We start from the raw sequence: 115,343 nt of genomic DNA, 5'->3' as shown, positions 1-115,343 counted from the left end.
AAACTCCAAAAGTAGATGTGCATTTTATTGAAAGTGATGTTGCACCAACAGGTCTTGGAGAACCTACGTTACCACCAGTAGGTGCTGCGGTTGCTAATGCCATTTATAAGGCTACAGGAAATCGTTTAACTAAATTTCCATACGCAAAGTACATTAATGTTGAAGAAAAAATTATAGGTTAATACGTTTTAAATGGCATTATCACCAAAGAATAAGGCTAAAACACCAGAAGAATTTTTAAAAATAGAAACTACCCAACGTCCAAAAAATAGCGTTGGGTTTTCTGCTATTAAAAACTCTATTGGTCAAGTGTCAAAGTACATGAAAATTACTGATGCGTTTAAGCTAGCTAAAAAAATGAACCAGAAAGGTGGTTTTGATTGCCCAGGTTGTGCGTGGCCAGATCCAGATGATGAGCGTTCTTCGCTAGGTGAATTTTGTGAAAATGGTATTAAAGCTATTGCAGAAGAAGCGCAAAGCAAAACTATTGGTAAAGACTTTTTTACTAAACATTCAGTAGATGAATTGTCGAGTTGGTCTGATTTTGAAATTGGTAAGTCCGGACGATTAGCAGAACCTATGTTCCTTCCTGAAGGAGCAACACATTATCAACCTATAGATTGGAAAGCTGCTTTTAAAAAAGTTAGCGAACATTTAAATGCTTTAAAAAATCCTGATGAAGCAGTTTTTTATACTTCAGGAAGAACAACCAATGAAGCTGCTTTTTTATATCAGTTATTTGTTCGTGAATATGGTACATCAAATTTACCAGATTGTTCAAACATGTGTCATGAAGCGAGTGGAAGTGCTTTATCTGAAACCTTAGGAATTGGTAAAGGATCTGTAACCTTAGATGATTTATATAAAGCTGAAGTAGTTATAGTTGTTGGGCAAAATCCAGGAACAAACCATCCAAGAATGTTAACAGCTCTAGAAAAAACAAAAAAAAATGGTGGTAAAATAATAGCAATCAATCCATTACCTGAAGCAGGATTGATAAAGTTTACTAATCCGCAAAGTCCAGTAAAACTTATGTCAGGAGGCACTCAAATAGCTGATATTTTTGTGCCAATTACAATAAATGGAGATGTAGCATTTTTTAAAGCGATATTATTAAAATTATTAGAGCAAGAAGAACTAAAAGGTAATGTGTTTGATAAAGTATTTATAAATGAATTTACTCAAGGTTATGACGCTTTTATTTCAGATTTAAAAACGTATGATTTTAATGAATGTTTGGAAGCTTCAGGTATTTCAAAAGCTATTTTTGATGAAGTATTTGACTTAATTCTGAATAATAATAAAATCATTATTTGTTGGGCAATGGGTTTAACGCAGCACGAAAATGCTGTGGATAATATTCGCGAATTAGTCAATTTATTGCTATTAAAAGGTAGTATAGGTAAAGAAGGTGCTGGGACTTGCCCAGTACGAGGGCATTCTAATGTACAAGGCGATAGAACTGTAGGTATTTGGGAATCTGCACCTCAAGCATTCCTAGATAAAATAGAAGCTAAATATGGATTTAAACCAACTAATAAACACGGTTATTCTGTAATAGATGCTATAAAAGCTATGTATCAAGAAAAGGCTAAAGTGTTTATTGGTATGGGAGGTAATTTTATTTCTGCAGTTCCAGATACATTTTACTCAGCTCAAGCTTTGGCAAATTGTAATTTAACAGTTCATGTCAGTACTAAGCTTAATCGTTCGCATTTAGTCACAGGAAAAGAGGCTTTAATTTTGCCATGTTTAGGACGTACAGAAAAAGACTATCAAAAATCAGGAATTCAAATGCAAAGTGTAGAGAATTCTATGGGTGTAGTACATACTACAAAAGGGGTTTTAGAACCGTGTTCAGATAATTTGCTAAGTGAGGTTGCCGTAGTATGTGGTCTAGCAAATGCGACTTTAAGGGAAAAGTCTAAAGTAAAATGGTTACAATATCAGGATGATTATAATCTAGTCCGAGAGGATATAGCTGAGGTTGTTGCTGGTTTTACTGATTATAACAAAAAGTTAAAACAGCCAGCAGGTTTTTATTTGCCTAATGGTGCTCGTATTAGACAATTTAAAACCAAAACAGGAAAAGCAAATTTTAGCAAGAATAAGTTACCAAAGTGGCAATTAAAAGAAAATGAATTAATAATGATGACAATTCGCAGTCACGATCAATTTAATACCACTATTTATGGTTTAGATGATAGATATAGAGGTGTTTATAACGAACGCCGCATTATTTTCATGAATCGAGAAGATATGAAACTACGTAGTTTGGAAACGTACGATGTAGTAAATTTAAAATCAGAATACAACGGTGTCACTCGAGAGGCCAATAGTTTTAAAGTTGTAGGTTATGATATTCCCAAAAACTGTTGTGCTACGTATTTCCCAGAAACCAATATATTAGTTCCCCTAGATAGTTTTGCTCATACAGCTAAAACACCAGCATCAAAAAGTGTACGCATCACAGTTCATAAAGTATAAAACAATTATCTGTGTTTTTTTTGGCGTTACCCAAGGGGGTCGGGCTTTCCACTAATAGTTTTGGCTCGATGCACGCCTCGCCAAAAGCTGCCGTTTCAATCCCTAACGCGTCTTTCTGCTAGATAATGGCTAAATCGTCTAGAACGTTTTTACTTGCTAGTATTATTCTAAAAACTTCGTATGAAAATCTTAAATTTTCAATAAAAAATCTATGTCAAATTTCTGAAAAGATAATTATCAACCTACCAATTTGAGAAATCTTCAATAATTACTATCATACGTAAATTTATTAATTTTTTATATATAAAAATAAGTATAAATACTTAGTTTTGTTTTCAAATACGTAATTATGCAACAAGTTATTGTAGTTGGAAATGGAATGGTAGGTTATAAATTTTGTGAAAAATTTGTAGCACAAGCTGAAAGTAAAGATTTTAAAATCACAATATTTGGTGAAGAACCAAGACCAGCTTATGATAGAGTTCATTTAAGTGAGTTCTTTGAAAACCAAGATGCTAAAGCTTTAGAAATGGCACCAGCAGAATGGTATGCTGAACATAATGTTGACTTAATTACTGGTGAGCGTGTTGCTGATATCAACAGAAGTTCAAAAACAATTACCACAGCTAAGGATCGTGAGTTTTCTTATGATTATTTAGTATTAGCAACGGGGTCATCACCCTTTGTGCCGCCAATAAAAGGCGTAGAGAAAGAAGGTGTGTTTGTTTACAGAACTATTGAAGATTTAGAGGATATGCTGGCTTATGCCGCTAAAATTAATGCAGAAAAGTCAGATGGTAGAGCTGCAATTTTAGGTGGCGGTTTATTAGGCTTAGAGGCTGGAAAAGCAGTTTTAGATATGGGTCTAGAACCACATGTTGTAGAGTTTGCCTCTAAACTCATGCCAAGGCAATTAGATTCTAGAAGCTCGCAAGTGTTGCAATTAAAATTAGAATCTATTGGGTTAAATATTCACTTAAGTAAAGCTACAAATCAAATTTTAGGCGATGGCAAAATTACGGCTATGGAGTTTGGTGAAGATGATGTGCTAGATGTTGATATGCTAATAGTTTCAGCAGGAATTAGACCTAGAGATGAATTAGCTAGAGCTTGCGGATTAGAGGTTGGTGTGCGTGGTGGTGTTGTGGTAGATAATACCATGAAAACTTCAGATGCGCATATTTACGCCATTGGTGAGATTGCATTGTACAACCAAATGATATACGGTTTGGTAGCTCCAGGATATGATATGGCAGATGTTGCAGTGCAACAAATTATTGGAAATACCGATAAGCTAATGCCAGCAGATATTGATATGTCTACCAAATTAAAATTAATTGGTGTTGATGTCGCAAGTTTTGGAGAACCGTTTATGCCTGCTTCTAAAGGGCATTCCATCATATTCGAAAATAAAACACAGCATTTATACAAACGTATTAATGTAAGTCATGATGGGAAAAAATTACTAGGTGGTATTCTAGTTGGTGATGCTGCAGATTATAGCATGTTACATCAAGTATATTTAAACGGTATGGCCATTCCAGAAGATCCTGCGCAATTAATATTGCCTACTAGCGAGGGTGGTGCATTGCTTGGTGATGTTATGGATTTACCAGACGAAGCTCAAATATGTTCTTGCGAGAGTGTAACCAAAGGCCAAATTTGTGGTGTTATAGAAAGCGGAGAAGCTACAGATTTAGGTAGCGTTGTAAGCTGTACTAAAGCAGGTACGGGTTGTGGCGGTTGTAAACCTATGGTTGCAGATTTAACAAATGCAACGCTTAAATCTTTAGGTATTGAAGTTAAAGATTCGGTGTGTGAACATTTTGATTATAACAGACAAGATTTATATAAAATTATAGAAGTAAAAGGTTATACAACATTTAACGAGGTTTTAGATAACTATGGTAATGGTGGTCATGGATGTGAGTTGTGTAAGCCACTTATTGCATCTTTAATGGCAACAATACATGCTGATACTGCTAATAAGGAATATGCGATTCAAGACTCCAATGATAGGTTTTTAGCAAATATTCAACGTAATGGGACATATTCTGTAGTACCACGTGTTCCGGGTGGTGAAATTACACCTGATAAATTAATTGCTCTTGGCCAAATAGCTAAAAAATACGATTTATATACAAAGGTTACAGGCGGTGTGCGTATAGATTTATTTGGTGCCACCTTAAATCAGTTGCCTTTAATTTGGAAAGAATTAATTAGCCATGGTTTTGAAAGCGGGCATGCTTATGGAAAATCGCTGAGAACTGTAAAAACCTGTGTAGGTTCAACATGGTGTCGTTATGGTATGGATGAAAGTGTAAGCTTTGGTATAGAGTTAGAAAACCGCTACAGAGGCATTAGAGCACCGCATAAAATAAAAGGTGGTGTATCTGGATGTATTCGCGAATGTGCTGAGGCACGTGGTAAGGATTTTGGTTTAATTGCTGTTGAAGGTGGATGGAATTTATATGTTGGAGGAAACGGTGGTGCAAATCCGCGTCATGCTGAATTATTTGCTGAACAAATAGATAATGCTACGGTCATAAAATACTTAGATAGGTATTTAATGTTTTACATGAGAACTGCAAAACCACTACAACGTACTGCTGCATGGCAAGAACGTCTTGAAGGTGGTTTGGATTACTTGAAAGAAGTCATTATAGAAGATAAATTAGGTATTGCAGAAGATTTAGAAAAGGAAATGCAAACCTTAGTTAATAGGTTTGAATGTGAGTGGACACAGGCGGTTAACGATCCAGAAATGATGAAACGTTTTAACCATTTTGTGAATAGTGAGGATGAAGATGATAACTTGGTTTTTGTGCCAATGCGCGATCAAAAAATGCCAGAACCTTGGGTGTAATTAACAGTAATAAAATTAAAAACAAGATGGAAACAATTTTAGACAAATACAAAGCTACTGAACTTACAAACGTAAAAGTTTGGTTTAAAGCAGCATCAGTAAAAGATTTTCCCAAGGATGGTGGTGCTTGTATTAAGTATAAAGACAAGCAAATTGCTGTTTTTAATTTTACGAGATTAAATAAGTGGTATGCATGCCAGAATCTTTGTCCGCATAAAATGGAAATGGTTTTGAGTAGAGGTATGATTGGAGACGATAAAGGTATTCCAAAAGTAGCTTGTCCACTACATAAAAAAACATTTTCCTTAGAAACAGGAGAGAATTTAAACTCAGATTTAAATGCCATTGCTGTTTACCCTGTAAAAGTAGAGGAAGGCTATGTCTATGTTGGTTTTGATGAATAGAATTAATGTTAAATAAAATTCTAAAATTCTCTTCAAATTTGAAAAAGTAATTCTGTATATTGGCTGAGTAGTCTTTAATAGAATATACCCATATGAAACCAACACGTTTTGAAACAGCCATTGCACTTATTGATAAGGCAAATTCTGAAGATGTAAATACATATCAAGTTGCTGGTATTAAATACCCTAAAGAGCTTTTGTATTCCCAAAGAATGACGCGAAAGTTATTACAATTTAAACCAGATGCGTCTAAGGCATTACAACTTGCTGCCCGCGCACAACATATTTGTAGATGGAAAATTGCACGTGATGAATATCCAATGGACAGAGTTGGCTATTTAAAATGGCGTGAAACACTAAAGAAGATGCATGCTGATTTAACATCTGAAATATTGAAACAAGTTGGTTATGATGCTCAGTTTGATGAAAGGATTAGAAAAATAATACTAAAGAAGCTCATCAAAAAAAATGAAGAGTCTCAGGCTTTAGAAGATACTATCTGTTTGGTGTTTTTAGATTACTATTTTGAAGAGTTTGCTGAAAAACATCCAGATGAAAAGGTAATTGATATTCTACAAAAGACATGGGTTAAAATGTCTGACGAAGGGCAACAAGAAGCCTTAAAGCTTAATTTTTCTGAAAAATCTTTAGGCTTAATAAAACAAGCTTTAGCGTAAATTTTTTGAAGTATGGTACAAAACGGCAATTCATTAGACCAACGGACTTTTGATAAACTGCGCCGCTTGTACATTATTGGTTTTAGTACCATTGCACTTTCTGTTATAATAAGTCAAATTTTAATTCGTACCCATTTAAGTGATCAGGAAAGTGATTCTAGAGTTATAAATATTGCAGGACGACAACGTATGCTGAGTCAAAAATTGGCAAAAAATGTGGTGTCTTTATCGTCTACATCAAGTTTAGAAGAGCAACAAAACATTAAAAATAATTTAAAGGAAACACTGAGTGTATGGGAGTTTTCACATCATGCGCTTCAAAATGGTAACGATAGTTTGGGATTGCCCAAAACAAATAGTGCTGCCATATCTTTAAAATTTTCAGCTTTAAATCCTGTTTTTGATACCATTGCCAAAGCCTCAAAATCTATTATAACTAAAATTGAGAATACAAATACAAATTCGTCTACCTATATAAACGATGTAACAATTGTTAAAGCAAATGAAGGTGCGTTTTTAAAACAAATGGACGCGATTGTGAATCAATATGATGTTGAAGCTGAGGAAAAAGTTGCATGGTTACGTAAACTTGAATTTTGGTTGACGATACTAACATTAGCAATCCTTCTCGGTGAGTTTTTATTTATTTTTTGGCCTGCAGCGAAATCGGTACGGTATACGTTAGCAGAACTATTGTCTGCTGAAAAACAAGCAAAACAAATGGCTTTTGATGCAGATGAATTGAGTAAAGCTAGAGAAAAATCCATTCAAGAATTAAGTACACTAACGCGTGCTATGGATGAAACATTACTCTTTGCAAGAACTCTACCAGATGGCACATTGATACACATGGGTAATAAGTTTTCGCGATTATTTAAGTTTTCAGATTTTAATGATGCTGTGCCGTTTTGGAAAGCAATTTCACAGTTAGAAAACGAGCAACTATATATTGAAGACATTATTAAAAAATATAAAAAAACGGGTTGGAAAGGCGAGGTTAAAGCAACCTGTAAGGAGCATAAAGATGTGTGGTTAGAAATGGCAGTTATACCTTATAGTCCCACAAGTGATAAATCTGAATTATTGATTATTGCTTCGGAAATTACAGAACGTAAGGCGGCTCAATTGGAGATTGATAGACTCACAGAAAAGAGTTTTGAAGAGAAGATGAATCAACAAAAAATTATCTCTAGTAAAATTATTGAGAATCAAGAAAAAGAACAAAACCGTATTGCTAAAGATGTGCATGATGGTATAGGGCAGATGCTTACTGGTTTAAAATATAATTTAGAAAGTATTGACACCAAAAACGTTGAAAAAGCAACATCAAAAATTGAGCATTTAAAAGCGTTAACAACGGATATTATAAAAGGAGTACGTACTGCAACTTTTAACCTAACTCCTCCAGAATTAACCGATCATGGCATTGTTCCAGCTTTAACAAAATTAGTGCAAGAACTGGCAAAACTTACTGGCAAAGAAATTGTACTTTTTAATAAATCTGATTTTAACCAGCGCTTGGATTCACTTGCTGAAATAAATATTTACCGTATTACCCAAGAGGCTATTAATAATGCCATCAAATATGCGGAGTCAACACATATTATAGTATCGTTATCGCATAGTAAAAATCTTTTGAGTATTGTTATTGATGATAATGGTAAAGGGTTTGATCCTGATAAAGTTAAACGTATAAAAACAGGTGAAGGCGGTATGGGTATGACATTTATGAAAGAGCGTATAAAATATATTGAAGGACGTTTATTTTTAACTTCGGAAAAAGGTAAAGGTACACGTGTTACATTAAATGTGCCTCTAGGGAGTGATTATGTGGTGTCGAAATAAGCTCAATATAAACTCTTATTTGAATAATTACATGCATCTAATCTAGTTTAATGTGATTTGATAGATGTGTTAAAAGCGTAATAAATGTAAAATACATATTAACCAGAAACAATGCAAAGAAAATTAATAAGCTCTGGATCAACATTTGAAGAAAAAATAGGTTATTCCCGTGCTGTAGTACAAGGTAATTGGGTTTTTGTATCTGGTACTACGGGGTATCACTATGAAACAATGGCTATAAGTGATGATGTTGTAGTTCAAACAGAACAATGTTTAATTAATATAGAAAACACATTAAAAGAAGCAGGTGCAAGCTTATCAGATATAGTAAGAGTGACTTATATTTTGCCAAAAGTAGAAGATTTTGAAGCATGTTGGCCAGTTCTTAAAAAATACTTAGGTAATATTAAACCTGCTGCAACAATGTTTTCTGCAAAACTTGCTGATGATAAGATGAAAATTGAAATACAAGCAACTGCTTTAAAAGCATAGTGCTAACTATGTATACAACTTATAAGTTGTTTATATACTGATTTATTTTATCCGTTGTAGGTTCATATATTTTTATAAGATGACTGCGCACTTCAACTTGCACTAAACTATCGTTATCTTGAATTTTCATTGAGTTAGATTTTGATATTGGCATATGGCAATCAATACAGTTGCTGGCATTATGTGCTTGTGCTGAAGAAGTCGCGGGTAAACTACAACTAATATTTTGGTTCTTGTGGCAGTTTATACATTTGGTATTAAAGTTAATTAAATTCCCTCTTTCGTTAGCGTGAGCATTATGGCAGGTTGTACAATCCATAGTAGCCGTTTTTTCAAAACATTTACTAGATTCTAAAAGCTCTACTTGATTTCCATGAACATCAGCAGCAGCTTTATATTTAGATTTATAATAACTCCTAAAATCTTTATAGACGAAATTATCTAAAGTGTCACCTAAAACAAAATGAAATTCTTTATTAGTTTTTTTTCTGTTAGAACCCGAATGGCACAATGCGCACATATCCATTTTTTGCTGGCGCGATAATTGGTTTTGTTTTACAATATGTTTTCCAATAGTATCATTAGGAAACTTATTTTGATATGCAACATGTTTTGCGGCTGGTCCATGACAACGTTCGCAATCTACACCCCAAATGATACTTTTTTTATTGAACTCATCATTGGTTTTGTTAAAATTATATTTGGTTTGTTTATGAGGTGTTGTTTGTGCAAAAGTAGCATGACATTCTAAACAGCTTACTGAAATTGGTCGCAATTTAGCTGCTAACTCTTCTTTATAACCAGGGCTATTTATCCATTTTTTACTAGGAACAAAATATGAAGTTTGTAATTGAAATAATTTATCACCTTCCCAACTAAAAAAAGATTGCCCCTTTACACCTGATCCAATTACAATATCAATCTTATCCTTCCTTACAATTTTATTAGTAGAATCATTTTCTAATATTTGAAAAAAGCCATTCCATTTTTTATCAATTGAATAACTATGATGTTTTCCTACCTTGAAACCATCAGAAATTGCTTCATGAATACCTTTTAAGGTACTGTCAGAAGGTAAGGTTGAGGTTAAAAAATGAGCAGATTTTATATGTTGGTTATAAATATCTTCATGACAAGACATACAAGCATCAGAACCTGAAAATTTAAGGCCATTAAAATGTTCTAGTTTTTGTCCTTTTTCAAAATATTCATATCTGTTAATAGATTTTTTTTGCCAAAGGTAAAGCGCAAAAACAGCTATAAAAATTAAGATAAAAAACATGAATTTTTTCATCATTTTTAAATATACAAAATTGGAGTATCATCCATAATAATATCTTTTATTATTTACTTCTAATAAAAATTTATATGTGATATAGAATCATAATTACGTAGTATTACTTAATTTATTACTTTTGTATGCATAACAGGAAATTATGGACAAAATTAATGTTGTATTAGCCGATGATCATGTTTTAGTTAGAGATGGTATACGGGCACTTTTAGAAGACCAAACGGGTGTAGCTGTAATTGATGAGGCATCAAACGGAAAAGAAGCTTTAGAAGTCATTTCAAGAAACAAACCGCATGTATTGATTGTAGATATACGTATGCCAGAAATGAATGGTATTGAAGTGGTTGGTGAAATTAGTAAATTGAATTTAGGTGTAAAAACATTAGTATTGTCCATGCATGATTCTGAAGAATACGTAGTTCAGGCCATACAAGCAGGAGCAGATGGTTATTTATTAAAAGGAGCAAGTAAAGAAGAGTTTTTAAAAGCATTAAATAAAGTGGCTTCTGGAGGGAAGTATTTTACAGGCGATGTATCAGCTATAATCATGAATAATTTTGTTAATGGCAATACAAACAATGTTTCTTCTCAAAAGGCTTCATTCAAAGAAGATCCTTTTAAATTAACAAAACGCGAAAAGCAAATTTTAGGCTTAGTTTTAGAGCTAAAAAACAACAAAGATATTGCTGATGAACTCAAAATTAGCAAGCGTACCGCAGAAGTACACCGTTTTAATTTGATGAAAAAATTAGAAGTTAAAAACTTAATGGAATTGAGTAATAAAGCTAAAGAGTTTGGATTGGTTTAGTGCTTAATTTTTTAATTGTTGAAATTTACCTCAGACAATTTATTTATTGCTGTTTAGTTATCGATTCACATAACAAAGAAGACGAATATATAGATGCAATAAAAGAAATACTATATCATTAGAGAACTTATATCAATACTTTTTCAATAATTATTTGGTTATTCATTTTTAGCATGTTTTAACCTTATAAGGTGAAATGATGCTTTTTTAAAATTTCGCAAAAAAAATCAGTTTACTAACTTGATTTTACCAAATCCTCAAAATCAACATTACTAAATTATCAACCTCACAATTATTTATTGTTACTTAATTTTAACATTTAAAATTAAGTATTAATACGTAGATTTGTACGTATAAACTACTTAATTATGAATGTCACCACACCAACTAAATCTACATCATTAAAACTATACGATCTTAAAAATGTTTCTATTCGTACATTTTGGATAACTGCGATATCCTTCTTTTTATGTTTCTTTTCGTGGTTTGGTATTGTACCGTTTATGCCAGATGTAGTTAGAGACCTTGGTTTAACACCAGATCAAAAATGGAATTCTATTATTTTGGCTGTTTCAGGAACTGTGTTTGCCCGTTTACTTATTGGTAAATTGTGTGATAAATACGGACCAAGATTATGCTATACATGGTTATTAATGCTAGGTGCTATTCCCGTAATTTTATGTGGTTTAGTGCAAACACCTACACAATTTTTAGTATGCCGCTTATTTATAGGTTTTATTGGGGCGTCTTTTGTTATTACGCAAGTACATACTTCTTTAATGTTTGCCCCTAATATTGTTGGAACTGCCAATGCAACATCAGCCGGATGGGGGAATTTAGGAGGTGGTGCTAACCGCTTAGGCATGCCATTAATTGCAGCAGCAGTAGTAGCTTTTGGTGTAGCTGAAGGCGAAGCTTGGAGATACTCTATGGTTATTGCTGGTGCCGTTTGTTTTTTAATGGGTATTATCTATTATAATTTTACACAAGATACGCCAAAAGGAAACTTTAAGGATTTAAAAGCCAATGGTATAGCGATAGAAAAAAAGAAAGATCAGGTTGGTTTTGGTACCGTTTTAAAAGATTACAGAACTTGGATTTTGTTTGTAGTGTACGCAGCGTGTTTTGGTATAGAATTGACGGTTTATGGTACGATGGATGATTATTTACAAAACACCTTTCAATTAAAACGTGTTACAGCTGGCAACATTGTATTATCCTTTGCTTTAATGAATATTTTTGCAAGAACTCTTGGAGGTTTTTTTGGAGACAAATTTGGAAAATTAAAAGGACTGCGCGGACGTGTATTATTTCTAGCTGGAATTTTAACTGTTCAAGGAGTTATGCTTATGACGTTTTCATCTTCAACAAGTATTGTTGTTGGTATTGTTTTTTTAATTCTATTTAGTTTGTCTGTTCAAATGGCAGAAGGCGCAACATTTTCAGTAGTACCATTCATTAATAAAAAAGCGATTGGTTCAGTTTCTGGTATTGTAGGAGCTGGAGGAAACGTAGGTGCTTTTTTAGCAGCCATGTTATTAAAATCGCAATCTGCTGCGGCAGAAAAGGCAGCTATTTTGGCAAATCAAGGTTTAGGTGAAGATGTTATTAGTGTAGCGCAATCTGCAGCAGCATCTTCGGCAGTATCTGGTGGTTATTTTATTATAGGTGTTGTGGTAGTTATTACAGCTTTTCTTTCATTAACAATCCGTTTTTCATCAGAGGATGAGGCCATAGCAAGGGAAGATTCATCTATAGATGCTAAAAAACTAATTCCTGTGAAAGTGAAAAGTTAAAAATAAGATGTAAAATTTTATTAAATATAAAATTTTTAGTGCCTTAATTATGTGATTCTGAATAATGAATTAGGTATTTGTTTTCTGAAATTAAAATGTATTTATTAGTACTTAAAGTTAGTCCCGATGATTAAAAGTGAAATAAAAACAACATGTTCATATTGTGGTGTAGGCTGCGGTATTATTGTTAAAAAAGATAATAATAACACTGTTTTTGTTGAAGGCGATAAAGACCATCCTGTTAATAAAGGCATGTTATGTTCTAAAGGGATGAATTTGCACTATGTAGCAAATGATACTTCTGATAGAATTTTATATCCAGAAATGCGTTGGAGTAGATCACATCCCAGAGAACGTGTAAGTTGGGATGATGCTTTAGATAGAGCAGCTAGTGTTTTTAAATCTATTATTAAAAAATACGGGCCAGATAGTGTTGGCTTTTATGTTTCAGGACAAAGTTTAACAGAAGAATATTACATTGCAAATAAACTTACTAAAGGCTTTTTAGGTACTAATAATATTGATACCAACTCGCGCTTATGTATGAGTTCTGCTGTGGTAGGTTATAAAAAAACATTTGGAGAAGATAGTGTTCCAATTTCTTATGCAGATATTGAATTAGCTGATACTTTTTTAATCACTGGAGCAAACCCAGCATGGTGCCATCCAATTTTATTTAGACGTTTAGAAAAACATAAAGAAGACAATCCTAGTGTAAATATTATAGTTGTTGACCCCAGAAAAACGGATACAGCCAATTTTGCAGATTTGCATTTACAACTACTACCAGGAACTGATGTTATTTTATACAACGCCATCGGACGCTGTTTGTATAAACGTGGTTTGATAGATGAAAAGTTTATAAAAGCGCATACTCAAGGTTTTGATGATTATAAGGACTTAATCTTTAAAACTACACTGAAGCAAGCCTCAAAATTATGTGGAGTTTCAGAAAAAGATATTCGTAAAGCAGCAGATATGATAGGGCTTTCAAAAGGTTTTATTAGTATGTGGGCTATGGGACTCAATCAAAGTGTAGTAGGAACGGATAAAAATGTATCACTTTTAAACTTATCGTTAATTACTGGACAAGTAGGAAAACCAGGCGCTGGACCGTTTTCTTTAACAGGTCAGCCCAATGCAATGGGAGGTCGTGAGGTTGGAGGTATGGCAAACCTTTTGGCTGTACATAAAGATTTGATGAATGAAGAGCATCGTAGGGAAGTGGCGCAATTTTGGGGGGTTGATAAAATAAACCCTAAACCCGGATTAACAGCTACTGAAATGTTTGATGCTTTAGAAAGTGGGAAAATGAAAGCAGTATGGATTGCCTGTACAAATCCATTGGTAAGTTTACCTAACTTAAATAGAATTGAGAAAGCTATGAAAAACTCAAAGTTTGTAGTGGTTCAAGAGATTTCTCATAAATCTGATACGGTAGCTTTTGCAGATTTAGTTTTACCTGCAGCGGCTTGGTTAGAGAAAGAAGGAACGATGACAAATTCTGAACGTAGAATCTCATACTTACCTAAAGAAATAGATGCTCCAGGAGAAGCTAGACCAGATGTTGAAATCTTTTGTGATTTTGCGCAGCGTATGGGCTTTAGAGGCTTTAATTTTAATAATGCCAGTGAAATTTATGATGAGTATGCATCAATGACTAAAGGCACTAATATTGATGTATCTTTTTTAAATTATGAAAGATTAAAGACGGAAGGTACATTTCAATGGCCAGTACCAGAACACAGACATCAAGGTACTCCGAGACTTTTTGAAGACAAAAAGTTTTATACACCATCACAAAAAGCACAATTTAACTTACCGAGTAGTATCCAAAATACGTCGGTGTTACCCAATGAAAACTATCCTTTAATTTTAACTACAGGGCGTGTGCGAGATCAATGGCATACAATGACTAAAACAGGAAAGGTATCGCGTTTAAAGACACATTATCCTACCCCTGTACTAGAAATCCATCCTACTGATGCGTACTTATATAAAATAAAAAACGGGGCTATTACCGAAATAAAAGGCGAAAATGGTGTGGTAAGAGTTCGGGCTAAAGTTACTGATAGTATTAAAAAAGGTGTAGTGTTTTTGCCAATGCATTGGGGGAAACAATTGCAAAGTAACTTAAATAGGGCAAACAACTTAACCAATACGCATGTAGATCCTGTTTCAAAAGAACCAGATTTTAAGTTTACACGTGTTTCGGTTTCAAAGTATAAAAAAGCATCAGAAAAAATTGTTATTGCTGGAGCTGGAGCTGCGGCATTTAGATTTGTTCAGAATTATAGAGAGCAGAATGAAACAGATGAAATTCATGTGTTTTCAAAAGAGCCAAACTTGTTTTACAATAGAGTTTTGTTGCCAGAATATGTAACCGAAGAATTATCATGGGAGCAATTACTTAAAATCAAAGAAAAAGAGCTTAATAAGCTCAATATACATTTGCACCCTGAAACGTTTATCACAAAAATTGATAAATTAGAAAAAACTGTTACAGATAGTAATAGTACAACTCATAGTTTTGATAAGCTAATATTAGCAACTGGAAGTCGCGCCTTTATTCCAAAGGACGTGCAAATAGATTTGCCAGGGCGTTTTACTATGCGAAATAAAATAGATGCAGACCAATTTAAATCCTATTTAGATGCTACAGGTTTACCTCCTGAAGAACAACATGTGGTTATTGTTGGTGGTGGTTTGTTAGGTTTAGAGCTCGCTGCGGCTATGAAACATAAAAATACAAAAATCACTATAGTACAACGTGGTTCACGTTTAATGGAGCGTCAGTTAGACAAAGTGTCTAGTAAATTACTAGCTCTAGATGTCCAAGAACGTGGAATTCAGATTTATTTTGATAATGAAGTTAGTACGGTATTTGATGATGAAGATACAGGGGAACTAAACATCACACTCAAAAGTGGGAAATCTATAACAGCCAATGCTATTGTTTATGCTATTGGTACTATTCCTAATGTGGAAATTGCAAGAGAAAATGGTATAAAATGCACAAGAGGTGTGAAAGTAAATCAACATTTACAGTCATCTCATCCAGATATTTTTGCAATAGGAGAAATAGCAGAATTTAACAATCAGTTATTCGGAATAACCTCTGCTGCTGAAGAGCAAGCTAATATATTAGCAAACTTTATTGCAGGAGATGTAAGTTCGTCATATAGTGGTTCAGTATTAATGAATATATTAAAATTTAACGATCTAAATCTGTGTAGTATTGGAGAAATTAATGTTCCAGAAAATGATGATACATATGAAGAGATTATTTTTACAGACATTAAAAAACGCTATTATAAAAAGTGTATTGTAAAAGACGATTTACTAATTGGAGCCGTTTTAATGGGTGATAAAAACGAGTTTGCCGAATTTAAAACAATGATTGATAGTAAAATAGAAATGGCAGAAAAGCGTGATAAACTTCTTCGCGGATCATCAAATGATGTGCCTGTTTTAGGAAAACTTGTTTGTTCTTGCAGTCAAGTAGGGGCAGGAAATATAGATGAAGCCATTTCAAAAGGATGTACTGATTTTACAGAGTTGTGTAATAAAACAGGTGCAGGTTTAGGTTGTGGAAGTTGTAAAACTGAAGTTAGAGAAATACTTCAAAATTCAAAAGTGTTAGCATAATGGAGCCATACAGATTAATGATTAATGGTGGTGTTTTATCACCGGGTGAGTTAAAATATATTTGCGAAGCTGCAGAAGGCTTGGGTTTAGATGCTATTTCTTTTGGTTCACGACAAGATATAATTTTTCCAGAGGCTATCGATGAAAGTAAGTTTGAACAGTTTGATAAAATTCAGTTTGTAAAACCCAAACGCGATGGTATTGAAAATATAGCATCATCCTATGTATCTACTGAAATTTTAGCAAGCACATCATGGTTAACAAGTGATCGTTATTTGTATATTCTAGAACAATTTAAACATAAGCCCAAGTTAAGAATAAACGTTACAGATCCAATGCAACGTTTGGTGCCTTTGTTTACAGGGAATGTGAATTTTATAGCTTCTGAACATGAAGATTATTGGTATTTATATTTACGCCTTCCTGATTGGAAAAAAACAGAAATATACCCCGCTTTAATTTATAGTTGGGATATGGATAAGATTGAATTAGCCATTGAAAATATTTTAATTGAAGAGCCAGAAACTATCGAGATGGTTTTTGATTTGGTTAGTGATGCCTTAGATACAAATAATCGTACAGTAGATAAGCCTCTGGAGGTTCCGTTTTATCCATTTCCTTATTACGAAGGAATGAATCGTATTGGTCAAGATCGTTATTGGTTAGGATTATATTGGCGGAACAATAGGTATGATATTCCTTTTTTAAAAGCCATGTGTGAGTTGTGCTCAGAAAATAAAATAGGTAAAATATCTATTACACCATGGAAATCGTTTATCGTAAAAGGAATTCCTTTAAAAGCAAAACTACAATGGGAAAAGTTTTTAGGAAAGTATGGTATTAACGTTCGTCACTCTATGTTAGAGATGAATTGGCATTTGCCAGTAAACGACAAAGAGGCATTAAGTTTAAAAAAATATTTGGTTACAAATTTTGATCAAAATGATATAAGTACTTATGGGCTAACCTTTGGTATTTCAAGTTTTGATAGCGATACATATAACTTTACATCTATTGTTATAGAAAAAAATAGACCACCAGAAATTAAAGGAGACTTTACAATACGAGATACTTATAACTTACTTTATGCCAAAAATTTCGATCCTAATACTCGAAAATACATTATGCATGTTCAAGATGTTGATAAACTAGAATTACCAGGTTTGTTAATGGAATTGAGTCAGTTATATTTTGAGCAATTAGGTACTGAACGCGATGACGAAACCCAACAGAAAGAAATAAAAGAAATTACTGAAGAAGAAGTGCACCAATGCTCAGAATGTTTAACGGTATATGATGATACTTATGGTGATATTACTCAAGGTATTACTCCAAATACACCATTTAAAGACTTACCATCAGATTATGAGTGCTCCCTTTGTGAAGCACCAAAAAGTAGTTTTGAGAAAAAGACACTAGTTAAATCTTTGTAAAAGATACCGTTCATAGATACTAAAGCCTATTCGTAGTTTAACTATAAACACTTGAAAATCTCTTTAATTTCTAGTAAGCAAGATAATTCATTGCTAAACTTTAATACAGTTAATGTTTTCAAAACAATGCAGCCCTAAGAAAAACTTTCTTTTTTGCATAATAGTAGATGTTTTATACATTGAAAAGTTTAATTTTTGAGTCTCAAACAAACTTTTGTTTAAATCGACTTGATAAATACCATTCGTCGACACTTAATTTCCATTCATCGACACTTAAATTTCAGCTATCGATAAATGGGTAACCATTAATGTTTAATAATTTACCTTCGGGTGATAAATATAAGAGAGACTATGAATACATTAAACATATTACTTATTGAGGACGATATGATAGAGGTAATGAAATTGAATAGAACAATTTCTAAACTTGAATTACCTCATAACATTGTGGAAGCCAACAATGGAGAAGAAGCACTTAAAATTTTACAAAAAAAAGACGAATTACCTGACATTATTTTGTTAGATTTGAATATGCCAAAGCTAAATGGTATCGAATTTTTGAATATTTTAAAGAAAGATGATGTTTTAAAATATATTCCAACCATAATTTTAACAACATCTAACAATCAAAAAGACTTATTAGAGTGTTATAGAATTGGTATCGCTGGATACGTTTTAAAACCTTTGAAATACGAAGACTACGTTTCTAAAATCGAAACACTTTTAGGCTATTGGAGTATTAACGAATTAAAGCAAATTTAAAATGAAAGGTATAGTATTTACTGAATTTTTGGACTTGGTTGAAGATAAATTTGGTTTAGAAGTTCTTGATAAAATCTTAACCCAATCGGATTTAGAATCTGGTGGTGTGTATACATCTGTTGGTACCTATAGTTTTTCTGAGATGTTGCAATTGTTGCAGCATTTAAGTGCGCATACTAGCATTTCTATTGATGATTTATTATTGGTATATGCAGAACATTTTTTTGGAGTTATAGAAGAAAGTTATCCAGGACTCTTAGCAACCTATAAAGACCCTATTGAGATGTTATCTTCCATAGAAAACCACATACACGTAGAAGTACGAAAAATATATCCAGATGCAGAATTACCAACGTTTGAAGTGGTTGAGAAAACTCAAGATACTTTGGTAATGATTTACAAATCAAGTAGAGCGATGCATCATTTTGGTTTAGGTTTAATGAATAAAACTTTTGAACACTTCAACTCTAAAGCATCTATAGTTTTAGAAAAACTAAATGAAGATGGTACAGAAGTTAAGTTTTTGATTAATAAAAATTAATGAGTCAAGACAAAATTGACATGCTACAGCGTGCGCTAGCACGAGAAAAAGCTGCTCGAAAACAGGCGGAAAAAATTCTTGAAAATAAAGCAGCAGAATTATACGAAGCTAAAAGAAAATTAGAAAAATCATACTCTGAATTAGAGGCGCTTCTCAACAAAACAGATTCACAATTACAAGGTGTTTTTGAAAATATTGTAGATGCCTATGTTATTATGGATTTATGGGGTAATATTCTTAAAATGAATAACGCTGCTGTAGATTTACTAGGTTTTACTGATGCTAGTGAAAACGGTAATTTGATGGATATGGTACATCCAACCGATTTAGAATTAGTAGCAGAAACTTTTAAAAACCTACTTTCTGAAGGTTCAGTTACAGATTCAAACTTTAAAATAGTTACTAAGCAAAAAATAGAAAAACTAGTACATGTTAATGCCAGTATTATTTATGATGAAGGACAACCTGTGGCTGCACAAGGCATAGTTAGAGATATTACTGAGATAAATAGTCTACAGATACAAAAAGAAAAACTACTGGAGAAGTTAGAAAAAAGTAATAACGAACTTCAAGAATATGCACATATTGTTTCTCATGATTTAAAATCGCCATTGCGAAGTATCGATGCCTTAGTCAATTGGATTAAAGAAGATAATTTAGAAAAGCTTGATGATACCAGTATTCAAAATTTCAATTTAATTGAAACCACTTTAGAAAAGATGGAGCAACTTATTTCGGATGTATTGATGTATTCCAGTGTTGGTTCCGAAAGTTTAGAAAAACAAACAGTAGATTTAGATGCTCTAATTAAAGAGTTAAAGAATATATTATTTGTACCAGATCATGTTTCAATAAACGTTTTACAACCTTTACCAAAAATAGAAGGTGAAAAAGTTAAACTACAGCAGTTATTTCAAAATTTAATTAGTAATGCCATTAAGTTTATTGATAAAGATGTTGGTTTAGTTGAAATTGATGTAAAAGATATTGGTACACATTATGAGTTTTCTATTAAAGATAATGGTATTGGTATTGAAGAAAAGTTTCATGAGAAAATCTTCAAAATATTTCATGCGCTTAATAAAAGTAAAGATTCAACAGGTATTGGGCTTTCTATTGTAAAGAAAATTGTGGATCTACATGAAGGACACATCTGGTTAGAAAGTAAACCTAATATGGGTACCACATTCTTTTTCACCTTAAAAAAATAATGTATGAAAACAGTACAGTTAAAAAAGCATAAAACAAGCGATTGGACCTATTTATCACCAAAACAAGCCTTGTCTAAACCATTGGTTTTGGTTTTAGGAAACAGATATATGCTTGAAGATAACACTATATATGAAGAGATTAAAGCACTATTCCCAGACGGAGAGTTAGTGTTTGGTTCTACAAGTGGTGATATTACATCCAATACGATTGATGACGATAGTATAACGATTACTGCCATAGAATTTGAAAAAACAGAGTTTTTAATCAAAAAAAGTAACGTATTACATTCAGATTTAGATAGCCATAAAACAGGCGTTGATTTACTAAAACAATTTCCGGAAGACGGTTTAAAATACGTTTTTGTATTATCCGAGGGCAGTTTTATAAATGGTAGTGAACTTACTAAAGGGATGAACACCTCTACAACTAATAATGTATTAATTACAGGAGGGTTGTGTGGTGATGCGGCACGTTTTGAAAAAACATTAGCCGGGTACAACGAAAACCCAAAACCAGGCGAAATTATAGCCATTGGGTTTTATGGCGAATCGTTTGAAGCCTCATTTTCCATTCATGGCGGTTGGACACCTTTTGGTCCAGAGCGTGTGGTAACCAAATCAGAATCTAATGTGTTGTATGAGTTGGATAATCAACCAGCACTAGATTTATATAAAAAATACCTTGGTGATAAATCTAAAGAATTACCTGCAGCTGCGTTGCTGTACCCATTAAACGTTAAGTCTTCAGAAGAAAAACAATCCTTTGTACGCACCATTTTAAATATAGACGAAGCTGATAATACCATGATTTTAGCTGGTGATATACCAGAACATTCTAAAGTACAGCTTATGATGACTAATGTTGATAATATAGCAAACGCATCAGAACGCGCTGCTAAACAAGCTTTAGAGCTAAGAAGTACAAAACCGCAATTAGCTTTATTAGTAAGTTGTATTGGTAGAAAACTGGTACTAGACCAGCGTGTAGAAGAAGAAATAGAAGAAGTGGTTGCTGTAGTAGGTAACGATACTACAATTTGTGGCTTTTATTCTTACGGGGAAATTGCACCATTTCATGGTGAAAACAATTGCCAATTGCATAATCAAACCATGACTATAACGCTAATTAGTGAATAATGAACTCGTTACTTAAGCGCCAAATCCGAAAATACTTATCTGAGGAACACGCCTCTTCTAAAGAGATAGCAGAATTCTTAGATGCAGTAAACCGATCTTATACAAATTTTGATGAACAATACGTTATGCAACAGCGTGCTATGGCGATAAGTTCAGAAGAATTGTTTATTGCTAATGAGCAGTTAAAGCAAGAAGCGATTGCTCAAAAGGAAGTAATAGATAAGCTTAAACACGTTATTGAAACCCTTAAGTTTTATGAATTACCAGACCATAAAAGTCTGGATAATGTAGATTTAGATGGTTCTAAACTTGTTGATTTTATTGATAACCAAACCAAGGAAATCGTTAAAATGAACAAGCAGCGAGAAAAGTTACTTGAAGAATTAGGACATCAAAATCAAGAATTAAGTGATTATGCACACATGGTATCTCATGATTTAAAATCACCACTTAGAAGTATAGATGCATTAACAGCTTGGATAAGTGAAGACTATAAAGAAAAGCTAGATAAGAATGGACGTGAAAGTTTAATTCTGATTAGAAATAATGTCGAGAAAATGGATACTCTAATTAGTGGTATTTTAGATTATTCTACTATTAACAAAAATCAAACTGAATTTTATGAGGTTGATATTGATAAGCTAGTAGATAATATTATGTCTACTATGTTGGTGCCGCAACATATTAATATTGAAAAAGCTAATAAATTACCAGTAGTAAAAGGCGATAAATTTAGATTGCAACAACTTTTTCAAAATCTTATAGATAACGCCATAAAGTATAATGATAAATCTGAGGGGCGTATTGAAATAGGTGTTACCGACGACGATACATTTTGGAAGTTTTTCGTGAAAGATAATGGGAAAGGCATTGAAAAAACCTATTTTGATAAGATATTCAAAACATTTCAAAAGCTAGAGAATAATCCTGAATCTTCAGGAATAGGCTTGTCTATAGTAAAAAAAATAGTGATACTCTATGGAGGTGATATTTGGGTAGAGTCTGAGCTTCAAAGCGGAACAACATTTTATTTTACCTTAAAAAAATAAACATCATGGAAGTACCAAATCTTTCTTATATAAACGAACTCTCTGGAGGAGACGAAAGTTTTAAAAATAAGCTAATTGCGATTATAAAAACCGAATTCCCAGAAGAAAAGGAAGCCTACTTTAAAAACTTTGAAGCTAAAGATTTCAAGGCAACTGCAGAAAATGTCCATAAACTTAAACATAAAATTAGTATTTTAGGGCTTGAAAAAAGTTATAAGGTAGCAGGAAGTTACGAGGATAATTTAAATGATAATAATGCTTCAGGGTATGAAGCGTTCAATGATATTCTTAAAACTATCACAGACTACTTAGAGACTTTGTAAAGCCACTTTAATGAACTGTATTATTATTGATGATGAAGCTACAGCAAGAGCAATTATCTCTCAGTTGTGCTCTAATATTCCAAGTTTAAATATTTTAGAAGAGTTTCCTAATGCACTACAAGCAATAAAATATTTAAATCAGCATGAAGTGGATTTGATTTTCTTAGATATTCATATGCCCGATTTTACGGGTTTCGATTTTATTCAAACCTTAAAAAACCCGCCTAAAATCATACTCACTACTTCTGATGCGCAATTTGCTATTGAGGCGTTTGAGTACGATTGTATTGTAGATTATTTAGTAAAGCCAATTGCATTACCACGTTTTGAAAAGGCAATAAAAAAGGCAGAATCTTTTACTGCTGCACCAGCAACCACTGCTGACAATGATAAAGTAGAAACCACGTCTGGAAATGACCTCTATGTGAATATCGATAGGCGTTTGATAAAAATAGATATTCCAAGTATTTATTTAATAGAAGCCAAAGGCGATTACATCCATGTAAAAACTGAAGATAAAAATTACACCGTACATTCTACACTTAAGAAAATAGAGGAGAAGTTACCAAAAGATATATTCTTAAAAATTCACCGTTCGTACGTTATAAATGTTCAAAAAATTATTGATATAGAGGATAATAGCGTACTCATTAAAAAAGATGTTATTCCTGTAAGTCGTTCTAACCGCCCAGAATTAATGAAGCGTTTAAATTTGCTTTAAACACATCTTGTCATTTGACAGAACGAAGTATGAGCGATGAGAAATCAAATGTTTTTATACCAATAAACAGATACTTACTTGAATGAGTTGTCTCAATCGTGCCTCATTTCGACATGACTAATGTTTCATAGTCATTTCGACGTCAGGAGAAATCACATTCGAGTAAGAAATAATTATTTTAGTATGGAAAACAAATATTTCGTTTACATCATAACCAATAAATACAGAACAACTTTATACATAGGCTTTACTAATAATATTCAAAATAGACTAGCACAACATTATTTTGATTCTCAAAATGCTAAAAAATCATTTGCAGGTAAGTACGGTTGTGTTTATCTGGTATATTATGAAACGTTTGAATTTCCAAAACAAGGTATTGCAAGAGAAAAAGAATTAAAAAAGTGGAGGCGGGAAAAGAAGAATAAATTGATTTCAGATTTTAATCCAAAATGGGAAACACTTAATAATGAAGTATTTTAAGTCATTTCGACGTTAGGAAAAATTGCATTTTGAATAATGTTATTTTGTTATATATCAATTAAATGAGATGTCTCAATCGTGCCTCATTTCGACATGACTAACGTATATTAATTAACTATTCATAGTCATTTCGACTTCAGGAGAAATCACATGAAACCGCTCAAAATATAGAAATCATAAGTTATGGGATGTCTCATATGCATTCGACATGACAATGCGCATTCTAATTTAGTTCAGATCGTCATTTCGACGTTAGGAGAAATCGCATTGTGAATATTGTTATTTTATTTTATATCAATTAAATGAGATGTCTCAATCGTGTCTCTTTTCGACATGACAACACGAATCTCAATAAAGATATGTCAACTTATCTTACTTTTATTCAGCCAAAATAAATCTTTTTAATTATTTGAATACTATCCTATACCAATTCTAGCTACCTAATTGCACTAAGACCCATTTGGCATAGACGTTCTACAACAATAGTAATGCCGCATTAATCTCAAATAGTAGTAATAAAGTTGCACTTCATCGGTAAACTTCATGTTTCAACTGTTAAAATATTATGTAATTCAACTAATAAAAAAGTAATTACAACATTATAAATAATCTTTTTCGTACATTAATATTGTGTTGTATAAAATATCATACATTTTAATTTAAACTTAACCATTTAACCACTCGTCTACAGTAAACTTTCATCTAACGAAAAACAACAAAATGCCCTTAACAACCAACCTACATTTGTAGTGTAAAACAAAGAACCCATGAAAAAATTATTACTATTACTATGTATCACTAGCGCAGTTTACGCACAAGACACGCCGTTTAACTGCGATTATAACGCCTACTTATTTCAATATAACGATGTATATGCTATCGATTTAGCATCTGGAAATTCGTACCAAGTAGCAAAAGATGTAACACAAGGCACTATAAATGCAGCTGCATATAATCCAGCAGATGGTTATATCTGGGGTTCATTAAGTTTCCCATCAAAATCTATTGTACGTATAGGAAAAGATTTTTCTACACTTATTTATTATGTAGATGAATTACCAACTAATGGCCGTTATATAGGCGATGTAAGTGCAAACGGGGTGTATTACCTTAAAGGTGGTGGCACAACGTATTACGCTATAGATTTAGATCCAGAATCAGAAAACTACGGGCAACACAAAGCTACTTTAGACTTGCCTCTAAATATTAGTATTCACGATTGGGCATTTAACGCTGTAGACGGTCAATTATACACCGTAGAAAAGAAAACAAACATATTATATAGAATTAATGCTGAAACAGGTGCCATTAAAAGTTTAGGTGAAGTACCAATTTTATCAGGATTAAATTACACATACGGTGCTGTTTATTTTGATGCTTCTGGTCGTTTTTATGTATCTGCTAACCAAACAGGAACTATATATGTCATTCAAAATGTGCAAGATGTAAACAGTGCAGCCGATATGGAATCTAATTTATTTGCTTTTGGGCCATCAAGTTCTCAAAACGATGGCGCACGTTGTCCTACAGCACCAGTACCACAAGAAATTTGTGATAATGGTATCGATGATGATGGCGATGGTTTAATCGATTGTGAAGACCCATCATGTTCAGGTTACGCAGGGTGTCCTGTAATTGAAGCTTCAATATCATCAAGTGCAAACGAAGGAGGGTTAGAGAGTAATAACAGACTATCAGAATTAATCAACAAACGTAATTTTAATCGTGTAAAACGCAATTACAATTTTGATAAAGCAACAGCTAAACGTTATGTAAAGTCATTTAAATACGGTAAAAATGTATCAGGAAAAGGTAACGGATTCCAATTATCAGATTTCATTCCATTAGAAGTTGTAAACGAAGACGAAGCCATAGAATCTTCTCCAACAGATTTAATAGGTATTACCAATGCCAAGGAAGTGTATTCGGTAGATTATATGAAGCATAACGAAGCCATAGCCTCAATTTTATTACTAAAAACAGACAATGGTGTATACGAACACACCAAGTACATCTGCGATAGGTTATTAGGAGCAGAATTAGTATCAGTATCCACTATAGAAATTAAAGAACAACAATTTATAAAAGCATTAATACGCAATATAGATGGCAGCTTAGAGTTTGTACTAAGTCTTTCAGCCAAAGCCATAAATAACGATACCAATTTTGCGATAGAAAGTCACTGGAATTTAGATAAGTACCAAATCAACGTAGGCTTTTACAATTTCCAAATCTGGTCTAATTCTTTAGACGATTTAGTAAAACTAGGCGAAGAAGTGGTAACGTTATTAGACGTTCAAAAACCAGTAACAAGCTATAACAATTCTGCGGCACCAACAGTATTTGTAAAATCAGGGAAATACCGTAACGGTAAGTTAGACTTACAAATTGTAAACACTAACAAAACTGCAAGTGTAGTATTTGATGGCGGACTAAGAACAACCGAAACAGAGACTGTAGAAATGGTATCAACCAATATAACATTAGATGAGCATTACATTTCAAATATAGAAGTAGATGCAGGAAGTTTATTTGATGTAGGGTTTAGAATAGGCGATGGCGTAAACACACCAGACGATTTATTCCTATCAGACGGTCCTTGGGGCTACGACGATGCACAAGCCAATGTTACACGTTTTGATGTGGCACCAAACACCACAACATTTAATGAAGACGTATATGTCGTAGAGCGCGACATCACCCTAGAAGCCACAACAAACAATTATGTAGCTGCCTATCGTGCCTTAACGCCAAAATTTAACCCAATAGATTTATCAGAATTTAACAGTCTAAAATTAGAAGCAAAAGGTACAGGTACGTTAATAGTACGCTTGGTAAAAGAAGGCATCAGCAATTGGGAAGCACAGTACAAAACCAGCATTAATTTAACAGACGCCATTACAGAATACAACCTTATGTTTTCAGATTTCACATCAACAAACGGTACACCGTTACAAGCCAATGATGTTACCTCAATAGTGTACACCATGCTAGCCGATAATGGCGAAACGCAAACCAAAACAATGACGCTACAGCAAGTACATTTTGCAAACACCGAAGCGCTATCAGTAAGCGATATAACAGAAAACCAAGGCGAAACCCTATTGGCATCACCAAACCCAATGCGCTCAAACACCACCATACTGTTTAACGCAAAAGTTCACGAAACGGTAACACTAAAAATGTACAACCAAATGGGCGCTTTAGTAAAAGAAATAGACTATACCGTTAACCGCGGAGAAAATAACCTGCCACTAAAAAGAGGACAATTAAGTTCAGGCATGTATTTCTGCAAAATTGTAAGTAGCCAAAACCAGTATCAAACCCTAAAACTACTCTTAGATTAATTAATAGCAAATTAACATAAGTGGTTTGAGCGAAAAACGAAAGTTTTTCGCTTTTTTTTGTTGTACAACTATTTAAATAATTAGGGCGTTACCACAAGGGTCGGGCTTTCTGCTATATCTTTTTTTACGTCATTGCGAGGAGTGAGCAACGTGGCAATCTGTTTAATTACAGTTCTAAACGCCAATTTAGGTACTTCACAAAAAAAGGATGCCGCTACAATCCCTAACGCGGGTTCATCCGCCAAAGCCAATTACTAAAACCTAATGTTCTGTCATTCCTGCGAAGGCAGGAATCCATAAAAAATATAGTAAAATCAAAATTAGGAGTATCAAAGAATTTATTAAAAGTTGCGTAACATAATGAGATTTCTCGTCGCTCTTCCGATAACTATCGGAATCGCTCTGTGAAAAGACAAGGAATGTTAAACAAATTTGTGTTAGTCATGTCGAAATGAGGCACGATTGAGACATCGCATAAGAATAAGCATGTTGGGTTAACAAAAATAATGCGATTTCTCACATAAGTTCGAAATGACTAAGCAACATAAATTAAAAAGCGATTAGTCATGTCGACGATAGGAGACATCACATTTGAGTAAGCAAATACAGTGGGTTATTAAAATAATGAGATTTCTCGTCGCTCATGCTTCGCTCTGTCGAAATGACAAAGGCGTATAAACAAAACAACGTTAGTCATGTCGACGTAAGGAGACATCACATTTGAATAAGTAAATACAGTGGGTTATTAAAATAATGAGATTTCTCGTCGCTCATGCTTCGCTCTGTCGAAATGACAAAGGCGTGTAAACAAAAACAACGTTAGTCATGTCGACGATAGGAGACATCACATTTGAGTAAGTACTACACCATAAAACAAAAGTATGCAACTGTAAACCCTAACGCGGTTTTAGGCATACTATTTATATATCGTATTAAGTAAGAAAATTATAGGTTTTAATGCTATTGTTTATTATTTTTCTGGTAGATAACTAAACTTAACATGCATTAAACTTCTGTATAGCCAACCAAATCAAAGGTATAGGCTTATAAAGTTCCGCATATAAACGAGTTGTACGCAAGCTGAAAAAACTCACTCAAATTGATAAAAAAGATAACATTTGGAATTTTAGCATTCATAATCGGAATTGGAATCGCATACTATTCTGAATCTTTTTTTCGTGGAATAATTCAAGATATTTTTAAATGGTCAACGTCTGACAAAATTAAATTTGTAGGAAAGAATTTTTATGTTTTCTCAAACAAACTTTATTTTATCACGTTCGGAATTGGTATGCTGATTTTGACGCTCGAAAACCTGAATCGAAAATTTACTCAAATGTTGAAAAACGGAATTTTAAGTTTATTAATTTTTGGAATACTATTAATTGGAATTTCAGCAATTGACGCGAATATGAAAATTATTGAATGTACTGCTTGTAATGACGGAATTAGAAAATTACATTGGAATGAAATAAATTACGGACTGATTATAGGAATGAGTGTCATCATTTCAATTATTCCGAATTTAATAAGAATAATAAAACGAACGAAAAAGCCTGCGTACAACACCGTATAAAATTAATTGCTAGTTTTAGCTCACTTGGGAAATTCCTTCGGAATTTCGCCGTTCGTGATTTATCTAGTAAATTAGTTGGTTGAAACACGCAACTAATCTTATACAACAACATTAGCACCAATTGACACACAACATCATGAAAAACATACTATTACTAATTTTTACTCTGACAACTATACATTCTGTTTTAGGACAAGACAAAGACAATTCATTTATTGGGAAATGGATTTCTACCCCTAATGCAAACGGAATGATTAACTTAATAAGTCTTAATAAAGATGGTTCTGGAATTACAGGACCAGGGGTTTATAAAAACGGAAAAATTGAATTATCTCAATTTATGAAATCCGATTTACAAGATTGGAAGATAGAAAAAGACACTTTGACTTTAACAACAAAACCTATTCCGAGAGGAAAAAATCGTGAACCAAAATCAATGACTCTCTTATATATAATTCTGGAAAAGAAAAAAGACAGTTTTTCAGCTTATTATTCTGACCCAATAATGGACAAAATGATGGAAGAGGCTGGAGAAAAGGTAGAGCCGATTAAATTGGAATTTAAAAAAATAGAATAAAAACTGGTGCTAACATTGTATATAAAAAATTGCTGTTTTGTGCTTAACAAATGTGAGTTGCTTTGTTTGCTAGCTTCTGATTTTCCTTCGGAAAATCCTCGCACACAAACACGCAACTTTCCATATACGAAACCGTTACCACCAATTTGAGAAAATGAACGAAATCACAGAAATATTTAATAAATATTCGAATATAGATTTATCTGAATTTTCAAAAACGGAAATAGAACTAAATGAATTTATAATTAAGTTTTCTAAAGATTTAGGAGAATTAATTGATTTACTTTCAAGAGTAATAAATCACGAAAAACATCCGAATTATTACAACTTAAACGAATCTACAATCGTTGGTTCGATTACTCGAATTGTAAAATTTTATCAAGAATACGTTAACTACCAAGAATTAAATAAACTTGAAATTCAGACATTATTTGCAAGACCAATGTATGAATCGTTTATAATCACAAAATATTTAATAAAAAACGGAACTGAATCGCAACGCAATTTTAGATTAGTTTCTTATCAAGCAAGACACCAGAATTATAAAAAATTGATGGAATTAAACGACAATGACCATCCAATTATCAAACGTCAATTATTAAAACTAGAAACTAAATTACAAGTTGATGGATTTACCATTGAAGATTTAGAAATAGAAAGCAATAAACCATACAAAAAAAGATGGAAACTTGACGGAAAGTCATTCTGGAAAATACATAGTGAAGTTGACAATGAGGATTTATATTCTTTTATTTACGGTGTTGGTTCAGATGCAGTACACGGAAATTGGCAAGAGATATTTGACTTTCACCTAACGAGAAAAGAAAGCGGATTTTTTGGATTCCTAAATTACGAAAAATGCGATTGTAGAGTGATTGTGCCAATGAATTCAATAGTCATTGAAAGTCTATTAGAATTTATGAATTGGAATGAATGTCTTACGAACGAAATAGAAAACGGACTTATGAGAATGAATGAAATTAGCAACTCATTTTATACAGTTTGGGAAGAAAAATTTGGAGAAATATTGGAATAAAAACTGGTGGTAACAAAGTATAAATTTTATTGCTAGCTATTTGCTTACTTGGGAAAGTCCTCGCGGACTTTCTAATCAGTAATATTTTACTTACTTTTAGCTTGAAAACACGCAACAAACTTTATACAGAGCCGTTGCCATTAATTTGACCCAAGAATGAAATTTAGAATTTTAGCCATATTAATTTTACTATCGAATTTAACTTTCGGACAGAATAAAGGAATTGAATACAATGAATTTACACCAAAATATGTGTTAGCCCTTTGGGAAAATAACGGAACTGTCAATAATCAAGAATTTCAAATTGAGGAATTGCAAGAACTCAAATCATTCCTAAACGAATTAAGCAAAAGAAATAACCAAATAGCATCAGATAAATTTCTGACCAAACCATCTGAAAACACATTGGTCGGACACTATCTACACAAAAAATTGAAATGGAATTCATTTAACGGACCGCACGTTGGAATTAAAAAATTGAAGAATAAAAAGGTTGTCAGTAAGGAAATTAAAAATTTACCAAACCGAAAAGAACTATTAGCTCATTACTATTTATCAATTTCATCAGATATTTTGAATAAACAAAAGCCAATGGATTTAGGAACAGTAGATATTGATTTTGACAGTTTGAATTTTAGCAACGATACTGAAAAAGCAATTTTATTCCTTTGCTTGATGAGACATATTGGAGGACAAGTTAGTTCTTATTCAACTACAAGATTTCCTGACAATTGCTTCCGGGCAAAAAAGTATGTTGAGAATATGCCGAAATTTAATGGAAAAGAATTTTACGAATTTGAATTACCTGAATTTGATGATTTTAAAATTGAGGTAGATAAAAGATATCCGAAAATGAGTTTTAAAGAAAGGTATTTGCCTGAATTCAAAAAGGCTCAAATCGGATACGAAAAATGTTTAACGAATGAAAAAAACTAATGGCAACAATGGCTATAAGTAATTGCTTGTTCTCGCCTACTTCTGAAAATCCTATCGGATTTTCAGTTCAGTGTGTACTTGCAAAGTTAAGCACTAACCCACGCAACTACTCATAGCCGAGACCGTTGCCATTAATTTGAAAATGAACCTTACGAAAGAAATTAAAAATCGAAAAATTGATTTTGAACCTAAAGTTAAGGTATCAAATAATCGAATTGAAATTGAGAAAATAGGAATCGGAATTGAACTATCGGACAAATTTACTGTTGCGGATAAATCGGAATTTCGGAATTTTATATCCGACTATGAATTCCCTAAAAATTTGGAATTAAGTAAAAAGGACAGAGAAGGATTTGAAAAAGAACTTTTCGAGCCAATTTTCACTCTTTCGGACAAAGAAAATAATCGACCAATTATAGCCTGTTACCTTTTCAATGTTAATGACCTGAAAGGAAATACAAATCTAAATATTCGGAGCATCACGAAATATGAATTAATGTGGGCGGAATATGTTTTGGAATCGAAAAACAATCGGAGAGTAAGCGTTAAAAGAGTTGTTACGAATGGAATTAACGGCTCGATTTCGGAAAATTATTGGTTTGCTTATAAAAGTAAAAGTACTAATTCAGAGATATTGTCTCGTTTGCGGATTTTAAACTTGGAAATTAATGATTACGTTTTGACATTTTATATTGTGGATGATGAACAAAACTCTTTGAGCGAAACGGAATTAGAAAAATTCATAAACGGAATAAAAAACTAATGGCAACACCGTATATAAAAAATTGCTAGTTTTAGCTTAACCAATGTTAGTTGCTTTGTTTGCTAGCTTCTGATTTTCCTTCGGAAAATCCTCGCACACAAACACGCAACTTTCCATATACAACAACGTTGGCGTGCATTTGAGGAACATCGAGAAATGATTAAAAACAGAAGAATATCGAGCAATATAAATATGTGGAATGTGGAATATGACCAAAGCGGATTCACATTGAATAAAGACTGGTTAATACAAGCTGAAAAAACAGAGGGTATTTTACAGTTAAGTCATATTTATGAAGAAGGACCGATTTTGGACGTAGGGTTTTATAGAGAAAATTATAAAATCTATGTTATTTATGACAATGATTGGGAGAATCCAAAGGAAGTATTTGAATCTCAAAAAACGGAACTTATTGAAAATAAAGTTTATGAATGGATTGATAAATATGCAAATGGTATATGACAAACACAAAAGGATACACATATTTCGCAATTAAAACCGAAAATGAAAAGTTTGGAATCTCGGAATTTGACTCTTATCTAACAATTAAACCTACCGATTTCAAACAAAAATTTGAGAACGGAAAAACGCCTGTTTGTACAATTTGGGAATATTCTTCAGGAAAATTAATAAATCCATATTTTTTTAAAGAAATTGAAAAACTGATTGACAAACTTGAAAACCATAAAAGTGAATTAATCGGACTTAAAAAACGAAACCCTGAATTTGAATATGTTTTAGAAGTTGTCATTTTTCTTGGAGATGAAAGTCCAGGACTTCATTTTAGTAAACGAACAGTAAAATTTATGAATGAAATTAATGGAACAATAGATTGTGACATCTATAATGAAAAATAAAAAAACGACACGCCAACACCGTATATAATTTATTGCTAGTTCTAGCCTACTTACGAAAATCCTCGCGGATTTTCTATTCGGTTTTTATTTGCTAAATTAGGTACTTAAACACGCAACTAATCTTATACAAACACGTTGTGTGCAATATGAAAACAAAACTTATGAAAAAAATAATCTCACTATCAATTTTAATTTTGGTTTGCGGACTTTCTTACTCACAAGAAAATTGCGAAAAATTTAAAATAGGTAAATTTCAGAATATTGAAAACGGAATTTTAAAAGCTAAAATTCAAAGAAATGACTCTATCCAAACTGAACAATATGGAGAAAAGAAAATAACGCTGAAAATAATATGGATTGATGATTGTAGTTATAGACTGAAATTTTTAGACGGAAATGAAGCGTTTTGGAAATATAGACCGAAAGATAAGCCGACACCTGATTTGATTGTAAAAATCACAAATGTCAATGGAAATAAATATACGCAGGAATCAAAATTTGACATTGATAATGACTTTGTATATAAAAGTGAAATAACAAAAACTGAATAAAATACTGCACACAACAATGGCTATAAGTAATTGCTTGTTCTCGCCTACTTTGGAAATTCCTGCGGAATTTCCAACTTGGTGTGTACTTGCTAAGTTAAGTGCTAGTCCACGCAACTACTCATAGCCTAACCGTTGTACAACATTTGCTCAAACAATGAAAATTCGAGTTTTAACGATATTATTATTAGCCTTATTAAGTTGCAAAAAGACAACTAAAAAAGAAGCTGAACAGATACAAATAGTTATCGATTCAACTGGATTAAAAATAGAAAAAGCGGAAAAAACTACTAAAAACTCAAAACTGATTTCTTTTCTTGAAAATCCAATTGATTTACAAGATTATAAAGCAATAAAAGGAAAATCATTAAGCAGTGTAACAAACGGACTTAATTATCATTATCATCCAAATATTAGAGATTCCATTTTTTATAATTACAGTGCTTTCCCTACCGACTCTACTTGGTCTGAAATGGAACCTGTATGGATTACTGTTTTTAAGTTTGGAGATAAAAGGCATTCTTGGGATGATAAAACAGAAATTTTAATTGAGTTATCTGTAAAAGGAAAAGATAAGGATTTAAAAAAAGCAAATATAATCGGACTTTCAAAAGCAGAACTGGAATCAGAATTTGGAACTGATTATTTAACTTTGGACAACCGAATAGTTTACTCGAATAAAAACAAAGTTTTGATTTTGGAACTTGAGAATTCTGAAGTCAAATCTTTCAATTATATTAAGTTAAGTACGGAGAAAATCGATGCAGATTTAATCAGACAAATAATAAAATAAAAAACGTTGTACAACACCGTATATAAAAATTGCTAGTTTTATCTTAAACCATTGTTAGTTGCTCTGTTTGCTAGCTTCTGATTTTCCTTCGGAAAATCCTCGCACACAAACACGCTACATTTCATACACAAACCGTTGTATGCAATTTAAGAACACACTAACACACATTGAGAATTTGAACATAAAATTTAGAAAAAATTGGGTTTAGGAACATTAATTGGATATGTGATAATTTTACTGCTTCTAATTTTATCGCCAGTTATTTTTTTCATATTTCGAAAAAACGGAAAGACTAAAATTGGAATTATAATAAGCGGAATTATAGTTTTAGTCTGCGTTTCTTTCTTATTTACGAACACAATTGCTTCATTCTCGCACTCTGGAACTGATGTTAAAAAAGACCTCAAATATGCCAATATTGAACTATTAGAGGATTTTGAAATCCTGAAAAACGAAGTTACAGGTATGCCAGAACGATTTCAAAAAACTATTCTAAAAATTACTGAAAATGACAAAAACCGATTAATTAGTGAAATTGAAAACGGAGAAAAATTTGAAATAAGGAAAAACAGTTGCGTATTTCTATGTTATGATTATCCAAACGAACTTGTTAGTAACAAATCTTATTTCGTGAACTATAAATTCAATGATGAATATGTAAGAGAGTCATATTTTAAGAAGGATGAATACGTTCCAATTATTATGGTTGTATCACTTTCAATTGAATCTAATAAATTAGAATATGAAAGAATTGAAAATTAAAAAACTGCATACAACAATGTTTATGATTCATTGCTAGTTATAGACTACTTACGAAAGTCCTCGCGGACTTTCTATCTGTGATTTATTTGCTAAATTTAATGCTAAAACCACGCAACTGAAATATACACAAAAACGTTTACATTTATTTCCTAAACCCAGGAACCCCACTCAAATACCACTTAAACCGCACCCCAATTTCATTAAAAGTAAAACCAGCTGCTGTAGCAGAGGCAATATTACTTCGGGTGCCATAAAGGTTTAACAACGCACGTTCTGTAAACTTATAACCTAGTTTTCCTTGTATGCGGTAGGTGCTTTGGTTGCTATCGTCTTCAATATATTGCAAACCTGTAGCTGCAGTTAACTCGTAAAACCACGCCTTAGGTTTTGTAACAGCTTCATCTTTTATAATGTTTACAAATACTTCGCCAGCATTAAACTGTTTTGGACTAAAATAAATGGTTGGTACTTGGTTTTTAAACGTAATGTATTGGTAGTTTAAACCCGCTTTTAAGGCAGGTTTTGCAAGTATGTTATAGTAAAGCGAGGTAAATAATAAGTTTCTAGCATTATCATCGTTTTGCCAGGTGTAAAAATACTGTGTAAACCAACCTAAATTAAAATTGGTACTTAGGTTATAGTTGGCGTACAAGTTATTCATCACGATTTCTCTGTTTAATAATTCGGCATTAAAACTTTGTACGTCGCTTTTATATCCAATATCTAAAACTTGTAATTTAAAGGGTTTGATGTTTAAGGCTAAATCGGTTACCAATTGCGTATAATCGTTCGTGTTTGCTTTAGCTGCTGTTACGCCAGCAGTTCCTTTAAAGGTTATGTTTGGTAACAGTTGGTAGGCTAAACCCAATGAAACATCGTTTGATGTGGCATCAAAATTAGTAACTTTATTGGTTGTGGTTCTGTAGCCATAACGCGCCAACCATTTAAATTTCGTTGAGGTTGGAAATTCAATATTAGTTTGTACTGCAAAGGCTTTGTTATCGCCATTATCAAAAGAGTAGGAGGCTTTAGTTTCCCAAAATGGTGTAAAACTCGTGTTTAAGCTTGTAATAAAATTGGTGGCATCTTTTTGCTTGTCGTAAAATTTTAAGGTGTTTTCTGCAGATTGGTAGGCGTCATCATATTTTCCTAAAGCTTTTAAGGCATTGGCTTTTCCTAAATTACCGTCAAAAGAGGTGCTATCATTTTCTAAAATACGGTTGTAATCCGCCACACTTTTTTTAAAATCACTTTTATAAATATTTAAGGTAGCACGTAAGGCTAAAATCCAATTTTCGTTGGGTTGCGCTTCATATAATTCATCTATTAAAACTTGAGCCTCTTTATAGTTTTTATTCCAAATAAGCGCTTGTATATAACGTTCTTTGGTGTGTTGTATTAGCGTCGCATCATTTAAGTTTGAAATTGTGTTATACGCGTACTTACTAATGTTTAAAGCGGCTTTGTCTTTGCCTTTTAAATGGTTTACTAAGGCTAATCCGTTTAATGCTAGTGTTTTGTTTTCTGGAGTTTTGGCTATGGTGTTGTATGTGCTTTCAGCGTTATCAAGTTTGCCTGCAATTAAATAGAGGTTGGCTAAATTTAAAAGCGTGTCTTTGTCATCTTTAAAAAGGGTTAAGTTATCTTTTAAAAGGCGCTCCGCTTCATCATAATTTTGAGCTTGCTGCTTTTGATACGCATAGCCTAAATACATATATTTTTTTGAGGTTAATGCATTTTGGTTTCCTGGAGAAACCTTTAAAGCTTTATCTACATATATTAAAGCAGCATCATACATTTTAAGATTAGATAGCGTATTGGCATATCCTAAAAGTGCAGCAAAATTGGTGCTGTTCTCTTTAATTAGGGTTTCGTAATAGGATTTTGCAGCCTTATAATTTTTATCCCATAATAGGCTTTCGGCATAGTTAAGTTGTATTTCAAAATCGTTAGGGTAGGTGTCTAACAGGTCTGTAAAAATACCTACAGCTTGTTTAGAGTTGCCTAATAAGCCAACGGCTCTACCATAACACAGTTGTGCGGTTTTGTTTTTTGGGTGTGCTTTTAATACCGTTTCAAAAAACGATGCTGCTTTTGCATATTGGCCAGTTTCTAAATAGGTGAAACCTTCTTGCATATTTTGAGTATACGCCAGAGTGCTTATAAAAATGGCGATTAATACGTAATAAAATTTAGTGCTCATTATGTGTTTTTATGATACTGCAAGTTACGGACAAAACCTAGGTTATTAATCTACAGCAATCTACCATTCACCGACATTAAACTGCCAACCAGTTAATGCTTTACTATATTTAATGTGAATGATGGTTTGCATTAGCGCAAAACGCAAAGGCATTATCAAATTTAAAAAAGGCTAAGCTTAAGCTGTTCTATTTGTAATGTAATGCAATTTGCCCAAGCTGCCCTACAATTTTAATAGAATCTTTCATAGACAGTTTAGAACCATCTGCATGTATCCATCGTTTTAAAGGTTGCTCACAGATGTATGAAATGGCTTTTTTCTTTCCGTAATGCTTTCGCATGCGTATAAAAATCTCAACATCAAAAATCCAAGCACTTATAAACTTATCATTAAACATGTGTTTTACAATATCCTTATCCATAATTTTTGCACCACATTGGGTATCGTTAAAAGGCATCCCTAATATCGTTCTTATAATAAGGTTTATGGTTTTACTAATAATTTTTCTGGCAGATTCTTTGGTAATATCTGCACCCATCCGGCTCATTCTAGAACCACTTACAATTTTAAAATCTGAAGTTTCAATAGTTTTAACCAAATCATCAAAATCTCTAAAATCGGTGGATAAATCGGCATCTAAATAGCCTATATAATCCAATTGCGGATCTTTGGCTAAATGTAAAACACCTTGCCTCACAGCCTCAGCTTTACCGCCGTTTTTTTCGCAGTTGTATACACTAATATTAGTTTCTCTACCTTTTTTTAGGTTATTTAAAACTTCTAGTGTTTTATCGGTACTACCATCATTTACAAAACACAAATGGTAGCCCAAGTTACTGTCTACAAAATCAATAAACTCTTTACTTAATAAACGCTCTTCTTCATTATAACACGGTATTACTACACCAACACAGCGTTTTTGAAGCATTTGGTCTTTGGTGTCTTTGTTTTGAAGTTTATCTATTTTAATACCAAATATTCTAGAAATTCTTACGGTAACTTCGTTTAATGATACGGGTTTTTTCATATAATCATCAATACCCAAATCAAAACCATCAATAATAGTATCTTCACTGGTATTTCCTGAAAGTACTAATATTTTTACTTGAGATTTTTTTTCGATTCTTATATGTTTAACAACATCTAAACCAGACATGCCATCCATATTTATGTCTACAATTACAATGTCGGGTTTATAGGAATCAAATAGTTCTAAGCCTTCTTCTCCTGTACTAGCACATTTGATGCTAAAACCTAAATCGGTTAAATGTTTTTCTAATGATAACAGAATTAATTGCTGATCATCAATGGCTAAAATTTTTATCATGTTGGTAGGTTTTTGGGGTTGCTATATCAATTTTAAGTTCAATTTTTTTGACCTTAGATGTTGTAAATATAACTTTTTTTTGAAGGAAATGTATTATTTTTTTTGTATTTTTTATCGACAAATGGTATATTTGTTCGTTTTCGTGTCAGATTTTAGCAATTAAAACGAAGATTATTTTAACCCCAAACCAACCATATTATGAAGTTAGCCATTGTAACAGCCTACCCACCAAGTAAAGTAACTCTTAACGAATATGCTTACCATTTAGTAAAGCATTTTAGGCAAAAGCAAGAAGTTTCAGAATTAATTTTATTGTGCGATTATACCAAAGCCGAAAAAGATATCAACTTTACTGAAGCTGGTTGTAAAATTACCATAAAAGAATGTTGGTCTTTTAATAGTTACAAAAATATAGTGAGCGTTACAAAAGCTATAAATGTAACAAAACCCGATGCCGTATTGTTTAATTTGCAGTTTATGAAATTTGGTGATAAAAAAGTTGCTGCGGCTTTAGGGCTAATGCTACCTTATGTATGTAAGCTGAAAAAGATACCAAATATCGTGCTGTTGCATAATATTTTAGAGGAGGTAGATTTAGGAAGTGCTGGTTTTACATCAAATAAAGTTTTAACAAAGTTATACAGTTTTATTGGTACCACGCTAACCAAGTTAATTCTTAAAGCAGATGTTGTGGCTGTGACCATGCAAAAGTATGTTACTATATTAGAGAATAAATACAACGTAAAGAATGTGAAGCTGATACCACACGGCACATTTGAAATTCCTAAAGAGCCTAATTACATAACACCATCAGACCCCATGCAAATAATGGCTTTTGGGAAGTTTGGTACTTATAAAAAGGTGGAAGCGATGATTGAAGCTGTGGAAAAAGTACGAAAATCGACCGATTTAAACTTAGAGGTTGTTATTGCTGGGGAAGATAACCCCAATGTACCAGGTTATTTAGCACAAGTAAAGGAAGCTTATAAAGATGTACCGCAAATTCGCTTTACGGGTTATGTTGAAGAAAACGAAGTTCCTGTATTGTTTAATGAAAGTACAGTTGTTGTTTTTCCGTATACGTCTACTACAGGAAGTTCTGGTGTTTTGCATCAAGCAGGAAGTTACGGTAAGGCTGTGATTATGCCCGATTTGGGAGATTTGGCTCTTTTAGTTAAAGACGAAGGCTATCAAGGAGAGTTTTTTGATCCTAAATCTGTGGATAGTTTAGCCAAAGCTATTGAGAGTATTGTAACTAATAATGATTATAAAGTTAAGTTAGGACAAATCAATTATAAAGCTGCAACGGCACACCCTATGTCGGATATAGCAGATATGTACCTTAACACTTTTAAAGCTGTAGGAGCTTAGTCTCTATGTTTTAACCATTCATCTACAGCTATGTACAACTGGACGAAATAGGAGAAACGCTTAATGCTTTTTCCTAGATATTTGACCCAGATTGACTTATTACCCCAAACTTATATTAACAAATTAAACTTTAAACTTATGGCACTCAAAATCACACAAAACAAAGAAATTTTTTCAGTATCAGGAATCATTAATGCTATTACAGCTGCAAACTTCAAAAAGCATATCAGCTTAGGTATGAAAGATGTTGAAGAGTTGGTTATTGATATAGAGCATGTAACAGAAATTGATTCTAGTGGAATGAAGGCAATGCGATCTTTATATGCAGATTGTATGGCAATAAATAAAAGAGTTTATATTGTTGGAACAGGGTGCAAAGAAGTGTATGACGATTTGTATGTAAGTAATGTAGCCTAATTGTATCACCCCAAATTTATGTTATGATGGATTTCCAGATAGTAAATAATAAAGGTGTTTATGAAATACATGGTGATTTTACAACTACCAACACAAATGAAGCAGCTCTATATTTCAGCAACTTATTGGATAAGTATTATGAAATAGTGATATGCTTAAAAAAAGTGAGAAAATTTGATGACAGTGCTCTGAAAGTTATGCAGTTTTTAACTAATAAAGCCACAAGACGAAGTAAAACACTCTTTGTTCTAGGAAAAAACAATAAGCGTATTACAAGTTTATTTAACAAAACTAGTTTAAAAGGTATTTTTAGAAATGATTATGACTGCTAAAACTTTACTAAAAAAAATTACGCCAGAACAGCTATTCATGTTAAGTGTTTTAGCTGTTAATGGCGGTAATTATTTATATAATCTTATTTTAGGAAGATTATTAGGTCCAGCTGAATTTGCCAATGCAGCAGTACTTATTACGTTTTTATTGGTATTATCATTTGCAGCTATGACGTTTCAGTTAGTAACTGCAAAATTCTCGGTACTTTTTGAGCATCACATCTTTAAAAGCTTTATAGCAAAAGTGTATAAAAATGCACTTTTGGTTGGGATTTTAATGGGATTACTCATTGTTATTTTTGCTTCAGAATTACAAACCGTTTTTAACACATCGTCTTCAAATATGTTTATTGTATTTGGTTTTGGTGTGCCTTTATATTTTTTGATGAGTGTAAACAGAGGTGTTTTTCAAGGCAAAAAAGCATTTAAACAGTTATCGATTACGTACCAATCTGAAATGTTAAGTAGATTAATCATCACTTTAGGATTAATTTTAATTTTTAATATTCAATCTTCAGTAGTTATTGCTATTGGTATTTTAGCATCGTTTGTATTTGGCCTGTTTCCTTTTAAAACTGAACATGTGTCGTTTAAAAAAGCACTAGCGCTTCCTGATGCAGATGCAAAAAGCATTAAACATTTTTTTATTATTACTGCATTTTATGAATTAACACAAATCATCATCAACAATAGTGATATTCTGTTAGTAAAGCATTATTTTGAATCGTATGAAGCGGGATTATACGCGTCTTTAGCTTTAATAGGTCGTATTGTTTATTTTATCGCTTGGATGTTTGTAATGTTACTACTACCAACTGTTGTACAACTCAAAAAAGATGGTAAAGAAACCGCATCAATACTATTTAAATACATCGGTTACATTGCAGCAATATCTATCACAATTATTTTGGTTTGTTTGAGTTTTCCAGAGCTTATTATTAATATTTTGTTTGGAGAAAGTTATATCGCTATGGCGCCTTTGTTATGGCAGTATGCTATCGCTACTTCTATGTTCGCGATATCTAATATTTTCGCGTATTACTATCTGTCTTTGGATAAATATGTGCCAGTAGTTATTTCTGGTATATTTGGTGTATTACAAGTAGCTCTTGTTATCTTTTTTCATGACAGTTTAGCACAGGTAGTACATGTACAAATTATTGCCATGGTATTGCTTTTAGTAATTCAGATCGTGTTTTTTAAGCTGGATTCTAAGTCTTCAAAAAAGGTATAATAAAACCCTTTCTTCAAAATTGATGCGATTTATTGTCGCATATGCTTCGCGTTTTCGAAATGGCTAAGCCATATAAATAAGAGAACAATAGTTTTCAAGAAAATGAATACTATTGAAATATTTCATATAAGACAACAATGCTCCACTAAAATTAGCTTAATCTAAGGTAATTTGCCATTCGTCTACAGTAAAATTCCAACCATCTAAAAACACCAGCTTTAGTCTCTACTATGCTGGATATTTGTAGTGTTATTATTAAAAATATTTAAAACCAAATCATTATGAAATTAGCAATCGTTACAGCATATCCTCCAAGTAAAGTTACTTTAAATGAATATGCATATCATTTAGTAAAACACTTCAGACAAAAAGAACATATTACAGAATTGGTGTTACTTACAGATACTACTGAAGGAAAAAAAGACATCAACTTTACAGAAGATGGATGCAAAATTACAGTAAAAGAATGTTGGACATTTAATAGCTATTTAAATATTATAAACGTTACTAAAGCTATTAATAAGGTAAAGCCTGATGCGGTATTATTCAATTTACAATTTATGAAGTTTGGCGATAAAAAGTTTGCCGCTGCATTAGGACTAATGTTACCACTTGTATGCAAATTAAAAAAGATTCCAAATATTGTATTGCTTCATAATATCATGGAAGAAGTAGATTTAGGAAGTGCTGGATTTACAAGTAATAAAATCATGCAAAAAATCTATGGGTTTATTGGTAGTACTTTAACAAGATTGATTTTACAAGCCGATACTGTTGCTGTAACCATGCAAAAGTATGTAGATATTTTGAACAAAAAATATAATGCTGAAAATGTAAAATTAATTCCACATGGTACGTTTGAAATTTTAGAAGAACCCAATTACGAAACACCTCTAGAACCTTTTAAAGTAATGACCTTCGGGAAATTTGGAACCTATAAAAAAGTAGAAGGTATGATTGAAGCAGTAGAAATGCTTAGAGACGTATCTGATTTAAATATGGAAATAGTAATTGCTGGGACAGATAACCCAAATACTCCTGGATATTTAGAAAGCGTACAAAGAAAATATAGCCACATTAAAGGCTTAACATTTACAGGATATGTTGCTGAAGAAGATGTACCAAAAATATTTAAGGAAAGTGCTGTCGTAGTATTTCCATATACATCTACTACGGGGAGCTCTGGAGTACTTCACCAAGCAGGAAGTTACGGTAAGGCTGTTGTTATGCCAGATTTAGGCGATTTAGCTTTATTAGTACAAGATGAAGGCTATAGAGGTGAGTTTTTTGATGCTGAAAGCCCAAGTAGTTTAGCTATTGCTTTACAGAAAATTTTAGAAAATAATTTATACCGAGTAGAATTAGAAAAAGCAAATTATAAGGCCGCTACGGCATATCCAATGTCTAGAATTGCAGATATGTATATTAATACTTTTGAGTCGATAATAGATAGAAAATCTTCAGTAGAAACGATACAATCTCAAGAAGCTATTCTTTAGAAATATATTTAAAAGCAGGCTTAGTCTCTCCGTTTTGGTCGATAAACCCAAAATGCTCTTGAGTCTGTTTTCTCCAAGGAAGTCGTCCAACGACTTCCTTTGGTATTTCAGTAAAGTCGTAAAGTGTCCAAGACATAAACGGAATATGATACGATTTAAACAGTGCTTGAGCTTGTTTATAATACGCTGTTTGATCATCTTCTGAATTTCCAAAAGGATGCCATAATCCTCTGTTAGATGACATGCCAAACTCTGTGATAGCCAAAGGTTTATTTGTAATTTCTAACTTTAAGCTTTTATAAGTGTCTTCTAAATCGTTCAAATCTTCATAATAATGAAAACTAATAACATCTAGTTTATCTTTTAATATTGTAGCACTTTCAGCATTAGACCAACCAATGGTAACGGGGTGTGTAGTATCTGTGGATTTTACTAAAGCAATCATATTATCCAACCATGCAACAACTAATGCTTTTGTTCGTGATTTAAAATCTAAATTGGGTTCGTTCTTAATATCCCAAGCTAAAAGCGCAGGATAATCTTTTACTGCCTTTACAATAGTTTTTGCGTGATGTTGATTAAGTGTCCAGTTTAAAACCGAATAATCGCCATAAAAATCGAATAGTGTGATGACAACTTTTAAGTTTTGAGCTTCAGCTAAATCTAAAATTTGTTTAAGTTTATCAAGCTTTTTAGCTTTCACATTTGCTTTACCAAAATCTTCATATGGCACAAAAATCCGTATTGAATTTAAACCAGCATCTCTTATAATTTTAAAATCTTTAGCTATAATCGAAGCATCAAATTTATCGCCATACATATCCCAAGGCGACGCCTGCGGATAATAGTTAATACCCTTAATTTCTGTAACTTCAGTTTGAGCTGGAATAAATTCGTTTTTATAATCTTTACTTTGTTCTTTTATGATGTGTCTAATACGCCAAAAACCATCTTCTAAAAGAAGAATGATTTTATATGTAGATTGTTCTGTGATTTCTAATAAGAGTGTGTCATTTTCAAAAACACGTTTAAATTCAATAACTTTTTCATCTGTAATGACTGCCAATTGTCCATCTTCACTAAAAAAATCAAGAGTAAGATGGTGCTCTAGTGTAGTCCCTTCAATAGTAATATTATTTGATTTGTTTTGGGCTACTAAGCCAATGATGTTTTTTCTAGCATTTTCAGTATAATAATCTTCAATACCTGCTAGTGTATTCGTTTTATATGCTACATGTTTAACATACCAAGCGTCTAAATAATCATTTTGAAGCGCATCTAAAGTTTGTGCATCCATTGGTCTGCCTTCATTTTTTAAAGGTGCCCATTCCAGTTTTGGTAAGTATTGGTCTATTTTTTTAATTTCAGTATGTAACATGGTGCTTCGGTCTGCACCAGTATTTAAATAACTATATAAACTGCCAATACCAAATAAAATAAAGGCGGTAATAGCAATGTAAGACAGCATTAAAACACTACGCAATATGTGTTTGTTTATTCCTGTCATAGTTTTATATTTGGATATGCTTTTTCAATGCCAGCAGTTTTAATTTTGATTGTATAGTTTGTGCTAGGGAAGTTGTTATTATCTAATTTAAAAGTGGCATAACCTTCAAAAGAACTCTTAGTAAGTGTGTCTAATTTTACATCATTTTGAAAAATGGTAAGTGATACTTTTAAACCATCAGGCACCATTTGATTCATAAAACTTTTTAAAGGGCCAATGGTTACCGTTCTATTATCTTCTGAAAAATCAACGTTAAAATCTGAGATAATTTGTTTGTATGCTAATTCAATGGGTTTACTTTCTGCCATACCTTCTATATAGGCTTTAATAGTCCAATGGTCTTCATGATCTGGATGAATCATTTTAGCAATAGCGATACCTTTTATAGTTGTGCCAGAAGTTTTTAAAATATGGTTTGAACGGTTTGTGATAAAAAAATCAACATAGGTGCCATCGCTAACTATGTTATTGTATTTGTCTTTAATAATTGATGTGGAAAAGGTGGTAATTTGATTACCATCAGCATACCCATGATTTCTGTGAAACGAAATGCTAAAATCTGTTGGTATTGCGGGTAATACATTAAGCGTAAATTCTTTAGAATTTAAGTCTAAACATTCTGAGGATACTAATATTCTGCCCGTTTTAATGTTTGAATATATATTTTTATATGCAATTCTGTTTTTTACCAGAATAGTTTCCTCATTCTGGTTTTCTAAAAATTGATGTTTCACGGTAACTTGAGTACTGTCAGCTAAAGGATTATCTAAATTATCTGTTGGAATAACAACTAGCATAGAGTAATCGGTTCCTCCAGCTTGAATACTTGGTGGTCCTAAATACGTTTCTAGAGCTACTGCATTTTGTTTAGATATAATTGAGAATACTCCAGAAAGGGAATTATTTGCTAACAATTTCCAATTAACAACTCCTGCCTTATTACTTATAGAATTTGGGATTTGATAATTTAGAATTCCAGATGCTACACTAGGTTTAATTAAAGTAGATCCATAACTATTACTGATATACAAACTGGGTGTCTCATTATCAGTATTTGAAAACTTTAAGGTAATAGATTGACCAGCTTCAAATCGAGTGGTTTTAGTAATCAATTCTATAGTTCCATTATTTCCATAGGAAGGCATTGATAGAAAAACCGTCCATCCAAAAAGAAGTAAATATGTGTGTTTCAATGTCATTAATTAGGGTTTCCTATATAGGTGTTTATTTCAATTTTAATAAAACTATAGTTTTTATTTTCTATGGGTTGCAAAACGGTGTGCGTTTGATTTTCAATTCTGTTTGGAACAACTTTGTTAGAAATAGACGTGTTTGGTAACCCATTCACGAAACAGTTTTTCATATCTGCGTTTATAACCTGAATCGTGTCATTTTTAAGCATAGGATAATCAAACGATTGTTGTCGCTGTTGCCTGATACCTTCTGCAATAAATTGATGATCTACCCAAAGCATATTTTTATTTTTATCGTAATACGTGAATAACAATTGCGGAATGGTAACTTCTTCTAAACCAGAATTAAATAGTTTTCCACTTATGCTTTCTTCTGAAATATCTAAATCACTCAAGGTAGTCCCTTTATATAAATCTGATCCTGAAACATTTCCTGCTGCTTGTAAGTTGAATTTTGTGGGTTGTTCTTCAAATTCAACAGGTGTAAACTCATCTGGATTAAAAGTTTTTGGAATAGAATCTTGTGTTTTTGACCATGCAATGCCTTCAAAATTAATTTTAAAAGAACTTACTTCCTTAGGCATGAGTTTATGCTTTACATGGTATTTAGCATTGTAAGTAGCAAGTTGTTTATTGTCATCATTATATAAGGTGCCTTTTAATACTACATCGGCCGGAACATTATCTATATTTTGAACTTCTCCTATTAGCGCATAACTACCATTATGTTTTACCAGTTTTGCTGATAAGATTTCTAAAACAGGTTGTTTTAAAACATCTTCGTGGTGGGTTTGTTCTGTGGTAATGCGTCGTCGCCCTTGGTTAAAATATTTAGTAACATTATCAGAATACAATTGGTCTGGTGGCAAATCTAAATCAATATCCTCTGGGTTTACATACCATTTCCCTTTCAGTTTTACTAAAGTTTTATAATCGGTTTTATTAATTTTTTCTAAAGGTGTAATCCACTTAGTATTCACTTTTACAGTTGCTAAACTATCGGTTTTTGATGTTACGATGGTTTCAATAGCATCTAGTTTAGCATAAGAACTCAATAAACCATCAGTAACCGATATTTCCAACATATACTGCGCAATTGGCAAATTACTATTTGGGTTTATTAAGCTATGTGCGGTTTCAAACTCTTTAAAATCTAAGGCGTCATAATAAGCTAATAACGCATTTTCAGGAGAATGATGTGAATCATTTTTTATATAGAACAAATACATACCATAAAATATAATTATAGCTAGAATAACAGACCAAATATGAGTAATTCTTAAAACACCTTTTGAGAATTTAGTATAGTTACTCTTGATGTTTAAAAATTCAGGAATAGTTGTAGTTTTTGTCTTTAAAGCATGTATCCAAAGCATTTGAATATTTAGAATAAATGCGACAATAACGGTTAAAAAAGGCATAATACCCCAAAGTATTTTTAGCCATTTTGCAACATCGTCTTTTGGTAAAATAGAAGATACAGGAGGCACATTTAATTTTTCCCAAACTTGAATTCCGTTTTCTAATTGTCGTAAGCGTTGCCACCCACAGAAATATAAGATAGGATCGTAAAACTTATCGTTAGAAAAAATATACTTAAAATTATATTTTTCTGGTGTTGTTAAAAACTGTTGTAAAGAGCCTATACCTTCAACCCCTTTAAATTTAGAATTTTCTAAGCGTTCTATAGGTCGGGTTGTTAATTCTGGTAATCGTCTTGCAGAATGGTAATTACCATCAACACTCATGGCATTAGTTTGTGCAGATAACCATGCCATTTGATCTCCAAAACCTAAAGTCATATACCGCCAATTATCGTGCTGATCTTGATTAAGGAAATTAATAATAGGCAACATTTTTATTTGCTGAGGTTGCGATGGTCTAAAATAGCTGAGACTCATGGTGAAAATGGTCATAAATAAAAAAAGTCCAGCTAGCAATCCACCAATAAGTCTATGGTAAATAGCACCAAACTTTTCTTGAATAAGCTGTTTTAAATCGCCTTCAACAAAACGATATACAAACTCTCCAAAAAGCGGTAAAGACATAATAGAAGCCCATAATGTAAAACGGTCTAATGTTAGGATATTAAAAGCTGTTTCTCCTAAAAATAACCGTGGAATAAATGTGGTGCCTCCAGTTCCTAAAACGGTAAGAATTGTTATTGAGAGTCCAAAAAACAAGTAACGCTTACTGTAATATCTATAGAATATGTATGGCAATAAAATGAGTAAAACGCCCCACGGAATTAAAAAGAACACCAAACCAGATGAGGTAATCTCTAAAAAATTATCTCTAGACCCATGCGGAATGGGAACTTGAGTTATTGGGTTATTCTTAGAATTTATCCAATAAGGAAGAATACAGCCAACTATAATAACTAAGGATAGCATTCCAAAACTTATAATGCGTTTAAAAAGTTTAAAAAAGCTATTAATAAATACCTTGATTGTAATGGCTCTAACCGAATCCACTTGTTCTCTTGATACATCCATAATAACCATACCTATTAACGGGAAAATGAAGAATATCATTCCAAATATGGGCGTGACATGATGAGAAGTAACCGTAACAGATATTAGCGAAAGTGATGTTAATAGGTATTTATATCGCCCTGTTTTTAACCATAAATATATTTCTGGTAACGCATGCATTAAAACAGAAATACCAATAATACTAGGTAATTGACCAAATACATGTAAAGTTTCTACAAAAGAGGATGATAAAACTGCTAAAATGGCAGCGTAACCAGCTACCGTTTTATTTGATGTTATAAGTAGCGAAAAGCGATAAACACCAGTAATAAAAAGCACAATGCTTATTAAGGCTACAGTAAACATACCAAACTTCAGTCCGCCTATTAATGAAAGTGCTGCAATGGATTGATGCACTAAAGGCGGGTAACTCATTACAGTAAAACCCGTATACCATTTGTAATTCCAAGGCTCAAACCAGCTATTGGCATAATGATCAGCAAAAAACAAATGGATTAGTGCGTCGTAGGTGGTTTCTAGTGTGAAAAAAATAGATGTACCGTGAAATGCAATACCAATAAGTAAAGCTACAATTAAGTATTTATTTGAGGTTTCTTTCATTTATCTTTTTGAACGGTAATCGCTACACGGTAAAGATAAATAATTTAATTACTGCGTATAATTTTATTTAACTACGCAAAACTACCATTCGTCTACACATGTCTATGGCTTAAGCTAAATATTAATTTTGAAGGAGTCTTCAAATGTACATTTGTACTGTATTTAAAAACAAAAATTCATTTAAAAATGAAAATATTAGCCATTGACGATCAACAATTAGTTTTATTGCCCTTACAAAAAAAATTAGAAGACTTAGGTTATAAAGTAAAGACAAGCACTGATGCTAGTGAGGGTATCGGTCTTTACGATAGGTTTAAACCAGACCTAGTTATTGTGGATATAAATATGCCAGATATGTCTGGGTTAGAATTCATAGAGTACATAAGAATAAATAAGCGTTCATCAACTCCAATAATGGTGCTATCAGCTAATAATAGTAGCGATATTATTTCTGAAACATACAAATTTGGTGTTAATGATTACATAAAAAAACCAATGAATTTAGATGAAATCTGCGCACGTATTAAAAGATTAAATATTTTTTTCCAAACATATTAATTAAACATTTTAAAAAACTTAAATCATGAAAATATTAGCTATAGACGATCAACAATTAGTTTTATTACCATTACAAAAAAGGTTAGTGGAATTAGGTTATGAGGTGAAAATTGAAACAGATGCAAATGAAGGTATTTCTCTTTATAATACGTTTAGTCCTGATTTAGTAATAGTAGATATTAATATGCCAGGTGTTTCTGGTTTAGACATTGTGAAGTATATCAGAAACTCTAAAAATGCTGATACACCAATAATGGTTTTATCTGGTAATACTCAAGATGATATTATTACAACGGGTTTTGAGTTGGGAATTAATGATTATATGAAGAAACCTTTAAGCTTAAATGAAATTTGTGCACGTGTAAAACGATTAATCGGAGCTCCTGAAATTCAAAATAAAACATTAAGAAGTGATGTAATGATTCAACAAAGGTGTGTAGGAGTTGTTATCCCATGTTATAATGAGGAAGAACGTTTGCTAAGTAAAGAGTTTATAGATTATATAGACAAAAATTCTGGTTACCATTTATGTTTTGTGAACGATGGAAGTAAAGATAAAACTCTAAAGGTTTTAAGAGAATTACAAAAAGGTAGGGAAGATTTTATTACTGTATACGATTGTGAAAAAAATGGAGGTAAAGCAGAAGCAGTTCGTTTAGGAATGTTACACATGGCTAAAAAAGAAGATTTAGATTATATAGGCTTTTTAGATGCCGATTTATCAACAGATTTAGCAGACTTTGATGACTTGGTTAAAACTATTGAGCATTCTGAATTTAAGATTGTAAGTGGTTCTCGTATTTCAAGAATGGGTGCTAATATTACTAAAGAGTCCGCTAGAAAAATCATCAGCTTAACTATTAATTTTATTATCAGAAAGATTTTGAAAATGGATTTTAAAGACACGCAATGTGGTGCTAAAATCTTTCATAAGGATGTTATAAACATTGCTTTTAGCGAAAAATTTGTAACACAATGGATATTTGATGTTGAAATATTTAAGAGAATGAGCCAGTATTTCGGATTATCTCAAGCAAAATCTATGTTATGTGAACAACCATTAAAAAGATGGATTCATGCAGATGGTTCTAAGCTTTCAATGAAAGATTCTGTTAAAATAGTTGGGCAGTTAGGACAAATTGCTTGGTTATACAGAGGAAAAAAAGCAAATTCTAAAACTATTGTAGCTAACCAATTAAAAGTAGTTTAATACAATAATTAGTAAGAAATGAAAATAGGAGTCATTATAATATTTCATAATAATGAAAAGGATATTGATACTGAGTTTTTTATAGAATATCTAAATCAAACAAAAAACTTAGAGCTATGTTTAGTAAATAATGCTAGTAGAGATAATACTTATCAATTACTTAAAGAAATAAAAGAGTCGAGTGAAACAACAGTTTCTTTGGTAGATATAAAAAAGTTTAAATCAGGTATTTCGGCGGTAAGGTCTGGGTCTAGATTTATGTTTAATCAATTTGATTTGCAACATATAGGTTATATAAGTACTAATTTAATCAATAGTAAATCATATAGTATTAAGAGCTTAATTAAATCTATGAGTAAAAACCAGAATATTATTTTGGAGTATAATATCAGTATCATGAAAAAAAAGGAAATAAAGCAAACATTATTTCAAAGCGTTTTTTCAATAATTGAATACTTAGAAAAATTAAAGGTTAATATTCAGTTTTTTGATTTACAACCTGAATTAAATAATAACAAATAAAGTCATGAAAGTATATCCAATAAAATTTAATCCAATTTTAAAAGAAAAAATTTGGGGAGGTAATAAGTTAAAGCAAGTTTTATTAAAAGACACCAACAAGAAAAATGTTGGAGAAAGTTGGGAGATTTCAGATGTAAATGGAAATGTATCTGTTGTTAGCAATGGTATTTACAAAGGAAGCAACTTAAAAGAATTAATAAAGGAGCACAAATCAAATTTTCTAGGAGTAAAGAATTTTGAGAATTTCGGTTATAATTTTCCTCTATTAATTAAGTTTTTAGACGCTAAAACAGACTTATCTGTTCAAGTGCACCCAGATAATGAAATGGCTAAAAAGTATCATGATTCATTTGGAAAAACTGAAATGTGGTATATCATGGATAGCGATGAAGGGGCAGACATAGTTTTAGGACTAAAAGACAAAACTACAAACCCAGAAGTTTTAAACCATATTACTTCTGTAAATTTAGATACTATTTTTAATAGAGAGCAAGTAACTAAAGGGGAGAGTTTTTTTATTCCAGCAGGAAAAATTCATGCTATTGGCGCAGGGGTTCTTGCAGCTGAAATTCAACAAACATCAGATATTACTTATCGCGTTTATGATTGGGATAGAGAAGACGATAATGGTCAGAAACGAGAATTACACACAAAATTAGCAGAAAAAGCCACCAAACAATTTGAGTCTAATGGTAAGTCTGATTATGTAATTGGAAAAGATGATATGGCAAATCTTGTAAATTGTGAATACTTTACAACAAATATTTTAGAACTATCCAATACTCAAGAAAAAAACTACAAGCATTTAGATTCATTTATAATTTTTATGTGTGTTGAAGGAAAGGTAGATATTACTGTAGGAGAGCAAACAGAAACATTAATTACTGGAGAAACTATAATTTTACCTGCTAATACTCAACATGTTGTATTCAATTCAAATAGCTCAAAATTATTAGAAGTTTATATAAGTTAATATGATAGAACAGCTCAATTAATTCTACCCACCAATAGTAATCATACTTCTGTTATTATTATGTAGTTTGGGTTCTTGTAATTTTTTTAAAGTATCCATATCGCCACGAACTTTAAATTTGGCTTGTACTGCTTTTTGAATAATAGGCTCAATGGATTCTCCTGCCCTAAGTGTAGTCAATAAATCAGATTCTCCAGAAGAAAACAAGCAGTTTTTAAGTTGCCCATTGGCGGTTAAACGCAGCCTATTGCACGAATCACAAAAAGGATTAGTAACCGAACTGATAATAGCAAAACTACCTTTATAGCCATTTATTTTGTAATTTTTTGAGGTATCGTTTGGGGCATCTTGTAAACGTTCCACTTTATCTTCTGCGAAAGCGTTATTTACGTAAGTCATCACTTCGGCATAAGACACCATTTTGCTCAAATCCCATTTGTTGCCATCAAAAGGCATGAATTCAATAAAGCGAACTGATATTGGTAAATCCTTTGTGAAATTGATAAAATTGATAATTTCATTATCATTAAACCCTTTCATTAAAACAGCATTTACTTTTACTGTAAAGCCTTCTTTAACTAATAAAAGAATGTTGTCATATACTTTTTGGAATTCATGACGGCGCGTAATGTGTTTAAACTTTGTAGCATCTAAAGAATCTAAACTTACATTAATTTTTTTAACACCGTTGGCCTTAAGTACATCAATAAACTTGTCAATAATTACAGCGTTCGATGTGATGGATAATTCCACGGGAAGTGTCGCCAATTTTTCTAAAATAATAGGAATATCTTTTCTAATTAAGGGTTCGCCACCTGTTAATCTAATTTTGGTAACACCATGTTTTACGAAGGTTTTAGCAATAGCGTAAATCTCCTCATAGGTCATTAAATGACTTTTGGGAGACAGCTTTACACCTTCTTCGGGCATGCAATACGTGCATCTTAAATTACAGCGCTCAATTAGTGAAATCCTTAAATAGGCATGATCTCTACCATGTGAATCTTGTAATATGTTTTGTTCTGTTTTCATTAATCGTGTCTTGCACCTTTTAAAATTCTAAAGCTGTGAAGTATAGCTGGAAAAATAGCATCCATAGATTCTTTCGCGCCATTTGTAGAACCAGGTAATGCTAAAACTAAAGTGTCTCCAAGTGTGCCAGCCACACTTCGTGAAAGCATTGCAAACGGCATACGGCCTTGTCCGTAATGTCTAATGGTTTCTTCAATTCCAGGAATACGACGATCTAAAATTGGCAGTAAAGCCTCAGGTGTTACATCTCTTGCAGATAAGCCCGTACCGCCCGTATAAATTACCATATCAATACCCTGTTGTTGGTAGTGTTTCGCTTTTTGCTGGATATCTTCAATTTCATCTGGAATAATTACATATTCAGAGATTTTCACATCACAAGATTCTAACTTGTTAATAATTGCTTTTCCTGCTTTATCTTCTTTATGTCCAGCAGAAATAGTATCGCTACACACCACAACGGCTGCTTTTAAGTCTTTTCTAAAGGTGTCTTTGAAATCAGATTTTCCGCCTTTCTTTTTCAAAAGTTTAATAGCGTGAATTTCTATGCCTTTATCAATAGGTTTGAGCATATCATACATATTTAAAGCTACAACACTTGCACCATGCATCGCTTCAACTTCAACCCCTGTTTTATAAATGGTTTTTACTGTAAATAATACCGTAATTTCTAAACCATCAATTTTATATTCAATCCCTGTAAATTCAATAGGTAAGGGGTGGCAATCTGGCAAAATATCTGGTGTGCGCTTAACACCTAATAGACCAGCCGCTTTACTCATAGCGAATACGTTGCCTTTTGGAACGGTGTCATTTTGAATAGCAGTAATTGTTTCTTGTTTACTGACCATTACAACTGCTTGGGCTACTGCAGTTCTTAGTGTTGTGGTTTTATTTGTAATATCGACCATCTCTTAACTATTTATTTTCCATTGATGACTTTCGTCCTCAAAAATCTCTTTTCCAAAAACAGGAACATCAGCTTTTATTGCTTCAACTATATATTCTAAAGCTTCAAATACTACTTTTCGCCTAGGTGATGATACAAATACAAATAAGCATATTTCACCTGCTTTTACAGTTCCAAGACTATGATAAATATGCATGCAGGTTAAATCAAATTTTTCAAAAGCTGATTCTCGTATCTCATGGAATTTTTCATTTGCCATATCTTCATAAGCGGTATATTCAATTGCGGAAACTGTTTTACCATCAATCTCATCTGCACGAACTTGTCCCAAAAAAATATTATGGGCACCGATACTTGTTTTTGTTTGATGTTTATAAATAGAATTCCCTATAAAATCTGAAGTTATAGCACCTTCTTTGAAAACACTTTTCATTGGTTTTTTATCTTTCATAATTATATTTTTTCATTTCCGCGAAGGCGGAAATCTTCCGTATTCACTTTACTATGTTCTTTTAAAAAATTTTTTATTTCCGAAGCACCTTCTGGAATACTGCAACAGTTTTTAGTACCTAACTCTTGTAATAGTTTAACGGCATGTTTACTGCGCATCCCAGATTTACAAAAAAGTGCTTTCTTTTTTGATAAATCAATTTTATGTAAACTAGTTTCTAGTTCACTTAATGGAATGTAGGTAACGTTTAAATGGTCTACTTTGGGTTGTTCGTGTATCTCTCTAACATCAATAAACTGAACATTTTTTTCTGAAATCATTTCGGATATTGAAATTTCTATGACTTCAATTTGACAGTCAATAATGAGATGCTTACTCTCAAAACTATCTTGCTTATCTAAAACGGATTGAATACTAGTTTCGCTTCTATTTATTTTTAAAGTTGACGTTTTAGAATTTAAAGCATTATAACAAAGCAATTTCCCTGAAAGCACATTGCCAATACCTAAAATGAGTTTTAAAACTTCGTTGGCTTGCATACTACCAATTATTCCAGGAAGCACGCCTAAAACACCAATATCAGAACAATTTGGAACAGTATCTTTTTGCGGTGGGTTAGGGAATAGGCATCGGTAACTTGGTCCATTTTTATAATTGAAAACCGAAACTTGACCTTCAAATTTATAAATGGCTCCAAAGACTAGTGGTTTGTTTGTGATGATACAGGCATCATTTACCAAATAACGTGTTTCAAAATTATCAGAACCATCAACTATAATATCGTATTGTTTAAACAATTTAATGGCATTTTGATAGGTGAGTGGCTCTGGATAAGCAGTAATCGAAATATCATTATTTAAATCCTGTAAGTGTTCTTTGGCTGCAATGGCTTTATTTTTTCCTAAAGAAGAAGTTCCGAAGAGTACTTGACGTTGTAAATTAGATAATTCTACCACATCAAAATCTATAACACCAATAGTTCCAACCCCAGCCGCGGTTAGGTATTGCAACACGGGGCATCCTAAACCACCAGTACCAATAACCAAAACTTTGGCATTGGAAATTTTATCTTGACCTTCTTGTCCGATTTCTGATAAAATGATATGTCTGTTGTATCTATCTGTCATTCCTGCGAAGGCAGGAATCTCTTCCTACCAATTTTATGTTTTTTATTTTGTCATGTCGAAATGAGGCACGATTGAGACATTTCATAAAAGGTCTCATTTCAATTATTATGTGATTTCTCCCTTTCGGTCGAAATGACACGTTCTATTAACCTCCCGCAAATGGTGGCAATAAAGCGATTTCTGCTCCTGTTAATTCTGTGTCTAAATCCACTAACTCTTGATTCTGCGCTATTTGAAAATCTTTGTTTTCTAAATCTGAATACTTCGTACATAAAGTATTTAAAAGTCCTGAAACCAAATTTTCATTAACTTCTAATTCTTCCTCTTCTTTTTGAGTCACTTCTGCTATTTGACCAAAATATTTAATCGTTATAAGCATCTTCAATTTGTTTTAATTCTTCTTTTGTATTCACGTTTAATGTTGCATTTTGAAAGGCTTCATCTAAAACAATAGTGTTGTAACGACAACCTTTTACAACCACTCGTAACCGGCGTTCATCTTGCTCCAAAAACCGTTTAAATTGGCCTTTTACAGCCCTTTTATAAAGCGCAATGAGCGGCATGGTTTTACCATTACTTTCAGCTTGAATAATATCTGATGCATCATCAACCGCGTCAATAAGCTTTTGTAAAACGTCTGAAGTAATTAAAGGAATATCGCAACTTAAAATCAAATTCAATTCGCTTTTTGAAGCTTCCAACCCTGAATAAATACCTCCAACAGGACCAGCATTTTTAGTAAAATCAGTAATGCGTTTTAATCCAAAAGTGTCGTATTTAGCATCATCTGAAACAATTAAAATTTCTGAAACCAAAGGCTTCAAAGCTTCAATGCTATATTGTATAAAAGGCTTATTATTCAACTGTAAAAAACCTTTATCAGAACCCATTCTAGAGCTTTTACCACCAGCCAAAATAATACCTATTATGTTCTTTTTATCTATCATTTAGGTGAAAAATAATTTTGCACATGCTATAATTAACACAAAGGCTAATATATACCTTAAATGCAGATTGTTGATTTTTTTACTACCATAGTAACCTCCTAAAATGCCACCAATTAGCGCGATAACCACCAGCACGAAAGAGGCTTTCTCTATTGATACACCAATACTAAACTGTCCTATTAAAGCTGCTGCTGAATTCACCCAAATAAATAATGCAGAAACCGCAGCCGCTTCTTTCATTTTACCCCAATGAAGTAAAAGGATTACTGGTGTTAAAATGATACCGCCACCAATACCAATAAGCCCTGAAAAGAAACCAATGATGGCACCAATAATTAAACCTTGCCATAGTTTAACTTGCTTTATGTTATCACTTTCTTTTCCAAATACATTTAACATTTTAAGAATAGCGAAGATTAATAAAAGTGCTAAAATCTTTTTATAAATTGAGGCGTCAACTTCAATGGTACCTCCTAAATAAGCCAAAGGAATAGAAGTTATGGCAAATGAGATAAATAGTTTCTTGTTAAAATGCCCTGCTTTAAAATAGTAGTAGAACGAAATACCAGCAACAAAAATATTAAGCAATAACGCCGTAGGTTTCATAGTTTCTGGAGCAAAAGAAAACAACGCCATTAATGCTAAATAGCCACTCGCCCCACCATGTCCGACACTTGAATAGAGAAATGATACTATGGGTAGTATGATGAGAAATAGGTATATGTTTTCTGTTTGCAGCACTTGTGTTAATTTATTCAGTCTTTGTCATGTCGAAATGAGGTACGATTGAGACATCTCATTATTCTAGTGAGATTTCTCACTGTGTTCGAAATGACAAGCGTTTAATATTTTAATTATAGTTTTTCAATTCTAGCTAATTCCTTATCCAAAAACTTCCAACAATTTCTATTGATTTCATCAAAAGCCTTAACTAAAGATTTCCCATATTCAGTTAGTTCTGCGCCACCGCCACCTTTCCCTCCAATACTATTTATAGTGACAGGTTTTTTAGCCGATTTGTTTACAGAGTCTAATAACTGCCACGCTTTCTTATAAGAAATATGTAATGATTTTGCAGCCTTAGAAAGGGAACCTGTTTCTTGAATGGCCTTTAATAAATGCACGCGGCCTTCTCCAAGCAGTACGTTTTCGTCAGATTCAATCCAAATTCTACTTTTTATTTTGTATCCCATAGTAATCTTTTAAACAGGTAATTGTATCACTTCAGTAAAATCCCCCTTTTCAATTTTTGTAACATGTTCTGGTACGTAAACTAAAGCGTTGGAAAGTGCGAAGGTTTGTAACATTGATGAGTTTTGTCCATCTAAAACTTCAACTTGACCATCTTTGTATATGCCTTTTAAAAATTGAGGTCTGTCGCCTTTCTTATGAAAACTATTTAAGGTTTTGGCTTTTACTCTTGGTAATTCAGTTACATTACGATTCATTAGTTGTTGCAAAGCGATATACACATATACATAAAAACAAGATAGAGCAGCAGCAGGATTTCCTGGAAGGGCAAATATTTGTGTGTCCTCTTTTTTGCCATAAAATAACGGCTTTCCGGGTTTTTGCTTCACTTTATAAAATAGCTCTGAAACTTGTAATTCTTTGAGTGCTTTTCCAACAAAATCATAATCACCAACTGAAATACCGCCGGTAATCATCACTAAATCGTTAGCATTAATTGCTGTGTTTAAAGTATTTACGGTTTTGTTATAATCATCTTCAACTTTATAAAGCGTCACATCATAATACTTCAAATTATAAAGTGCGCTCAAAAGCATTTTTGAGTTGCTTTCGTAGATTTTTCCATAGGTTAAATCTTTACCAGCCTCAACCAATTCGTTACCTGTAGTTACAATGGCTATATTAGGTTTTTTAAAAACTGATACTTCAGTAATACCTAAAGATATAAGATACCCAATAGCAGCTGGCGTTAGTTTTGTGCCTTTTTTTAAAGCTATATCACCAGACTTTACCTGTTCGCCCAAAGGCCTGATGTTAAGCGCTAATTTTATTTGGTGCGCTATGGTAATTTTATTGTTATTTACGATAACTTTCTCCTGCATCATAATTGCATTTGCAGTATCAGGAACAGGTGCACCCGTAAAAATTCTAACAGCCTCTCCTTTTTTTAAAACAAATGTATCGCCATCGCCAGCTTTTATTTCACCAATTAATGTATATGATAAGTCTTCATGTAAGTTTAAAGCGTAACCATCCATAGCCGACTGCCTAAATGGAGGCATATTAATAGGTGAATGCACATCACTAAATAAAAGATAGCCACCAGCTTTTTCAACCTTTTTTGTAGTAGATTGTAATAATGGTTTTACGTTAGTTTTAACTGTAGAAATAGCTTCGGTAATAGAAATCATATATCTTTTTCGTTATATCCATGCAAATATAACGATTAGACTTCTTATTACAACATGATATTTATCATATTATTTATTGCGAAAATGCAGGACTTTTGTTTGCGAAATAAAAGCCCTACCGTCAAATCATTGTGTTAAGAGTAGTGGTAAAAAAGAAAATACTATAGTGATTTTTTAGATATGAAATTTAGTCTAAATATAGATTTACATGATAAATATCAGCTTATTTAAGTTTTAATAGCCTGAAATTTGTAGAACAAAAGGAAGATAAAGAAGCATTGCGTTTAGTTATAAATCCAGATAGAAAATTAATAGTGTGAACTTAAAAAAAAACATCCTACCAGAAAAAAAATCAAGATGGCGACCTGTAGCTATTTTTTTTATTGCCGTTATTATCGGATTAGGTTTCTTTATGGCTAAAGAAGCAGAATTGGTCTCCTACATGTCTGACAAGCCAGAAGCTTGTGTGAATTGCCATGTAATGACGCCTGTTTATAACAGTTGGATGCATAGTTCTCATAGAGAGTGGGCTAATTGTAATGATTGCCATGTACCACATAACAACGTTTTTAATAAATATTATTTTAAGGCTAAGGATGGTTTATTTCATGCTTCGGTTTTTACATTAAGAGCAGAGCCTGAAGTTATGTTTATGCGTGAAGAGTCACAGCAAGTTGTTCAGAACAACTGTATAAGATGCCATGTGCAGCAAGTTACACAAACTAAATATGATGGATGGATTGATGACCATGCCAAAAATAGAACAGAACGCCAATGTTGGAGTTGCCATCAAGAAGTGCCACATGGTACTGTTCATGGTATATCTACTATTAAAAGTAATATAGCGCCGCTTTCTACAGATACACAAGAGACCGTTATTCCAGATTGGTTACAAGAACAAATTTCAGACAAATAAACCACAACTAAAAAATGAAAAACAAAGTATTATTTATCGTTACCGCAGTAGTTGTATTTCTACTAGGCATGTTAGCATCTAGCATCGTTAATAGAAAGAATGAGGCGAAGTACAAATATGTACCCAAAGTTGAGATTAGTGAAAATGAACCAAGGAATGAAGAATGGGGTAAAAATTTCCCAGCTGAATATCAGTCGTTTTTACAAACTGAAGAAACTGATTTTGCTTCTCTACAAGGTGGATCTGCTATGAGAGATGTTTTGCATGAAGATTCACGTTTAGTTGTGCTTTGGGCAGGATATGGTTTTTCTAAGGATTACAATCAAGGTAGAGGTCACCAATATGCTATAGAAGATTTAAGAAATTCTTTGAGAACAGGAGGACCAAAAGGAAAAGGAGATGGACCTATGCCAGCTACATGTTGGACTTGTAAAAGTCCAGACGTACCGCGTTTAATGAATGAAAACGGTATTGCTGAGTTTTATTCTGGTAAATGGGCAGATAAAGGAGCAGAAGTAGTTAATCCAATAGGTTGTGCAGATTGTCACGATTCTAAAACGATGAAATTGAAAATTTCTAGACCAGCTTTAGTAGAAGCATTTCAAGAAATGGGGAAAGATATTAATCAAGCTACGCATCAAGAAATGCGTTCATTGGTTTGTGCGCAATGTCATGTTGAATATTATTTTGATAAAAAAATACCAGGAAAAGAAGGTGTACCATATTTAAAATTTCCTTGGAAAAATGGTATGACTGCTGAAGCTATGGAGGAGTATTATGATGCTATTGAATTTAAAGATTGGACTCATAAATTAAGTAGAGCACCAATGCTTAAAGCGCAGCATCCAGGTTACGAAACGTATTTAACTGGTGTGCATGCCGATAGAGGCGTGTCTTGTGCTGATTGCCATATGCCGTATAAAAGTGAAGGTGGACAAAAATTTACAGATCATCATATCCAATCACCGTTAAATAATGTAGCAAATGCATGTCAGGTTTGTCATAGAGAAGATGCTGATAAATTAAAACTGAATGTTTACGAGCGTCAGAAAAAAGCAACTGAAAACAGATTAAAGTTGGAAGACTTCATTGTTAAAGCACATATTGAAGCTAAAAAGGCATGGGATTTAGGTGCTACAGAAGAACAGATGAAAGACATTTTAATGGATATTCGTCATGCACAATGGCGTTGGGATTATTCGGCAGCTGCCCACGGTGCATCTTTTCACTCTCCAGTAGAAACGGCTAGAGTTATGGGAGGTGCGTTTACAATTATTCAAGAAGGACGTTTAAAACTAGCACGGTTGTTATCTGATTTAGGATATAATAAACCTGTGATTATGCCAGATATTTCAACTAAAGAAAAAGCTCAACAATATATTGGTTTGGATGTAGAGAAAATGAAAAAAGAAAAAGAAGCATTCAAAGAAAATCTAGTTCCAAAATGGTTAGAAGAAGCCAAAGCTCGGGAAGCTACTTACGACACTAAGCGTGTGTCAATGAATAACTAGACTAAATTATTAGAATAATTAAACCAATAAAAGATAACATTTGTGGTTAAAAATCGCCAATGTTATCTTTTTTTTAGCGCAAAAGCACCATGCAAAAACTATATAAATTCTTCTCATCTTCAAGTTTAGCCTTACTGCTTCTTTTAATTTTTGCAATAGCTATGGCTACAGCAACATTTATTGAAAATGATTTTGGAACAGCCACAGCTTGGGATGCCATTTACAACTCTTGGTGGTTTGAATTGGTAATGTTAGGCTTAGCAATTTGTTTTATGGCTAACATATTCAAGTATAAACTTTTACGAAAAGAAAAATGGGCAACTTTGTTATTCCATTTAGCATTTATTATTATTGTTCTTGGTGCAGCCATCACCAGATATGTATCTTATGGTGGTATTATGCGAATTCGAGAAGGTGCTTCTTCTAATATTGTTATTTCAGACACTAATTATTTAACGCTAAGTATAACTGATGGAGAAACGACCAAAACAGTAAAAAAGAAGCTGTCGTTTTCTCCAATAAAAAATAACGACTTTACGATTATAACGGATTTTAAAAACCAACCGATAAGCGTTTCTTATAACAATTATATTGCTGATGCTATCCCTGAAGTGGTTCATGATGAAGTTTCGGGCGAACCTTTGTTAGAAATGGTTGTTACTGTTGGAAACGGAAGAAATACGGTATATTTAAAAAATGGTGAGATTGAGAAAATAGGCGAACACCAACATGAAATTGGTTTTAATTCTAATAAAGAAGGCATAATTAACATTATAGAAAAAGATGGTGCATTTAGTATTAAAACACCGCATGATTTAGATTTCTTCATCATGTCTTCACAACAAGCAGGAAAGGTTTCTAAAGACAGTTTGCAAGCGATTACTTTAAGAACATTGTATAGAGATGGCGATATATCTTTTGTGCCCTTAGTGTATCACGAAAAAGGGAAGTTTCAATTGATAAGTGATCCCGAAAAATTAAAGGATAATGATAATACTAAAGATGATGCTTTAATTGTTGACTTATCGATTAATGGGAAATCGGAACCTGTTAACATATTGTACCGACAAGGTTTTTTACCGATGCATCACCAAACCCAAATTGAAGATACAAAGGTTATGTTGTCTTATGGTGCAGAAGCCATAAAAACACCTTTTTCAATTCAGTTAGATGACTTTCAATTGGAGCGTTATCCTGGGTCTTCAAGCCCATCGGCATATGCTAGCGAGGTTACTATTTTAGATAATGGTGAAAAAACGCCATTTAGAATTTTTATGAATAATGTACTTGATTATAAAGGTTATCGATTTTTTCAAGCCAGTTATGATACCGATGAAAAAGGTACGGTGCTTTCAGTAAACCATGATAGGGTAGGTACTTTTGTTACCTATTTAGGGTATTTACTTATGATGCTAGGGATGTTCTTTACACTTTTTGGAAAAACCTCGCGTTTTCGATTAATAAATAAAAAATTAGGACAGCTTAAAAAGAAATCTTCTGTAGCAGTTGTAGCACTTATTCTGTTTAATTTGAATAGTGCGATTGCACAAAATAAATCTGATTCATTAACTGTTGCCGTCGAAAAACCCTTAGAATACCAAGAAGTTGATAAATATCATGCTGAGGTTTTTGGTCGATTATTAGTTCAAGATCTAGATGGTCGTATTAAACCCATTAATACATTGGCATCAGAATTTTTGAGAAAGATTTCTAGAAAATCAAAATTCAGCTATCCTTTATCAGATAAAAAAATAACACGAGATGCAAACCAAACCTTTTTAGCGATGCATATGTCGCCTCAAATTTGGCAACATGTACCAATTATAAAGGCAGATTATATAAAAACAGGTGATTTGTTTGATGAGGTATTAAAAGGTAAAAACAATTTGTTAGCATTTTCAAGCTTACTAGACACAGCAGGCGAGTATATACTTACCAACCAAGTAGAAGAAGCTAATAAAAAGAAGCCTGCAGAACGTAATGAGTTTGATAAAGAAGTGTTAAAGATTGATGAACGCTTTAACATTCTTTACAATCTTTTTTCAGGAAATTATCTAAAGATTTTTCCAAATAAAAATGATGAAAATAATACGTGGTTTAGTTACACCCATCATTTCAAAGATTTTCCTGATGAAGATGGACAATTCGCTAAAAGCATACTACCCACATATTTTAAAGATGTAGCAAGTAAAAATTATGAGAATGCTCATGAGAAGCTCATGTATATAAAAAAATACCAAGAGGTTTTAGGAGCAGCAGTAATCCCAACACCAGAGCGTATCGAAGCAGAATTATGGTATAATAAAGCTAATATCAATTTTTGGTTGTTTCAGGTGTTTTTTACACTGGGGTTAATATTGCTAGTTCTAGCCATAGTAAAAATGTTTATACACAAAAAATGGATAGAATTTTTAAATAATGGCTTTATTATTTTAACCTTAATAGCCTTTTTATGCTTTACAGGAAATATTTTGTTGCGTTGGTATGTCTCGCAGCATGCACCTTGGAGTAATGGCTATGAGATGCTCATTTTTGTTGCTTGGGTATTGGTGCTGTGTGGGCTAATAACGTTTAGAAAATCAGATTTTTCATTACCGCTAGCAACCTTATTCTCAGGCGCCTTGTTGTTTGTAAGTTATCTAGATTGGTTAAGTCCAGAAATCACCAATTTAATGCCCGTATTAAAATCCTATTGGCTAAAAATTCATGTAGCAACTATTGTAAGTAGTTATGCGCCTTTAGCTCTATCAGCTATTTTAGGGTTTATGGCATTATTGCTATTAATTTTTAAAACTAGTAAAACAAAAACTGTAATAGATATTAAAATAAAAGAGTTGTCGTATATCAATGAAATAGCTATGACTATAGGGCTTTTTGTATTGGCAGTTGGTACTTTTTTAGGCGGTGTTTGGGCAAACGAATCTTGGGGACGTTATTGGGCCTGGGATCCCAAAGAAACTTGGGCACTAATTAGTATTATTGTGTATGCTATAGTATTGCATTTACGTTTTATTCCTAAGTTGAATAATATGTATGTACTTAATGTAGCCAGTATGTTTGCGTTTTGGTCCATCATCATGACCTCTTTTGGTGTTAACTACTATTTATCAGGCTTACATAGTTATGCAGCAGGCGATCCGTTGCCTATTCCAAAATTCGTATATGTTTTAACAGCACTCATGATTATTGTAGCTGTATTAGCAGCTTTAAAATATAAAAAGACATCAATAACATTAAATCATTGAATTACATATTGTAACGATAATCAAAATAAGTACTAGTTTTAGTCTTTTGATAATTTTATATAACTAATTTATAGGGATAAGTAAAAAAGGTATTCTTTTTTTATCAAGGTCATAAAAGTGGCTTTCAATATTTTAAAACTAAGTATTATTACTTAATTTTGAAGTGTAAACCTGAACAACATGCCCGCAGTCGCCATGTCCACACATACAAAATTTCGCTCCTTAAAAGATACCTCGTGTGCGTCATGCGATAACTCAAATTGTATAGTAAATAGAAACCTTTCCATTCTCGAAAATTCCACGTTAGTAGACAACAAAAGCACGTTGCGTTGTAAAAAAGGGCAGCAGTTTATTATGGAAGGCGCACCAGTAAACGGACTCTTTTTTATACTAAAAGGAACCGTAAAGGTGTTTAGAACAGGCATTAATGGGCGCGAGCAAATAGTGCGTTTTGCCAAAGAGGGCGAAATTATTGGTCATCGCGGGTTTGGTACCGAGGAGTACTATTCCATAGGTGCAGTGGCGCTAAAAGATACCATATTATGCTATTTTTCTAAGGAAAACCTGCAAGAAGCGCTATTGAATAATCCCAAGTTTGCGTTCGATATGATGTTGTTTTACGCCAATGAACTCAACCGAAGTGAAAATAAAGTAAAGTCTATTTCACAAATGACGGTGAGAGAGCGTGTTATTGACTCCTTATTGTACATACACAGAAAATTTGGAAATTTAAATAGCTTCCTAAATTTACCATTAAGTCGAAGAGAATATGCTGATTATGCTGGCACGACAGAAGAACAAGTTATTCGTGTATTTTCAGCATTAAAGAAGGAAAAACTTATCACTGCCCAAGGCAAAAAGATAGGTATTAATGATGCACTTGCACTTAAAAAAGAAATTAGCGATCATAACTATTTCTTAGATAGTTAATTGTACTTAGTTTTTAGAGTTACTTTAATATAAAGCATATTAATTCCTGCGTTTTATCAGTTTTTTTATTGGTAAAAAAGACCATTTTCTACTGTTCTATTTCATAATTAGTTAGCGTTGTACATTTTATTTTTGTCATCAGTAAGTATTTATACTTATTTTTTAATAAACAAACAAACAGATATAATTATGGAAGCAAAAACAGTAACATTAGTTCAAGAATCTTTTGAAAAAGTAAAACCTATTGCACCACAAGCTGCAGAGATATTTTATGCTAAACTGTTTGAGTTAGATCCAAAACTTAAGCCTTTATTTCCAAGTAGTGACGATGCCATGAAATCTCAGGGTAATAAGTTAATGACAATGCTAGCAGCTGCAGTTGCAGGACTAAGTAATCTAGATGCTTTGGTGCCAGTTTTAAAAGGTTTAGCAAAGCGCCATGTAGACTATAATGTTGAAGCTTCTCATTATGATACAGTTGGTGCTGCTTTATTGGGAACGCTTGAGGCTGGATTAGGCGATGAATTTACACCAGAAGTAAAAACAGCTTGGGCAGATGTTTACGGTGTAATGTCTAACGTAATGATTGAAGCAGCATACTAATTAATTAAAAACTCTAATTATGAAATCTATTATGAAACAATTATCAGCTTTAGCTCTTATATTTATTTTAAATTCTTGTGGTGGTGTTCCAGAAGAAAAAACTGCTGATGCTAGTGAAGAAAAGGCCTTTGCTGTAGAAGAAGTTTTAGAAATGGTAGCAAAAGAAAATGATGTTACCAGAACATTATACACGAAAGCAATTGTAGGTAAAGGGAAAAAACAAGGAATGAAGTTTGATGAAGATTGGAGAAAGGATGATGTAGAAGCAGGACCTCTACCAGCATTATTTCTTAGAGGTGTTGCTACAAGCATTAGAAAAGGACCTGTACCACTTGGCTTGTATTTAGGTTCTGACTATCCTATAAATGCAGCCAATAAATTTCAAGGGCAACAAGCAGAATTATTTACAGAAATAAAAAAGAATCAGGAGCCTAAATTTTTCTATGATGAGGAACAAAAGTTGCATACAGCTATGTTTGCAGATTTAGCTAGTGCTGGCGCTTGTGTAACGTGTCATAATGATCATCCACAAACTTCTAAATCCGATTGGAAATTGGGAGATGTTATGGGGGCTACAACATGGCAGTATCCAAAAGATTCTCTAACTTATAAAGAAACCGTAGCTGTATTGAATTCTTATGCAAAAGGTACTGTAGATATCTACATGGAATATTTAGATGAAATTAAAGCTTTTGAAAAAAGTAAAAAACCAGAGATAGGAGATAAATGGCCGGCAGAGGGTAACTATTTACCAACACCAGAAGTCTTTTTAGATAGTGTGCGCAAATTGTCATCTTACGAGACTATGAAGCATTTAGTAGCGTCGGCAAAATAATTTTGTTTAGTGTTGAGTATTGCAATCTTGCCCATTGTTTTTGGGCAGGTTGCAATAACTTTTAATTTATCCTTTTTCATGGTTTTAAATAATAATAAATCCACCATTGTAGGCTTGGTCTTGCTTTTTGCTTTTTTTGTTCAATACAGTTTAAAACTGGAGTGGACTTGGCTATTTCAATTGCAGCAACAGGAAATGTACAAACGTTGGTCTGGATTATTTTTGGCATTATTTATTGGTTTTCAATGGCTGTTATCCTTAACCAGAACTGTTAAAAAGTGGAAGTCACGTGCTATGGGTATGCAAAATATACATAAATGGTTAGGTGCATTAAGTCCACTGTTTTTTTATATACATAGTATGGGTATGGGTTTTGGGTATTTATTGTTATTATCATATATCTTTTTTTCAAATACACTTCTGGGATATTTTAATTTGGATGTATTAAAGAATAATAGCGATGCTCTATTTAAAGGATGGATGATTACACATGTAGCATTATCCTTAGTTGTTACAATTATGATGGTATTCCATATTACTATGGTGTTTTATTATAAATAAAAAGATTTATGAAATTGTTGATAAAGGATATAATAACGGAAACTGAGGATGCAATGACTATTTGTCTTAAAAATGGGAGTTTGTTTAAAAAGTTTAAATATAAACCTGGGCAATTTTTAACCATTAGCGTACCTATTGATGGTGTTGTTCAAAAACGAGCATACTCTTTTAGTAGTAACCCTTTTACCGATAAAGATTTAAAAATAACAGTAAAACGCGTAGAAAAAGGTTTAGTCTCAAATTATGTGCATGATAGGTTAAAGATAGGAGATAAACTTCAAGTGGATGATCCAGCTGGTACCTTTTGTATAGAACCCCAAAAAAGTAATAAAAATCAATATATTTTATTTGCTGGTGGTAGTGGTGTGACGCCAATGTTTTCTATAGCTAAATCGGTTTTAACAGAAGAGCCAGACTCTAAAGTATTACTTATATACGCCAACCAAACCATGGAATCTATTATTTTTCATGATGAGATAAAAACGTTGGAAAGTAAATTTCCAAATGTATTTAAAGTAGAGCATATTATTTCTTCAAACAAAAGCTCTCAAGAGAATTATCATTCAGGATTAGCTACAAAAACCTTAATAGATCAAATCATGCTAAAGCACGGTTTGGTTTATGATAATCATGTGTATATGATATGTGGGCCTTTTGGTTACATGGAAAAAATAAAGGAAGTTTTAGCCGATAATGGTATTACCAGAGATAAAATAAAGATAGAAGTTTTTAAAAGTCCAACCGTAAAAGTAACAGGTAAAAACTTATTGAGTGATGTAACATTAAAGCATAATGGAGAGGAATATAATTTTAAAGTAAGAGGTGATAAATCTATACTAAACCAAGCTATGTCTCAAAACATAATAATTCCTTATTCATGCAGGTCTGGTATGTGTTCTACTTGTAAAGGCAAGTGTTTAGAAGGTGAAGTTCAAATGACTGAAGGACACATATTACCTGAAGATGAAGTTCAAAATGGTGGTATACTTACCTGTGTAACTTATCCTTTAAGCGAAAAAGTAGTCATAGAAATATAATATTAAGATATGTTTAAGGTAAGTCCGTTACGAAAAAGACAAGTTATAGGTGGTATTATTGGGGTAATACTTGGAGTGTCTTTGTTTTATATTTTTACACTTGACGCAACTGAAGATTATGTATCTATAGGTCCAATGAACGTGGGGCATGAACCTTTAAACTGTTTTGCATGTCATGCAGACGCTAAAGGCAATTTAATACAACAATTGCAATCAAATATCTCACATACTTTTGGAGCAAGAGAAGAAGGTGTAGAATTTGGCACACAAGACGTTACGGTAGATAATTGTTTACAGTGTCACGATCGCCCCAACGATAGGCACCCAACGTATCGATTCTCTGAGCCTCGCTTTAAAGATGCTATTAAACATATTGATGCAACTACATGTATTACCTGCCATACGGAGCATAAAGAAGAGCGTGTTTCTGTGGAAAGCATAAACTATTGTATGAATTGCCACCAAGATTTAACTGTAGAAAACGACCCTTTAGATATCTCTCACGAAGCTCTCATAGCTAAAGAACAATGGTTTACTTGTATACAGTGTCATGATTTTCATGGTAATCACAAGTATGATGTACCTGAAAAAATGAGCGATACTATTCCTATGCATATCATCCAAGCTTATTTTGATGGAGGTGAAGATCCGTATGGTACCGATAAAAAGTATATCGCACTATCACAAGAAGAATGGTTAAAAACCATAGGTGTGGAATAATTTTTTATTTAATAGGTGTTTATTTTTTTTGTCAAGTAAGTGAAATTTAGCTTATTCGGTTGCCATTTTTTATTGAAACGAAATTTTATCTAAATGATGAAATTAACATCTCCTAAAAACAACATGTTTCAATTTTTTTTTCGAATAAATCATTGTATATCTAGTTAATACTAATGTTTTAAAGTGGAATAGTACAGAACTACGTAGTTTATTCGCTTTTTGATGTATTTTTTCTGTTTAACCTTTACAATTTATACTAAAACAGTCTTAAATTTTTATAAAAAACAAGGCTTTGTACGTAGATATTTTAAGTAAATAATCATGCCTTGTGTTAAGTGTAAGCTGTTTGTTTGTCAATATGTTATGTATTTAATATGCATTATGACAGGTTTTTATATGTGACAAAAAGAGGTTTTTACATGGTTAACATCATACATAAAATCTATGACTACTTATATATTTGTCAAAAAATAAGTATTTATACTTAGTTAATTAAAAACACATAACATGAAATCTCTATTAAAACGCACATCTTGGATTTTACCCGTAGCAGTTCTACTATTTGCTTGTGGTGGCGAAAAGAAAAAAGAAACTGTTGTAGCTGAAGCTACTCCAGCAAGTACAACAAAAACATTAGAAATTGAAAAGCCTCAATTAACATTTGGGTTTATTAAACTAACAGATATGGCACCTTTAGCCATTGCTAAAGAAAAAGGATTCTTTGAAGATGAAGGCTTATTTGTTTCTGTCGAAGCACAATCTAACTGGAAAAACGTATTAGACCGTGTTATTGATGGTCAATTAGATGGTTCTCATATGCTAGCAGGTCAGCCAATTGCAGCAGGTGCAGGTTTTGGTCGTCAGGCAGAATTAGTAACGCCATTCTCTATGGATTTAAATGGTAATGGTATTACAGTATCTAACGATGTTTGGAGTAAAATGAAGCCAAATGTACCTAAAGGTGCTGATGGTAAGCCAATTCACCCAATAAAAGCTGAGGCTTTAAAGCCTGTTATCAATGAGTATAAAAACTCTGGTAAGGCGTTTAAAATGGGTATGGTATTTCCTGTGTCTACACACAACTACGAAATAAGATATTGGTTAGCAGCAGCAGGTATTCACCCAGGTATGTATACTGCTGATAACGTACAAGGACAAATTGATGCAGAAGTTTTATTATCTGTTACGCCTCCGCCGCAAATGCCTGCAACGCTTGAAGCTGGTACTATTTACGGCTACTGTGTAGGAGAGCCATGGAATCAGCAAGCCGTATTTAAAGGAATAGGTGTCCCAGTTACTACCAACTATGATATTTGGAAAAATAATCCAGAAAAAGTATTTGTAATGACAAAGAAATTTGTTGACGAAAATCCTAACACTGCCATTGCTGTAACTAAAGCATTAATTAGAGCAGGTAAATGGTTAGACGAACCAGGAAACAGAGCAGAGGCTGTAAAAATATTATCTATGAGTCAATACGTAGGTGCTGATGAGGCTGTATTAGCAAACTCTATGACAGGTACGTTTGAATTTGAAAAAGGTGATAAGCGTGAGATGCCAGATTTTAACGTATTCTACAAGTACAATGCAACATATCCATTCTACTCTGATGGTATATGGTTTTTAACGCAAATGAGACGTTGGGGACAAATTCCTGAAGCTAAACCTGCAGATTGGTACGCATCTACAATAAAGGATATTTACAGACCAGATATCTGGACTAAAGCTGCTAAACTTTTAGTAGAAGAAGGCAATATTCCTGCTAGTGATATTCCAACAACAGATGGATACAAACCAGCTACTGCCGACTTTATTGATGGAACAACTTATGATGCCAAAGATCCTATTGCATACATAAACAGTTTTAAAATTGGTAATAAGGACAAAGCTTTACAGTAAATAAAAACACATGTCATGCTGAACTAGTTTCAGCATGACATAAACAAACACTAAACACTATCTAAATAAAGAGTTATGAAGCAAAGTGTAACATTAGGAAAAGTAACCAAATTTATGGGATTAGGCTTTTTAAGTACATTTAAAGATCTATTCACGGGGAAGCTAGAAAAGGAAGATTATAAAGCTTTTTTGCGTAAAGTAATTGTACCTGTTGCTTCTGTTCTATTATTTTTAGGATTATGGCATTTAGGCGCAAAGTCGCTTTATAATGTTGAAGCTGAATTTAGAATAGAAAAAGCATTAAATGAACAAGGACAAGTTGCGGCAGATGAAATGGCTGCGTGTATTGCTAGTGGCGATATTAGCTGCCAGCCAAATACATTGCCATCGCCTTCTCAGGTTTGGGCTTCGTTTCAATCTTTGTTGAACGACCACGCTTTAATTAGCGCTGATAAAGCTGCTTTTAAAGAAAAAACAGCAACCTTAAATGAAAAACGAGTTGCTGAAGGTAAAGATCCAATTGTTTATACAGGTCGTCCTTCATTCGTTGATCAAATCTTTAGAAGTTTAAAAACAGTATTTGCGGGGTTCTTTTTAGCATTACTTATTGCTGTGCCTCTTGGAATTTTTATAGGATTGAGTCCAACTTTAAAAAGTGCGTTTAACTGGTTTATCCAGATTTTTAAGCCTGTATCGCCTGTAGTTTGGTACTTGTTAGTGTTTATGATTGTAAAAACTTTATTGATTGATTCTAGTGAGGATAGCTCATTTAGTATTTCGTTTATAGCAGTTGGTTTATGTTCTATGTGGGCCACATTGGTAAACACGTCTATGGGTGTTTCATCGGTAGATAAAGATTATATAAACGTTGCTAAGGTTTTAAAATTAGGAAATTTTCAAAAGGTGTTTAAAGTGGTGTTACCATCGTCTTTACCATTAATATTTACGGGTTTAAAAATTACTTTATCTGTAGCGTGGATGGTATTAATTGCTATTGAGCTTTTGGCGCAGAGTCCTGGTTTAGGATTGTTTGTTTGGGAGGAATTCCAAAATGGTGCAAACGACTCTAACGCCAAAATTATAGTTGCCATGTTTGTTATTGGTATCATTGGTTTCTTGTTAGATCGCCTAATGTTATCTATACAAAATGCGGTGTCTTTTGAGAAAACAGATGCGATATAATGTTGAATTGTTTAAATGTTTAATCGTGGAATCGATTAAACACATCAACAAATAAACACTTAAACACTAACAAAATGGCATACTTAGAATTAAAAAATATTTACAAAACCTACGGAACAGATGAGAACGCAACCGAGGTGCTATCTAATATTAATTTGTCGATAGAGGAAGGCGAGTTTGTGGCAATCGTAGGGTTTACTGGAAGTGGAAAAACCACGTTGGTAAATTTGATAAACGGATTGCTTGAGCCTACCAAAGGCGAGGTGTTGTTTAAGGGGAAACCTGTTGAGGGTACGAGCCATGAGCGTGGTGTGATTTTTCAGAATTACTCGTTATTGCCTTGGTTAACGGTTGAGCAAAATGTATTAATGGCTGTGAAAGAGGCTTTCCCGAAACGTGAAAAAGCGGTTTATAAACGAAAAGCAGCGTACTACATTGATATGGTTGGTTTAACTCCTGCTATTAATAAATTGCCTAAAGAATTATCGGGTGGGATGCGCCAACGTGTGGCGGTGGCCAGAGCATTATCTATGAAACCTGATATGATTATTATGGATGAACCTTTAGGGGCGTTAGACGCTTTAACTAGAGGAACGCTTCAAGATCAGATTTTAAATATTTGGGGAAAGGATAAGCGCACAGCATTATTGATTACTAACGATGTAGATGAAGGGATTTATATGGCAGACCGTATTATACCGTTACGCCCAGGTCCAAATGCGACTCTAGGGCCTGAATTTAAGATTGATATTGAGCGCCCACGCGATAAGACAGAAATGAACGATAACCCAAATTATAAAAAAACCAGAAATGCTATTATTGAGTATTTAATGGATATTGGGGAGGAGCGTAAATCTCAAGTTTCTGAAGAGTTTGTGCTTCCAGATTTAGCACCAAAAGATTTTGTTAACCAATTTAGATAAGCATATCATGAGTACAATAATTGAAAATAAAGCAAATATTATTACTGATACTTCTGGGTTTCCTTCTAGAGATGTGATGCTAGATTTAAAAGACTTAAAAAAAGTATATCCAACACCAAAAGGGGATTATGTGGTATTAGAACATTTAAACCTTCAAATTAAAAAAGAAGAGTTTGTTACCATTATTGGCCATTCTGGATGTGGTAAAACGACTATGTTGTCTATGATTGCAGGACTGAATCCGATTTCTGGAGGAAACATTTCGGTATTAGGAAAGCATATTAAAGGACCAGGACCAGACAGAGGTGTTATTTTTCAGGCACCGAGCTTGATGCCTTGGATGACAGCTTTACAGAATGTAATGTTGGGTGTAAACCAAGTATTTCCTCATGCTACCAAAAACCAACGTAACGATATTGCTAAATATTATTTACAGAAGGTAGGCTTAGAGGATGCGTTTAATAAGCGAGCTTCAGACTTATCGCAAGGAATGCAACAACGTGTGGGTATTGCTCGTGCATTTGCGATAAAGCCAAAAGTGTTATTACTGGATGAGCCTTTTGGAATGTTAGATTCCCTAACGCGAGGCGAATTGCAAGATACCTTAATTGATATCTGGAATAAAGAAAAAATTACAGCTGTAATGATTACTCACGATGTGGATGAAGCGATATTTTTAGCAGATCGTGTTGTGATGATGACTAGCGGACCTCGTGCTAAAATTGGCGATGTTCTAGATATAGATTTTGAAAGACCTAGAACCCGTAAAGCCGTTTTGGAACACGACGATTATTATAAATACAGAAAACACTTAATAGACTTCTTAGAGCACTAATTTTAAAAAAAGACATATTTATTTTTTATAGGTTATGAAACATGAGAAATATCATAATCCTGGGGTTTTTGCACCCATATATTTGCATCAAAATAGAATTAAAAATGATTACAAACTCAATAAAATCGAATAAAAATTCAAACTTAAAACAAAGAACAATGAAAAAACAATATGCATTAATAGGCTTGATGGCTTTGATGATTCAATTTGCACAAGCGCAGTTTACACTAGAAGGAGAATTTAGACCACGTTCGGAATATTTTGGAAACGGAGGTAATTTTACAGGAGGATCTTTTCCAGCACAAACTGCTACAGATGCTGATGAAGGCTTTATAAGAACTACAGTAAGAGCAGCTATAATTGCTAAGTATAAAGCTGAAACCTATTCAGTATATACGAGTTTTCAAGAAGTATTTGCTTTTGGGGACAGACCTCAAATCTCTACAGCAGGTAATGGAAACTTTAGAGTTCAAGAAGCTTGGGCCGATTTGAAACTTGGAGAATTTTCTAGTTTAAAATTAGGGCGTCAGCCATTATCTTATGATGACCAAAGAATTCTAGGAGGACTAGGATGGGCACAACAAGCAAGAACGCATGATGCAGCAGTTTACATGTACAAGAAAAATAAACTAAGCTTAGATATTGGTGGTGCTTTAAATACAACTTTAGATGAAGTTTATAATACTTCGGCATTATTTTCTTATAGAGATATGGTGTTTGCCAGAGTAAATAACAAAGGAGAAAAATTCAATATTTCTTTCTTGGCTTTATTAAATACATTCCAAGATTCTGCTGTAGATGGTTCTAATAAATCTAGTTTACTTACAGCAGGTGCGCATGCAGATTATAAAACTGGTGCATTATCATTAGCTGCAAACTTATACCTTCAAGAAGGAGAACGAGTAGGAGGTGTTGATGTAAAAGGAGCACTTTTAGCAAGTATTTTAGCAAAGTATAAAGTTTCTGATAAATTAACTTTAGGAGCTGGTTACGAAAGTATTTCTGGTAGAAAAGATGATTCTGCAGCATTCTTCCCATTATACGGTACAAACCACGCTTTTAATGGTTTAATCGATAGATTTTATGTTGGGAATCATGGAAATGCAGGTGGTTTAAATGATTTACAAGTATCTCTTGCTACTAAAATTTCTGGTTTAGCAGTTACTCTAACAGGACATTACTTTACTGAAGTAGAAGATGTTGATGGTTTTGATGGTAAAGATTTAGGTTCTGAGATAGATTTAGTAATTGCTAAGAAATTTAAAGAGTTTAAGTTAGTAGGAGGTTATTCTCATTTCTTTGAACCAAGTGAAATTTCAGATTTGCCAGGAGTAAAAAGTACCCAAAACTGGGCATGGGCAATGTTAATCATCAAACCTAAATTTATCAATTAATAATATAGATGATTTTTTTCATCGTGAATTGGATATAATTTTCATTTTAGTGTTAATTAGTTTGATATTCCAATTTATGAATCCCGCCTTAGGCGGGATTTTTTTTATTCATTTTTTAAAAGTCACGTTAACTAATTCAAAGTACATGTTTACTCAATATAGATTGTTTTAACTTAGGATAGCTAGTAGTTTCGATGTAACTAAAAACAAATATTATGGAACAAAAATTCAATCTTACAATTGCAAAACCATGCTCAGAAAAGTTTAATAAGTTTAAGCAAACACCAACTGGTGGCTTTTGTAATTCATGCAAAAAAGAAGTTGTTGATTTTAGAAATTTGAGTGATGAACAAATCGTCAAATACTTTAATAATAATAAAGGAAATACGTGTGGTTATTTTGATACTTCTCAAATAAATAGAACGATTGGTAAAGTAAAGTTTAAACAATCTACTCAATTTAAATTTTTTAGAGTTGCAGCAATTGCTTTACTATCCTTGTCATCCCTTCATCATATTCAAGCTCAAGAGCAAAAGCATAAAACAGAGGTTGTTCAAAATGAAAATCAATTAAAAGATAGTCAAAGCCATAAAAGCGAATCACAACAATCTTTACTAACAGGTATAGTCGCAGATGCATCAGGTCCGCTTCCAGGTGCAAATATTATTTTAAAAGGAACAGCGATCGGTACATCAACTGATTTTGATGGTGAATTTGAATTCCCAAAAGTATTAAAAGAAGGAGATGTTTTGGTAATTAGTTTTTTGGGCTATGCAACACAGGAAATAGTAATTAAAAAAGAGCAAACTATATTGAATGCTGAATTAAATATTAATATGAAAGAAGACTTATCATGTTTTTTAATGGGTGAGGTTGAAGTGAATGAAGTTTATAAATCCAAGCCCACGTTTTGGCAAAGAATTAAGAATATTTTTTAAATGAAAAGATATATTATCATACTTGTCTTTTTATTTAGTATCTCTAATCAAGCTCAAAAGTCTGATTTCAAACATATTAATTTTAAAAAGGCTGATGCATTTACAGATATGTATCAAGATTATACTCTAGAAAACCTTCCTTTATTGGCATATAATCTGACACATAATTTGAACACCCAAGTAGAAAAGTTTAGGGCTATTTATACTTGGGTATGTTCTAATATTGAAAGTGATCATAGTTTTGGAGAACTCACATTAAAAAAACGAAGAAGGTTTAAAAATGATAGTATAGCCTTTACAAATTGGAATAGGGAAGTAAAGCCTAGGTTCTTTAAACGGCTTTTAAAGCAGAAAAAAACGATTTGTACAGGCTATGCTTATTTGGTTAGAGAATTAGCGAACTTAGTTGATATAGAATGTGAAATAATAAATGGTTACAGTAGAACCACCAAGCATAATATTGGTAGTATAGATATTCCAAACCATTCATGGAATACTGTAAAACTTAATGGAAAGTGGTATCTAGTTGATGCAACTTTGGCTAGTGGTTACTATAATGTAGATGAACAAAAATTTGTTAAAAGTTATAATGATGGTTATTTTTTAGCAGCCCCAAAACTATACGCAACTAAGTACTTTCCTCTTGAAAAAAAGTGGTTATTAACTAAAGATGAAATTGATTTGAAGCAATTTGTTAATTTACCAGTAACTTATGGAAGTACCTTTAAATATGGTGTAATACCTGTAACACCAAACACTTTATTATCAAGAATAGCTGTTGGTGAAGAGGTTATGTTTAGGTTTAAAATCCGCGATAAATGGGATATAGAATATATGCAACTTGTCTTGAATAGCGGTTTAAGAAGTGAAAGATTGAAAGTAAAGCCTTCAAATTATGATAACGGCATTATAGAAATGAAATACCGTTTTAATAAAAGAGGTAATTATACTGTTCATTTTATGGTAAACAAGGATGTTGTTGTATCATACAATATAAAAGTTGTAAGAGCGAATACGCAAATAGGTACCAGTATTTGATATATTAATGACGGATAAATAATTATCCAAATTCAAATACATTTCTTACATTTAAGCAGTAAACAAAAAATATGCTTAAAAAAGTTTTTGCAAGTGCCGTTTTTGGTGTGGAAGCTTCAACTGTGACTGTTGAAGTAAATGTAGATAAAGGCGTTGGATACCATTTAGTAGGTTTGCCAGATAATGCTATAAAAGAGAGTAATTACCGTATAGCCGCGGCACTTCAGAATAACGGTTACAGAATTCCAGGAAAGAAAATTATCATCAATATGTCCCCCGCCGATTTACGAAAGGAGGGAAGTGCTTACGATTTAACGTTGGCTATTGGAATTTTGGCGTCTTCAAGTCAGATAAAAGCTGAAGATTTAGACCGCTATTTAATTATGGGCGAGTTATCTCTTGATGGCAGTTTACAACCTATAAAAGGTGCATTACCCATTGCGGTTAAAGCTAGGGAAGAGAGTTTTAAAGGCTTTATTTTACCCTCTCAAAATGCTAAGGAAGCTGCTATTGTAAATGATTTGGAAGTTTATGGTGTAGAAAATATAGAGCAAGTCATTAATTATTTTGATAAGGGAGAACCTTTAGAGCAAACCATTATTGATACAAGAAAAGAATTCGAGAAGAATTTGAACTATCCAGAGTTTGATTTCTCGGATGTTAAAGGGCAAGAAGGGATAAAGCGCTGTATGGAAATTGCAGCAGCAGGTGGCCATAATATTATTTTAATTGGGCCTCCAGGAGCAGGAAAAACGATGTTAGCGAAACGCTTACCAAGTATCTTACCGCCTATGACCTTGCATGAAGCTTTGGAAACCACAAAAATTCATTCTGTGGTAGGTAGAGTGAAAGATACGGGATTAATGGCGCAGCGTCCGTTTCGTAGTCCCCACCACACCATATCTAACGTGGCTTTAGTTGGTGGTGGTAGTTATCCACAACCTGGAGAGATTTCATTGTCGCACAATGGTGTTTTGTTTTTAGATGAATTACCAGAGTTTAAGCGTGAAGTTTTAGAAGTCATGCGTCAACCTTTGGAAGATAGGGAAGTGACTATTTCTAGAGCAAAATTTACGGTAACCTATCCGTCGTCCTTTATGTTGGTAGCCAGTATGAACCCAAGCCCGGGAGGATATTTTAACGATCCTGATGCACCAGTAACATCGAGTCCTGCTGAAATGCAACGGTATTTAGGAAAGATTTCTGGTCCGTTGTTGGATCGTATTGATATTCATATTGAAGTGACGCCTGTACCGTTTGATAAATTGAGTGATGATAGAAAAGGAGAAACTTCTGTAGATATTAGAAAACGGGTGACGGCAGCAAGAGATATTCAAAGCAAGCGTTTTGAAGATTCTGAAACCGTGCATTATAACGCGCAAATGAATGTGAAGCAAATTCGTAAATACTGCGTTTTGGATGACGCCTCAAAAGAGTTATTAAAAACGGCTATGGAGCGTTTAAACCTATCAGCAAGAGCTTATGACAGGATTTTGAAAGTGTCAAGAACCATTGCAGATTTAGAAGGTTCAGAACACGTGAATGGCTCTCATATTAGCGAAGCGATTCAGTATCGTAGTTTGGATCGTGAGGGGTGGTTGGGGTAAAATTCCAGCGAATGCAGGAATCTTTTCATATTTACTCAGAATACCACTAGTTACAAACTAGCAGTAGCTGGGGAATTATTTGAAAATTGAATAAAACTGTTTTAAATTAACAAATAACTGTTAATAAAAACACTATATATAAATACATATAGTTCTTACAAACAACTACTTTTAATTTAAATTGTGAGTGATAAAAACAAAAAAAGATAGCTGGTTCTAAAAAGCTAGTAAAAAAAAGTGTAAAATACGTAGGTCAAAAAATAGTAAGAAAAGGTGCTGATGGTACTAAAGGTTTGAAAACTGGTACTAGACCTAAGAAATAAAAATATATTATGTGTGATAAAAACAAAAAGACAGGGAATCAATCAGATAGTAATTCTTCCAATAGTAATAATGAATCAAAATATATTGGTCTTAAAATTGACAGAAAAGGGGCTGAAAATAATAAAGGTTTGAAAACAGGTACAAGACCTAAAAAATAGAATAACTAAAATAGGTTAATAAGCTTAAACCAATTATCATTGATAAAATTGAAATAGCATTGAAAATATCAGTAACTAAATTATAACGTTTAATTTTATTATCGTATTTTTTTTGTTCACATTCTAATTCAAGTTTTTTCTTTTTTTTAATTTTTTCATCCTCAAGTATTTTAAGTTCTGTTTGAATATATTCTTCTTCAAAATGATTTGCATAATATGCACTTAGTTGAGAACCAAAATTTATAAGAATTGCTAATAGTAATGTTATTCCAGTCCACAATAGTAATCTAGTATCTTCAATTATTATATTCCCAGTTTTAAATTCTCGAAGAGTTTCAAAAAGAACATATAAACCACCGCCACTTATACTTATTACAAGTAAATCCATTCTTTTTAAAGAATAATCTGATTTTTCTTTAGTATTAGTTAAATGTTCAGACCATTCTTGATATTTTATTTCGTTTTTTTTCTTCATTATTTTAATTAAAAAAGGAATTAATATCAATTATATCAGCTTCATTAGGATTAAAATTTTCAATTTCAAAAGCTTCTACAACTTGTAAAAGTAAATCACGTTTTTTTTGTGTTACGTAATCTTCAAGATTTCTATCAGTACCAACAGCTTCAATATCATTGTAAATTCTCGATGATTCTCTAATTGGTAAAGTTTGGAAATTTGCTATTTGAGAGTCTTTTTCAAAGCAATAAATATTACAGGAATAAGTACTGTTAAATCTTGCCTGGGTAAATAAGCAAGTATGCTTTTTTAGAAAATTATCTAATGTCATATTTTTTTAAACTTTTTAATTTTTTATACTATTTATTATAAACGAATATAAGAAATGACTTTCAAACAACACATTAATTTAGAAACAGAAACTATTACAGGGTTTTGTAAATCAGTAAAAGAAATTGAAATTAAGAAAATATATAACCCCGCTACCGCTAGTTTGTAACTAGTGGCGTCATAAGTAAGTCTCAAAAAATATCTATTTTGTTCTTTGAAGTTTATCATATTAAAGTATATTACAAACAATAGAATTAAACTCAGCAAACTCACCAAATTCTAAGAATTCAAAAAAGCATTCAGCAAACAAGGGCGTTAGGGATTGTACGGCATATTCGAAATCCCCTACACAGGAGGGGTTGAGTAGTGAAAGCCCGATCTAGGTCCTGAAATAAATTCAGGATATAGGTAACGCCCAAATAATTACATTCAATATTAACGATTAAGTAGTTTAAGGTTATTATTTAATATTTTTATAGGATGAAAAAAATGATAACCGTTTTAGTTGTATTACTAATTTTTAGCTGCAATTCTTCGAAAGATGATAAAAAAGAAATTAAAATTGAACCTACTATTGAAATTGTTGAACCTCCGATTTTAAACTTAGAGCAAGCCAATAAGCTAGCCCATTTACCATTACATTGCATAAATACAGAATATCCAAACCGCTTATCTCAAACTTTAGGTGGAGACGAAGACTTGAAATCTCCAACTGAATTACATCCTGCATTTTATGGGTGTTTTGATTGGCATTCATCTGTTCACGGGCATTGGAGTTTAGTAAGTTTATTAAAATCGTTTCCAAATATTGATAATGCTGATGTTATCAAACAAAAGTTACTCAATAATATTTCAAAACAAAACATTGAATCGGAAGTTGCTTATTTTTATGGGAAGCATAACAAATCTTACGAGCGTACTTATGGTTGGGCGTGGTTACTAAAACTCGCAGAAGAATTACACACTTGGGATGATGAAACTGCAAGACAATTGGAAAGCAATTTACAGCCATTAACCAATTTAATAGTAGGGAAGTATATAGAGTTTTTACCAAAATTAAATTATCCACAGCGTGTAGGAACACATACTAACACTGCTTTTAGTTTATCTTTTGCTTATGATTATGCTGAGGCTTTAAACCATGATGAATTAAAACATGCTATTAAAGCGCGTGCCTTGTATTTTTATAAGCATGATAAAAGCTGCCCAATTACCTGGGAGCCCAGTGGAAGTGATTTTTTATCACCTTGTTTAGAAGAAGCAGCTTTAATGAAACGCTTATTGGATTCTGTAGATTTTAAGGCTTGGTTAGATAGTTTTTTGCCACAATTAAAAGATGTGAATTTTAATCTGGAAGTTGGCATTGTGTCTGATAGAACAGATGGTCATTTGGTACATTTAGATGGTGTTAATTTTTCTCGTGCTTGGAGTTTGTATAAAATTGCTGAAGGGTTACCAGAATATAAACATCTAGAAAATATAGCTAATATTCATATTAATTATTCGTTGCCTGCCATATTTGGAGATAGGTATGAAGGTGGGCATTGGTTAGGTAGTTTTGCAATTTATGCATTGAACTCTGCTAGAGAATGGTTAATTTAGAATTGTGCAAAATAGAATTATTGATATTAATGCAGATGTTGGCGAGGGTTTAGGCAATGAAGCCCAATTAATGCCATATATCTCGTCCTGTAATATTGCCTGTGGCGGACATGCTGGAGATATAGATACCATAAAAACGGTTGTAGAACTTGCTGTTAAGCATCATGTAAAAGTTGGAGCGCACCCATCATTCCCTGATAGCTTGAATTTTGGTAGACGTATTATGGAAATGTCTTGTGTAGCACTATACACTTCAATTCTAGAGCAAATAAAAATGTTAGTTCATGTCTTGGATGACTTGCATATGCCATTACATCATGTAAAGCCTCATGGTGCTCTGTATAACTTAGCAGCTATGGATGAAAAAACAGCAAATGTTATTATAGAAGTAATGAAGACTTCAATGTCTCACACAAAACTCTACGTGCCTTATAATTCTGTTATATCAGATTTAGCTATAAAAAATAATATTCCAATCGTTTATGAAGTTTTTGCCGATAGAAACTATAACGATGATTTAACTTTAGTTTCAAGATCAGAAAGGAATGCTATGATTGATGATGCTAATGCTATGTTTGAGCATGTGAGTTCGATGTTTTTCAAAGGGAAAGTGAAAACGGAGGCGCACAATTACAAAAGTATTAAGGCTGAAACATTTTGTATTCATGGAGATAACACTAGGTCTGTTGAACTTTTAAAAGCTTTGGTGAATCGTTTAAAATCAGAAGGTATAAGCGTACGTTAATTTATGAAGTTTCAATTAGAATATAAATCTTATCATGATCGTGCTATTATAGTTGAGTGGCCCTCAAAAATTGATAAATATATCTTGCGTGATATTATTCTTTTTAAAGCTAAGATTATATCAGATAATGATAGTAATAGACAAGAGTTAAGGTCTGCTTATAATTCGTTGTTAATTATTTATAAGGAATCAGTACATTTTAAAGCTGAAAAAGAAGCTTTAATAGCTATTTACTCAAGAGTTTCGACAGAAACTAGTTTAAACAGCAGATTATGGAAAATACCTGTTTGTTATGAAGAACATTTTGCTCTAGATTTACAATATATATCGAACGCTAAAGAACTATCTATAGAAGCGATAATTAAAAAACATTCAGAAGTAGTTTATACTGTTTATTTCATCGGATTTTTACCAGGTTTTTTATACCTAGGAGGCTTAGATGAAGACTTAGAAATACCCAGAAAATCAACTCCTCGTTTAAAAATTGAAAAGGGTGCAGTGGCTATTGGAGGGAATCAAACTGGGGTGTATCCTATTGAAAGTCCTGGAGGTTGGAATGTTATTGGAAACTCTCCAATTCAGTTTTTTAATGCCAAAAATAATCCACCATGTTTTGCTAAAACAGGAGATCAAATCCAATTTGTTCCTGTAAAAGTTAATACCTACAATAAGATTAAATCTCAAGTAGAAAACAATACCTATATAATTGAAAGCGAGATGATTTATGATTAAAGTATTGCAATCAGGATTTTACTCTACCATTCAAGATATAGGTAGATTTGGGTATCAAGATTATGGTGTGCCATATTCTGGTGTTATGGATAAACAAGCTGCTACAATAGCCAATACATTATTAGGAAATCATGAGAATAATGCTGTTTTAGAAATAACCATGACTGGACCTAAATTAAAGTTTGAATGTGACACTTTAATATGTTTATCTGGAGCTAGTATGAATCCGCAAATAAATAAAAATTACATACCCAATAACAAGATTTTTAATGTAAAAAAGGATGATGTGTTATCCTTTGGGAAATTAGATAGCGGATTTCGATGTTATCTTGCAGTATTAGGAGGATTTAACGTAGAAATGGTTATGAACAGTAGGAGTATGTATCAAAACATTACTCAACAGTCTTCTATAAAAAAAGGAGATCAACTGGCTATTAAAAATAGTACTTTTAATTATAAGATGCATCATTCAAATTTAAGGGTCAATACATCATATATTGATAATTTAACTTTAGAAGTGTATAGAGGACCAGAGTTTAAATATCTTTCAGTATCAAATCAAAAAAAAATATTGAGTTCAAGATTTACTATTTCAAAATATAATAACAGAATGGCTTATCAGCTAGAAGAAGTTTTAGCCAACAATCTTGACAGCATTATTACAGCTCCTGTATTGCCAGGAACTATACAATTAACACCTTCAGGAAAACTAATAATTTTAATGAAAGATTGTCAAACTACTGGAGGTTATCCAAGGGTGTTACAATTATCTGAATCTGCAATACATTCTCTAGCTCAAAAAATAACAGGTGATAAACTACAGTTTAAATGTCTTTAGAATACGTTTCTTTTATATTTTTTGTAGTCTGTTGAGTATCGGAATTCAGAACCGTTTTAATATAGTCTTTGTAAATTTTAGTATTTCTTATTTGACGTCTATTATTCTTAGGCTTAATAGCTGTTGATGTACCGATTCTATCTGCACCAGCGTCAATGTATTTGATAGCAGTATCAAAATCTCCAATACCTCCTGAGGCTTTAATTTTAGCCTTATTTCTAACGGTTTTTTTAATGATTTTCACAGCGGTTAATGTAGCACCACTTTTAGAAAATCCTGTAGATGTTTTAATAAAGTCTGCTTTAGCATCTAAACAAATTTCAGAGGCTTTAATAATTTCATTTTTATTTAACTCAGAAATTTCAAGAATTACTTTTAAAGGTATTTTTCTAATGGCTAGTTTTACATCACTAATATCTTTTAAAACCGATACGTAATTTCTGCTTTTTAAATAGCCTAAATTAATAACCATATCAATTTCATCCGCACCATCTTCGATAGCTTTTTCTGCTTCAAAAACTTTTGCTTGTGTGGACATTGCGCCCAAAGGGAATCCTATTACTGTACAAATCTTTACTTCTGAACCTACCAGTAATTGTTTAGCTAATGGAACATAACAACTGTTAATACATATACTGTAGAAATCATTAGACTTTGCTTCATCACACAAGTTCATAATATCGCGTTCTGAAGCAGTGGGTTCTAGTAAAGTGTATTCAATATAGTTGCTGATTTCCATTGATATAAGTAGGTTTTTTGTTAAAAAGATTAATTTCTTGAGGAGGAAAAAAATCTAAAATTTGTTTAATTAAATGTAATATTTAGGGCTTACATCCATAGCTAAATTATTAATTAAAATGAATTAACCTACATAAAAAGTTGAATTTTAGATTAACGGTAAAACATTTTAACTAATAACTAGATATACGGTAAAAAAGTACATTTGGTTTATAGTTTTTGCAAAAATTTAGGTTTCAAGTGACTAATGCGTTCTTCAAAACTATTTGTAGTAATAGGGTTGTTTACAGTTTCAAATAGTTTTATTAAATCTTGAGTATGTATTTCTCTTTTTTGAGTTAGCAAATTAAAATGAGCAAAACCACACCATATTACTGATTTTAGATGGCTTTTGTCTGAATTATACATACGCATTTCAACCTGCAAATTGCTTTCATCATAGTTTATTAATTGAGATTCAAGCACAATAGTTTCCATTAGTAATGCTGGCTTTAAGTAAGCTATTTGATTAGTAGTTGATACCCAACTCTTACCTTCAAGTTTTGCTATTTTGTATATGTCTAAGTTATAATGCTCAATTAGGACATCTTCTCTATGATTCATAAAGTAATTAATATAATTACCATTATTTAGGTGGTTGAAAGGATCACAATCTTGAAATCTAATTTTTGCTTTGCTAGTTAGGGTTTTTGAAAGTGTATTCATGTTTAAAAATTTAATTTATACCAATCGGTATATTATTAGTTAAAAAAATATTATAGTTTCAATTCGTTAGTAATCATTTGGTCTATGTAATTCATGGTATCCTTCATGTAAGACTCATCATTCATGGTGTAAGTCATAAAAATGGCACCTTGAATTACTGTATCTATTCGCTTAGCATATTGCATCGCATTAATTTCTGTTGAGATTTCTCCACATTCAATACCATTTTCTATGATACTACATAATTTATCTTGTATTCGTTGAATGGTGTCTCTAACTTTAGTAAGCAAACCTGAATTACTATTATTTGAATCTACACCAATATTAAGTACAGGACAACCACCAAGTTGTTTGCTAAATGGATAATAATTCCGATAAAAATCAGAAATTAGATAAAGTTTTTTAATTGGAGAATTACTTTGCTCTAAATGAATTGATAATGGTTTCATTAGAGATCTAACCATGTACTTGAATGCCGCATAAGCAAGTTCTTCTTTATTTTTGAAATTACCGTATATAGCACCTTTAGTTAAACCTGTAGCTTTAGTTATATCAAGCATGCTAGTGGCAGCATATCCATTCTTATTAAAAATTGGAGCAACAGTTTCTATGATGTATTGTGATGTTAATTCAGCTTTAGTTGTCATGATGAAGCAAATATAACAAAAATATACCAATTGGTATATTTTTGTTATAAATATAAAAAGCAACACTCATCTCTGTAGAGAGATTCATGTTGCTTTTCAACTAACCAACCACTTAATAGACTCTTTGTTAAAGAATATGTTACAAAGAAATCTATTAACTTTTAAAATTCTTCTGTAACTAGGTCGCCTTGGTTTCTAAAAACTAACTTATCATCAAAGGCATCTAGCAAAATAATGCTATCTGTTGTTACTTTTCCAGATAAAATTTCTTTACTCAGTGCGTTTAACACTTCTTTCTGTATAACGCGTTTTACAGGTCTTGCACCATATTCTGGGTTATAACCTTTTTCTGAAAGATAGCTTATCGCTTCTGGAGTTGCATCAAATGTAATGCCTTGTTGTGCAATCATTTTTGTTACACTTTTTAGTTGCAAGCCAACAATATTTACAATGTTTTCTTTACTTAAAGGTGTAAACATAACCGTATCATCAATTCTGTTTAAGAATTCTGGACGCACCGTTTGTTTTAATAAGGCTAAAACATCAACTTTGGCAGCTTCAATAGCAGAATCTATATCTTGTGTAGCCTCAAAACGCTCTTGAATGATATTGCTACCCATATTAGATGTCATGATGATGATGGTATTTTTAAAATCAGCAACACGACCTTTGTTATCTGTTAAATGGCCTTCATCAAGCACTTGTAGTAAAATATTAAAGGTGTCAGGATGTGCTTTTTCAATTTCATCTAAAAGCACTACAGAGTATGGCTTTCTTCTAACAGCTTCTGTTAATTGTCCGCCTTCATCATAGCCAACGTATCCAGGAGGTGCTCCAACTAACCGGCTTACTGCATGACGCTCTTGGTATTCACTCATGTCGATACGTGTCATCGCACTTTCATCATCAAATAAGTATTCCGCTAATGCTTTCGCAAGTTCTGTTTTTCCTACACCCGTTGTTCCAAGGAATAAGAAGGTTCCAATTGGTTTCTGTGGGTTTTGTAAGCCTGCACGACTTCGTCTTACGGCATCACTTACGGCTTCAATAGCTTCTTCCTGTCCAACAACGCGTTTGTGTAATTCATCTTCTAGTTTTAACAGCTTTTCGCGTTCGCTTTGTAGCATTTTTGTGACTGGAATACCTGTCCATCTTGCAACAATTTCTGCAATATCATCATAAGTCACTTCTTCTTTTATTAAAGAGTTTTCAGATTGCTCTTGCAATTGTTTTTGGAGAGTTTCTAATTGTTCTTGGCTCTCTTTGATCTTTCCATAGCGTAACTCAGCCACTTTTCCATAATCACCTTCACGTTCTGCTTTTTCTGCCTCTAATTTGAAATTTTCAATATCTTGTTTTGTGTTTTGAATATTGTCTACTACTTCTTTTTCGGACTTCCATTTAGCATAAATATCATTGCGTTGCTCTTTGATATTAGCTAAGTCGGCACGAAGTGATTTTAACTTTGTTTCATCTTTTTCGCGCTTAATAGCCTCAATTTCTATCTCTAATTGCATGATTTTTCTATCCAAAACATCCAATTCCTCAGGTTTTGAGTTTATTTCCATACGCATTTTTGAAGCAGCCTCATCCATTAAATCAATGGCTTTGTCTGGTAAAAAACGATTGGTAATGTAGCGCTGAGATAACTCTACGGCACCAATAATGGCATCGTCTTTTATACGTACTTTATGGTGTGTTTCATATTTTTCTTTGATACCGCGTAGTATTGAAATGGCACTTTCGGTATCAGGTTCATCAACCATTACTTTTTGGAAACGACGCTCTAAGGCTTTGTCCTTTTCAAAATACTTTTGGTATTCATCAAGTGTTGTTGCGCCTATGGCTCTTAATTCGCCACGTGCTAGAGCAGGTTTTAAGATGTTTGCGGCATCCATAGCTCCTTGTCCGCCACCAGCACCAACTAAAGTGTGAATTTCGTCTATAAATAGAACAATATCACCATCACTTGTAGTTACTTCTTTAATTACTGCTTTTAAACGTTCTTCAAATTCACCTTTATATTTTGCTCCAGCGATGAGTGCTCCCATGTCCAAAGCAAAGATTTGTTTTTCTTTTAGATTTTCTGGAATATCACCATCTATAATTCGATGTGCTAAACCTTCAGCAATAGCAGTTTTACCAGTACCAGGTTCTCCAACAAGAATGGGGTTATTTTTGGTTCTGCGCGATAAAATTTGAAGTATTCGTCGGATTTCCTCATCACGACCAATAACAGGATCTAACTTACCATCTTTTGCTAATTGATTCAGGTTTTTGGCATATTTATTTAAGGCATTATAGGTTTCCTCTTGACTTTGAGAGGTTACGTTATCACCTTTTCTTAGTTCCTCGATAGTTGATTTTAAGCCTTTTTCTGTTACGCCTTGATCTTTTAGCATTTGTGCAATTTTGCTATTAGATTTAAAAACAGCTAAAATGAGATGCTCTACTGAAATATACTCATCTTTCATTTTTTTAGCAATCATTGCAGCTTCATTTAATGCTTTTCCTGTTTCTCTGGAAAGCATAAGTTCTGCTCCAGATACTTTAGGAAAACTCTCCAGTTGCTTATCTAAAGCTTGTTCTAATATTGAAATATTAACGTTTAGCTTTTTTAAGATGAATGGTAATACGTTTTCATCCACTTCAAAAACACCCTTAAAAATGTGTTCGTTTTCAATTTGTTGATGCCCGAAACCTTGCGCTATTTGTTGCGCTTGTTCTATGGCTTCTTGCGATTTTATGGTATAATTATTAAAATTCATGTTTATTTTTTTCTTTTTTGAGTGTTGTATTTTTCTTTTACGATTATACTTAGTCAATAATCTTACCAATGGGTTTAGGAGGACAAAATGTCTGTTTAGGCTAGGTTTTTAGTGACTTTTTGTCGGTTTGTAAGCTTTGAAACCGATTTCGACTGATAGTATGTATGCTTAAACTTTAATTGGTTTATTTTTGCGTTTGAGTATGCACACAACAGTGGTGCGTTAGGGATTGGAGTGGAAAGCCCACAGCGATCCCGAAGGTGGGAGCGAGGACTTGTAACAGAAAGCCCGACCCTTGTGGTAACGCCAAAAAAAAGAAAGTTATGGGATTGATTAAGAAATTATTTGGTGGAAATTCTGAGCCTAAAGAAGAAAAGGTTTTGCCATGGATTGCTTTAAATGATTTGAAGCAATTAGAGGTTATAGCAAAAAAGTCTGCAACTAAAACGCAGGTGGTTTTTAAGCATTCTACACGCTGTGGGATTAGTAGAATGGTAATGAATCAGTTTGTGGATGCTTATGATTTAACAGAAAATAATTTGGATTTGTATTATTTGGATTTGTTGAATTACCGGGAAGTTTCCAATGAGGTTGGTTATAAATTTCAGGTTATGCATGAGTCGCCACAAATTTTGGTAATTAAAAACGGTGTGGTAGTTACACATGCGTCTCATGGACAGATTAATGCAGTGGACTTATCTAGGTTTGTATAAACTTTTCTATCCTTGATTACGGAATACCTATTTGTATATGGGACTTTGCAGCATGATGCGAAAAACAATATGTCTCAGTTTCTTTGCTTAAATTCTAATGTTTTGGGTAAAGGTTATATCTACGGAAGACTTTACAAAATTTCTTGGTTTCCTGGTGTGATTTTAAGTACCGATACTTCTGAAAAGGTTTACGGTACCTTATTTAAATTGCATACTACTAGTGAAATATTACACTTTTTGGATGAGTATGAAGGTTTTATTGACTCTAATATTGAAGAAAGTCTATTTAGAAGAGAAATTACTACTGTTTTTTTAGAAAATGGGAATTCTATTGATGCTTGGGTGTATATTTACAACCAGAATATTGAAAACAAGCAACGAATTTTATCTGGGGATTTTCTAAAAGATGCCAAAAACTAAATTTACCGATACATTTTTTCACGAGTTTGAGGTTGTTAAGGATGTTACACTACCTAAACAATTTACTTTTCCATTTTACTACGAACCCCATAAATTGAGTGTTCTTGCAGCGGAAGATTTGCAGCGTTATTTAGAGATGCAATCCGATTTCAAGCATAATTTTGGCTTACACCCTAAAATGAAAGGCTTGCAAATTGGGAAGATGTTTGGTGTGATGGTGGTACAAAATACCGCTAGAGAAATAGGTTATTTAGCTGCGTTTTCAGGTAAACTTGCAGAGAATAATCACCACAAAGGTTTTGTGCCAACAGTTTATGATACTTTGGATAAAAACGGGTTTTATAAAAAAGGTGAAGCTGAATTGAATAGATTAAGTTCTGAGATTGAATTCCTGGAACAAGCACATGAATTTAAGTCTTTAAAATATGATTTAAACGCATCTTACTTAGGTTATGATAAGGCATTACTGGACTTAAAAACTTTAATTAAGGCCAAAAAACATGCCCGTAAGTTAGAGCGAGAACAAGCACTTGAGTTATTTTCTGAAGACGAATACAAACTGCTTGATGATACGCTAAAACAGCAGAGTATTCATTATAATCTAAGGTTAAGAGATTTGAAAGCGTATTGGAGTAATACTATTGAAACGCTTAAACTAAAAATTAAACACTTTGAAGCGCCAATTGAAGTTTTAAAAGCGAAACGTGCCAAATTATCTGCATCATTACAAAAACGTTTGCATGAGCAATATCGCTTTTTGAACGCTAAAGGAGAAACTAAAGATTTACTAGATATTTTCAAGGATACAGCTTCACCTATACCACCAGCAGCATCTGGCGAATGTGCTGCGCCAAAATTATTTCAGTATGCTTATGAGTGTGGATTAAAACCAATAGCTATGGCTGAGTTTTGGTGGGGTGCTTCCCCAAAATCTGAGGTTAGAAAGCACAAGCAATTTTATCCATCCTGTAGAAGTAAATGCGAGCCTATTCTTGGGCATATGATGAAAGGTTTGGATGTTGAAAATAATCCAATTTTAGAGGTTAAAAGTCATAATCAACCACTTGAAATTGTTTATGAAGATGACTATTTATTATTGGTTAATAAACCTCATGATTTTTTATCGGTGCCTGGAAAAACAACTTTAGATTCTGTTTACACCAAAATGAAGCAATATTTACCAAATGCCAAAGGCCCTTTGTTGGTGCATAGATTGGATATGTCTACATCTGGTTTATTATTAGTTGCTAAAAATGAAAGAACTTATAAAAAATTGCAAAAGCAGTTTATTGAACGTTCAGTAAAAAAGCGATATGTTGCGGTTTTAGATGGGGAAATTTCTAAAAAAGAAGGTATTATAGATTTGCCATTACGAGTAGATTTAGATAACAGACCGCAGCAATTGGTATGTTATGAACATGGAAAACCTGCTAAAACCAAATATGAGGTGGTTGACGTCGTAGCTGGAAAAACACGTATACATTTTTATCCAATTTCTGGTAGAACACACCAGTTACGGGTGCATGCAGCACATGTTGATGGATTGAATACGCCCATTATTGGTGATGATCTTTATGGTGTAAAAGGAGAGCGTCTATATTTACATGCGGCGCAATTGACGTTTATCCACCCTGTAACGCTTAAAGTTTTAGATATGATTTGTGAGGCGCCTTTTTAGTGCTTTTGTGAAATGATTTACGAGTTAAGTATTCATGATTGAGTTGTTTAGGTAAAGTACTATAGTCTTTATTAAGCTTTATCTTAAAAGTTATTGATTTTGTATATTAGATGTTTCTAAGGATAGAGGTTAATAGTGTCAAGAGATATCAAAAAAAAATGAATATGAAATCAAAATTACTTTTAGCAGTCTTACTGCTGAACTCACTGGTATGTGTATCTCAAGCTATTGACGTTAGATACAATCAAATAGGGTATTTTAATGATAGAGGTAAAGTGATTAGTCTAGTTGCTAATACCACCTTTTCTCCACAAGCATTTATTGTTTTAGATGCTGATGACAATGTTGTGCTTTCAGGAACTTCAGCTGCTGTAAATTACTGGTCGGACGCCCAAGAGTACGTGTCAAAAATAGATGTGTCATCTATCACTACATCTGGTACATATAGGCTTCAGGTTGGAGGTGAGGAAGTTTCATTTAATATTGGTGCAGATGTTTACCAAGCCATTTCTGATGCTAGTTTAAAATATTACTATTTCAATAGAGCTTCAACTGCAATTTCGTCAACTTATGGCGGTATTTATGCCAGAAGTATGGGGCATCCAGACACAAGTGTTCGTGTACATAGTTCAGCAGCATCCCCTGCAAGACCTACGAATACTATTATTTCTTCACCAAAAGGATGGTATGATGCTGGTGATTATAATAAATATATTGTAAATAGTGGTATTTCAACATATACGCTTTTAGCAGCTTACGAACATTTTGAAAGCTACTACCAAGCAAAAGCCATAGATATTCCTGAAACTGGTGGAAATTTACCAGACTTATTAGACGAGGTAAAGTGGAATTTAGATTGGATGCTTACAATGCAAGAGCCTTCAGATGGTGGTGTGTATCACAAATTAACTGGATTAAATTTTTCAGGCAGAATAATGCCAAATGCTTATACAGCAACACGATATGTGATAAAGAAAAGTACATCAGCAACTTTAAATTTTGCCGCAGTTATGGCAATGGCTTCACGAATTTATGCAAATTATGAGAGTGAATTACCTGGCTATAGCGATACACTTTTAAGTGCTGCAGAAGCAGCTTACGCTTGGGCTGAGGCAAACCCTACCGATTATTTTACAAACCCTAATGGTGTTAACACAGGTGAATATGGCGATAGCAATGTTAGTGACGAATTTCAATGGGCTGCGGTAGAACTATTTATTACTACAAACAATGTGAATTATAGTAATGATATTGTTGTGTCTAGTATTGGTAATGGTACACCAAGTTGGCAGTATACAGATCCTTTAGCTTTAATTTCAATGTTATATCATGATACTTCATTTCCTTCAAGCACTATTAACACTGCCAGAAGCACATTTATAAGTACTGCGGATGATTTAAAAAACCAAATAGAAAACTCTGCAATGAATATATCTATGGGAGTTTCTAATTGGGATTATGTTTGGGGTAGTAATAGTGTAGCTGCAAATCAAATTATGCTATTAGTTAGGGCTTACGAAATGACTAATGATGATACATATTTAGATGCTGCATATATTGGTATGGATTATTTATTAGGTAGAAATGGTACAGGCTACTCTTATGTTTCGGGCTTTGGAGAAATTTCACCTGTAAACCCACATCATAGAATATCTGATGCCGATGGTATTGCTGCGCCAATTCCTGGTATGCTATGTGGTGGACCTAATCCTGGACGTCAAGATGGATGTTCTGGATATATAAATACCTCTAATGCGGGTTCGTATGTAGATGATTGGTGCTCTTACGCATCAAATGAAGTAACCATCAATTGGAATGCACCTTTGGCGTATGCATTAAATGCCCTTAATTTTTATCAAAATGGCACTGCATTAAGTATTAATGATTATGCATTGGCGTCTGAAACGATATCCGTATATCCTAACCCTACAGAAGGTATAATTCAAATTAAAACTAGAAAAAAAATAGCTTATGTAGTAGTTTACAATACGCTTGGTAAAGTTGTGCATACTTCATCATCAGTACAGATTAGTTTGCCGAATATTCAAAACGGACTTTATATTTTAAAAATCACTACTGAAGATAACAGGACGTACACTAAAAAGTTACTAAAGCAGTAGAAAAGTTGTTTTTATATTTTTGATTTATAAAAATGTAAAATGATAGCGTTAGTCAAAATAAAAAAACTCCCAAAACTATTTGGGAGTTTTCATTTTTAAAGTCTATTTATAGCATAAGAGTTTATGATATCCTTGAGTTGTAGTTTTAAATCTTCACCAGTATCATAAACCATTTGTTCGTTAGTAGGGAAGGGGACACGTCTGTTGTTTATAAGCGCGATGTCGTTGGCATTTAATGCACGCTTATCACCTCTATATCTCGCAAATACATATTCGAAAACAAACTCACTATCAATAGGGAAAGCGTCTAGCAATTGATTTGATTTTAAATCTAAATACACCACATCTCCAATTACATGAGAGGATTTTGTTTGAATGGTTTCCATGTATCTTGCTTTTACATTAACTAGTTTATCTATTTTAATGTATTTGCCTAAGCTATCTTTTATAGCTTCGCCATTGCGGTCTTTTTTGTATTCCCAACCATCAACCACTTCTTTTTCTCTTATAAACTCACGTTCGTTTATGCGCTCTGGAGATACATTAATGCCTTTTAGATTAAGCTGCATTGCGTAATCGTAATTTAGGTTTTCTAATTTATTAACATGGTATTCGCTCCAAAATTTATTTAATCCGTAGGTGTTAAAGTTTAGTAAATCGTCTTCTAAACGGCTTGGGATAATTTGTTGCGTATCATTATTTAATGACACCAAAATATAGTTTTTACCCCGTTGGTGCGCTTCTTCTAGTAATTCTCGTGTGTTTTCGTAATTTGGGTTAATACGCTCTAGGTAGCTTAACTCAGAATACGCTTCTCTTATTACGCTTTTGTCATCAGACTCTAATAATTCTAAACCTTTTTCGTAGGTGTAGTCTGAAACCTTGTTTTTAGAATCTAAAATGGCATCACTGTAATTGTTGAAATTGAATGTTATATTTTTTCCATTGACTTTAAGCGGAAGAATAGGTTTTATAGCATTTTGGCGTGCATCTAAATCTAAATACATTTCAAAAATGGTTCTGTAGTTTTCTGGATTATTATCCTTTTTAAGATGTGCTATATTTTCTATATCGCGTTCTGTAACTTTATAGTAAGCATCTTGAAGCATTAAAGCATAATCGTAATTACGTTTTTTGTCTTTATTTGCTCTAAGTTTTTTTAATGCTGTATTTATGGCTTGATTGTAATTACCAGAGTTTACAGCTTTTTCAACTTGCTTTCTAGTATTACAGGCCATTATAAATAGGCTTAATACGAATATGAGTAGTATTTTTTTCATGGGTCTACTGTTTTGGTTATTTGGGTAGTAGTTTCAATAGTGATGCCAAAATACAATGAATATCTATGAAATACCAATATATTCGATAAAGTGTATTTAACTGTTTTTATTTGAAGGAATAAGTTTATAAAAATTAGTCTTGACAAATCTGCTAAAAGGATTGGATTAAGAAAAGGTTTTAGCAGATTTGCTCGCGTTAGGGATATTAGTGGATAGCCCAGAGTTTTTGCACCTTAGCGCAGAAGCGAGGACTTGTAACGGATAGCCCGACCCCTTGTGGGTAACGCCTAAAAATTAAAAATCCCGCACTAGGCAGGATTTTATATTTGTATTATTAAGATGTTTTATTTGCTGTAAACAGGGAGTAGTTTCGTAGAAACCTCACCAAAACCAATGCGAGTGCCATCGTTTTCACAATACCCGCGCATAATTACAGTATCGTTATCGTTTATAAATTTACGCTCGCTACCATCTTTCATTTTAATAGGTTTTTCGCCTCGCCAAGTAAGTTCTAACATGGAGCCGTAGCTATCTTTGGTAGGTCCAGAAATAGTGCCGCTTCCCATCATATCACCAGAATTAACAGGGCAACCATTAACAGTATGATGTGCTAATTGTTGTACCATATTCCAGTACAGATATTTAAAATTGGAGTTACTTACTACAGTTTCTTTAGCATTTTCTGGTTGTATAGCAACCTCTAAGTTAATATCGTAACTCTTTTTTCCTTTATATTTTAAATATGGTAACTGTTCTTTTTTAGGTTTTGGGCTTTCAACGCGGTAAGGTTCAAGAGCATCTAAAGTTACAATCCATGGTGAGATTGATGTTGCAAAGTTTTTAGCTAAAAATGGACCTAAAGGTACATATTCCCATTTTTGAATATCGCGAGCACTCCAATCGTTTAACAACACAAGTCCAAATATGTATTCTTCTGCCTCTTCAATAGGAATAGGTTCACCTAAATCATTCGCGTCTGTGGTGATGAAGGCCATCTCTAATTCAAAATCCACTAATTTACTTGGACCAAAAACAGGTTCTTTAACGCCGTTTGGTAAAGTTTGTCCTTGCGGTCTATGAACTGGAATTCCTGAAGGGATAATAGAACTACTTCTACCATGATAACCTACAGGTATATGCAGCCAGTTAGGTAGCAATGCGTTATCTGGGTCTCTAAACATGGTTCCTACATTGGTAGCATGCTCTATACTAGAGTAAAAATCGGTATAATCACCAATTTGGACAGGAAGCTGCATTTCAATTTCATCCAAACGAAATAAAATAATTTCTTTAACCTTAGTGTTTTTCTTTAAGGCCTCGTTTTTCGAGTCAAAAATTTCAGCAATTCTATTTCTAACGGCGCGCCATGTTTGCCTACCATCTGCAATAAAATCGTTTAAAGAATCTTGAAGAAAAATATCATCAGTAAGAGGGATCCCATCAAGATACCCTAGTTGGTGCAACGCGCCAAGATCTATTGCAGTGTCTCCAATACGAGTTCCTATGGTAATAATATCATCGCGGGTTAAAAATACTCCAAAAGGAATATTTTGTATGGGAAAGTCTGAATTTTTATCAACGTGTAACCATGATGTTCTATCTGGATTGTTAGCGGATAATGGCATAACTACTTTTTTTTTTAGATTATTGAATTCTTATCAAACCTACATATTTTTTTTATTTTAATTCAAAAAATAGTATAAAATCTGCATTAATTTTAATGGTTAATAAACCGTTGAAAACTTAAGCTGAAATCTCCTTTTTTTAAAGCTAATAACTAATCTATTTCCTATTTTTGCACATCATTAAAAAAGAATTTCATTTTTATGCAACGCGACGAACAAATTTTTGAACTTATTCAAGCAGAAAAAGAACGCCAACTACATGGTATAGAGCTTATTGCATCAGAGAATTTTGTTAGCTCACAAGTTATGGAAGCTGCAGGCTCTGTGTTAACTAATAAATATGCCGAAGGCTACCCTGGAAAACGTTATTATGGCGGTTGCGAAGTTGTTGATGAAGTAGAGCAAATTGCTATTGATAGAGCTAAAACCTTGTTTGGCGCAGCTTATGTAAACGTACAACCGCACTCTGGTAGTCAAGCTAATACAGCCGTGTATCATGCCTGTTTAAAGCCAGGAGATACTATATTGGGTTTTGATTTGTCACATGGTGGACATTTAACTCACGGATCTCCAGTAAATTTTTCTGGTAAGTTGTACAATCCTGTATTTTATGGGGTAGAGCAAGAAACAGGAGTTTTAAACTATGATAAAATTCAAGAGATAGCTACTAAAGAGCAACCAAAATTAATTATTGCTGGTGCTTCAGCATACTCAAGAGATATCGATTTTAAACGTTTTAGAACTATTGCAGATAGTGTTGGTGCTATATTATTAGCTGATATTTCGCATCCAGCAGGATTAATTGCTAAAGGTATTTTAAACGATCCGCTTCCACACTGTCATATCATTACTACCACAACGCATAAAACCTTAAGAGGTCCAAGAGGTGGTATGATTATGATGGGAAAAGATTTTGAAAACCCATTTGGTATAAAACTTAAAAATGGAAACTTACGTAAAATGTCTTCACTTTTAGATTCTGCAGTATTTCCAGGAAATCAAGGAGGACCTTTAGAGCATATTATTGCTGCAAAAGCAATTGCTTTTGGAGAAGCTTTAACTGATAATTTTTTACATTACCAATTGCAAGTTAAGAAAAATGCAGCAGCAATGGCTGATGCATTAGTAGCTAAGGGGTATAACATTATTTCTGGTGGTACAGATAATCATATGATGTTAATTGATTTACGTAATAAAAACGTTTCTGGTAAAGATGCAGAACAAGCTTTAGTAAAAGCTGATATTACTGCTAATAAAAATATGGTACCGTTTGATGATAAGTCACCATTTGTAACTTCTGGTATCCGTTTGGGAACAGCTGCAGTTACCACTCGTGGTTTAAAAGAAAATGATATGCTAGCTATAGTGGAGTTAATTGATGAAGTTATTACTAACTTTGAAGACAATGCGACTCTTGAAGCAGTTAAAACAAAAGTAAATACCATGATGAAGGACAAACCTTTGTTCGTATAGCCCTAAATCAAATCTAGTGTTAATTACATAGAAAACTCTGAGGTTTTGCCTCAGGGTTTTTTTTTGCGCGTTACCCACAAGGGGTCGGGCTTTCTGTTACAAGTCCTCGCTTCTGCGCTAGGGCGCAAAAGCTGTGGGCTATCCACTACAATCCCTAACGCAAGTAAGTTGTGACATTAAGTTTAGTTTAATGAGCAGGCTTCTCCAAGGGGCCTTCCCAAATAACCTGTTCAATCATCCACTTGTCTCCACGTTTAGAGAGTAGTATATAATCTATACCCCATCTAGCAGTGACTTTAGCAGAGGCAATTACATTTCCAATATCAAAAACTTCAACTTTTTTTGGAGCATCAGGGTTTGCAAATCGCTTTTTTTCTAAAACACCTCGAGCATAAGCTAAGGCTTTAGTATAAGACAAGTGATCTCGCTGCTTATATTCTCCCGAATCTTTATCTTTCCAAAATCCAAATTTATTGAGGGTAGGTTGTAGGCTTTTTTTAAGTTTATTTTCGTCACCTTCATAGAAACCTTCAATATAGTTCATACAGGCTTTTTCAACCCCTTTTTTATCTGCTTCAGTTTGAGCATAAGTAAAAGATATACTTAAAAAGAGAATGACTAGGATGGGTAGCTTTTTCATGTTTTACGTTTTTTGATTATTAGTAAAAACTAAAATAGCTGTATTTGAGTGGATTACTTGTTAATAGATTGTTAATCCTCTTCTTCAAAAGTAACATGTTGATATGCGCCTAAGTCTGGAGAACTGGTTCTATTAACATTCAAAATATCAAAAGGGACTTGAGATGCAAAAGATGCTAGACCTTGTCCGTTAGCAGCAGATTCATCACCAATAATTAGTTCATTTAAATCAACATCTTTAAAATTTGGGTCTTGATTAAAAATATTGCCTTCATATTTCGATGTATCATTAAAATCGTAGTTAGCTCCAGTAAAATTATTACTATTATCATCAAAACGAATCAAGCAATTGGTGAACTTGAAATTAAATACAACAGATGCATCTTCAACTTCATCTAAAAGAATTTCAGGATTATCATTTCCGTAGATAATACAATTGTTAAAATTAGCTTCTGTTAAATCAGCTAAGGTAGCAACGTTATTTTCGTCTACAATAAAATTATTTAGTAACACAGAAGGGAATTGTCTAAAGCCATTATCCCAGTAATTAGCTATTGTAGAATGTGTAAAATTATATTTACCTCCTAATGTTCCGGCAAATGAAGAAAGACCAGAATTATTGATAACCACATTTTCTCCAGAAATAGAGGTGTTTCTTCCAAGAATACCAAAGCTACTAGAGTTATAAATTTGAGTGTTTGTTATAGTAAGTTTATCGTTAGTTTCATTTGGATTGCCAATAGACCAAATTCCAATTAGAGAATTCTTTATAGTCGTGTAATTTATAGTATTATTTATACTACCTTCAACTAGTAAAATAGTACCCCATTGCCCAGGAACTTCAGAGAAATTTGGTTCTAATCGATCCCCTTCAAAAATCACTTCGTTTTCCATTAAATCTCTATCGTTACTGTAGGCACCATTTACATTAATTGAGGCGTTATTAGAAACAATGATGCCAGAGTTCTCATGAAAATGTAGACGAGTACCAGCTTCAATAGTTAAAGTTTCACCACTAGGTACTGTGGCAAACCCATAAATAACGTATGGTTTTTCATTGGTAAAGGTAAGTTCTGAGGGTTCTAATTCACGACCAAGAAATTGTACTTCACCAAAATCACTACCAATATCGAGAGTTAATCTATCAATAATATTATCATCATCTCTATCAGGGAAAATAAAAACAGCATCTTGTACAAGGGTTACTAATTCTACTTTTTGAAGATTAGAACCTGAATCAAACTCAATTTGATCTGTGTATAAATATGTGCCATCAAGGTTTGTAAAATTGTTTATATCTATAGTTGATTCAATAAAAATGAACAAACTATCCTCAGCTAATAGCTCTATATCTTCAAAACGCTTCCCTGAAATACCATCTACACTTAATCTATAATTTGAAGCCTCACCACCTGCTAAACCAAGAGATGGGATTACAATATCATCATCACTTTTATTATAAACTTTTAAATTATAAGTACTTGAGCCAATGTTTGTAAATACAGTATCCAAATAAACAGTGTCTCTTGAGAATTGAAGGCTGCCTGTGCTTGGAGAAAACTCAAAATCTTTTCTGCAAGAACTCCATAGTATTAAAAAACCTAAAGTGATTGTAAAGTATAAATAACGTTTCATTTGAAAGCTTTGGTTTAATTGGCTAAAAATATAACTTTTGAAGTTACATTTTATTATAATAGAATTAAAATTTAAAAAGCCTATGTATTATATGAGGTTTTTTTAGAATATTTATGGTTAATTACTCTAATATTTAGTAACCAAATAGATTTGAATTACATAGTTAGGTTATTTTACTATGTGTGTTCCTTTTTCTAATTTTATGAGGTAAGTAGAGCATGCTTTGTTAAATTTATTTTTGTATACCTTAGAAACCGTTTCGATGAAAGCTTTAGCTTCGCTTTTGGCAATAAGATTAATGGTGCATCCACCAAAACCGCCACCCATCATTCTAGCGCCCAATACATGTTTGTTTTTCTTTGTTTGGTTTACAAGGAAATCTAACTCATCGCAACTAACTTTGTATTGATTTGAGAGCCCTTGGTGAGACTGATATATTAGTGCTCCTAATTTCTTCAGATCATTATCCTCAATAGCTTTTGCAGCTTTTAATGTTCTTGAGTTCTCTTGAATTACGAATAATGCTTTCTGATAATTTGACGGGGGTACTTTATCGATTACTTTTTTTAAATCGGCCTCTGTGGCATCTCTTAAAGCTTTGATGTTTAATAGTTTTGAAATACTTTCGCATGCAGCGCGTCTATCATTATAAGCGCTATCAGACAAACTGTGCTTTACATTGGTATTTATAAGTATTAATTGATGGTCTTTAAAATCAATTTTATATGGTTTAGCTTCATTGTTTCTACAATCTAGATGTAAGGCATGCTCCTTTTTGCCAAACATACTAGCGTATTGATCCATAATACCACAGTTAACACCTACATAATTATGTTCTGCCTTTTGAGAAATCAGTATCATTTCTTCTTTAGTTAACTTTAATTCGAATAATTCATTTAAACCAAAAACAACACTATTTTCTAAAGCTGCCGATGAAGACATGCCTGCACCTCCTGGAATATTCCCTTTAAAAACAATATTAAAATTGCCTACTACCTTATTTTTGTTTTGTATTTCTGCAACAACACCTAGAACATAGTTTTCCCAACTACCTTCCTTCGAGGGTTTTATTTTATCCAATTCAAATTTAATTGTGCTATCTAAATCTAGAGCAACAGCAGTACAACTACTTGAAGCACTCTTTTGAATAGCAGCAGCAATTCCTTTATCAATTGCTGCAGGAAAAACAAATCCATCATTATAGTCTGTATGCTCTCCAATAATATTTATTCTTCCTGGAGAGAAAATCAATAATGGTTTAGACTTAAATTTTTCAATGAATGTTTTCTTTACATCTTTTATTAATGAAGCACTCATAATTAATTTAGTTTTCTGATATTTTTAAACCCCATGTTATTTTATAAGATTGATTTGGATTTAGAGTCTGCAAACCAATTTTATTATTAAAACTATCAGAAACACCTGTTGTAGGCTCAATAGCAATATTGTTTGGTTTTGGAGGGGTGTATAATTGCAAAAAGTTATTCTTTTCTGAAGAGTTTATGGCTATTTTGTAGTTGGGTGTATAGAAGTGAATAATTTCTGAATTTAGTACCCAACAATCATCAAGTTGTTGATTATTAATTTTAAATGGATCACTTGAATCAAATTTTTTTATTCCTGTTGTAATATTTCTTTTCCCAATTTTAAGTTTTTGGTCACTATCAAAGCGTAGCGAACTCTCGTGTAAATTTTTGCTTAAAAAATAAGGATGCCAACCAATAGTAAATGGGAAAGTGTTAGTATCCGTATTTTTAACGAATAAACTTAAGCTCAAATTATCTTTATAAAATTTATAAGTGATTTGAATACTATAAGTAAATGGAAACCCTATAGATTTATTTTCTTCAATGTACTCTAAAACAACTTCAGCGAAAGTTTCAGAAACATCTTGTTTGATTTTTTTAAATGTCTTGTTGAATACAAAGCCATGTAAAGCGTTTTGTTCCTCTTCATGATTAGTTTCTAGCTGATATTTCTTTTCATTAAAAGTATAATAGCCATCTTTAACTCTATTTGCAAATGGAAATAGGATAGAAGAGGCGTAGGTAGTCTCATAGCTTAAAGGTGACAAATCTTTTATTATTTCATGACCACCTAAAGTTAATTCTTGTAAACTAGCGCCATCATTTAAATGTATTTTACCAAATAGTTGTTTTTTGGAATCTTTTATTTCTAAAACATTTAAGTCTTTATTGTGATTAATTTTGAACATGTGTTTATTTTAAATTGCTCTATTTCAAATTTTTATATGTATTTATTTAAAGTAAATTTTATCTTATAGAATTATGAGTAACTCTACTTTTTCTCAATGCTTAATCTTAATTATATATAATTTATATCATAGTATGTTGTAAATATATGGGGATTTTAAAAAAAACCTAGCAACTCATACTAGTTTATGTTTTGCTAAACAAGGTGTTTAGCAACAATAATATCTATTTCCTTTAAAATTTTAAATTATATATTTGGTTCTGAATTTTTAACCAAATAAAAATATTACAATTATGACCGAAGGCTTTCATATGTGGGACTATGTAGTATTCATAGCCTACGCCATTTTGATACTAGGTGTAGGATTATGGGTATCTAGAGATAAAAAAGGACATCAAAAAAACGCTGAAGACTATTTTTTGGCAAGTAAATCATTACCATGGTGGGCTATAGGAACATCGTTAATAGCAGCAAATATATCGGCAGAACAGTTTATAGGTATGTCTGGTTCTGGATTTGCATTAGGCATAGCTATAGCATCATACGAATGGATGGCCGCATTAACATTAATAATAGTGGGTAAATATTTTTTACCAATTTTTATTGAAAAAGGCCTATACACTATCCCTGAGTTTGTTGAAAAACGTTTTTCAACTAATTTAAAAACCATATTAGCAGTATTTTGGCTAGGGCTTTACATTTTTGTTAATCTAGCTTCAGTACTTTATTTAGGAGGGTTAGCTATAGAAACAATTATGGGTATTGATATGATATATGCAATAATAGGGTTAGCCTTATTTGCTGCCGCATATTCATTATATGGTGGATTATCAGCAGTTGCATGGACTGATGTTATTCAAGTTGTGTTTTTAGTTTTAGGAGGTTTAGTTACTACGTATTTAGCTTTGAATACGGTTTCAGGAGGAGAAGGTGTTTTAGCCGGTTTCTCCAAAGTATGGGAAGCAGCACCAGAAAAGCTTCATATGATTCTTGAGGAAAGTAATGAAAATTATATTAATCTTCCAGGTATTTGGGTACTTGTTGGAGGGTTATGGGTAGCAAACCTTTACTATTGGGGATTCAATCAATATATCATCCAAAGAACTTTAGCAGCTAAATCATTGAAAGAGTCTCAAAAAGGTATTTTATTAGCCGCTTTCTTAAAGTTAATTATTCCTTTAATTGTAGTAATACCTGGTATTGCTGCTTATGTTATGGTTAACGACCCATCAATCATGGCAAATTTAGGAGAAATAGGAATGTTGAATACGCCTTCTACGGAACAAGCTGACAAAGCATACCCCTGGTTATTACAGTTTTTACCTACAGGGCTTAAAGGAGTAGCTTTTGCAGCATTAGCAGCTGCTGTAGTATCTTCCTTAGCGTCAATGTTGAATTCTACATCAACAATATTTACAATGGATATTTATAAGCAGTATTTTAATAAAAATGCTAATGATAAAACTACAGTTAATGTTGGTCGTATTTCAGCAGCTGTATCATTAATAATTGCTGTTGTTGTAGCACCACTTTTAGGGGGTATAGACCAAGCCTTTCAATTCATACAAGAATACACAGGTATAGTAAGTCCAGGTATATTAGCTGTATTCATTTTAGGTTTGTTTTGGAAAAAAACAACAAATAATGCGGCTATATGGGGAGCAATTTTATCTATACCAATTGCAGTGGCACTTAAATTTCTACCTATTCCTGCTTTTGAGCCTTGGATGCATCAAATGGGAATTACAGCTTTACTTACTATGGTAATCATTATTATTATGAGTAATATTCAAAACAAGGGAGCTGATGACCCTAAAGGTATTGAGGTTAGTAAGAACTTATTTAAAACTACTCCATTATTTAATATTGGATCAATAACAATTTGTATTCTACTAACAGTTTTATATGCCTTATTCTGGTAGATTTAATTTATTAATTTTATAAAAAGGCATCACCTAGTGGTGTCTTTTAAGTTTAAAATAACGCAAAAGGAAAATCTAGGTAATTTGAAGAATGGTATTACCAACCTTTTTTAAGTATAGCCATTTACTAAAATTAAACATTATTTAGAATAAAATTCAAAAGCATCAAAAATCACACGATTATCAACTAAACAATCAATTTTGCATTTCCCTACTTGCTCAAGAAGTACAAAATTAATATTACCATGATTATTCTTTTTGTCATATTTAAGCAATTCAATTATTGCAGGATAATCAGCTTCATCAAACTTAACCTTTTCGTAGTAGCCAATAAACAAATCTTTTATACCGTTGGTTGTTTCTCTAGGGAAACCCAATAATTCTGATGAAATATAACTCGCTAAGATCATACCTATTACAATAGCTTCACCATGAAGCAATGTCTTTTTATTTGGATGACTTAAAAAGTATGATTCTATGGCATGTCCTAATGTATGTCCGTAATTTAAGGTTTTTCTCAATCCATTTTCAAAAGGATCTTGTTCAACAACATTTTTTTTAATGACTACAGATTCATGAATTAATTCATCTAAATCATCTAATTTAAGCTTTGAAAGGTCTTGAAATTTACTCCAATAGCTCTCACCAGTTATTAATCCATGTTTTAGCATTTCTGCTAAACCAGAACGCATTTGATCAGTAGGTAGAGTATATAAAAATTCTGTATCAATAAGCACTAAATTAGGATTACTAATAACACCAATTTGGTTTTTTAAATGCCCTAAATCAACACCAGTTTTGCCTCCCACAGAAGCATCTACCATAGATAAAAGGGTAGTAGGCACATTTATGTAATCAATTCCTCTTTTAAAAGTACAGGCAACAAAACCTCCTAAGTCTGTAATAACACCACCACCTATATTAATCATCAAACTTTTCCTGTCAGCATCAAGTTCAGAAAGCGTATTCCAAACTCCTGTGCAAGTATCAATAGTTTTATTTATTTCTCCAGATTCTATTTCAATAATTTCTATTGCTACTGTAGTTTCTAATTTTTTTAAAAATTTGCCTAAGCAATATTGATGGGTGTTTTCATCGACTAAGATGAATATTTTAGAAAAATTGTTCTCTTTAAGATGTTGATTTAAAGAAGGGTAGCATGTATCATTAAAATGAATTATACTATCATTGGCTTGAATAGAATTCATACAAATGTTATTGTTTTTTAAGGCTGTGAAATTAAGGAGTTTTTATATAAAATGATAACTTAGCTATAATTATCTTTGTTTAAATTTTTTAAGAACAATGAATACTGACTTGATTTTTGATAATACTGAAGTAGCGTTTTCATTAAAAACAGACACTGAGTTAGAACGTGCATATTTTTTGTTTAAAATGATTTCCATAGAACCTTTGGTTAAAATTGGCACAATAGCTACAAACTTTGCATTGAAAGTTAATATGCCCGTTGAGGGTTTAATACGCTCTACAGTGTTTGATCATTTTTGTGGTGGCGTCAACGAAGAAGATTGCTTATATGTTATTGATAAGATGTACAACAAAGGTGTAAGTTCTGTCTTGGATTATTCTGTTGAAGGAAAAGAAAATGAACAAGAATTTGATTCTGCAAGAGATAAAGTTTTAAAAATAATAGATTTTGCCAAAGAAATAGATGCTATTCCGATTGCCGTTTTTAAACCAACTGGATTTGGCCGTTTCTATTTGTATGAAAAGATTACCAAAGGTGATAAATTGGATGAAAAGGAACAGGCTGAATGGGATAGAGTAGTTGATAGGTTTAATGCCGTATGCCAAAAGGCTAAGGAAAATGATGTTGCAGTACTAATAGACGGTGAGGAAAGTTGGATGCAAGATGCAGCAGACACTTTAGTAACGCAAATGATGCAAAAGTATAACAGCGAAAAGCCTATTGTTTACAATACCTTACAAATGTATAGGCATGATAGGTTAGCCTTTTTGAAAAGTGAACATGATAAAGCCAAAGTAGGTAAATACTTTCTTGGATATAAATTAGTAAGAGGCGCATATATGGAAAAAGAAAATGAAAGGGCAGAGGACAAAGGATACAAATCTCCAATATGTGCGAGTAAAGCTCTTACTGATGAAAATTTTAATCAAGGTTTGAAATATATGATTGATAATTTGGATTGCATGTCTTTGTTTGCGGGTACTCACAATGAAGACAGTTCATATCTTTTGATCAGTCTGATGAATGAAAAGGGATTACTAAACAACGACCCTAGGATATGGTTTGGGCAATTGTATGGCATGAGCGATCATATTAGTTTTAATTTAGCAAACAAAGGATATAATGTTGCTAAATATATTCCTTTTGGACCAGTAAAAGACGTTATGCCTTATTTAATAAGAAGAGCAGAAGAAAACACATCAGTTGCGGGACAAACAGGACGCGAGTTAGCTTTAATAACCAGAGAAAAAAAACGTAGAAATCAACCTAAGAACTAAATATATTTAGATAAAATATTTTTTATTTCATGATGAGGCGTATTTGGTGAAATATTTTTCAGTTCAATAAAATCTATGTTTTTGTAACTAAAACTATTTAGCTTCTTTATAGCGAGTATATCAATATCATTAGTTGTAACTAAACTTTCATTTTCAGATATAATATCCTCATATAATTTTTCTCCTGGTCTTAACCCAATAATTCTAATTTCTGGTGTTTTTAGAATGATATCATAAAAAGAAATTAATCTTTCTATAATATCAATGATTTTTATAGGAAACCCCATATTTAGAGTATATAAATCATAATCGAAGTTCTTTTTAGAAGCTAGCTTCAATATAAGGTTACAAGCTTTTTGTTTACTAATAAATAATCTCGTTATAGATTTATCAGTAATTGTAATAGGCTTACCAAACTCTATTTGTCTTTTAAATAGTGGTATTATTGATCCGTTTGAACCAAAAATATTTCCAAATCGAGTTGTTATAAAATGAGTTGTACTGTTTTTATTTATAAAATGCATATAGTTTTCACCAATTCGTTTTGATATACCCATAATTCCAATTGGGTTTACAGCTTTATCAGTTGAAATGAAGACAAATTTTTTAACGTTACTTTGGTTAGCCAAATCGGCTAATAATTTAGTTCCTAAAATATTTAATTCGACTGCCTTATAAGGATTACTTTCCATTATAGGTACATGCTTATAGGCTGCTGCATGAAAAATAATTGTAGGATTGTAAGTTTTAAACAAGTGTTTTAAAGATTTTTCATCAGTAACATCAAGTAAAATAAAATCCACATGATTAAAATCTTCAAATTCTAATTCTTTTATAAGTTCATACAAAGGAGATTCGGCAACATCTACTAATATCAGTTTTCTATATTTACTGTTAACTAATAGTCTGGTGAGTCCGCTACCTATGGTTCCAGCTGCTCCAGTAACTAAAATAATATCATCAGAAAAATCAAATGAGCCTAATTGATTTAGTTTTTCACTCTTTAATGGAAATAGTCCTGAGTCGTAGAGCATATTATCAATACGATTTGCAGTTTCTGTGTTCATAAAGCTATTTTAAGAAAGGGACGCTATTAAACTAACCTCCAAATTATGAATAATAATGATGTGTGCCAAATATGAAAACTATTTAGCAATCACTTTAATTAGTGTAAGCCATATTAATTTGAAATCAAAAAATAAATTACTTTTTTTAATATATTCCTTATTGAATTTAAGCTTATCGGGAATAATCGTTTTGATAAAAAATTCTTCTGGATTTTCAGCAGCTTTTAGAAGTTCTACTTCGTTTCTGTATTTTAAAGAAGCTAACCCTGTAATACCAGGTCTTACCTGAAATATTTTCATATCGTCCTCATTGTAAAAGTTAACATAATAGCGCAGCTCTGGTCTAGGACCAACAAAACTCATATCACCCTTTAATATATTAATTAACTGTGGGAATTCATCTATTTTATAACGCCTTAAGAAATAACCTATTTTTGTTATTCTTGAATCATTATTTCCAAGAGTTAAGAGGCCTTTTTTATCAGATTCTATTCTCATAGTTCTGAACTTATAAATATTGAAGTCTTTATTTTGTTTACCAACACGAGCTTGAACAAAAAACACTGGACCTTTTGAATCTAATTTTATTAAAATAGCTATAATTAAGAGTAGAGGTAAAAATATAACCAGCCCGATTATTGAAAAAATAATGTCAAATATTCGTTTTGACATCTTATCTAGACGAATTAAAGTTTGTTATAGTTGCTATACTATCACAGTTTTCAACAACCATAGAAACACCAAAATTATCATAGCTGCTTTCTATATAATAAGCTCCGCAAGGTTTTTGTCTTGGGTTACTTTTAGAAAAGTCTATATCCCCATTTTTTAAAATATTAGCAATGTGCGTTGTATCTATGTTATAACTAGCTAATTTGAAGTAAACATCTTGATTATAACTAATTTTTTTTAACTGGATGTTTTTTAGGACTCTCGCTTCAGGTCCATAGCTACAGGAAGTTTTTTTGCCATTTAAAAAAAAAGCTAGTATGATAAGTCCTATAGAAAAACCTCCAAGATAATAGCCGATACGCTGAATTAATTTCATTTAAAATTCTAAGGTTTTATTTGATGTTTTACGTTTAAAATATTAACAAGTTTACATCGCTATACTTTAAATCAAACCATTCACCAACAGATTTACTTGTTAAAATACCGTGGTAAAAGTACAACCCATTTTTTAAACCTTTATCAAATCTCAAAGAATTTTCTATACCGCCATCTTCAGCTATTTTTAGCAAATAAGGTGTAAAAATATTGCTAATTGAAACTGTTGCTGTACGCGGATATCGTGCAGGAATATTAGGCACGCAATAATGCACTACATTATGTTTTATAAAAGTTGGTTGTTTATGTGAGGTAACTTCACTTGTCTCAAAACACCCACCCATATCTATACTAACATCAATAATTATTGCACCTTTTTTCATCGATTCCACCATAGTCTGAGAAACAACTATTGGAGATCTATTAGTGCCTCTTACAGCCCCAATTACTACATCACAACGTTTTAAAGCTTTTAATAGATTTTTGGGTTGAATCGTTGATGTAAAAAGCGGGCGCCCTAATTGGGATTGAATACATCTTAGTTTCGTAATCGAATTATCAAATACTTTTACACCTGCTCCCAAGCCCAGTGCACTTCGTGCTGCAAATTCTCCTACTGTACCAGCTCCCAAAATCACGACTTCAATTGGCGGTACTCCACTTATATTACCAAACATTAACCCATTGCCAATTTTTGAATCCGATAATAATTCTGAAGCTATTAATACAGATGCGGTACCTGCTATTTCACTCAAAGATTTCACAGCAGGATAACTTCCATCTGTATCTCTGATAAACTCAAAGGCCAACGCCGTAATTCTTTTAGAGGCCAAAGCTTCAAAGTATTTTTTTGTCTGAGTTTTTATTTGCAATGCAGAAATTAAAATAGTTTGAGGGTTTAATAATTTTATTTGATCAAGGGTAGGAGGCTCAACTTTTAATATCATTGGGCACGAAAATACTTTTGCAGTATCTTTAGTTATTTCAGCCCCAGCTTCACTGTAATCCTTATCACTAAAATTCGCCCCGTTTCCAGCTCCAGATTCTATCAAAACCCTGTGACCATTGTTTACTAGAGCATAAACGGCATCAGGTGTTAAACATATGCGTTTTTCTTGAAAGGCAGTTTCCTTAGGAATGCCAATAAATAATTCTCCTTTTTTTCTAAAAATTTCAAGAGTTTCTTCTTGTGGTAAAAGTTGTTGCTTAGTAAATGGAGAAATTGGTTGTTTTGACATGGTTAAATCAAGTTATTAAATTTCAAATTACAAATAAATTTTTATAAAAAGTAATAGTTTTGGTACTCAAAATATTAAATATGCTTTTTATCGATTACATTTATCTGATAAAACAGCCAATTATCGCTTAATTTTTAAAGGTTTGTAGTTAATATCATAAGTTCGTTTTATAAATTAGTATATGCTTAAAAACCTAATATTTTTTTATTTTCTATATACATCGATAAGTTTCGCACAACAATTTGATATTAGTGGAAGGGTTCATGATATTGCTAAAGTCCCTATTGCCTACGCCAATGTTATCGTGTTAAATAATGAAAATGATGAAGTTATAAAAGGGACTACTACTAATGACGAGGGATACTTTAATATTGAAAATCTTACCAGTGGAAATTATAACATTAAAATAAGCTTTCTGGGTTTTGAAAACTATTTGAAAGAAATCAAACTCATAAGGAGTATTGACCTAGGAGTTATTATCCTTAATGAAAGTAAACTAATGCTGGATGGGGTGGTTATAGTTTCTAAAAGACCTACGGTAAAGCGAATGGTAGATCGATTGGTGTTTAATGTTGAAAATTCTACACTATCCAATAACAATGTTTTAGATGTCTTAAACCATACACCAGGTGTTTTAATAAGTGATGGTAAAATAAGTATAAAACAATCTACACCTGTTGTATATATGAACGACAGAAGGGTTCACTTATCTTCTCAAGAAGTTTTACAGCTTTTGGAAGGGACTTCTGCAACAAATATTAAGTCTATTGAGGTAATTACAAGTCCGCCTGCTAAATATGAAGCAGAAGGCGGCTCAGTACTAAACATTGTTACCAGTAAAAATATTATTGCAGGTTATAATGGTTCTGTTTTTGGGAATTATAAACAAGGTAGTGAGTTTCCAAAATATTCGTTTGGAACAAGTCATTTTTTCAAAACTAAAAAGCTTAATACTTATTTAAATTATAGCATAAGTCCACGAAAAGATTATCGGAGTAGCGAAGAGTTTATAAATTTTATTGAAAACGACCAAGTTACCTCACGTTGGGAAACTGATTTTGAAAGAATCCGAAAAACAGCTAACCAAAATATAAATGCTAATCTTGACTATCAGTTGAATGAAAATAACTCTTTAGGATTTTCAACAAGTATGCTAATCTCTCCTAGATCTAATACACAAACAAATGCTAATTCTGTAACAGATGTTTTTAATAATACAAAAGTTTTAGATTCAACGTTTTTTACCGATAGTAGAAAAGTAGATGAAACATTCAATTTGGCTTTTACTCTGGATTATGTTCATAACTTTAAAAAAGAAGGCGAGAAACTGTTAATCAGAGGACATCACACCAATTATGACTCTTCTAGTTTTCAGAATGTTGATACTGATTATTTGTTTCCTGATGAGTCGTTAATCAGAACAAATAGGTTTCAAACCTTCTCAAGTCAAGAGATTAAATTACAGACACTTCAAGCGGATTATGAGTTACCATTAGGCGATTCTGGATTGTTTGAAATGGGAGCAAAAGTCTCAAATATAAATTCTGAAAATATACTAACACAATATAATTTTGAAAATGAAGATAGAGTGGAAGATCTACAAAATTCTGACACCTTTTTATATGACGAAACTAATTATGCTATTTATACAAGCGTTTCAAAAGAATGGGATACTTGGAGCTTAAAAGCTGGTTTACGAACTGAATTAACTAATATAGAAGGAAATTCAATAACAAATAATCAAGTCAATAATACGGATTACATCAAACTTTTTCCATCGTTGTTTATTTCACATACCATGAATGAAAACAATGAGGTTTATTTTAATTATACTAAGCGTATTTACAGACCTCGTTATACACAACTAAACCCCTTTAAGTATTTCTTAAATGATAATACGTTTATAACCGGAGATCCTAATTTGAAACCTCAAATAGACAACCAATTTATATTAGGATACACTTTTAATGAAGATTATACTTTTGAACTTTATTATAGACACGAAAAAGATCCAACCTTACAATATTTTTACCAAGATAATGACGAAAATGTATTGGTCTTTCAAAGCACAAATACTGATGTATCAATTTCATATGGCTTAGATTTTACAACTTATGTTGCTTTAAATAATTTCTGGGATTTATATGTCCTATCATCTGGGTATTTTTATAAAAACAACTTTAATCCTATTGCGAGTAATGAAACATCTTTTAAGGGTGAGCAATGGAGCTTATACCTTGAAATTGGTAATTATTTTACTTTGTCAGAAGATAAAAGCTTATTAGGAGATATATCTTTTAATTATTTGTCTCCTATAAATGATGGACCAACGGATACGAGTTTTGTCTCAAGTTTAGATATTAGTATAAGAAAAACATTTTGGAATAATAAAGCTTCATTAAATTTAGGCATATCTGATGTTTTTAACACACAGAATTTTAATACGACTACTAAATATTTGAATCAAGATATCCGTGGTAAATATAAATTTGAGAACAGATTATTTATACTTGGTTTTAATTACAAGTTTGGGAATTTCAGATTAAGAAGCAATAAAAAGAATATAGAATTAAATGAAAGAGAACGCTTAGATAATAACTAAAAGTAATCTTTTACTTTACCCCAAAAGTTTTTTGGGGTAATTTTAAATTCGTTTTCTAATTCTTCCAGGGATTTGTTTGCATCATTGATTTTATTGAATATTCTAGCTCTAATGAGATATATTGATGGTATTATAATAGCCATTATAGGAATCATATAAACTAATTGAAACTCATCTAAATATTTATTTTCAGCATTAAAAACGTCAAAAATATGAAAAATATACATTGCCATAGGCACTAGAAGTGAATGATACCACCAATGCCTACAAGTGAAAAACCAAATAAAAAGAAGAAATAAGGGTATTATTTTACCCGTAAAAACCCACATAGCATAATTAGCATCTAGCCATATACTGCTATCATAAGTAAATAAAAAAGTGTTCCAAACGCGTTGTTTTGGAACACTTTCATATAAAGTAAATAAATAAGGTGTTAAAGAAATTAGGGTAGCAATGACGCTTCCTAAAACTAAACCTTTTGAAACTTTGTTTTGTTTAGCGAATGATTGGTCTTGGCTTCTTTTTAATTTGTGCTGTTTGTTCTGCATCAATATTATACTGGTTTGCAGCTTGTGCCATAAATAACACGCCTCCGAAAATTGCAATTGCAATTAAGTACTTTTTAGTCTTCATTTTATAAGGGATTTAATTAATTAATACCCAAATGTAAATAATGACTATCGTGAAGTTAATCAATAAATGTTAAAATTATGTTAAAAACAGTGATTTTTAAAATTCTTGATGTGGGTTTCCCGTAAAACTTCAAAATAAAGGAGTAAAGCATATTATTTGTTAGTCATAAGCTAGCAGGTTATTAGGTTTTTACGTTTTATTTAAACTTATAATTCGATTGTTATTTTTGTCTAATTTTAATTTAATTACATCAAAATTTTCATCTAAAAGACTTTTAATTTTTTCTGGCCATTCTATTAATTTCCAATGATTAGAATCTAAATAATCTTCAATTCCAAAATTATATAACTCTTCAATATCTTCAATTCTATATAAATCAAAGTGATATATTAATTCATCACCCAATTTATATTCATTTACAATTGAAAAAGATGGGCTACTAACAGCATCATTACTTCCAAAAGCTTTTACTAAAGCTTTGATAAGAGATGTTTTTCCAACACCCATGTCACCATAAAAAAGTAACGTTTTCGTTTTTACATTCTTAATAAGATTTTTAGCAACCTGCTCAATCTCATCAATTCCATAATTAATTTCCAATTTTTAGTAAAATTTAGATACAATATTAGTTATAAAAAACCAAAAAACCTAGTAAAAAATGTATTTCATCGATAATAATTGCTTTTTATGGAGTTATTTAGGATTAAAAACAACAAATGGAATAATCATTTCTTCTAATGAAACACCACCATGTTGATAGGTATTTCTATAATAACTAACGTAGTGGTTGTAATTGTTTGGATAGGCAAAAAACAAGTCGCTTTTGGCAAATATGTAAGAGCTACTCATGGTTATAGAGGGGAGGTGGAGT

General features: G+C 32.5%; 105 protein-coding genes (2 of these 105 running past the window's edge). 69 read left to right on the top strand and 36 right to left on the bottom strand.

Going from position 1 to position 115,343, the window contains the following annotated elements; genetic code table 11:
• The 7 genes from Q0772_RS08775 to Q0772_RS08745 form a co-directional block, all read left to right on the top strand.
• On the top strand, positions 1–182 hold the end of the coding sequence (locus tag Q0772_RS08775; RefSeq protein ID WP_298343092.1) for a molybdopterin cofactor-binding domain-containing protein. It extends 2,026 nt beyond the left edge of the window; the window shows 182 of its 2,208 coding nt (coding positions 2,027–2,208); its start codon lies off the left edge, out of view; its stop codon occupies positions 180–182.
• A gap of 10 nt (positions 183–192) precedes the next feature.
• On the top strand, positions 193–2,487 hold the full coding sequence (locus Q0772_RS08770; RefSeq protein WP_298343088.1) for an FdhF/YdeP family oxidoreductase: 2,295 nt from the start codon (positions 193–195) through the stop codon (positions 2,485–2,487).
• A gap of 349 nt (positions 2,488–2,836) precedes the next feature.
• Positions 2,837–5,353: a nitrite reductase large subunit NirB gene (gene nirB, locus Q0772_RS08765; RefSeq protein ID WP_298343085.1), complete on the top strand. Its 2,517-nt coding sequence runs from the start codon at positions 2,837–2,839 to the stop codon at positions 5,351–5,353.
• Between the two features lie 26 nt (positions 5,354–5,379).
• The gene (gene nirD, locus Q0772_RS08760) at positions 5,380–5,757 is read left to right on the top strand and encodes a nitrite reductase small subunit NirD (protein ID WP_298343082.1); all 378 of its coding nucleotides are present in this window, start codon (positions 5,380–5,382) and stop codon (positions 5,755–5,757) included.
• Positions 5,758–5,849: 92 nt separating this feature from the next.
• Positions 5,850–6,434 (top strand): DUF4202 domain-containing protein, encoded by a 585-nt coding sequence (locus Q0772_RS08755; protein ID WP_298343080.1) that lies wholly within the window; start codon positions 5,850–5,852, stop codon positions 6,432–6,434.
• A 12-nt stretch (positions 6,435–6,446) separates the two neighbouring features.
• Positions 6,447–8,279, top strand: coding sequence for a type IV pili methyl-accepting chemotaxis transducer N-terminal domain-containing protein (locus tag Q0772_RS08750; RefSeq protein WP_298343077.1), 1,833 nt, complete (start codon positions 6,447–6,449; stop codon positions 8,277–8,279).
• 111 nt (positions 8,280–8,390) lie between these two features.
• Complete coding sequence (locus tag Q0772_RS08745) at positions 8,391–8,771, top strand: RidA family protein (protein ID WP_298343073.1); 381 nt, start codon at positions 8,391–8,393, stop codon at positions 8,769–8,771.
• A 19-nt stretch (positions 8,772–8,790) separates the two neighbouring features.
• Here Q0772_RS08745 and Q0772_RS08740 read toward each other — a convergent pair whose 3' ends face one another.
• Positions 8,791–10,068: a multiheme c-type cytochrome gene (locus Q0772_RS08740; protein WP_298343070.1), complete on the bottom strand. Its 1,278-nt coding sequence runs from the start codon at positions 10,066–10,068 to the stop codon at positions 8,791–8,793.
• Positions 10,069–10,207: 139 nt separating this feature from the next.
• Here Q0772_RS08740 and Q0772_RS08735 point away from each other — a divergent pair, with 139 nt between their 5' ends.
• The 23 genes from Q0772_RS08735 (at position 10,208) to Q0772_RS08625 (ending at position 35,172) form a co-directional block, all read left to right on the top strand.
• On the top strand, positions 10,208–10,873 hold the full coding sequence (locus Q0772_RS08735) for a response regulator transcription factor (protein ID WP_298343067.1): 666 nt from the start codon (positions 10,208–10,210) through the stop codon (positions 10,871–10,873).
• Between the two features lie 368 nt (positions 10,874–11,241).
• A complete protein-coding gene (locus Q0772_RS08730) occupies positions 11,242–12,669 on the top strand; it encodes an MFS transporter (RefSeq protein WP_298343064.1) in 1,428 nt (475 codons plus the stop codon).
• 126 nt (positions 12,670–12,795) lie between these two features.
• Positions 12,796–16,317 (top strand): nitrate reductase, encoded by a 3,522-nt coding sequence (locus tag Q0772_RS08725; RefSeq protein WP_298343061.1) that lies wholly within the window; start codon positions 12,796–12,798, stop codon positions 16,315–16,317.
• Positions 16,317–17,750, top strand: a complete 1,434-nt coding sequence (locus Q0772_RS08720) for a rubredoxin (RefSeq protein ID WP_298343059.1) — start codon at positions 16,317–16,319, stop codon at positions 17,748–17,750. Before Q0772_RS08725 ends, Q0772_RS08720 begins: the two co-directional genes overlap by 1 nt.
• Positions 17,751–18,101: 351 nt before the next feature.
• Positions 18,102–18,512, top strand: a complete 411-nt coding sequence (locus Q0772_RS08715; RefSeq protein WP_298343056.1) for a response regulator — start codon at positions 18,102–18,104, stop codon at positions 18,510–18,512.
• 1 nt (position 18,513) lies between these two features.
• On the top strand, positions 18,514–19,053 hold the full coding sequence (locus Q0772_RS08710) for a heme NO-binding domain-containing protein (protein ID WP_298343053.1): 540 nt from the start codon (positions 18,514–18,516) through the stop codon (positions 19,051–19,053).
• Positions 19,053–20,264 carry an ATP-binding protein gene (locus tag Q0772_RS08705; protein WP_298343050.1) on the top strand — a complete coding sequence of 404 codons (1,212 nt, stop codon included), beginning with the start codon at positions 19,053–19,055 and terminating at the stop codon, positions 20,262–20,264. Before Q0772_RS08710 ends, Q0772_RS08705 begins: the two co-directional genes overlap by 1 nt.
• Positions 20,265–20,267: 3 nt before the next feature.
• Positions 20,268–21,401 carry an FIST N-terminal domain-containing protein gene (locus Q0772_RS08700; protein WP_298343047.1) on the top strand — a complete coding sequence of 378 codons (1,134 nt, stop codon included), beginning with the start codon at positions 20,268–20,270 and terminating at the stop codon, positions 21,399–21,401.
• Positions 21,401–22,450 carry an ATP-binding protein gene (locus tag Q0772_RS08695; protein ID WP_298343044.1) on the top strand — a complete coding sequence of 350 codons (1,050 nt, stop codon included), beginning with the start codon at positions 21,401–21,403 and terminating at the stop codon, positions 22,448–22,450. Before Q0772_RS08700 ends, Q0772_RS08695 begins: the two co-directional genes overlap by 1 nt.
• A 5-nt stretch (positions 22,451–22,455) precedes the next feature.
• Positions 22,456–22,773, top strand: a complete 318-nt coding sequence (locus Q0772_RS08690; protein ID WP_298343041.1) for an Hpt domain-containing protein — start codon at positions 22,456–22,458, stop codon at positions 22,771–22,773.
• A gap of 10 nt (positions 22,774–22,783) precedes the next feature.
• Positions 22,784–23,494: a LytTR family DNA-binding domain-containing protein gene (locus tag Q0772_RS08685; protein WP_298343038.1), complete on the top strand. Its 711-nt coding sequence runs from the start codon at positions 22,784–22,786 to the stop codon at positions 23,492–23,494.
• Between the two features lie 183 nt (positions 23,495–23,677).
• Positions 23,678–23,977, top strand: coding sequence for a GIY-YIG nuclease family protein (locus Q0772_RS08680; RefSeq protein ID WP_298343034.1), 300 nt, complete (start codon positions 23,678–23,680; stop codon positions 23,975–23,977).
• A gap of 767 nt (positions 23,978–24,744) precedes the next feature.
• The gene (locus Q0772_RS08675; RefSeq protein WP_298343031.1) at positions 24,745–27,324 is read left to right on the top strand and encodes a T9SS type A sorting domain-containing protein; all 2,580 of its coding nucleotides are present in this window, start codon (positions 24,745–24,747) and stop codon (positions 27,322–27,324) included.
• Positions 27,325–28,660: 1,336 nt separating this feature from the next.
• Positions 28,661–28,900, top strand: a complete 240-nt coding sequence (locus tag Q0772_RS08670; RefSeq protein ID WP_298343029.1) for a hypothetical protein — start codon at positions 28,661–28,663, stop codon at positions 28,898–28,900.
• A 136-nt stretch (positions 28,901–29,036) separates the two neighbouring features.
• Complete coding sequence (locus Q0772_RS08665) at positions 29,037–29,477, top strand: hypothetical protein (protein WP_298343026.1); 441 nt, start codon at positions 29,037–29,039, stop codon at positions 29,475–29,477.
• 154 nt (positions 29,478–29,631) lie between these two features.
• Complete coding sequence (locus Q0772_RS08660; RefSeq protein ID WP_298343023.1) at positions 29,632–30,513, top strand: DUF5677 domain-containing protein; 882 nt, start codon at positions 29,632–29,634, stop codon at positions 30,511–30,513.
• A 156-nt stretch (positions 30,514–30,669) separates the two neighbouring features.
• The gene (locus tag Q0772_RS08655; protein WP_298343020.1) at positions 30,670–31,449 is read left to right on the top strand and encodes a hypothetical protein; all 780 of its coding nucleotides are present in this window, start codon (positions 30,670–30,672) and stop codon (positions 31,447–31,449) included.
• A 142-nt stretch (positions 31,450–31,591) separates the two neighbouring features.
• Positions 31,592–32,212 carry a hypothetical protein gene (locus Q0772_RS08650; protein WP_106463961.1) on the top strand — a complete coding sequence of 207 codons (621 nt, stop codon included), beginning with the start codon at positions 31,592–31,594 and terminating at the stop codon, positions 32,210–32,212.
• Positions 32,213–32,368: 156 nt separating this feature from the next.
• Positions 32,369–32,674, top strand: coding sequence for a hypothetical protein (locus tag Q0772_RS08645; RefSeq protein WP_298343013.1), 306 nt, complete (start codon positions 32,369–32,371; stop codon positions 32,672–32,674).
• Positions 32,671–33,069 carry a DUF4279 domain-containing protein gene (locus Q0772_RS08640; RefSeq protein WP_298343011.1) on the top strand — a complete coding sequence of 133 codons (399 nt, stop codon included), beginning with the start codon at positions 32,671–32,673 and terminating at the stop codon, positions 33,067–33,069. The genes Q0772_RS08645 and Q0772_RS08640 overlap by 4 nt, the downstream gene beginning before the upstream one ends.
• A 161-nt stretch (positions 33,070–33,230) precedes the next feature.
• A complete protein-coding gene (locus tag Q0772_RS08635; protein WP_298343009.1) occupies positions 33,231–33,620 on the top strand; it encodes a hypothetical protein in 390 nt (129 codons plus the stop codon).
• Positions 33,621–33,774: 154 nt separating this feature from the next.
• On the top strand, positions 33,775–34,410 hold the full coding sequence (locus Q0772_RS08630) for a hypothetical protein (protein WP_298343007.1): 636 nt from the start codon (positions 33,775–33,777) through the stop codon (positions 34,408–34,410).
• A 198-nt stretch (positions 34,411–34,608) separates the two neighbouring features.
• Positions 34,609–35,172: a hypothetical protein gene (locus Q0772_RS08625; RefSeq protein WP_298343005.1), complete on the top strand. Its 564-nt coding sequence runs from the start codon at positions 34,609–34,611 to the stop codon at positions 35,170–35,172.
• 142 nt (positions 35,173–35,314) lie between these two features.
• On the opposite strand, the gene Q0772_RS08620 is transcribed toward Q0772_RS08625, so the two are convergent.
• Both Q0772_RS08620 and Q0772_RS08615 read right to left on the bottom strand, forming a co-directional pair.
• The gene (locus Q0772_RS08620) at positions 35,315–37,375 is read right to left on the bottom strand and encodes a tetratricopeptide repeat protein (RefSeq protein ID WP_298343003.1); all 2,061 of its coding nucleotides are present in this window, start codon (positions 37,373–37,375) and stop codon (positions 35,315–35,317) included.
• 187 nt (positions 37,376–37,562) lie between these two features.
• Positions 37,563–38,699, bottom strand: a complete 1,137-nt coding sequence (locus Q0772_RS08615) for a response regulator (RefSeq protein ID WP_298343556.1) — start codon at positions 38,697–38,699, stop codon at positions 37,563–37,565.
• Between the two features lie 201 nt (positions 38,700–38,900).
• Between Q0772_RS08615 and Q0772_RS08610 the strand changes: the two genes are divergently transcribed.
• From Q0772_RS08610 to Q0772_RS08590, 5 genes are all read left to right on the top strand, one after another.
• Positions 38,901–40,073, top strand: coding sequence for a glycosyltransferase (locus Q0772_RS08610; RefSeq protein WP_298343001.1), 1,173 nt, complete (start codon positions 38,901–38,903; stop codon positions 40,071–40,073).
• A 138-nt stretch (positions 40,074–40,211) separates the two neighbouring features.
• The gene (locus Q0772_RS08605) at positions 40,212–40,490 is read left to right on the top strand and encodes an STAS domain-containing protein (RefSeq protein WP_298342999.1); all 279 of its coding nucleotides are present in this window, start codon (positions 40,212–40,214) and stop codon (positions 40,488–40,490) included.
• A 23-nt stretch (positions 40,491–40,513) separates the two neighbouring features.
• On the top strand, positions 40,514–40,822 hold the full coding sequence (locus tag Q0772_RS08600) for an STAS domain-containing protein (protein ID WP_298342995.1): 309 nt from the start codon (positions 40,514–40,516) through the stop codon (positions 40,820–40,822).
• The gene (locus tag Q0772_RS08595; protein WP_298342992.1) at positions 40,812–42,056 is read left to right on the top strand and encodes an oligosaccharide flippase family protein; all 1,245 of its coding nucleotides are present in this window, start codon (positions 40,812–40,814) and stop codon (positions 42,054–42,056) included. Before Q0772_RS08600 ends, Q0772_RS08595 begins: the two co-directional genes overlap by 11 nt.
• A 281-nt stretch (positions 42,057–42,337) precedes the next feature.
• A complete protein-coding gene (locus tag Q0772_RS08590; protein ID WP_298342989.1) occupies positions 42,338–43,555 on the top strand; it encodes a glycosyltransferase in 1,218 nt (405 codons plus the stop codon).
• Here the strand turns inward: Q0772_RS08590 and Q0772_RS08585 are convergent.
• From Q0772_RS08585 to Q0772_RS08575, 3 genes are read right to left on the bottom strand one after another with little or no spacing between them, the layout of a single operon-like run.
• On the bottom strand, positions 43,545–45,062 hold the full coding sequence (locus Q0772_RS08585) for a cellulase family glycosylhydrolase (protein ID WP_298342987.1): 1,518 nt from the start codon (positions 45,060–45,062) through the stop codon (positions 43,545–43,547). The two genes, Q0772_RS08590 and Q0772_RS08585, sit on opposite strands and share 11 nt — an antisense overlap.
• Positions 45,059–46,261: a hypothetical protein gene (locus Q0772_RS08580; protein WP_298342984.1), complete on the bottom strand. Its 1,203-nt coding sequence runs from the start codon at positions 46,259–46,261 to the stop codon at positions 45,059–45,061. Before Q0772_RS08580 ends, Q0772_RS08585 begins: the two co-directional genes overlap by 4 nt.
• A complete protein-coding gene (locus tag Q0772_RS08575) occupies positions 46,261–49,350 on the bottom strand; it encodes a hypothetical protein (RefSeq protein WP_298342982.1) in 3,090 nt (1,029 codons plus the stop codon). The genes Q0772_RS08580 and Q0772_RS08575 overlap by 1 nt, the downstream gene beginning before the upstream one ends.
• A gap of 186 nt (positions 49,351–49,536) precedes the next feature.
• On the opposite strand from Q0772_RS08575, the gene Q0772_RS08570 reads away from it, so the two are divergent.
• The 4 genes from Q0772_RS08570 to Q0772_RS08555 are packed head-to-tail and all read left to right on the top strand — an operon-like array spanning position 49,537 to position 52,613.
• Positions 49,537–49,908, top strand: a complete 372-nt coding sequence (locus Q0772_RS08570) for a response regulator (RefSeq protein WP_298342979.1) — start codon at positions 49,537–49,539, stop codon at positions 49,906–49,908.
• Between the two features lie 25 nt (positions 49,909–49,933).
• Positions 49,934–51,118, top strand: coding sequence for a response regulator (locus Q0772_RS08565; protein ID WP_298342976.1), 1,185 nt, complete (start codon positions 49,934–49,936; stop codon positions 51,116–51,118).
• A gap of 18 nt (positions 51,119–51,136) precedes the next feature.
• Complete coding sequence (locus Q0772_RS08560) at positions 51,137–51,640, top strand: glycosyltransferase (protein ID WP_298342972.1); 504 nt, start codon at positions 51,137–51,139, stop codon at positions 51,638–51,640.
• Positions 51,641–51,644: 4 nt separating this feature from the next.
• Positions 51,645–52,613: a type I phosphomannose isomerase catalytic subunit gene (locus Q0772_RS08555; RefSeq protein WP_298342969.1), complete on the top strand. Its 969-nt coding sequence runs from the start codon at positions 51,645–51,647 to the stop codon at positions 52,611–52,613.
• Between the two features lie 24 nt (positions 52,614–52,637).
• Here the strand turns inward: Q0772_RS08555 and moaA are convergent, their stop codons facing one another.
• The 9 genes from moaA to Q0772_RS08510 all read right to left on the bottom strand — a co-directional run bounded on the left by moaA (position 52,638) and on the right by Q0772_RS08510 (position 59,461).
• Positions 52,638–53,645, bottom strand: a complete 1,008-nt coding sequence (gene moaA / locus Q0772_RS08550) for a GTP 3',8-cyclase MoaA (protein WP_298342966.1) — start codon at positions 53,643–53,645, stop codon at positions 52,638–52,640.
• A complete protein-coding gene (gene moaCB, locus Q0772_RS08545) occupies positions 53,645–54,556 on the bottom strand; it encodes a bifunctional molybdenum cofactor biosynthesis protein MoaC/MoaB (protein ID WP_298342963.1) in 912 nt (303 codons plus the stop codon). The genes moaA and moaCB overlap by 1 nt, the downstream gene beginning before the upstream one ends.
• A gap of 3 nt (positions 54,557–54,559) precedes the next feature.
• On the bottom strand, positions 54,560–55,006 hold the full coding sequence (locus Q0772_RS08540) for a molybdenum cofactor biosynthesis protein MoaE (protein WP_298342960.1): 447 nt from the start codon (positions 55,004–55,006) through the stop codon (positions 54,560–54,562).
• Positions 55,007–55,008: 2 nt separating this feature from the next.
• Positions 55,009–56,133 carry a HesA/MoeB/ThiF family protein gene (locus tag Q0772_RS08535; RefSeq protein WP_298342957.1) on the bottom strand — a complete coding sequence of 375 codons (1,125 nt, stop codon included), beginning with the start codon at positions 56,131–56,133 and terminating at the stop codon, positions 55,009–55,011.
• 145 nt (positions 56,134–56,278) lie between these two features.
• The gene (locus Q0772_RS08530) at positions 56,279–56,512 is read right to left on the bottom strand and encodes a MoaD/ThiS family protein (protein ID WP_298342954.1); all 234 of its coding nucleotides are present in this window, start codon (positions 56,510–56,512) and stop codon (positions 56,279–56,281) included.
• Complete coding sequence (locus Q0772_RS08525; protein WP_298342950.1) at positions 56,496–57,080, bottom strand: molybdenum cofactor guanylyltransferase; 585 nt, start codon at positions 57,078–57,080, stop codon at positions 56,496–56,498. The genes Q0772_RS08530 and Q0772_RS08525 overlap by 17 nt, the downstream gene beginning before the upstream one ends.
• Positions 57,081–57,821 carry a sulfite exporter TauE/SafE family protein gene (locus tag Q0772_RS08520; protein ID WP_298342948.1) on the bottom strand — a complete coding sequence of 247 codons (741 nt, stop codon included), beginning with the start codon at positions 57,819–57,821 and terminating at the stop codon, positions 57,081–57,083.
• A 113-nt stretch (positions 57,822–57,934) separates the two neighbouring features.
• The gene (locus Q0772_RS08515) at positions 57,935–58,273 is read right to left on the bottom strand and encodes a LysR family transcriptional regulator (RefSeq protein WP_298342945.1); all 339 of its coding nucleotides are present in this window, start codon (positions 58,271–58,273) and stop codon (positions 57,935–57,937) included.
• Between the two features lie 9 nt (positions 58,274–58,282).
• The gene (locus Q0772_RS08510) at positions 58,283–59,461 is read right to left on the bottom strand and encodes a molybdopterin molybdotransferase MoeA (RefSeq protein WP_298342942.1); all 1,179 of its coding nucleotides are present in this window, start codon (positions 59,459–59,461) and stop codon (positions 58,283–58,285) included.
• A gap of 316 nt (positions 59,462–59,777) precedes the next feature.
• On the opposite strand from Q0772_RS08510, the gene nrfH reads away from it, so the two are divergent.
• The 18 genes from nrfH to Q0772_RS08420 all read left to right on the top strand — a co-directional run bounded on the left by nrfH (position 59,778) and on the right by Q0772_RS08420 (position 80,117).
• The gene (gene nrfH / locus Q0772_RS08505) at positions 59,778–60,377 is read left to right on the top strand and encodes a cytochrome c nitrite reductase small subunit (RefSeq protein ID WP_298342940.1); all 600 of its coding nucleotides are present in this window, start codon (positions 59,778–59,780) and stop codon (positions 60,375–60,377) included.
• 14 nt (positions 60,378–60,391) lie between these two features.
• A complete protein-coding gene (nrfA, locus tag Q0772_RS08500) occupies positions 60,392–61,888 on the top strand; it encodes an ammonia-forming cytochrome c nitrite reductase (RefSeq protein ID WP_298342938.1) in 1,497 nt (498 codons plus the stop codon).
• 89 nt (positions 61,889–61,977) lie between these two features.
• Positions 61,978–65,133: a cytochrome c biogenesis protein CcsA gene (gene ccsA / locus Q0772_RS08495; protein WP_298342935.1), complete on the top strand. Its 3,156-nt coding sequence runs from the start codon at positions 61,978–61,980 to the stop codon at positions 65,131–65,133.
• A 324-nt stretch (positions 65,134–65,457) separates the two neighbouring features.
• Positions 65,458–66,063 carry a Crp/Fnr family transcriptional regulator gene (locus Q0772_RS08490; protein ID WP_298342931.1) on the top strand — a complete coding sequence of 202 codons (606 nt, stop codon included), beginning with the start codon at positions 65,458–65,460 and terminating at the stop codon, positions 66,061–66,063.
• A 189-nt stretch (positions 66,064–66,252) separates the two neighbouring features.
• Positions 66,253–66,666 (top strand): globin family protein, encoded by a 414-nt coding sequence (locus Q0772_RS08485; RefSeq protein ID WP_298342928.1) that lies wholly within the window; start codon positions 66,253–66,255, stop codon positions 66,664–66,666.
• 19 nt (positions 66,667–66,685) lie between these two features.
• Positions 66,686–67,501 (top strand): DUF3365 domain-containing protein, encoded by an 816-nt coding sequence (locus Q0772_RS08480; RefSeq protein ID WP_298342925.1) that lies wholly within the window; start codon positions 66,686–66,688, stop codon positions 67,499–67,501.
• A 78-nt stretch (positions 67,502–67,579) separates the two neighbouring features.
• Entirely contained in the window at positions 67,580–68,062 is a 483-nt protein-coding gene (locus Q0772_RS08475; RefSeq protein ID WP_298342922.1) for a hypothetical protein, read from the top strand.
• Positions 68,063–68,070: 8 nt separating this feature from the next.
• A complete protein-coding gene (locus tag Q0772_RS08470) occupies positions 68,071–69,099 on the top strand; it encodes a ferredoxin--NADP reductase (protein ID WP_298342919.1) in 1,029 nt (342 codons plus the stop codon).
• Between the two features lie 9 nt (positions 69,100–69,108).
• Positions 69,109–69,819 (top strand): cytochrome c3 family protein, encoded by a 711-nt coding sequence (locus Q0772_RS08465; RefSeq protein ID WP_298342916.1) that lies wholly within the window; start codon positions 69,109–69,111, stop codon positions 69,817–69,819.
• Positions 69,820–70,326: 507 nt separating this feature from the next.
• The gene (locus Q0772_RS08460) at positions 70,327–71,718 is read left to right on the top strand and encodes a CmpA/NrtA family ABC transporter substrate-binding protein (RefSeq protein ID WP_298342913.1); all 1,392 of its coding nucleotides are present in this window, start codon (positions 70,327–70,329) and stop codon (positions 71,716–71,718) included.
• 75 nt (positions 71,719–71,793) lie between these two features.
• Positions 71,794–72,900, top strand: coding sequence for an ABC transporter permease (locus Q0772_RS08455; RefSeq protein WP_298342911.1), 1,107 nt, complete (start codon positions 71,794–71,796; stop codon positions 72,898–72,900).
• A 74-nt stretch (positions 72,901–72,974) separates the two neighbouring features.
• The gene (locus Q0772_RS08450; protein WP_298342909.1) at positions 72,975–73,823 is read left to right on the top strand and encodes an ABC transporter ATP-binding protein; all 849 of its coding nucleotides are present in this window, start codon (positions 72,975–72,977) and stop codon (positions 73,821–73,823) included.
• Positions 73,824–73,830: 7 nt separating this feature from the next.
• The gene (locus tag Q0772_RS08445; RefSeq protein ID WP_298342907.1) at positions 73,831–74,658 is read left to right on the top strand and encodes an ABC transporter ATP-binding protein; all 828 of its coding nucleotides are present in this window, start codon (positions 73,831–73,833) and stop codon (positions 74,656–74,658) included.
• Positions 74,659–74,816: 158 nt separating this feature from the next.
• Entirely contained in the window at positions 74,817–76,052 is a 1,236-nt protein-coding gene (locus Q0772_RS08440; RefSeq protein ID WP_298342905.1) for a hypothetical protein, read from the top strand.
• 215 nt (positions 76,053–76,267) lie between these two features.
• The gene (locus Q0772_RS08435; protein ID WP_298342902.1) at positions 76,268–76,990 is read left to right on the top strand and encodes a carboxypeptidase-like regulatory domain-containing protein; all 723 of its coding nucleotides are present in this window, start codon (positions 76,268–76,270) and stop codon (positions 76,988–76,990) included.
• Positions 76,991–78,028 carry a transglutaminase domain-containing protein gene (locus Q0772_RS08430; protein ID WP_298342898.1) on the top strand — a complete coding sequence of 346 codons (1,038 nt, stop codon included), beginning with the start codon at positions 76,991–76,993 and terminating at the stop codon, positions 78,026–78,028.
• A gap of 71 nt (positions 78,029–78,099) precedes the next feature.
• Positions 78,100–79,635 (top strand): YifB family Mg chelatase-like AAA ATPase, encoded by a 1,536-nt coding sequence (locus Q0772_RS08425; RefSeq protein ID WP_298342892.1) that lies wholly within the window; start codon positions 78,100–78,102, stop codon positions 79,633–79,635.
• Between the two features lie 332 nt (positions 79,636–79,967).
• Complete coding sequence (locus Q0772_RS08420) at positions 79,968–80,117, top strand: hypothetical protein (RefSeq protein WP_298342889.1); 150 nt, start codon at positions 79,968–79,970, stop codon at positions 80,115–80,117.
• On the opposite strand, the gene Q0772_RS08415 is transcribed toward Q0772_RS08420, so the two are convergent.
• Together Q0772_RS08415 and Q0772_RS08410 are read right to left on the bottom strand one after the other, a co-directional pair.
• Positions 80,107–80,592 (bottom strand): hypothetical protein, encoded by a 486-nt coding sequence (locus tag Q0772_RS08415; RefSeq protein ID WP_298342886.1) that lies wholly within the window; start codon positions 80,590–80,592, stop codon positions 80,107–80,109. The genes Q0772_RS08420 and Q0772_RS08415 overlap by 11 nt on opposite strands.
• 4 nt (positions 80,593–80,596) lie before the next feature.
• Positions 80,597–80,905, bottom strand: coding sequence for a hypothetical protein (locus Q0772_RS08410; protein ID WP_298342883.1), 309 nt, complete (start codon positions 80,903–80,905; stop codon positions 80,597–80,599).
• Positions 80,906–81,384: 479 nt separating this feature from the next.
• Here Q0772_RS08410 and Q0772_RS08405 point away from each other — a divergent pair, with 479 nt between their 5' ends.
• The 4 genes from Q0772_RS08405 to Q0772_RS08390 are packed head-to-tail and all read left to right on the top strand — an operon-like array spanning position 81,385 to position 84,821.
• On the top strand, positions 81,385–82,506 hold the full coding sequence (locus Q0772_RS08405) for a DUF2891 domain-containing protein (protein ID WP_298342880.1): 1,122 nt from the start codon (positions 81,385–81,387) through the stop codon (positions 82,504–82,506).
• 4 nt (positions 82,507–82,510) lie between these two features.
• Positions 82,511–83,251, top strand: a complete 741-nt coding sequence (gene pxpA, locus Q0772_RS08400; RefSeq protein WP_298342877.1) for a 5-oxoprolinase subunit PxpA — start codon at positions 82,511–82,513, stop codon at positions 83,249–83,251.
• Positions 83,252–83,254: 3 nt separating this feature from the next.
• Complete coding sequence (pxpB, locus tag Q0772_RS08395; RefSeq protein ID WP_298342874.1) at positions 83,255–83,983, top strand: 5-oxoprolinase subunit PxpB; 729 nt, start codon at positions 83,255–83,257, stop codon at positions 83,981–83,983.
• On the top strand, positions 83,976–84,821 hold the full coding sequence (locus Q0772_RS08390; protein WP_298342871.1) for a biotin-dependent carboxyltransferase family protein: 846 nt from the start codon (positions 83,976–83,978) through the stop codon (positions 84,819–84,821). The genes pxpB and Q0772_RS08390 overlap by 8 nt, the downstream gene beginning before the upstream one ends.
• Here the strand turns inward: Q0772_RS08390 and deoC are convergent.
• The 4 genes from deoC to clpB all read right to left on the bottom strand — a co-directional run bounded on the left by deoC (position 84,808) and on the right by clpB (position 89,679).
• A complete protein-coding gene (gene deoC / locus Q0772_RS08385) occupies positions 84,808–85,560 on the bottom strand; it encodes a deoxyribose-phosphate aldolase (RefSeq protein WP_298342868.1) in 753 nt (250 codons plus the stop codon). The genes Q0772_RS08390 and deoC overlap by 14 nt on opposite strands.
• A gap of 209 nt (positions 85,561–85,769) precedes the next feature.
• Entirely contained in the window at positions 85,770–86,264 is a 495-nt protein-coding gene (locus Q0772_RS08380; RefSeq protein WP_298342864.1) for an acyl-CoA thioesterase, read from the bottom strand.
• Positions 86,265–86,314: 50 nt separating this feature from the next.
• A complete protein-coding gene (locus tag Q0772_RS08375; RefSeq protein ID WP_298342861.1) occupies positions 86,315–86,911 on the bottom strand; it encodes a TetR/AcrR family transcriptional regulator in 597 nt (198 codons plus the stop codon).
• Positions 86,912–87,072: 161 nt separating this feature from the next.
• On the bottom strand, positions 87,073–89,679 hold the full coding sequence (clpB, locus tag Q0772_RS08370) for an ATP-dependent chaperone ClpB (RefSeq protein WP_298342858.1): 2,607 nt from the start codon (positions 89,677–89,679) through the stop codon (positions 87,073–87,075).
• A 323-nt stretch (positions 89,680–90,002) separates the two neighbouring features.
• Between clpB and ytxJ the strand changes: the two genes are divergently transcribed.
• The 4 genes from ytxJ to Q0772_RS08350 all read left to right on the top strand — a co-directional run bounded on the left by ytxJ (position 90,003) and on the right by Q0772_RS08350 (position 94,610).
• Positions 90,003–90,392, top strand: coding sequence for a bacillithiol system redox-active protein YtxJ (ytxJ, locus tag Q0772_RS08365; RefSeq protein ID WP_298342856.1), 390 nt, complete (start codon positions 90,003–90,005; stop codon positions 90,390–90,392).
• Positions 90,393–90,404: 12 nt separating this feature from the next.
• Complete coding sequence (locus tag Q0772_RS08360; RefSeq protein ID WP_298342852.1) at positions 90,405–90,812, top strand: gamma-glutamylcyclotransferase family protein; 408 nt, start codon at positions 90,405–90,407, stop codon at positions 90,810–90,812.
• The gene (locus Q0772_RS08355; RefSeq protein ID WP_298342849.1) at positions 90,799–92,490 is read left to right on the top strand and encodes an RluA family pseudouridine synthase; all 1,692 of its coding nucleotides are present in this window, start codon (positions 90,799–90,801) and stop codon (positions 92,488–92,490) included. The genes Q0772_RS08360 and Q0772_RS08355 overlap by 14 nt, the downstream gene beginning before the upstream one ends.
• A gap of 164 nt (positions 92,491–92,654) precedes the next feature.
• Complete coding sequence (locus Q0772_RS08350) at positions 92,655–94,610, top strand: glycoside hydrolase family 9 protein (RefSeq protein ID WP_298342846.1); 1,956 nt, start codon at positions 92,655–92,657, stop codon at positions 94,608–94,610.
• 95 nt (positions 94,611–94,705) lie between these two features.
• Here the strand turns inward: Q0772_RS08350 and Q0772_RS08345 are convergent, their stop codons facing one another.
• Together Q0772_RS08345 and fahA are read right to left on the bottom strand one after the other, a co-directional pair.
• The gene (locus tag Q0772_RS08345) at positions 94,706–95,890 is read right to left on the bottom strand and encodes a hypothetical protein (protein ID WP_298342843.1); all 1,185 of its coding nucleotides are present in this window, start codon (positions 95,888–95,890) and stop codon (positions 94,706–94,708) included.
• A gap of 344 nt (positions 95,891–96,234) precedes the next feature.
• Entirely contained in the window at positions 96,235–97,515 is a 1,281-nt protein-coding gene (fahA, locus tag Q0772_RS08340; RefSeq protein ID WP_298342839.1) for a fumarylacetoacetase, read from the bottom strand.
• Positions 97,516–97,716: 201 nt separating this feature from the next.
• Between fahA and glyA the strand changes: the two genes are divergently transcribed.
• Complete coding sequence (gene glyA, locus Q0772_RS08335) at positions 97,717–98,988, top strand: serine hydroxymethyltransferase (protein WP_298342836.1); 1,272 nt, start codon at positions 97,717–97,719, stop codon at positions 98,986–98,988.
• A 187-nt stretch (positions 98,989–99,175) separates the two neighbouring features.
• Here glyA and Q0772_RS08330 read toward each other — a convergent pair whose 3' ends face one another.
• From Q0772_RS08330 to Q0772_RS08315, 4 genes are all read right to left on the bottom strand, one after another.
• Positions 99,176–99,628 (bottom strand): nuclear transport factor 2 family protein, encoded by a 453-nt coding sequence (locus tag Q0772_RS08330; protein WP_298342832.1) that lies wholly within the window; start codon positions 99,626–99,628, stop codon positions 99,176–99,178.
• 71 nt (positions 99,629–99,699) lie between these two features.
• Positions 99,700–101,262: a hypothetical protein gene (locus tag Q0772_RS08325; protein ID WP_298342829.1), complete on the bottom strand. Its 1,563-nt coding sequence runs from the start codon at positions 101,260–101,262 to the stop codon at positions 99,700–99,702.
• Between the two features lie 168 nt (positions 101,263–101,430).
• Positions 101,431–102,579 (bottom strand): galactokinase, encoded by a 1,149-nt coding sequence (galK, locus tag Q0772_RS08320; protein WP_298342827.1) that lies wholly within the window; start codon positions 102,577–102,579, stop codon positions 101,431–101,433.
• A 7-nt stretch (positions 102,580–102,586) separates the two neighbouring features.
• Positions 102,587–103,477 (bottom strand): aldose 1-epimerase, encoded by an 891-nt coding sequence (locus tag Q0772_RS08315; RefSeq protein WP_298342824.1) that lies wholly within the window; start codon positions 103,475–103,477, stop codon positions 102,587–102,589.
• A gap of 292 nt (positions 103,478–103,769) precedes the next feature.
• Here Q0772_RS08315 and Q0772_RS08310 point away from each other — a divergent pair, with 292 nt between their 5' ends.
• The gene (locus Q0772_RS08310) at positions 103,770–105,398 is read left to right on the top strand and encodes a sodium/sugar symporter (protein ID WP_298342821.1); all 1,629 of its coding nucleotides are present in this window, start codon (positions 103,770–103,772) and stop codon (positions 105,396–105,398) included.
• 140 nt (positions 105,399–105,538) lie between these two features.
• Here the strand turns inward: Q0772_RS08310 and aroB are convergent, their stop codons facing one another.
• Positions 105,539–106,606, bottom strand: a complete 1,068-nt coding sequence (gene aroB / locus Q0772_RS08305) for a 3-dehydroquinate synthase (protein WP_298342818.1) — start codon at positions 106,604–106,606, stop codon at positions 105,539–105,541.
• Between the two features lie 97 nt (positions 106,607–106,703).
• Here aroB and Q0772_RS08300 point away from each other — a divergent pair, with 97 nt between their 5' ends.
• Positions 106,704–107,885, top strand: coding sequence for a proline dehydrogenase family protein (locus Q0772_RS08300; protein WP_298342815.1), 1,182 nt, complete (start codon positions 106,704–106,706; stop codon positions 107,883–107,885).
• Here Q0772_RS08300 and Q0772_RS08295 read toward each other — a convergent pair.
• The 4 genes from Q0772_RS08295 to Q0772_RS08280 form a co-directional block, all read right to left on the bottom strand.
• On the bottom strand, positions 107,882–108,952 hold the full coding sequence (locus Q0772_RS08295) for an SDR family NAD(P)-dependent oxidoreductase (RefSeq protein ID WP_298342812.1): 1,071 nt from the start codon (positions 108,950–108,952) through the stop codon (positions 107,882–107,884). The genes Q0772_RS08300 and Q0772_RS08295 overlap by 4 nt on opposite strands.
• A gap of 78 nt (positions 108,953–109,030) precedes the next feature.
• Positions 109,031–109,624: a sugar transferase gene (locus Q0772_RS08290; protein ID WP_298342807.1), complete on the bottom strand. Its 594-nt coding sequence runs from the start codon at positions 109,622–109,624 to the stop codon at positions 109,031–109,033.
• A gap of 1 nt (position 109,625) precedes the next feature.
• On the bottom strand, positions 109,626–110,000 hold the full coding sequence (locus Q0772_RS08285) for a hypothetical protein (protein ID WP_298342804.1): 375 nt from the start codon (positions 109,998–110,000) through the stop codon (positions 109,626–109,628).
• A 34-nt stretch (positions 110,001–110,034) separates the two neighbouring features.
• Entirely contained in the window at positions 110,035–111,237 is a 1,203-nt protein-coding gene (locus Q0772_RS08280; protein ID WP_298342801.1) for an alanine dehydrogenase, read from the bottom strand.
• Between the two features lie 181 nt (positions 111,238–111,418).
• On the opposite strand from Q0772_RS08280, the gene Q0772_RS08275 reads away from it, so the two are divergent.
• Entirely contained in the window at positions 111,419–113,839 is a 2,421-nt protein-coding gene (locus Q0772_RS08275; protein ID WP_298342798.1) for an outer membrane beta-barrel family protein, read from the top strand.
• Here the strand turns inward: Q0772_RS08275 and Q0772_RS08270 are convergent.
• The 4 genes from Q0772_RS08270 to Q0772_RS08255 all read right to left on the bottom strand — a co-directional run.
• A complete protein-coding gene (locus tag Q0772_RS08270) occupies positions 113,836–114,387 on the bottom strand; it encodes a hypothetical protein (protein WP_298342796.1) in 552 nt (183 codons plus the stop codon). The two genes, Q0772_RS08275 and Q0772_RS08270, sit on opposite strands and share 4 nt — an antisense overlap.
• On the bottom strand, positions 114,335–114,472 hold the full coding sequence (locus tag Q0772_RS08265) for a hypothetical protein (RefSeq protein ID WP_298342793.1): 138 nt from the start codon (positions 114,470–114,472) through the stop codon (positions 114,335–114,337). The genes Q0772_RS08270 and Q0772_RS08265 overlap by 53 nt, the downstream gene beginning before the upstream one ends.
• A 189-nt stretch (positions 114,473–114,661) precedes the next feature.
• Positions 114,662–115,072: a tRNA (adenosine(37)-N6)-threonylcarbamoyltransferase complex ATPase subunit type 1 TsaE gene (tsaE, locus tag Q0772_RS08260; RefSeq protein ID WP_298342790.1), complete on the bottom strand. Its 411-nt coding sequence runs from the start codon at positions 115,070–115,072 to the stop codon at positions 114,662–114,664.
• 93 nt (positions 115,073–115,165) lie between these two features.
• On the bottom strand, positions 115,166–115,343 hold the 3' end of the coding sequence (locus Q0772_RS08255; protein ID WP_298342788.1) for a bifunctional response regulator/alkaline phosphatase family protein. Its footprint extends 1,370 nt past the window's final position; 178 of the gene's 1,548 nt are visible here — the last part of the coding sequence; the start codon falls outside the window, past its right edge; the stop codon is at positions 115,166–115,168.

This window comes from uncultured Algibacter sp. (genome assembly GCF_947490405.1).
Taxonomy (GTDB): domain Bacteria; phylum Bacteroidota; class Bacteroidia; order Flavobacteriales; family Flavobacteriaceae; genus Algibacter_B.
Note: the sequence above shows the minus strand (reverse complement) of the source record. Positions and strands in the feature narration are given on the sequence as shown.

What these genes read in the sequence shown, in the direction of transcription:
- Q0772_RS08770 (WP_298343088.1), top strand. Translation starts at nt 193, where the DNA reads ATGGCATTATCACCAAAGAATAAGGCTAAAACACCAGAAGAATTTTTA.
- nirB (WP_298343085.1), top strand. Translation starts at nt 2,837, where the DNA reads ATGCAACAAGTTATTGTAGTTGGAAATGGAATGGTAGGTTATAAATTT.
- nirD (WP_298343082.1), top strand. Translation starts at nt 5,380, where the DNA reads ATGGAAACAATTTTAGACAAATACAAAGCTACTGAACTTACAAACGTA.
- Q0772_RS08755 (WP_298343080.1), top strand. Translation starts at nt 5,850, where the DNA reads ATGAAACCAACACGTTTTGAAACAGCCATTGCACTTATTGATAAGGCA.
- Q0772_RS08750 (WP_298343077.1), top strand. Translation starts at nt 6,447, where the DNA reads ATGGTACAAAACGGCAATTCATTAGACCAACGGACTTTTGATAAACTG.
- Q0772_RS08745 (WP_298343073.1), top strand. Translation starts at nt 8,391, where the DNA reads ATGCAAAGAAAATTAATAAGCTCTGGATCAACATTTGAAGAAAAAATA.
- Q0772_RS08740 (WP_298343070.1), bottom strand. Translation starts at nt 10,068, where the DNA reads ATGATGAAAAAATTCATGTTTTTTATCTTAATTTTTATAGCTGTTTTT.
- Q0772_RS08735 (WP_298343067.1), top strand. Translation starts at nt 10,208, where the DNA reads ATGGACAAAATTAATGTTGTATTAGCCGATGATCATGTTTTAGTTAGA.
- Q0772_RS08730 (WP_298343064.1), top strand. Translation starts at nt 11,242, where the DNA reads ATGAATGTCACCACACCAACTAAATCTACATCATTAAAACTATACGAT.
- Q0772_RS08725 (WP_298343061.1), top strand. Translation starts at nt 12,796, where the DNA reads ATGATTAAAAGTGAAATAAAAACAACATGTTCATATTGTGGTGTAGGC.
- Q0772_RS08720 (WP_298343059.1), top strand. Translation starts at nt 16,317, where the DNA reads ATGGAGCCATACAGATTAATGATTAATGGTGGTGTTTTATCACCGGGT.
- Q0772_RS08715 (WP_298343056.1), top strand. Translation starts at nt 18,102, where the DNA reads ATGAATACATTAAACATATTACTTATTGAGGACGATATGATAGAGGTA.
- Q0772_RS08710 (WP_298343053.1), top strand. Translation starts at nt 18,514, where the DNA reads ATGAAAGGTATAGTATTTACTGAATTTTTGGACTTGGTTGAAGATAAA.
- Q0772_RS08705 (WP_298343050.1), top strand. Translation starts at nt 19,053, where the DNA reads ATGAGTCAAGACAAAATTGACATGCTACAGCGTGCGCTAGCACGAGAA.
- Q0772_RS08700 (WP_298343047.1), top strand. Translation starts at nt 20,268, where the DNA reads ATGAAAACAGTACAGTTAAAAAAGCATAAAACAAGCGATTGGACCTAT.
- Q0772_RS08695 (WP_298343044.1), top strand. Translation starts at nt 21,401, where the DNA reads ATGAACTCGTTACTTAAGCGCCAAATCCGAAAATACTTATCTGAGGAA.
- Q0772_RS08690 (WP_298343041.1), top strand. Translation starts at nt 22,456, where the DNA reads ATGGAAGTACCAAATCTTTCTTATATAAACGAACTCTCTGGAGGAGAC.
- Q0772_RS08685 (WP_298343038.1), top strand. Translation starts at nt 22,784, where the DNA reads ATGAACTGTATTATTATTGATGATGAAGCTACAGCAAGAGCAATTATC.
- Q0772_RS08680 (WP_298343034.1), top strand. Translation starts at nt 23,678, where the DNA reads ATGGAAAACAAATATTTCGTTTACATCATAACCAATAAATACAGAACA.
- Q0772_RS08675 (WP_298343031.1), top strand. Translation starts at nt 24,745, where the DNA reads ATGAAAAAATTATTACTATTACTATGTATCACTAGCGCAGTTTACGCA.
- Q0772_RS08670 (WP_298343029.1), top strand. Translation starts at nt 28,661, where the DNA reads ATGTTGAAAAACGGAATTTTAAGTTTATTAATTTTTGGAATACTATTA.
- Q0772_RS08665 (WP_298343026.1), top strand. Translation starts at nt 29,037, where the DNA reads ATGAAAAACATACTATTACTAATTTTTACTCTGACAACTATACATTCT.
- Q0772_RS08660 (WP_298343023.1), top strand. Translation starts at nt 29,632, where the DNA reads ATGAACGAAATCACAGAAATATTTAATAAATATTCGAATATAGATTTA.
- Q0772_RS08655 (WP_298343020.1), top strand. Translation starts at nt 30,670, where the DNA reads ATGAAATTTAGAATTTTAGCCATATTAATTTTACTATCGAATTTAACT.
- Q0772_RS08650 (WP_106463961.1), top strand. Translation starts at nt 31,592, where the DNA reads ATGAACCTTACGAAAGAAATTAAAAATCGAAAAATTGATTTTGAACCT.
- Q0772_RS08645 (WP_298343013.1), top strand. Translation starts at nt 32,369, where the DNA reads ATGATTAAAAACAGAAGAATATCGAGCAATATAAATATGTGGAATGTG.
- Q0772_RS08640 (WP_298343011.1), top strand. Translation starts at nt 32,671, where the DNA reads ATGACAAACACAAAAGGATACACATATTTCGCAATTAAAACCGAAAAT.
- Q0772_RS08635 (WP_298343009.1), top strand. Translation starts at nt 33,231, where the DNA reads ATGAAAAAAATAATCTCACTATCAATTTTAATTTTGGTTTGCGGACTT.
- Q0772_RS08630 (WP_298343007.1), top strand. Translation starts at nt 33,775, where the DNA reads ATGAAAATTCGAGTTTTAACGATATTATTATTAGCCTTATTAAGTTGC.
- Q0772_RS08620 (WP_298343003.1), bottom strand. Translation starts at nt 37,375, where the DNA reads ATGAGCACTAAATTTTATTACGTATTAATCGCCATTTTTATAAGCACT.
- Q0772_RS08610 (WP_298343001.1), top strand. Translation starts at nt 38,901, where the DNA reads ATGAAGTTAGCCATTGTAACAGCCTACCCACCAAGTAAAGTAACTCTT.
- Q0772_RS08605 (WP_298342999.1), top strand. Translation starts at nt 40,212, where the DNA reads ATGGCACTCAAAATCACACAAAACAAAGAAATTTTTTCAGTATCAGGA.
- Q0772_RS08600 (WP_298342995.1), top strand. Translation starts at nt 40,514, where the DNA reads ATGATGGATTTCCAGATAGTAAATAATAAAGGTGTTTATGAAATACAT.
- Q0772_RS08595 (WP_298342992.1), top strand. Translation starts at nt 40,812, where the DNA reads ATGACTGCTAAAACTTTACTAAAAAAAATTACGCCAGAACAGCTATTC.
- Q0772_RS08590 (WP_298342989.1), top strand. Translation starts at nt 42,338, where the DNA reads ATGAAATTAGCAATCGTTACAGCATATCCTCCAAGTAAAGTTACTTTA.
- Q0772_RS08585 (WP_298342987.1), bottom strand. Translation starts at nt 45,062, where the DNA reads ATGACAGGAATAAACAAACACATATTGCGTAGTGTTTTAATGCTGTCT.
- Q0772_RS08580 (WP_298342984.1), bottom strand. Translation starts at nt 46,261, where the DNA reads ATGACATTGAAACACACATATTTACTTCTTTTTGGATGGACGGTTTTT.
- Q0772_RS08575 (WP_298342982.1), bottom strand. Translation starts at nt 49,350, where the DNA reads ATGAAAGAAACCTCAAATAAATACTTAATTGTAGCTTTACTTATTGGT.
- Q0772_RS08570 (WP_298342979.1), top strand. Translation starts at nt 49,537, where the DNA reads ATGAAAATATTAGCCATTGACGATCAACAATTAGTTTTATTGCCCTTA.
- Q0772_RS08565 (WP_298342976.1), top strand. Translation starts at nt 49,934, where the DNA reads ATGAAAATATTAGCTATAGACGATCAACAATTAGTTTTATTACCATTA.
- Q0772_RS08560 (WP_298342972.1), top strand. Translation starts at nt 51,137, where the DNA reads ATGAAAATAGGAGTCATTATAATATTTCATAATAATGAAAAGGATATT.
- Q0772_RS08555 (WP_298342969.1), top strand. Translation starts at nt 51,645, where the DNA reads ATGAAAGTATATCCAATAAAATTTAATCCAATTTTAAAAGAAAAAATT.
- moaA (WP_298342966.1), bottom strand. Translation starts at nt 53,645, where the DNA reads ATGAAAACAGAACAAAACATATTACAAGATTCACATGGTAGAGATCAT.
- moaCB (WP_298342963.1), bottom strand. Translation starts at nt 54,556, where the DNA reads ATGGTCGATATTACAAATAAAACCACAACACTAAGAACTGCAGTAGCC.
- Q0772_RS08540 (WP_298342960.1), bottom strand. Translation starts at nt 55,006, where the DNA reads ATGAAAGATAAAAAACCAATGAAAAGTGTTTTCAAAGAAGGTGCTATA.
- Q0772_RS08535 (WP_298342957.1), bottom strand. Translation starts at nt 56,133, where the DNA reads ATGACAGATAGATACAACAGACATATCATTTTATCAGAAATCGGACAA.
- Q0772_RS08530 (WP_298342954.1), bottom strand. Translation starts at nt 56,512, where the DNA reads ATGCTTATAACGATTAAATATTTTGGTCAAATAGCAGAAGTGACTCAA.
- Q0772_RS08525 (WP_298342950.1), bottom strand. Translation starts at nt 57,080, where the DNA reads ATGATAGATAAAAAGAACATAATAGGTATTATTTTGGCTGGTGGTAAA.
- Q0772_RS08515 (WP_298342945.1), bottom strand. Translation starts at nt 58,273, where the DNA reads ATGGGATACAAAATAAAAAGTAGAATTTGGATTGAATCTGACGAAAAC.
- Q0772_RS08510 (WP_298342942.1), bottom strand. Translation starts at nt 59,461, where the DNA reads ATGATTTCTATTACCGAAGCTATTTCTACAGTTAAAACTAACGTAAAA.
- nrfA (WP_298342938.1), top strand. Translation starts at nt 60,392, where the DNA reads ATGAAAAACAAAGTATTATTTATCGTTACCGCAGTAGTTGTATTTCTA.
- ccsA (WP_298342935.1), top strand. Translation starts at nt 61,978, where the DNA reads ATGCAAAAACTATATAAATTCTTCTCATCTTCAAGTTTAGCCTTACTG.
- Q0772_RS08485 (WP_298342928.1), top strand. Translation starts at nt 66,253, where the DNA reads ATGGAAGCAAAAACAGTAACATTAGTTCAAGAATCTTTTGAAAAAGTA.
- Q0772_RS08480 (WP_298342925.1), top strand. Translation starts at nt 66,686, where the DNA reads ATGAAATCTATTATGAAACAATTATCAGCTTTAGCTCTTATATTTATT.
- Q0772_RS08475 (WP_298342922.1), top strand. Translation starts at nt 67,580, where the DNA reads ATGGTTTTAAATAATAATAAATCCACCATTGTAGGCTTGGTCTTGCTT.
- Q0772_RS08470 (WP_298342919.1), top strand. Translation starts at nt 68,071, where the DNA reads ATGAAATTGTTGATAAAGGATATAATAACGGAAACTGAGGATGCAATG.
- Q0772_RS08465 (WP_298342916.1), top strand. Translation starts at nt 69,109, where the DNA reads ATGTTTAAGGTAAGTCCGTTACGAAAAAGACAAGTTATAGGTGGTATT.
- Q0772_RS08460 (WP_298342913.1), top strand. Translation starts at nt 70,327, where the DNA reads ATGAAATCTCTATTAAAACGCACATCTTGGATTTTACCCGTAGCAGTT.
- Q0772_RS08455 (WP_298342911.1), top strand. Translation starts at nt 71,794, where the DNA reads ATGAAGCAAAGTGTAACATTAGGAAAAGTAACCAAATTTATGGGATTA.
- Q0772_RS08450 (WP_298342909.1), top strand. Translation starts at nt 72,975, where the DNA reads ATGGCATACTTAGAATTAAAAAATATTTACAAAACCTACGGAACAGAT.
- Q0772_RS08445 (WP_298342907.1), top strand. Translation starts at nt 73,831, where the DNA reads ATGAGTACAATAATTGAAAATAAAGCAAATATTATTACTGATACTTCT.
- Q0772_RS08440 (WP_298342905.1), top strand. Translation starts at nt 74,817, where the DNA reads ATGAAAAAACAATATGCATTAATAGGCTTGATGGCTTTGATGATTCAA.
- Q0772_RS08435 (WP_298342902.1), top strand. Translation starts at nt 76,268, where the DNA reads ATGGAACAAAAATTCAATCTTACAATTGCAAAACCATGCTCAGAAAAG.
- Q0772_RS08430 (WP_298342898.1), top strand. Translation starts at nt 76,991, where the DNA reads ATGAAAAGATATATTATCATACTTGTCTTTTTATTTAGTATCTCTAAT.
- Q0772_RS08425 (WP_298342892.1), top strand. Translation starts at nt 78,100, where the DNA reads ATGCTTAAAAAAGTTTTTGCAAGTGCCGTTTTTGGTGTGGAAGCTTCA.
- Q0772_RS08420 (WP_298342889.1), top strand. Translation starts at nt 79,968, where the DNA reads ATGTGTGATAAAAACAAAAAGACAGGGAATCAATCAGATAGTAATTCT.
- Q0772_RS08415 (WP_298342886.1), bottom strand. Translation starts at nt 80,592, where the DNA reads ATGAAGAAAAAAAACGAAATAAAATATCAAGAATGGTCTGAACATTTA.
- Q0772_RS08410 (WP_298342883.1), bottom strand. Translation starts at nt 80,905, where the DNA reads ATGACATTAGATAATTTTCTAAAAAAGCATACTTGCTTATTTACCCAG.
- Q0772_RS08405 (WP_298342880.1), top strand. Translation starts at nt 81,385, where the DNA reads ATGAAAAAAATGATAACCGTTTTAGTTGTATTACTAATTTTTAGCTGC.
- pxpB (WP_298342874.1), top strand. Translation starts at nt 83,255, where the DNA reads ATGAAGTTTCAATTAGAATATAAATCTTATCATGATCGTGCTATTATA.
- Q0772_RS08390 (WP_298342871.1), top strand. Translation starts at nt 83,976, where the DNA reads ATGATTAAAGTATTGCAATCAGGATTTTACTCTACCATTCAAGATATA.
- deoC (WP_298342868.1), bottom strand. Translation starts at nt 85,560, where the DNA reads ATGGAAATCAGCAACTATATTGAATACACTTTACTAGAACCCACTGCT.
- Q0772_RS08380 (WP_298342864.1), bottom strand. Translation starts at nt 86,264, where the DNA reads ATGAATACACTTTCAAAAACCCTAACTAGCAAAGCAAAAATTAGATTT.
- Q0772_RS08375 (WP_298342861.1), bottom strand. Translation starts at nt 86,911, where the DNA reads ATGACAACTAAAGCTGAATTAACATCACAATACATCATAGAAACTGTT.
- clpB (WP_298342858.1), bottom strand. Translation starts at nt 89,679, where the DNA reads ATGAATTTTAATAATTATACCATAAAATCGCAAGAAGCCATAGAACAA.
- ytxJ (WP_298342856.1), top strand. Translation starts at nt 90,003, where the DNA reads ATGGGATTGATTAAGAAATTATTTGGTGGAAATTCTGAGCCTAAAGAA.
- Q0772_RS08355 (WP_298342849.1), top strand. Translation starts at nt 90,799, where the DNA reads ATGCCAAAAACTAAATTTACCGATACATTTTTTCACGAGTTTGAGGTT.
- Q0772_RS08350 (WP_298342846.1), top strand. Translation starts at nt 92,655, where the DNA reads ATGAAATCAAAATTACTTTTAGCAGTCTTACTGCTGAACTCACTGGTA.
- Q0772_RS08345 (WP_298342843.1), bottom strand. Translation starts at nt 95,890, where the DNA reads ATGAAAAAAATACTACTCATATTCGTATTAAGCCTATTTATAATGGCC.
- fahA (WP_298342839.1), bottom strand. Translation starts at nt 97,515, where the DNA reads ATGCCATTATCCGCTAACAATCCAGATAGAACATCATGGTTACACGTT.
- glyA (WP_298342836.1), top strand. Translation starts at nt 97,717, where the DNA reads ATGCAACGCGACGAACAAATTTTTGAACTTATTCAAGCAGAAAAAGAA.
- Q0772_RS08330 (WP_298342832.1), bottom strand. Translation starts at nt 99,628, where the DNA reads ATGAAAAAGCTACCCATCCTAGTCATTCTCTTTTTAAGTATATCTTTT.
- Q0772_RS08325 (WP_298342829.1), bottom strand. Translation starts at nt 101,262, where the DNA reads ATGAAACGTTATTTATACTTTACAATCACTTTAGGTTTTTTAATACTA.
- galK (WP_298342827.1), bottom strand. Translation starts at nt 102,579, where the DNA reads ATGAGTGCTTCATTAATAAAAGATGTAAAGAAAACATTCATTGAAAAA.
- Q0772_RS08315 (WP_298342824.1), bottom strand. Translation starts at nt 103,477, where the DNA reads ATGTTCAAAATTAATCACAATAAAGACTTAAATGTTTTAGAAATAAAA.
- Q0772_RS08310 (WP_298342821.1), top strand. Translation starts at nt 103,770, where the DNA reads ATGACCGAAGGCTTTCATATGTGGGACTATGTAGTATTCATAGCCTAC.
- aroB (WP_298342818.1), bottom strand. Translation starts at nt 106,606, where the DNA reads ATGAATTCTATTCAAGCCAATGATAGTATAATTCATTTTAATGATACA.
- Q0772_RS08300 (WP_298342815.1), top strand. Translation starts at nt 106,704, where the DNA reads ATGAATACTGACTTGATTTTTGATAATACTGAAGTAGCGTTTTCATTA.
- Q0772_RS08295 (WP_298342812.1), bottom strand. Translation starts at nt 108,952, where the DNA reads ATGAACACAGAAACTGCAAATCGTATTGATAATATGCTCTACGACTCA.
- Q0772_RS08290 (WP_298342807.1), bottom strand. Translation starts at nt 109,624, where the DNA reads ATGTCAAAACGAATATTTGACATTATTTTTTCAATAATCGGGCTGGTT.
- Q0772_RS08285 (WP_298342804.1), bottom strand. Translation starts at nt 110,000, where the DNA reads ATGAAATTAATTCAGCGTATCGGCTATTATCTTGGAGGTTTTTCTATA.
- Q0772_RS08280 (WP_298342801.1), bottom strand. Translation starts at nt 111,237, where the DNA reads ATGTCAAAACAACCAATTTCTCCATTTACTAAGCAACAACTTTTACCA.
- Q0772_RS08275 (WP_298342798.1), top strand. Translation starts at nt 111,419, where the DNA reads ATGCTTAAAAACCTAATATTTTTTTATTTTCTATATACATCGATAAGT.
- Q0772_RS08270 (WP_298342796.1), bottom strand. Translation starts at nt 114,387, where the DNA reads ATGCAGAACAAACAGCACAAATTAAAAAGAAGCCAAGACCAATCATTC.
- Q0772_RS08265 (WP_298342793.1), bottom strand. Translation starts at nt 114,472, where the DNA reads ATGAAGACTAAAAAGTACTTAATTGCAATTGCAATTTTCGGAGGCGTG.